Annotated in this window: 110 protein-coding genes, 1 tRNA gene, 2 pseudogenes and 1 riboswitch (2 of these 114 cut by a window edge); of the genes and pseudogenes, 54 read left to right on the top strand and 59 right to left on the bottom strand. The window is 63.6% G+C overall.

The genetic code is table 11. The annotated features are described in order from the left end of the window. On the top strand, positions 1-749 hold the 3' portion of the coding sequence (locus ABIE49_RS21035; protein WP_192739460.1) for an efflux RND transporter periplasmic adaptor subunit. It extends 430 nt beyond the left edge of the window; the window shows 749 of its 1,179 coding nt (coding positions 431-1,179); its start codon lies off the left edge, out of view; it ends in the stop codon at positions 747-749. Between the two features lie 106 nt (positions 750-855). After that, positions 856-1,317: a hypothetical protein gene (locus ABIE49_RS21030; RefSeq protein ID WP_192739406.1), complete on the top strand. Its 462-nt coding sequence runs from the start codon at positions 856-858 to the stop codon at positions 1,315-1,317. 81 nt (positions 1,318-1,398) lie between these two features. On the opposite strand, the pseudogene ABIE49_RS21025 reads toward ABIE49_RS21030, so the two are convergent. Next, positions 1,399-2,416 (bottom strand): annotated as a pseudogene (locus ABIE49_RS21025) (polysaccharide deacetylase family protein). Between the two features lie 210 nt (positions 2,417-2,626). Here ABIE49_RS21025 and ABIE49_RS21020 point away from each other — a divergent pair. Next, on the top strand, positions 2,627-2,905 hold the full coding sequence (locus ABIE49_RS21020) for a hypothetical protein (protein WP_192739404.1): 279 nt from the start codon (positions 2,627-2,629) through the stop codon (positions 2,903-2,905). A 184-nt stretch (positions 2,906-3,089) separates the two neighbouring features. Then, positions 3,090-3,305 (top strand): hypothetical protein, encoded by a 216-nt coding sequence (locus tag ABIE49_RS21015; RefSeq protein ID WP_192739403.1) that lies wholly within the window; start codon positions 3,090-3,092, stop codon positions 3,303-3,305. 83 nt (positions 3,306-3,388) lie between these two features. Here ABIE49_RS21015 and ABIE49_RS21010 read toward each other — a convergent pair whose 3' ends face one another. Next, the gene (locus ABIE49_RS21010; protein ID WP_192739402.1) at positions 3,389-5,077 is read right to left on the bottom strand and encodes an MFS transporter; all 1,689 of its coding nucleotides are present in this window, start codon (positions 5,075-5,077) and stop codon (positions 3,389-3,391) included. Positions 5,078-5,226: 149 nt separating this feature from the next. On the opposite strand from ABIE49_RS21010, the gene ABIE49_RS21005 reads away from it, so the two are divergent. From ABIE49_RS21005 to ABIE49_RS20975, 7 genes are all read left to right on the top strand, one after another. Beyond that, positions 5,227-6,597 carry a hydrolase gene (locus ABIE49_RS21005; RefSeq protein WP_192739401.1) on the top strand — a complete coding sequence of 457 codons (1,371 nt, stop codon included), beginning with the start codon at positions 5,227-5,229 and terminating at the stop codon, positions 6,595-6,597. A gap of 163 nt (positions 6,598-6,760) precedes the next feature. Beyond that, positions 6,761-8,164 carry a cytochrome P450 gene (locus tag ABIE49_RS21000; protein WP_192739400.1) on the top strand — a complete coding sequence of 468 codons (1,404 nt, stop codon included), beginning with the start codon at positions 6,761-6,763 and terminating at the stop codon, positions 8,162-8,164. 57 nt (positions 8,165-8,221) lie between these two features. Continuing rightward, on the top strand, positions 8,222-9,634 hold the full coding sequence (locus ABIE49_RS20995) for an adenylate/guanylate cyclase domain-containing protein (protein WP_192739399.1): 1,413 nt from the start codon (positions 8,222-8,224) through the stop codon (positions 9,632-9,634). A gap of 234 nt (positions 9,635-9,868) precedes the next feature. Then, positions 9,869-10,396 (top strand): tellurite resistance TerB family protein, encoded by a 528-nt coding sequence (locus ABIE49_RS20990; protein WP_192739398.1) that lies wholly within the window; start codon positions 9,869-9,871, stop codon positions 10,394-10,396. Positions 10,397-10,612: 216 nt separating this feature from the next. After that, positions 10,613-11,392 carry an SDR family NAD(P)-dependent oxidoreductase gene (locus ABIE49_RS20985; protein WP_192739397.1) on the top strand — a complete coding sequence of 260 codons (780 nt, stop codon included), beginning with the start codon at positions 10,613-10,615 and terminating at the stop codon, positions 11,390-11,392. A 142-nt stretch (positions 11,393-11,534) separates the two neighbouring features. After that, positions 11,535-12,341, top strand: a complete 807-nt coding sequence (locus tag ABIE49_RS20980; RefSeq protein ID WP_192739396.1) for a glutamine amidotransferase — start codon at positions 11,535-11,537, stop codon at positions 12,339-12,341. A 130-nt stretch (positions 12,342-12,471) separates the two neighbouring features. After that, complete coding sequence (locus ABIE49_RS20975; RefSeq protein ID WP_192739395.1) at positions 12,472-13,281, top strand: enoyl-CoA hydratase; 810 nt, start codon at positions 12,472-12,474, stop codon at positions 13,279-13,281. Positions 13,282-13,495: 214 nt separating this feature from the next. Here ABIE49_RS20975 and ABIE49_RS20970 read toward each other — a convergent pair. Next, a tRNA-Ala gene (locus ABIE49_RS20970) sits at positions 13,496-13,571 on the bottom strand. 182 nt (positions 13,572-13,753) lie between these two features. On the opposite strand from ABIE49_RS20970, the gene ABIE49_RS20965 reads away from it, so the two are divergent. From ABIE49_RS20965 to folD, 3 genes are read left to right on the top strand one after another with little or no spacing between them, the layout of a single operon-like run. Next, positions 13,754-14,044: a YggT family protein gene (locus ABIE49_RS20965; protein ID WP_192739394.1), complete on the top strand. Its 291-nt coding sequence runs from the start codon at positions 13,754-13,756 to the stop codon at positions 14,042-14,044. 19 nt (positions 14,045-14,063) lie between these two features. After that, positions 14,064-14,393, top strand: coding sequence for a DUF167 domain-containing protein (locus tag ABIE49_RS20960; protein WP_192739393.1), 330 nt, complete (start codon positions 14,064-14,066; stop codon positions 14,391-14,393). A 1-nt stretch (position 14,394) separates the two neighbouring features. Continuing rightward, positions 14,395-15,279, top strand: coding sequence for a bifunctional methylenetetrahydrofolate dehydrogenase/methenyltetrahydrofolate cyclohydrolase FolD (folD, locus tag ABIE49_RS20955; RefSeq protein WP_192739392.1), 885 nt, complete (start codon positions 14,395-14,397; stop codon positions 15,277-15,279). Positions 15,280-15,373: 94 nt separating this feature from the next. Here the strand turns inward: folD and ABIE49_RS20950 are convergent, their stop codons facing one another. The 3 genes from ABIE49_RS20950 to ABIE49_RS20940 form a co-directional block, all read right to left on the bottom strand. Next, on the bottom strand, positions 15,374-16,855 hold the full coding sequence (locus tag ABIE49_RS20950) for a M20 family peptidase (RefSeq protein ID WP_192739391.1): 1,482 nt from the start codon (positions 16,853-16,855) through the stop codon (positions 15,374-15,376). Positions 16,856-17,029: 174 nt separating this feature from the next. Then, complete coding sequence (gene ppa, locus ABIE49_RS20945) at positions 17,030-17,563, bottom strand: inorganic diphosphatase (RefSeq protein WP_192739390.1); 534 nt, start codon at positions 17,561-17,563, stop codon at positions 17,030-17,032. 223 nt (positions 17,564-17,786) lie between these two features. Then, positions 17,787-18,296 carry a GNAT family N-acetyltransferase gene (locus tag ABIE49_RS20940; RefSeq protein ID WP_192739389.1) on the bottom strand — a complete coding sequence of 170 codons (510 nt, stop codon included), beginning with the start codon at positions 18,294-18,296 and terminating at the stop codon, positions 17,787-17,789. Positions 18,297-18,607: 311 nt separating this feature from the next. Between ABIE49_RS20940 and ABIE49_RS20935 the strand changes: the two genes are divergently transcribed. From ABIE49_RS20935 to ABIE49_RS20920, 4 genes are read left to right on the top strand one after another with little or no spacing between them, the layout of a single operon-like run. Next, entirely contained in the window at positions 18,608-19,507 is a 900-nt protein-coding gene (locus tag ABIE49_RS20935) for an alpha/beta fold hydrolase (protein WP_192739388.1), read from the top strand. Between the two features lie 7 nt (positions 19,508-19,514). Beyond that, positions 19,515-19,982, top strand: coding sequence for a DUF2269 family protein (locus ABIE49_RS20930; RefSeq protein ID WP_192739387.1), 468 nt, complete (start codon positions 19,515-19,517; stop codon positions 19,980-19,982). A gap of 9 nt (positions 19,983-19,991) precedes the next feature. Next, positions 19,992-21,323: an SDR family oxidoreductase gene (locus ABIE49_RS20925; RefSeq protein WP_192739386.1), complete on the top strand. Its 1,332-nt coding sequence runs from the start codon at positions 19,992-19,994 to the stop codon at positions 21,321-21,323. After that, on the top strand, positions 21,320-21,727 hold the full coding sequence (locus tag ABIE49_RS20920; RefSeq protein WP_192739385.1) for a thiol-disulfide oxidoreductase DCC family protein: 408 nt from the start codon (positions 21,320-21,322) through the stop codon (positions 21,725-21,727). The genes ABIE49_RS20925 and ABIE49_RS20920 overlap by 4 nt, the downstream gene beginning before the upstream one ends. Positions 21,728-21,780: 53 nt before the next feature. On the opposite strand, the gene ABIE49_RS20915 is transcribed toward ABIE49_RS20920, so the two are convergent. After that, positions 21,781-22,608 (bottom strand): protein NO VEIN domain-containing protein, encoded by an 828-nt coding sequence (locus ABIE49_RS20915; RefSeq protein ID WP_192739384.1) that lies wholly within the window; start codon positions 22,606-22,608, stop codon positions 21,781-21,783. 49 nt (positions 22,609-22,657) lie between these two features. Continuing rightward, a complete protein-coding gene (locus ABIE49_RS20910; RefSeq protein ID WP_192739383.1) occupies positions 22,658-23,914 on the bottom strand; it encodes a flavin monoamine oxidase family protein in 1,257 nt (418 codons plus the stop codon). Between the two features lie 227 nt (positions 23,915-24,141). Here ABIE49_RS20910 and ABIE49_RS20905 point away from each other — a divergent pair, with 227 nt between their 5' ends. After that, positions 24,142-26,100, top strand: coding sequence for a hypothetical protein (locus ABIE49_RS20905; RefSeq protein WP_192739382.1), 1,959 nt, complete (start codon positions 24,142-24,144; stop codon positions 26,098-26,100). A 166-nt stretch (positions 26,101-26,266) separates the two neighbouring features. On the opposite strand, the gene typA is transcribed toward ABIE49_RS20905, so the two are convergent. Continuing rightward, positions 26,267-28,093, bottom strand: a complete 1,827-nt coding sequence (gene typA, locus ABIE49_RS20900) for a translational GTPase TypA (protein WP_192739381.1) — start codon at positions 28,091-28,093, stop codon at positions 26,267-26,269. On the opposite strand from typA, the gene ABIE49_RS20895 reads away from it, so the two are divergent. Continuing rightward, on the top strand, positions 28,092-28,316 hold the full coding sequence (locus ABIE49_RS20895; RefSeq protein ID WP_192739380.1) for a hypothetical protein: 225 nt from the start codon (positions 28,092-28,094) through the stop codon (positions 28,314-28,316). The two genes, typA and ABIE49_RS20895, sit on opposite strands and share 2 nt — an antisense overlap. 23 nt (positions 28,317-28,339) lie before the next feature. Here the strand turns inward: ABIE49_RS20895 and ABIE49_RS20890 are convergent, their stop codons facing one another. Continuing rightward, on the bottom strand, positions 28,340-29,092 hold the full coding sequence (locus ABIE49_RS20890) for a Crp/Fnr family transcriptional regulator (protein WP_192739379.1): 753 nt from the start codon (positions 29,090-29,092) through the stop codon (positions 28,340-28,342). Between the two features lie 202 nt (positions 29,093-29,294). Here ABIE49_RS20890 and ABIE49_RS20885 point away from each other — a divergent pair, with 202 nt between their 5' ends. Continuing rightward, positions 29,295-29,663, top strand: a complete 369-nt coding sequence (locus ABIE49_RS20885; RefSeq protein ID WP_192739378.1) for a response regulator — start codon at positions 29,295-29,297, stop codon at positions 29,661-29,663. A gap of 164 nt (positions 29,664-29,827) precedes the next feature. Here the strand turns inward: ABIE49_RS20885 and ABIE49_RS20880 are convergent, their stop codons facing one another. Together ABIE49_RS20880 and ABIE49_RS20875 are read right to left on the bottom strand one after the other, a co-directional pair. Further along, positions 29,828-31,378: an alkaline phosphatase D family protein gene (locus ABIE49_RS20880; RefSeq protein WP_192739377.1), complete on the bottom strand. Its 1,551-nt coding sequence runs from the start codon at positions 31,376-31,378 to the stop codon at positions 29,828-29,830. 150 nt (positions 31,379-31,528) lie between these two features. Further along, the gene (locus ABIE49_RS20875; RefSeq protein WP_192739376.1) at positions 31,529-32,956 is read right to left on the bottom strand and encodes a TAXI family TRAP transporter solute-binding subunit; all 1,428 of its coding nucleotides are present in this window, start codon (positions 32,954-32,956) and stop codon (positions 31,529-31,531) included. 216 nt (positions 32,957-33,172) lie between these two features. On the opposite strand from ABIE49_RS20875, the gene ABIE49_RS20870 reads away from it, so the two are divergent. Next, positions 33,173-33,478, top strand: coding sequence for a 4a-hydroxytetrahydrobiopterin dehydratase (locus ABIE49_RS20870; RefSeq protein WP_192739375.1), 306 nt, complete (start codon positions 33,173-33,175; stop codon positions 33,476-33,478). A gap of 98 nt (positions 33,479-33,576) precedes the next feature. Beyond that, entirely contained in the window at positions 33,577-33,963 is a 387-nt protein-coding gene (locus tag ABIE49_RS20865; RefSeq protein WP_192739374.1) for a YkvA family protein, read from the top strand. Positions 33,964-34,040: 77 nt separating this feature from the next. On the opposite strand, the gene ABIE49_RS20860 is transcribed toward ABIE49_RS20865, so the two are convergent. The 3 genes from ABIE49_RS20860 to ABIE49_RS20850 form a co-directional block, all read right to left on the bottom strand. After that, complete coding sequence (locus ABIE49_RS20860; RefSeq protein WP_192739373.1) at positions 34,041-35,228, bottom strand: TAXI family TRAP transporter solute-binding subunit; 1,188 nt, start codon at positions 35,226-35,228, stop codon at positions 34,041-34,043. Between the two features lie 85 nt (positions 35,229-35,313). After that, positions 35,314-36,108 carry a hypothetical protein gene (locus ABIE49_RS20855; protein WP_192739372.1) on the bottom strand — a complete coding sequence of 265 codons (795 nt, stop codon included), beginning with the start codon at positions 36,106-36,108 and terminating at the stop codon, positions 35,314-35,316. Between the two features lie 534 nt (positions 36,109-36,642). After that, the gene (locus ABIE49_RS20850) at positions 36,643-37,617 is read right to left on the bottom strand and encodes an NADPH:quinone oxidoreductase family protein (RefSeq protein WP_192739371.1); all 975 of its coding nucleotides are present in this window, start codon (positions 37,615-37,617) and stop codon (positions 36,643-36,645) included. 214 nt (positions 37,618-37,831) lie between these two features. Here ABIE49_RS20850 and ABIE49_RS20845 point away from each other — a divergent pair, with 214 nt between their 5' ends. The 7 genes from ABIE49_RS20845 to ABIE49_RS20815 all read left to right on the top strand — a co-directional run bounded on the left by ABIE49_RS20845 (position 37,832) and on the right by ABIE49_RS20815 (position 45,654). Then, the gene (locus ABIE49_RS20845) at positions 37,832-38,671 is read left to right on the top strand and encodes an SDR family oxidoreductase (RefSeq protein WP_192739370.1); all 840 of its coding nucleotides are present in this window, start codon (positions 37,832-37,834) and stop codon (positions 38,669-38,671) included. A 162-nt stretch (positions 38,672-38,833) separates the two neighbouring features. Continuing rightward, on the top strand, positions 38,834-39,472 hold the full coding sequence (locus ABIE49_RS20840) for an invasion associated locus B family protein (RefSeq protein WP_354066908.1): 639 nt from the start codon (positions 38,834-38,836) through the stop codon (positions 39,470-39,472). Positions 39,473-39,635: 163 nt separating this feature from the next. Beyond that, positions 39,636-40,853 carry a dual-specificity RNA methyltransferase RlmN gene (gene rlmN / locus ABIE49_RS20835; RefSeq protein WP_192739368.1) on the top strand — a complete coding sequence of 406 codons (1,218 nt, stop codon included), beginning with the start codon at positions 39,636-39,638 and terminating at the stop codon, positions 40,851-40,853. Between the two features lie 145 nt (positions 40,854-40,998). Next, complete coding sequence (locus tag ABIE49_RS20830; protein WP_192739459.1) at positions 40,999-41,490, top strand: hypothetical protein; 492 nt, start codon at positions 40,999-41,001, stop codon at positions 41,488-41,490. Positions 41,491-41,529: 39 nt separating this feature from the next. After that, positions 41,530-42,285, top strand: coding sequence for a phosphatase PAP2 family protein (locus tag ABIE49_RS20825; RefSeq protein WP_192739367.1), 756 nt, complete (start codon positions 41,530-41,532; stop codon positions 42,283-42,285). Positions 42,286-42,404: 119 nt separating this feature from the next. Next, on the top strand, positions 42,405-43,742 hold the full coding sequence (argG, locus tag ABIE49_RS20820; RefSeq protein WP_192739366.1) for an argininosuccinate synthase: 1,338 nt from the start codon (positions 42,405-42,407) through the stop codon (positions 43,740-43,742). Positions 43,743-43,899: 157 nt separating this feature from the next. Further along, positions 43,900-45,654: an alkaline phosphatase gene (locus ABIE49_RS20815; RefSeq protein WP_502916002.1), complete on the top strand. Its 1,755-nt coding sequence runs from the start codon at positions 43,900-43,902 to the stop codon at positions 45,652-45,654. Between the two features lie 22 nt (positions 45,655-45,676). On the opposite strand, the gene ABIE49_RS20810 is transcribed toward ABIE49_RS20815, so the two are convergent. After that, positions 45,677-46,297: a TetR/AcrR family transcriptional regulator gene (locus ABIE49_RS20810; protein WP_192739364.1), complete on the bottom strand. Its 621-nt coding sequence runs from the start codon at positions 46,295-46,297 to the stop codon at positions 45,677-45,679. Between the two features lie 233 nt (positions 46,298-46,530). On the opposite strand from ABIE49_RS20810, the gene ABIE49_RS20805 reads away from it, so the two are divergent. Continuing rightward, positions 46,531-47,487 (top strand): homocysteine S-methyltransferase family protein, encoded by a 957-nt coding sequence (locus ABIE49_RS20805; RefSeq protein ID WP_192739363.1) that lies wholly within the window; start codon positions 46,531-46,533, stop codon positions 47,485-47,487. Positions 47,488-47,649: 162 nt separating this feature from the next. Here the strand turns inward: ABIE49_RS20805 and ABIE49_RS40090 are convergent, their stop codons facing one another. Further along, positions 47,650-48,630 (bottom strand): OmpA family protein, encoded by a 981-nt coding sequence (locus ABIE49_RS40090; protein WP_502915919.1) that lies wholly within the window; start codon positions 48,628-48,630, stop codon positions 47,650-47,652. A 200-nt stretch (positions 48,631-48,830) separates the two neighbouring features. Between ABIE49_RS40090 and ABIE49_RS40085 the strand changes: the two genes are divergently transcribed. Together ABIE49_RS40085 and ABIE49_RS40080 are read left to right on the top strand one after the other, a co-directional pair. Beyond that, the gene (locus tag ABIE49_RS40085) at positions 48,831-49,100 is read left to right on the top strand and encodes a hypothetical protein (RefSeq protein ID WP_502915918.1); all 270 of its coding nucleotides are present in this window, start codon (positions 48,831-48,833) and stop codon (positions 49,098-49,100) included. A 65-nt stretch (positions 49,101-49,165) separates the two neighbouring features. Further along, entirely contained in the window at positions 49,166-49,825 is a 660-nt protein-coding gene (locus ABIE49_RS40080; RefSeq protein ID WP_502915917.1) for a hypothetical protein, read from the top strand. 115 nt (positions 49,826-49,940) lie between these two features. Here ABIE49_RS40080 and ABIE49_RS20795 read toward each other — a convergent pair whose 3' ends face one another. The 10 genes and pseudogenes from ABIE49_RS20795 to sdhC form a co-directional block, all read right to left on the bottom strand. Next, the gene (locus ABIE49_RS20795; RefSeq protein ID WP_354066907.1) at positions 49,941-50,177 is read right to left on the bottom strand and encodes a hypothetical protein; all 237 of its coding nucleotides are present in this window, start codon (positions 50,175-50,177) and stop codon (positions 49,941-49,943) included. After that, positions 50,178-50,662: pseudogene (locus ABIE49_RS20790) on the bottom strand (pyridoxamine 5'-phosphate oxidase family protein). It lies immediately after the preceding gene. A 76-nt stretch (positions 50,663-50,738) separates the two neighbouring features. Then, positions 50,739-51,125 carry a VOC family protein gene (locus ABIE49_RS20785; RefSeq protein ID WP_192739361.1) on the bottom strand — a complete coding sequence of 129 codons (387 nt, stop codon included), beginning with the start codon at positions 51,123-51,125 and terminating at the stop codon, positions 50,739-50,741. Between the two features lie 31 nt (positions 51,126-51,156). After that, positions 51,157-51,984, bottom strand: a complete 828-nt coding sequence (locus ABIE49_RS20780) for an FkbM family methyltransferase (protein WP_192739360.1) — start codon at positions 51,982-51,984, stop codon at positions 51,157-51,159. A 189-nt stretch (positions 51,985-52,173) separates the two neighbouring features. After that, positions 52,174-54,222, bottom strand: a complete 2,049-nt coding sequence (locus tag ABIE49_RS20775) for an ABC transporter ATP-binding protein/permease (protein ID WP_192739359.1) — start codon at positions 54,220-54,222, stop codon at positions 52,174-52,176. 215 nt (positions 54,223-54,437) lie between these two features. After that, complete coding sequence (locus tag ABIE49_RS20770) at positions 54,438-56,630, bottom strand: hybrid sensor histidine kinase/response regulator family protein (protein ID WP_192739358.1); 2,193 nt, start codon at positions 56,628-56,630, stop codon at positions 54,438-54,440. Between the two features lie 121 nt (positions 56,631-56,751). Then, complete coding sequence (locus tag ABIE49_RS20765) at positions 56,752-57,534, bottom strand: succinate dehydrogenase iron-sulfur subunit (protein WP_192739357.1); 783 nt, start codon at positions 57,532-57,534, stop codon at positions 56,752-56,754. A gap of 136 nt (positions 57,535-57,670) precedes the next feature. Continuing rightward, positions 57,671-59,542, bottom strand: coding sequence for a succinate dehydrogenase flavoprotein subunit (gene sdhA, locus ABIE49_RS20760; RefSeq protein ID WP_210337496.1), 1,872 nt, complete (start codon positions 59,540-59,542; stop codon positions 57,671-57,673). A 3-nt stretch (positions 59,543-59,545) separates the two neighbouring features. Next, the gene (gene sdhD, locus ABIE49_RS20755) at positions 59,546-59,920 is read right to left on the bottom strand and encodes a succinate dehydrogenase, hydrophobic membrane anchor protein (protein WP_192739457.1); all 375 of its coding nucleotides are present in this window, start codon (positions 59,918-59,920) and stop codon (positions 59,546-59,548) included. A 20-nt stretch (positions 59,921-59,940) separates the two neighbouring features. Then, entirely contained in the window at positions 59,941-60,342 is a 402-nt protein-coding gene (sdhC, locus tag ABIE49_RS20750) for a succinate dehydrogenase, cytochrome b556 subunit (protein WP_192739356.1), read from the bottom strand. A 505-nt stretch (positions 60,343-60,847) separates the two neighbouring features. Between sdhC and ABIE49_RS20745 the strand changes: the two genes are divergently transcribed. After that, positions 60,848-61,702: a sulfite exporter TauE/SafE family protein gene (locus ABIE49_RS20745; RefSeq protein WP_210337495.1), complete on the top strand. Its 855-nt coding sequence runs from the start codon at positions 60,848-60,850 to the stop codon at positions 61,700-61,702. A 39-nt stretch (positions 61,703-61,741) separates the two neighbouring features. Here ABIE49_RS20745 and ABIE49_RS20740 read toward each other — a convergent pair whose 3' ends face one another. Further along, positions 61,742-62,803, bottom strand: a complete 1,062-nt coding sequence (locus ABIE49_RS20740) for an HD-GYP domain-containing protein (RefSeq protein ID WP_192739354.1) — start codon at positions 62,801-62,803, stop codon at positions 61,742-61,744. Between the two features lie 270 nt (positions 62,804-63,073). Continuing rightward, the gene (locus ABIE49_RS20735) at positions 63,074-64,600 is read right to left on the bottom strand and encodes a malonate--CoA ligase (protein WP_192739353.1); all 1,527 of its coding nucleotides are present in this window, start codon (positions 64,598-64,600) and stop codon (positions 63,074-63,076) included. A gap of 74 nt (positions 64,601-64,674) precedes the next feature. Here ABIE49_RS20735 and ABIE49_RS20730 point away from each other — a divergent pair, with 74 nt between their 5' ends. From ABIE49_RS20730 to ABIE49_RS20710, 5 genes are all read left to right on the top strand, one after another. Then, complete coding sequence (locus ABIE49_RS20730; protein ID WP_192739352.1) at positions 64,675-65,436, top strand: SDR family oxidoreductase; 762 nt, start codon at positions 64,675-64,677, stop codon at positions 65,434-65,436. A gap of 134 nt (positions 65,437-65,570) precedes the next feature. Further along, positions 65,571-65,651, top strand: a riboswitch (ZMP/ZTP riboswitch). A 35-nt stretch (positions 65,652-65,686) separates the two neighbouring features. Next, positions 65,687-66,103 carry a dihydroneopterin aldolase gene (folB, locus tag ABIE49_RS20725; RefSeq protein ID WP_192739351.1) on the top strand — a complete coding sequence of 139 codons (417 nt, stop codon included), beginning with the start codon at positions 65,687-65,689 and terminating at the stop codon, positions 66,101-66,103. 970 nt (positions 66,104-67,073) lie between these two features. Then, on the top strand, positions 67,074-67,628 hold the full coding sequence (locus ABIE49_RS20720) for a fasciclin domain-containing protein (RefSeq protein WP_192739350.1): 555 nt from the start codon (positions 67,074-67,076) through the stop codon (positions 67,626-67,628). A gap of 179 nt (positions 67,629-67,807) precedes the next feature. Continuing rightward, a complete protein-coding gene (locus ABIE49_RS20715) occupies positions 67,808-68,446 on the top strand; it encodes a cytochrome b/b6 domain-containing protein (protein WP_192739349.1) in 639 nt (212 codons plus the stop codon). A gap of 75 nt (positions 68,447-68,521) precedes the next feature. Next, positions 68,522-69,307 (top strand): molybdopterin-dependent oxidoreductase, encoded by a 786-nt coding sequence (locus ABIE49_RS20710; RefSeq protein ID WP_192739348.1) that lies wholly within the window; start codon positions 68,522-68,524, stop codon positions 69,305-69,307. A gap of 90 nt (positions 69,308-69,397) precedes the next feature. On the opposite strand, the gene ABIE49_RS20705 is transcribed toward ABIE49_RS20710, so the two are convergent. Together ABIE49_RS20705 and ABIE49_RS20700 are read right to left on the bottom strand one after the other, a co-directional pair. Then, a complete protein-coding gene (locus ABIE49_RS20705; protein ID WP_192739347.1) occupies positions 69,398-70,588 on the bottom strand; it encodes a YbfB/YjiJ family MFS transporter in 1,191 nt (396 codons plus the stop codon). Between the two features lie 91 nt (positions 70,589-70,679). After that, positions 70,680-71,543, bottom strand: a complete 864-nt coding sequence (locus ABIE49_RS20700) for an EamA family transporter (protein ID WP_192739346.1) — start codon at positions 71,541-71,543, stop codon at positions 70,680-70,682. Positions 71,544-71,753: 210 nt separating this feature from the next. Here ABIE49_RS20700 and leuB point away from each other — a divergent pair, with 210 nt between their 5' ends. Next, positions 71,754-72,866, top strand: a complete 1,113-nt coding sequence (gene leuB, locus ABIE49_RS20695; protein ID WP_192739345.1) for a 3-isopropylmalate dehydrogenase — start codon at positions 71,754-71,756, stop codon at positions 72,864-72,866. 72 nt (positions 72,867-72,938) lie between these two features. Here the strand turns inward: leuB and ABIE49_RS20690 are convergent, their stop codons facing one another. After that, entirely contained in the window at positions 72,939-73,319 is a 381-nt protein-coding gene (locus ABIE49_RS20690) for a hypothetical protein (RefSeq protein WP_192739344.1), read from the bottom strand. Between the two features lie 172 nt (positions 73,320-73,491). Then, positions 73,492-74,325: a hypothetical protein gene (locus ABIE49_RS20685; protein WP_192739343.1), complete on the bottom strand. Its 834-nt coding sequence runs from the start codon at positions 74,323-74,325 to the stop codon at positions 73,492-73,494. A gap of 129 nt (positions 74,326-74,454) precedes the next feature. Here ABIE49_RS20685 and ABIE49_RS20680 point away from each other — a divergent pair, with 129 nt between their 5' ends. Further along, on the top strand, positions 74,455-75,489 hold the full coding sequence (locus tag ABIE49_RS20680) for an aspartate-semialdehyde dehydrogenase (protein WP_192739342.1): 1,035 nt from the start codon (positions 74,455-74,457) through the stop codon (positions 75,487-75,489). Between the two features lie 3 nt (positions 75,490-75,492). Here ABIE49_RS20680 and ABIE49_RS20675 read toward each other — a convergent pair whose 3' ends face one another. Next, entirely contained in the window at positions 75,493-76,146 is a 654-nt protein-coding gene (locus tag ABIE49_RS20675; RefSeq protein WP_192739341.1) for a carbonic anhydrase, read from the bottom strand. A 102-nt stretch (positions 76,147-76,248) separates the two neighbouring features. On the opposite strand from ABIE49_RS20675, the gene ABIE49_RS20670 reads away from it, so the two are divergent. Continuing rightward, the gene (locus ABIE49_RS20670) at positions 76,249-77,127 is read left to right on the top strand and encodes an HpcH/HpaI aldolase/citrate lyase family protein (protein WP_192739340.1); all 879 of its coding nucleotides are present in this window, start codon (positions 76,249-76,251) and stop codon (positions 77,125-77,127) included. A gap of 5 nt (positions 77,128-77,132) precedes the next feature. On the opposite strand, the gene ABIE49_RS20665 is transcribed toward ABIE49_RS20670, so the two are convergent. The 3 genes from ABIE49_RS20665 to ABIE49_RS20655 all read right to left on the bottom strand — a co-directional run bounded on the left by ABIE49_RS20665 (position 77,133) and on the right by ABIE49_RS20655 (position 79,109). Continuing rightward, positions 77,133-77,951, bottom strand: coding sequence for a glycosyltransferase family 32 protein (locus ABIE49_RS20665; RefSeq protein ID WP_192739339.1), 819 nt, complete (start codon positions 77,949-77,951; stop codon positions 77,133-77,135). Positions 77,952-77,993: 42 nt separating this feature from the next. Further along, on the bottom strand, positions 77,994-78,599 hold the full coding sequence (gene leuD, locus ABIE49_RS20660; RefSeq protein WP_192739338.1) for a 3-isopropylmalate dehydratase small subunit: 606 nt from the start codon (positions 78,597-78,599) through the stop codon (positions 77,994-77,996). A 111-nt stretch (positions 78,600-78,710) separates the two neighbouring features. Further along, entirely contained in the window at positions 78,711-79,109 is a 399-nt protein-coding gene (locus ABIE49_RS20655; protein ID WP_192739337.1) for a metallopeptidase family protein, read from the bottom strand. A gap of 137 nt (positions 79,110-79,246) precedes the next feature. Here ABIE49_RS20655 and ABIE49_RS20650 point away from each other — a divergent pair, with 137 nt between their 5' ends. The 3 genes from ABIE49_RS20650 to ABIE49_RS20640 all read left to right on the top strand — a co-directional run bounded on the left by ABIE49_RS20650 (position 79,247) and on the right by ABIE49_RS20640 (position 80,636). Next, positions 79,247-79,573, top strand: a complete 327-nt coding sequence (locus ABIE49_RS20650; protein ID WP_192739336.1) for a hypothetical protein — start codon at positions 79,247-79,249, stop codon at positions 79,571-79,573. A 502-nt stretch (positions 79,574-80,075) separates the two neighbouring features. Continuing rightward, positions 80,076-80,213, top strand: a complete 138-nt coding sequence (locus ABIE49_RS20645) for a hypothetical protein (protein WP_192739335.1) — start codon at positions 80,076-80,078, stop codon at positions 80,211-80,213. A 108-nt stretch (positions 80,214-80,321) separates the two neighbouring features. Beyond that, positions 80,322-80,636, top strand: a complete 315-nt coding sequence (locus ABIE49_RS20640) for a hypothetical protein (RefSeq protein ID WP_210337493.1) — start codon at positions 80,322-80,324, stop codon at positions 80,634-80,636. Positions 80,637-80,691: 55 nt separating this feature from the next. Here the strand turns inward: ABIE49_RS20640 and ABIE49_RS20635 are convergent, their stop codons facing one another. The 10 genes from ABIE49_RS20635 to ffh all read right to left on the bottom strand — a co-directional run bounded on the left by ABIE49_RS20635 (position 80,692) and on the right by ffh (position 88,830). After that, positions 80,692-82,389 carry a methyl-accepting chemotaxis protein gene (locus ABIE49_RS20635; protein ID WP_192739334.1) on the bottom strand — a complete coding sequence of 566 codons (1,698 nt, stop codon included), beginning with the start codon at positions 82,387-82,389 and terminating at the stop codon, positions 80,692-80,694. 237 nt (positions 82,390-82,626) lie between these two features. Beyond that, the gene (locus tag ABIE49_RS20630; protein WP_192739333.1) at positions 82,627-82,917 is read right to left on the bottom strand and encodes a DUF1330 domain-containing protein; all 291 of its coding nucleotides are present in this window, start codon (positions 82,915-82,917) and stop codon (positions 82,627-82,629) included. A gap of 117 nt (positions 82,918-83,034) precedes the next feature. Next, entirely contained in the window at positions 83,035-83,244 is a 210-nt protein-coding gene (locus ABIE49_RS20625; RefSeq protein ID WP_192739332.1) for a hypothetical protein, read from the bottom strand. A gap of 98 nt (positions 83,245-83,342) precedes the next feature. After that, positions 83,343-84,749 (bottom strand): 3-isopropylmalate dehydratase large subunit, encoded by a 1,407-nt coding sequence (gene leuC, locus ABIE49_RS20620; RefSeq protein WP_192739331.1) that lies wholly within the window; start codon positions 84,747-84,749, stop codon positions 83,343-83,345. A gap of 78 nt (positions 84,750-84,827) precedes the next feature. Beyond that, positions 84,828-84,962 (bottom strand): hypothetical protein, encoded by a 135-nt coding sequence (locus ABIE49_RS20615; protein ID WP_283815156.1) that lies wholly within the window; start codon positions 84,960-84,962, stop codon positions 84,828-84,830. A gap of 146 nt (positions 84,963-85,108) precedes the next feature. After that, positions 85,109-85,489 carry a 50S ribosomal protein L19 gene (gene rplS, locus ABIE49_RS20610; RefSeq protein ID WP_192739330.1) on the bottom strand — a complete coding sequence of 127 codons (381 nt, stop codon included), beginning with the start codon at positions 85,487-85,489 and terminating at the stop codon, positions 85,109-85,111. A 114-nt stretch (positions 85,490-85,603) separates the two neighbouring features. Beyond that, a complete protein-coding gene (gene trmD / locus ABIE49_RS20605) occupies positions 85,604-86,335 on the bottom strand; it encodes a tRNA (guanosine(37)-N1)-methyltransferase TrmD (RefSeq protein ID WP_192739329.1) in 732 nt (243 codons plus the stop codon). A gap of 25 nt (positions 86,336-86,360) precedes the next feature. Next, positions 86,361-86,885 carry a ribosome maturation factor RimM gene (gene rimM, locus ABIE49_RS20600; protein ID WP_192739328.1) on the bottom strand — a complete coding sequence of 175 codons (525 nt, stop codon included), beginning with the start codon at positions 86,883-86,885 and terminating at the stop codon, positions 86,361-86,363. 19 nt (positions 86,886-86,904) lie between these two features. Further along, complete coding sequence (gene rpsP, locus ABIE49_RS20595; RefSeq protein ID WP_192739327.1) at positions 86,905-87,237, bottom strand: 30S ribosomal protein S16; 333 nt, start codon at positions 87,235-87,237, stop codon at positions 86,905-86,907. A gap of 45 nt (positions 87,238-87,282) precedes the next feature. Then, a complete protein-coding gene (ffh, locus tag ABIE49_RS20590) occupies positions 87,283-88,830 on the bottom strand; it encodes a signal recognition particle protein (protein ID WP_192739326.1) in 1,548 nt (515 codons plus the stop codon). A gap of 345 nt (positions 88,831-89,175) precedes the next feature. Between ffh and ABIE49_RS20585 the strand changes: the two genes are divergently transcribed. Further along, the gene (locus ABIE49_RS20585) at positions 89,176-90,240 is read left to right on the top strand and encodes an MBL fold metallo-hydrolase (protein ID WP_192739325.1); all 1,065 of its coding nucleotides are present in this window, start codon (positions 89,176-89,178) and stop codon (positions 90,238-90,240) included. Between the two features lie 136 nt (positions 90,241-90,376). Here the strand turns inward: ABIE49_RS20585 and ABIE49_RS20580 are convergent, their stop codons facing one another. Continuing rightward, the gene (locus ABIE49_RS20580; protein WP_192739324.1) at positions 90,377-91,078 is read right to left on the bottom strand and encodes an SIMPL domain-containing protein; all 702 of its coding nucleotides are present in this window, start codon (positions 91,076-91,078) and stop codon (positions 90,377-90,379) included. Between the two features lie 5 nt (positions 91,079-91,083). Then, a complete protein-coding gene (locus tag ABIE49_RS20575; RefSeq protein ID WP_192739323.1) occupies positions 91,084-91,839 on the bottom strand; it encodes a GyrI-like domain-containing protein in 756 nt (251 codons plus the stop codon). Between the two features lie 182 nt (positions 91,840-92,021). Here ABIE49_RS20575 and dapF point away from each other — a divergent pair, with 182 nt between their 5' ends. Together dapF and mtaB are read left to right on the top strand one after the other, a co-directional pair. Further along, on the top strand, positions 92,022-92,894 hold the full coding sequence (dapF, locus tag ABIE49_RS20570; RefSeq protein ID WP_192739322.1) for a diaminopimelate epimerase: 873 nt from the start codon (positions 92,022-92,024) through the stop codon (positions 92,892-92,894). Between the two features lie 2 nt (positions 92,895-92,896). Continuing rightward, entirely contained in the window at positions 92,897-94,162 is a 1,266-nt protein-coding gene (mtaB, locus tag ABIE49_RS20565; RefSeq protein ID WP_192739321.1) for a tRNA (N(6)-L-threonylcarbamoyladenosine(37)-C(2))-methylthiotransferase MtaB, read from the top strand. Positions 94,163-94,316: 154 nt separating this feature from the next. On the opposite strand, the gene ABIE49_RS20560 is transcribed toward mtaB, so the two are convergent. Beyond that, the gene (locus ABIE49_RS20560) at positions 94,317-95,060 is read right to left on the bottom strand and encodes an RluA family pseudouridine synthase (protein ID WP_192739320.1); all 744 of its coding nucleotides are present in this window, start codon (positions 95,058-95,060) and stop codon (positions 94,317-94,319) included. Between the two features lie 28 nt (positions 95,061-95,088). On the opposite strand from ABIE49_RS20560, the gene ftsY reads away from it, so the two are divergent. Both ftsY and ABIE49_RS20550 read left to right on the top strand, forming a co-directional pair. Next, positions 95,089-96,036 (top strand): signal recognition particle-docking protein FtsY, encoded by a 948-nt coding sequence (gene ftsY / locus ABIE49_RS20555; RefSeq protein ID WP_192739319.1) that lies wholly within the window; start codon positions 95,089-95,091, stop codon positions 96,034-96,036. 61 nt (positions 96,037-96,097) lie between these two features. Then, positions 96,098-96,700, top strand: a complete 603-nt coding sequence (locus ABIE49_RS20550; RefSeq protein ID WP_192739318.1) for a septation protein A — start codon at positions 96,098-96,100, stop codon at positions 96,698-96,700. 146 nt (positions 96,701-96,846) lie between these two features. On the opposite strand, the gene ABIE49_RS20545 is transcribed toward ABIE49_RS20550, so the two are convergent. The 6 genes from ABIE49_RS20545 to ccmA form a co-directional block, all read right to left on the bottom strand. Further along, a complete protein-coding gene (locus tag ABIE49_RS20545) occupies positions 96,847-97,206 on the bottom strand; it encodes a ComEA family DNA-binding protein (RefSeq protein ID WP_192739317.1) in 360 nt (119 codons plus the stop codon). Positions 97,207-97,466: 260 nt separating this feature from the next. Further along, entirely contained in the window at positions 97,467-98,054 is a 588-nt protein-coding gene (locus ABIE49_RS20540; protein WP_192739316.1) for a DsbE family thiol:disulfide interchange protein, read from the bottom strand. Continuing rightward, on the bottom strand, positions 98,051-98,230 hold the full coding sequence (gene ccmD, locus ABIE49_RS20535) for a heme exporter protein CcmD (RefSeq protein WP_192739315.1): 180 nt from the start codon (positions 98,228-98,230) through the stop codon (positions 98,051-98,053). The genes ABIE49_RS20540 and ccmD overlap by 4 nt, the downstream gene beginning before the upstream one ends. 4 nt (positions 98,231-98,234) lie before the next feature. Further along, complete coding sequence (locus ABIE49_RS20530; RefSeq protein WP_283813708.1) at positions 98,235-98,966, bottom strand: heme ABC transporter permease; 732 nt, start codon at positions 98,964-98,966, stop codon at positions 98,235-98,237. A gap of 85 nt (positions 98,967-99,051) precedes the next feature. Continuing rightward, positions 99,052-99,720, bottom strand: coding sequence for a heme exporter protein CcmB (gene ccmB, locus ABIE49_RS20525; protein ID WP_192739313.1), 669 nt, complete (start codon positions 99,718-99,720; stop codon positions 99,052-99,054). Positions 99,721-99,967: 247 nt separating this feature from the next. Then, entirely contained in the window at positions 99,968-100,570 is a 603-nt protein-coding gene (gene ccmA / locus ABIE49_RS20520; RefSeq protein ID WP_192739312.1) for a heme ABC exporter ATP-binding protein CcmA, read from the bottom strand. A gap of 226 nt (positions 100,571-100,796) precedes the next feature. Here ccmA and acnA point away from each other — a divergent pair, with 226 nt between their 5' ends. The 4 genes from acnA to ABIE49_RS20500 all read left to right on the top strand — a co-directional run bounded on the left by acnA (position 100,797) and on the right by ABIE49_RS20500 (position 106,974). Then, on the top strand, positions 100,797-103,517 hold the full coding sequence (acnA, locus tag ABIE49_RS20515) for an aconitate hydratase AcnA (protein ID WP_192739311.1): 2,721 nt from the start codon (positions 100,797-100,799) through the stop codon (positions 103,515-103,517). 222 nt (positions 103,518-103,739) lie between these two features. Beyond that, on the top strand, positions 103,740-104,501 hold the full coding sequence (locus ABIE49_RS20510; protein ID WP_192739310.1) for a DUF1223 domain-containing protein: 762 nt from the start codon (positions 103,740-103,742) through the stop codon (positions 104,499-104,501). A gap of 198 nt (positions 104,502-104,699) precedes the next feature. Next, a complete protein-coding gene (locus ABIE49_RS20505) occupies positions 104,700-105,740 on the top strand; it encodes an IS110 family RNA-guided transposase (protein ID WP_192740894.1) in 1,041 nt (346 codons plus the stop codon). An 862-nt stretch (positions 105,741-106,602) separates the two neighbouring features. Then, positions 106,603-106,974, top strand: coding sequence for a DUF2794 domain-containing protein (locus tag ABIE49_RS20500; RefSeq protein WP_192739011.1), 372 nt, complete (start codon positions 106,603-106,605; stop codon positions 106,972-106,974). Positions 106,975-107,005: 31 nt separating this feature from the next. On the opposite strand, the gene ABIE49_RS20495 is transcribed toward ABIE49_RS20500, so the two are convergent. The 3 genes from ABIE49_RS20495 to ABIE49_RS20485 form a co-directional block, all read right to left on the bottom strand. Further along, a complete protein-coding gene (locus tag ABIE49_RS20495; RefSeq protein WP_192739012.1) occupies positions 107,006-107,548 on the bottom strand; it encodes a GNAT family N-acetyltransferase in 543 nt (180 codons plus the stop codon). Positions 107,549-107,653: 105 nt separating this feature from the next. Further along, a complete protein-coding gene (locus tag ABIE49_RS20490; protein WP_192739013.1) occupies positions 107,654-108,445 on the bottom strand; it encodes a Bax inhibitor-1/YccA family protein in 792 nt (263 codons plus the stop codon). 245 nt (positions 108,446-108,690) lie between these two features. Further along, positions 108,691-111,025, bottom strand: the 3' portion of a protein-coding gene (locus tag ABIE49_RS20485; RefSeq protein ID WP_192739014.1) for an ABC transporter permease. Its footprint extends 236 nt past the window's final position; 2,335 of the gene's 2,571 nt are visible here — the last part of the coding sequence; the start codon falls outside the window, past its right edge; it ends in the stop codon at positions 108,691-108,693.

Genomic DNA, 111,025 nt, shown 5'->3' with positions numbered 1-111,025 from the left:
AGAAGGCGGTCGGAGGCTTGCGTCAGGCCGAAGCCGACGTCGCGGCCCGCAAGGCCGACGTTGCCCGCGCACGGCTCAACCTGAATTACGCAACCATCCGCGCTCCCATCGATGGCGTGGTTGGCGCTGCACTTGTCAGTGAAGGCGCCTTTGTCGTCCAGAACGAATCCAGTCTCGCCACGATCAGGCAGCTTGATCCGACCTACGCAGACTTCACCCAATCGGTTACCGAGATGAACCGGCTTCGCCGCGCGTTTGCCGACGGCGACCTGGATCGGATCGCGCCCACGACAGCCAGGGTTCGCCTCGTGCTGGATGACGGAACCGGTTATCCAATGCTCGGCAAATTGCTGTTTTCGGAATCCAAGGTCGATGCCCATACCGGGCAGGTGACAATGCGGGCGGAGTTTCCAAACCCGAGACGAGAATTGCTGCCGGGCATGTATGTCCGGGTTCTCATCGAGCAGGGGGTCGACGCCGACGCCATCACGGTGCCGCAACAGGCCGTCCAACGCAACGCCGGGGGAGGCAGCGAGGTCTTTGTGGTCAGGGACGACGGTCATGTCGCGGTGCAGCCGGTCCGTCTTGGTGAGGCGCAGGGTGGCCTGTGGCTGGTAAACGAGGGTCTGCGGGAGGGCGACCGGGTGGTGGTCGATGGATTTCAAAAGCTTGCGCCCGGCGACAAGGTCAGGCCGGTGCCTTTCATCAATGAAACGGCGTCGGCCGATGCCTCCCTGGGGCGCCGATAACTCACGCCTATTCAGAGAAACGGTCGCACGCCCTTGCGTGACCTATCTCACATAACCCTCCGCGGTCCTCGCCTAGTTTTCCCGCCACCAAAAACGGGAGACACACATGCGCAAATTCATTCTGATCGCAGGCTTCGTTTTGGCGTCTGCCAGCACGCAGGCCGGGGATAACCGGAGCCTCTCGCTGGCCGGCAGCGATACGCAAGCAACCGCCGCACCGGCCAGGACCAGCGCGCCGCCGCAAATTGCCGAAGTTGCCGAACCGCCGAAGGCCGAAGCCCCGCGCGCGGCCGAGGCGCCCAAAGCGGAAACTCCGAAATATGTCGAGCGTCCCGCGATCGTCGAAACCAAGCTTGACCGGTATCGCGACGAGCCGCGGTACAAGGATGAGCCCCGTTACAAGGACGAGCCGCGATATCGCGACGAACCGCGCTACAAGGATGAGCCGCGATATTCGGACTCGCGTCGATATGATGATGGTCCGCGATACGATAAGCCCCGCAGGTCACGCTACTGGACCGAACGGCGCATCATCAACGCGCTGCATCGACACGGCATCTACTGGTAATTCCAGAAAGCAAAACGCGCCCGCGGGATTGAGCCGGGGCGCGTTTTTGTTGTGGGCCGACGCCGACGGCGCCGCGCCTGCCTACTCCTGAGCCGTCTGCACCACGCTGGCGATCGGGCGGCTGGCGACGGTCGGGACCTTGAGGTCCTTGACCAGCATCGCGTCATACTCGGCCAAGGTCTCGAGCTGCACCTTGGCCTTCATCAGCACGACCTTGTAGCCACCGGCCTTGAGGCGGCGCAGCAGCGTCGGCAACGCCGTCGCGGTGTGCTTTTGCAGATCGTGCATCAGGATGACGCCCTTGCCCTGCTTGTCGAGCTTGGACATGACGTTCTGGATCACCTGATCGTGGACCGCTCGATTTGAAGTCGTTGGAATCGACGTCGACCGAGAACATCGAGATGTTTCGCGTGCCGAGATAGGTCAGCGTGGATTGGGTGTGTCCGAGCCCGGGGAAGCGGAAGAACGGCGCGGGTGCAGCGCCGATCGCCATCTTCACGGCGCTGAAGCCCTTCTCGATCTCTTCCTTGGCCTGCGCTTCCGTCATCTTCTTGCTGTCGAGATGCGCGTGCGACCAGGTGTGCGAGCCGACGGTGTGGCCGGCGACGAAAACCTGGCGGAGGATTTCCGGATGGTAGGTGGTGTGCTTGCCGACCGGGAAGAACACCGCCTTGGTGCATTCGTCCGCAAGCGCCTTCAGCACCGCAGGTGTGGTCGGCCACGGACCGTCGTCGAAGGTCAGCACGACCTCCTTCTCGGTCAGGAAGTCGAACTGCTTGTATTGCAGGAAGCCGAAACCCGGTCCGCCCGTGGTGTCGATGATGACGGTGCGGCTGACGCCGAGCGCATCGGGATTGGCGCAAACCGGTTTTGCGGCCACCGGCGCAGCAGGTGCGGGCGGCGGGGCCGGCTTCGTGAGCGAAGCCGTTACCTCGACGTCATCTTTTGGCTTGGCGGCGGCCGGCAACGGCTCGGCCTTGCGGGCGGCGACAGTCTGAGGGGCCGCATCAGCACGCGGCGAGGAGGTCCAGAACCAAACACCGGCGATCACAGCCGCCGAAACAACAGTGGCCAGCATCAGGCCTAACGCATTACGCATCGCTACACTTTCCACATAACGCAAGGGACACAACGCAACGGGCCATTAATGCCAATAAGGTCTTAACGCCTCCCCAACACGGCGCCGGGAGTTCAGGAAAATTAGGGGCTTATCTCTGTGTGATGAACGTCACAGCGGGTGCGGGAACCTCGGTGCATGGTTCGGTCATCAACAAGGGCCCCGCATCCGCGGCGCCAATGGGAGCCGAAAATGACCGCTTTCTTCACCACCGTTCGCAACGTCAGTGTCGTGCTGGCCGTTGCCGCCTCGCTTTCCGCTGTGACTTCGACCGCGAGCTATGCCTTCAGCGAAGAAGCCCGCTCGCAGTGCACGGGCGATGCCTTCCGCCTTTGCAGCTCTGAAATCCCGAACATTCCGAAGATCACCGCCTGCATGGTCAAGAATCGCGGCAATCTCTCCAGCGGTTGCCGCGCTGTAATGGACCGCGATTTCGCCGCGCAGAAGTCCAGCAAGGTCGCCGCGCAATAATCCCATTCCGCCTCGGCTCTCTCGAAAAGCGCTTGCGTCGATGCGACGCAGGCGTTTTTTCCGTTTCCCCGCCGCCAACTTCCCGCATGCAACCGCTTCCCCCGAACCGGGTCCGGGCTGGCTTTCGCCTGAAAACGCGATAGAAGGCGGGGATCGTTTATTGCTGTGTGTGAAGGCAACTAAGATGACCAGATTTCTTTTCGTTATTCCCTTGGTTCTGATGACCTCAATGGCTTCGGCGCAGCAGCAACAGGGCCATGACGCCTGCGCCCGCGACGTCTCGCGCTTCTGCCGCGCCCAGATGAATGACGGCGACATGGTCGTGCTGGCGTGCCTGCAGCAGAACCGCGCCCGTATCAGCAAGGGCTGTCAGCAAACGCTGGCGAGCCACGGGCGATAATTGCGCTTCGTCTTTCCCCGATGCGCAATTGCGCATCTGAGGTTCGACGCTTCGCATCGCCCCCGAATGACAGCGGATAGATTCTACGTACTGCTCCCCGCGACGGTCGCGACCGGCAATACCTCGTTGGCGGCGCGGTCGGGCGTATCTTCCTTCCAGCGCACCGATCCGAACGGCCGCTCCAGCATGCGGCGCACGCGGATCGGCTCGGGTCCGAGGTGGAAGTCGATCGCGCGCTGATGCAGCGCGCGTTCGGATTGCGTCGCGCGGTTGCGCTGGCGCAGATAATCCAGCCAGGTCGGGCAGTGATAGCGTTCGGTCCACAATTCGGGATCGGCGATGTCGCGCGCGATCGACCAGCCATAGGCGCCGTTGCGCTGGCGGCTCAGCTGCACTTCCTGCATCACATTGTGGAACAGCCGGGCGTTGTCCTGCGCCACGCGATATTCGATCTCGACCACCAGCGGTCCGCTGCGTCCGGTCAGCGACAGCCGCACTTCGGGATCGGCCAGCACTTCGGTGGCAGCCTCGTTGCGCGCGCCGACCGGCGGCATGCGCAGCCAGATGCCGAGAACAGGCGAAACCAGCATCAGGCCTGCGGAGACCAGCAACGCGGCCTCGACGCCGGCGTAGTCCGTAAGATGGCCCCAACCCCAGCTTCCGACCGCGATGCCGCCGGCGATCGCGGCCTGGAACGCTGCCAGCGAGCGACCCGCGACCCAGCGCGGCGCCGAGAGCTGCACGCCGATGTTGAACAGCGCGACCGCCAGCATCCACACGCCGCCGGCGAGCACGAGGGCCGCTGCGGTCAGCGCCGCGTTGGTGCTGAACGCCACCGCGGCGATCGCGCCGGCCATCGATATCGCGCAGGCGCGCACCGCGGCTTCGCCGCTCAGCCGCTTGCGCACTTCGGTGATGTTGAGCGCGCCGATCACGGCGCCCATGCCGAAGGCGCCTAACATGATGCCGTAGGTCTGCGCGCCGCCATGCAGCAGATCGCGCGCCACCAGCGGCATCAGCGCAGAGACCGAACCGCCGATCAGGCCGGTGACCAATGTTCGTATCAGCACGATGCGGATCGACGGCGAGTTGGCGATATAGCGCACGCCGGAGACCATCGCGCGGTTGAGACGCTCGCGCGGCAGGCGCGACGGCTCGTGGGTCCGGTTCCAGAGAAACAGCACGACCATCAGCGGCAGATAGAGCACCGCGTTGACTGCGAACGCCGCGACCGCACCCGCGGTCGCGACCACGATGCCGCCGACCGCCGGTCCGAAGCTTCGCGCGATGTTATAGCTGATGCCGTTGAGCGCGACGGCCTGCGGCAGCGTTTCCGCCGGTACCTGCTCGCTGACCGAGGCCTGCCAGGCCGGCCCGAACAATGCCATGCCGCAGCCGACGATGAAGCACAGCGCCAGCAGCACATTCGGGGTGACGAGGTTGAACCACGCCAGCACGGTCAGCGCGGTGGCGCCGACCAGTGCGATCGACAGCGAGACCAGCGCCACGACGCGCCGGTCGTGCATGTCGGCGATGGCGCCGGCCGGCATCGAGATCAGCATGATGGGGAGCATCAGCGCGGTTTGCACCAATGCGACCTTGTCGGCCGAGGACGTCATCTGCGTCATCGCCCAGGCCGCGCCGACGCCCTGGATCAACAGGCCGAGGTTGGACACCAGGCTGGCGAGCCAGATCCGCCGGAATACCGCGTGCCGCAGCGGCGCTGCGATGCTGTCGGCGGCAAAACGCGAGCGCTTCGGCTGGTCGGTCATGGTCCGTTCCGCCTGTCCCCTGTCACCGGTTTGATTCCATTTGATTTTAAAGTGATGCCTGCGAAAACCCTGCCCTGTCCAGTAGTTACACCGCCCTCGGTGGTGCTAGGACACAGCTAAAGTACTGAAAAGTAACGGAAGGTCACAAAATGAGCCTATCGCGGCGATCGATCCTGAAAAGCGCCGGCGCGCTATCTTTGCTCGGCGGCCCCTTCGGATTTCAGGCGTTGGCACAGGCTGCGCCGGCCGTGCCTGCCGCCGCCGAGATTCCGCCGATCCTGTTCGTGCACGGCAACGGCGATCATGCCGCGCTCTGGATCACCACGCTGTGGCGGATGGAGTCGAACGGCGTGCCGCACGAACGGATGTTCGCGATCAATTTCACCGATCCCCTGGCGCGCAGCGATGACAAGGTGGAGCAGCCGAACCGTTCGTCGACCGAAGACCAGCGCCGTGAACTTGGCGAGGCGATCAAGGAACTGAGGCGCCGCACCGGTGCGCCGCGCGTCGCGCTGGTCGGCAACTCGCGTGGCGGCAATTCGATCCGCAATTATGTCAAGAACGGCGGCGGCGATGTCAGCCATGCCGTGCTCTGCGGCGTTCCCAACCACGGCGTCTATGACTGGGACGACGGTCTCGGCGGCGAGTTCAACGGCCGCGGGCCTTTCCTGCGCGGCCTCAACGAGGGCGAAAACGAAGTCACGGCGGGTACGGCATTTCTGACGCTGCGCAGCGACGGCATCGACAAATTCGCGCAGGCCGACGGCCGCTTCGTCGGCAAGCCGGGCACGCCAACCGGCGTGACCGCAGAAGGGCCGGCGCTGAAAGGCGCAACCAATCTGGCGCTCGGGGCCATCGATCATCGCGAGACCGCGTACCATCCGCGCGCGTTCCGCGAGATCTACAAATTCATTGCCGGCCGCGAACCGTCGCGTCTCGATATCGTGCCGGAAGCGCAGGTCAGGCTGAGCGGGCTGGTGACGGGCACGCCGACCGGCGTTCAGACCAACCGTCCGGTATCCGGCGCAACGGTCGATGTCTATCGCGTCTCCGCCGGGACCGGCGAACGCAATGGCGGGCCGATTCATTCTTCGCAGACCGGCGCCGATGGCCGCTGGGGTCCGGCGCAGGTCGACCCCAGCTGGTATCTCGAAATCGTGCTGACCTCGCCGCACGCGACCACGACGCATTTTTACCGTTCGCCATTCCCGCGCTCCTCCGACATCCTGCATTTGCGGGCCGCCCGGCCGCTCGGATCTGCCGATTCCGGTGCCGGCGCTGTCGTGCTGATGTCGCGGCCGCGGGGCTATTTCGGCCTGCCGCGCGACGTGGTGCTGGTCGACGGCAAGGAGCCCAAGGACGTGAAGCCGGGCGTGCCGACCGATTCGGTCACCACCTTGCGGCTTCCGGCCGAGGAGGCTAGCCGCGCCGTGGTGGCGCTGTTCAACCAGGAGCGAATCGTGGCGCGGGCCTGGCCGGCAGCGGAAAACCGGATTGCGGTAGCTGAGCTGACTTATTAGCTGTTTCTCGACCATTAACGGTGCCGGCGCCTTTGTCATGCCGGGATCGGAGACATAGATAGATCTTGGATTAGATCTTGGCCCGCATGAGCGCAGCGATATGCGGGGCTTTGGCACCATCCCGGATATCGCTTCGCTCATCCGGGCGACGAAAGTGGCGCCTATGAGCATTGCCGAAGCTTACGACATGCCGGTCGCGCAGCCGCTGGTGCCACCGAGCCCGCCGCGTGCGCCTGACGACATGACGATGCTGCGGCGGATCAAGGCGATCCGCGAGAACGTGATCGGCAGCTGGGGCCAGCGGGCCTATGAAGAGGACATCGTCCGCGGCCGTTTCTTCAGGCGCAGCACTTTCATTCTCAACACGCCGGACGCCATCCGGCATGTCCTGGTCGACAATTACGAGAATTATACGCGCACGCCGGCCAGCTTCCGGGTGCTGCGGCCGCTGGTCGGCGACGGATTGTTGACCGCCGAGGGACGCGCCTGGAAACATCAGCGCCGAACGCTGTCGCCCGCCTTCACGCCGCGCGCGGTGACGACGCTGGTTCCGCACATGCTGGCCGCGACCGACCAGACCATCGCCAAGCTCAGGCCCGCCAGCAATGCGCCGGTCGATTTGCGCGAAGCGATGCAGCGGATGACGCTCGAGATTGCCGGACGCACGATGTTTTCGTTCGGTATGGACCGCCACGGCGCCGCCTTGCGCAATTTCGTGACGGAGTATGGCGAGCGGCTGGCGTCGCCGCATTTTCTCGACATGCTGCTGCCGCCGCGCTGGCCAAGCCCGCAGGATTTCGCGCGCGCCCGCTTCCGCAAGCGCTGGACGGCCTTTGTCGGCATGCTGATGGAAGAGCGCCGCGCCGCCGGCAAGACCGAAGGCGCCCCGCCGCGCGATCTGTTCGACCTGATGGGCGCGGCGCGCGATCCCGAAACCGGCGAGGCCTTCACCGACGAACAGCTCGGCGATGAAGTCGCAACCATGATTCTCGCCGGCCACGAGACGACTGCCACCGCGCTGTTCTGGTCGCTCTATCTTCTGGCGCTCGACCCAACGACCCAGGAACAGGTTGCGGCCGAGGTGCAGGGCGCGAGCGTCAATGGCGAGCTCGCCACCGTAAACGGGGCGGTTGACATCGAGCGGTTGAAATTCACCCGCGCGGTGGTCGACGAGACCATGCGGCTTTACCCGCCCGCTTTCCTGATCATTCGCGCGGCAGCCGGGCCGGATACGATCGGCGGCATGCCGGTGAAGAAAAACGACGTCGTACTGATCGCGCCGTGGCTGCTGCACCGGCATGAAAAACTGTGGCGTGATCCGAACGCGTTCGTGCCCTCGCGGTTCATGACGGGGACGCCGCCCGATCGCTTCGCCTATCTGCCGTTCGGTGTCGGCGCGCGCGTCTGCATCGGCGCGCATTTCGCGCTGGTGGAGGCGGTGCTGGCGCTGGCCAAGATGATCGGCGCGTTCCGTGTCAGCATGGTCGACAAGGCGCCGGTGATGCCGGTCGGCGTGGTGACGACCCAGCCTGACCGCTCACCGCTGTTTGCCATCGTGCCGCGGTAATGCGCATGGCGCATTGCCTGGCTTGGAGGCTCGCTCAAACTGCTCTAGGCTGCGATCATGAGTGACGTCAAAGCGCAATTTTCCATGCTCAATCAGACCGCCGATCCCGCGGTGGCTGATGCGATCCGGCTTGCGGTCGAGAACGGCCAGGATCATGAGCTCAACCGTATCAATGTGCTGGATTTTGCGAAACGCACCGGGCTGGACGAAGAGCGGGTGATTTCGGGCTTTCTGCACGCGTCGCGGCTTGGATTGTTCGACCTGACCTGGAACGTGTTGTGCCCCGGTTGCGGCGGCGTGCTCGGCGCCCACAGCACGCTGAAATCGCTCAGTCCGGACGACTACCATTGCGGTCTTTGCGCCTGCGGTTACGAAGCCTCGGTCGACGAGCAGGTCGAGGTGGCCTTTACGGTCAGCCCACGGGTCAGGCGTATCGCCGCGCATGATCCCAATACGCTGCCGGTCTGGGAATACTACAAACAGATGTTCTGGAGTTCGGGCATCGATTTCGACGCGGCTGATATCGCGACGCTGGCCGACGAAGTCACGCTGGACACGCTTGAACTGCCGGCTGGCGAGAAGGCGGTGCTGTCGCTGCAACTGCCGAAAGAATTCATCATCGTGTTCGAACCGGTGACGCATTCGGCGGAGTTCATCGACGTTCAGGGCGAGCCGACCAAGGAGCGCCAGCAGCTGTCGCTGGTCTACAACAAGACCGTGACGCCGACGGGCGGAACCAGGACCCTGCGTCCGGGACCGCTGCGATTGTCGCTCGACAATCAGGCCGATGTGCGCACGTTGCCTACGGTCTTTATCGCTGGTGATGTGATGCACCATCTGATCGGCAAGCGGAAGCCGTTTCTCACGGCGAAGCGGATGCTGTCGAACCAGACCTTCCGCGACGTGTTCAAGGCCGACAATCTCAGCGTCGATCAACGCCTCAAGATCACGTCGCTGACCTTCCTGTTCACCGATCTGAAAGGATCGACCGCCTTGTACGAGCGGGTCGGCGATCTTGCCGCGTTCGACCTAGTGCGCGCACATTTCCACGCGCTGCTGGAAATCATCTCGTCGGAAAAGGGCGCCGTCGTCAAAACGATTGGCGATGCCGTGATGGCGACGTTCATCAAGCCCGAACATGCGATCGTTGCGGGCTTGCGCATGCGCTCAGCGATGGACGCCCTCAATGCTGCGCGCGGCACCGAGGACCTCGTCGTCAAGATCGGCATTCACGAAGGCCCGTGTCTTGCCGTCATGCTCAACGAGCGGCAGGACTATTTCGGCCAGACCGTGAATATCGCCGCCCGTGTGCAGAGCCTGTCGACCTCGCAGGAAATGCACATCACCGGTCCGGTGATCGAGTCGCCGGCGGTTGCTGGCATCCTCGAGCGGGAAGCGATCAAGCCGATCCAGAAACAGGCGGCGCTGCGCGGCATCGCCGACAAGATCGTGGTGTACGAAATACCGTAGCGTCCAGCCGCCGTCATTGCCTGCGACAAACGCGAAGCGTTTGCGCAAGGGAGCGAAGCGACGAAGCAATCCATCTCCCGGAACTCGCTATGGATTGCTTCGCTTCGCTCGCAATGACGCCGTTGGGCCGCAGATTGCCTAAACGTAATGCTTCCCCGGCAGGCCCCGCGCATTGCGCGGCCTGATTTTCCACGCCATATAACCGCTATCAATCTTCGCTCCATAGAGGTGTCGATGCTCGACGGACTTCGCCAATTCATCGCCGACATTGTCTCCCCCGATGCGAATAAGGATCGGGCGTTCGACGATACCGGGTATCTTCTGGCGGCGACGGCGCTGCTGGTTCACGTCGTCTCGCTCGACGGCGAGCCGACGGCGCTGGAGAAGCGCAAATTGCACAGCCTGATCGAAAGCCGCTTTGAGCTCGATCCCGGCACCGCGGACCGGTTGATTGCCTCGGCGACGCGGGTCGAAGGCGACGCGGTCGATCTCTATCATTTCACCAGCGTCATCATGCGTAGCGTGAATGAGGAGGGCAGGCTCCGCATCGTCGAGATGATGTGGGAAATGGTCTATGCCGACGGTGACGTCACCGAGTTCGAGGATAACGTGCTCTGGCGCGCGGCAGATCTGCTGGGCGTCTCGTCGCGCGACCGCATCGATCTCAAGCACCGTGTCGCGGAGCGGCAAGGAAGCCCTGAGGGCAAGTCTCAAGGCAAGCCGCTCGCGGGCGCGTCGAAGGCGGCCGACGCGACAACATAAGCGCTGTGCCTAGCCGCAGATGACGAAACTTTAATGTGGAGCGCGGCCCGCGATCCCGACGCGCGATAGACCCTGAAAATACTGGACTTAGATCCAGCAAACGCGTGCCTTTGCATGGCGATATGCTTGCGGGGTGGCTTGCGTCGCACCACAAGCCTATGCTCTCGTTCTCCCGTTGGGCGGCATTTCCGTAATTCATTTTAAGAGCATTCGATCGTGACTGAGCGTGTGGCGCTGATTACCGGTGCATCGGCGGGCATCGGCACCGAACTGGCGCGCGTGTTTGCTTCCAGGGGCCATCGCGTGGCGCTGGTGGCGCGGCGTGAGGACCGGTTGACGGCATTGGCGGCTGAAATCACCGCGGCCGGCGGTGCGGCGCCGATCGTGATTCCCTGCGATCTCACCCAAACGGGGGCAACCGACCAGATTGCCGACGCGCTGACGGCGGCCGGCGTCGAAGTGGAATATGTCGTCAACAATGCCGGCTTCGGCGTGTTCGGCAAGGCAGTCCAGCGCGATCGCGCCGATCAGCTCGACATGATCACGGTCAACATCCGCGCGCTGACGGATCTGTCGCTACGGTTTGCCGATCAACTGATCCGCCATCGCGGCGGCCTGCTCAACATGGGCTCGGTCGCGGGTTTCCTGCCGGGCCCGGGCATGGCGGTCTATTACGCGTCCAAGGCCTATGTGTTGTCGTTCACCGAAGCCATGCGGGCGGAACTGGCGCCGCGCGGCGTGCGCGTGACGGTCGTGTGTCCCGGTCCGGTGCCGTCGGAGTTCCAGGCCCGCGCCGGTTTTGCGCCTGGATTTGATTCGGTGATCCTCAACGTCCTGCCCGCCGATGTCGCCAAACAGGCCTATGACGGCCTGATGGCCAACAAGCGCGCGGTGTTGCCCGGACTTGGCATCAAGATCGTGCCGTTCCTGCTCAGGTTCTTCCCGCGCTCGTTCATCTTGGCGGCGGTCGGCCGTTTCCAGCTGCGCAAGCGCTGAAAAGGCGGCGTGATACGCCTCACAGACGCTCTGGCCCGCGATTTGCTTACAGATATTTGCAAATAACTGCAGGCCCGCATGAACTCACCTGAAATTAAGACTCACTTAGGTATGGTTTTGGTTTGAGGTCCTGAGCACGTCGATGTCGTTCCGGTCGCGAAAAAAAGGCGAAAACGTCCAGCCCTTTCCGGGGCGAACGGCGCTGGCTGCCGCGCCGGAAACCCTGCTGCCTCCTCTGCTGCCGGTCCTGATCGTCCTGCACCAGGAGAGCTCGACGCCGGGCCGGGTCGGCAACGCGCTGCGTGCGCTGGGGCATACCCTCGACATTCGCCGCCCTAGGTTCGGCGATCCTCTGCCGGAGACGCTGGATCTGCATGCCGGCGCGGTAATCTTCGGCGGCCCGATGAGCGCCAATGACGGCGACGAATATGTGCGCCGGGAGATCGACTGGATCGAAATTGCCCTGCGCGAGCAGCGGCCGTTCCTCGGCGTCTGCCTCGGCGCCCAGATGCTCGCCAAACAATTGGGCGCGCCGGTAGCACCCCATCCGCAAGGATGTACCCAGATCGGCTACTACCCGATCCGTCCGACCGAGGCCGGCCACGCGGTCTGCCCGAACTGGCCGGATCAGGTTTACCACTGGCACCGCGAGGGGTTCGAGCTGCCGGCCGGCGCCGAATTGCTGGCGGAGGGCGACGACTTTCCGGTGCAGGCATTCCAGTCCGGCCATGCCTTCGGCTTCCAGTTTCATCCGGACGTGACCTACGCGATGATGCATCGCTGGACCACGCGCTGCGAGACAATGGATTTGCCGGGTGCGCGGGCGCCGCATTCGCACTTCGCCGATCGAGCGGTGCACGACGTCGCCGAGCGCGCGTGGCTGCAGCAATTCATCGCCGGCTGGCTCAAGCGCATGCCGATGTCGATCATGTCGGAAGCGGCCGAATAGCCGCCACGCGGAATTTCCTCGCGCCTCCACGCGCCTTTCAAAACCATCAGATGTGCTAATCTGTCCGCATGGCGTGGCCGGAAACGCGCGCGCGCGAAATTCAACAACAGAAAACAACAGGGAGATCGCCGTGACCTACCAACACATTCTGTACGAAGTGAGCGACAAGGTCGCGACCATCACGCTCAACCGGCCGGACCGCATGAACGCCTGGACCGCGATCATGGAGCGCGACGTGCGCCATGCGATGGAAACCGCCGCTGCCGACGACAATGTGCGCGTCATCGTGCTGACAGGCGCGGGTCGCGCGTTCTGCGCCGGCGCCGATATGGAAGGGCTGAAGGGGATCGATCCCAACGAAATCAGGCGCGGCGAGAACACGCCGTTCGACATGAACCGGCGCGCCGACTGGCAGACGCGTTACGCTTATTATCCGGCGATTCCAAAACCCGTGATCGGCATGCTGAACGGCGCCACCGCCGGCATCGGCCTCGTGCATGCGCTGTATTGCGATCTGCGCTTTGCCGCCGACAACACCGTGTTCACGACCGCGTTCTCGCGCCGCGGGCTGATCGCCGAGCATGGCATCAGCTGGATGCTGCCGCGAATCGTCGGCCACGCCAACGCGCTCGATTTGCTGATGTCCTCGCGGCGCGTTTCCAGCGAGGAAGCGCTGCGCATCGGCCTCGTCAACCGGCTCTATGCGCCGGATCAGTTGCGTGAGCAGACCTACGCCTATGCCCGCGACCTCGCCGATTTCGTCTCGCCCAGCGCGATCTCGGTGATCAAGCGCCAGCTCTACGACGTGCCGTTCCAGACGCTCGCCGAGGCCACCATCGACGCCAACCGGGAAATGCAGATCGCGCTCAAGGGCAGCGATTTCAAAGAGGGCGTGGCGAGCTTCATGGAGAAGCGGCCGCCACGGTTTACGGGGAAGTGAGGGGGAGTAGCCCGGATGAGCGAAGCGATATCCGGGACTTACGCGCAGGCCCCGCATATCGCGGCGCTCATGCGGGCTACGTCGTAGCCGAAGCAGGTACAGATCTGTGTGTGTTGAACCAGCCCGTCGTCGCCCTTCGGGCTATGCCGGGCACCACGCTTCGCCCATCAGGCTCCGGCGTGGCTGCGCCACGCGTAGCCCGAAGGGCGAAGCGTGGTGGAGCCAGGCGGGATCGAACCGCCGACCTCGTCATTGCGAACGACGCGCTCTCCCAGCTGAGCTATGGCCCCATCGCGGCCGCCCAAACTGAGAACAGGCGACCGACAATCGGCGCCATTTACAGTCCGGCCCAAGGTCAAGTCAAGAACGGTTAAAGCGCCGATTCCGGGGTCTTTTTGATGGGAACTTCCCTTGTTTGCGGGGGGATGAACCGATATCTAGCAGGGTACCCCACCTGCGAGCCCCCTCCATCATGCGCGCTGTCCTCGACATCATCTCCATCGTCCTCGACCTCTATATCTGGCTCTTGATCGCCTCCGCCATCCTGTCCTGGCTGATCGCTTTCAATGTCGTGAATACGCGCAACCAGTTCGTCGCGGCCGTAGCCGAATTCCTTTACCGGATCACCGAGCCGGTGCTGGCGCCGATACGCCGGATGCTGCCCAGCCTGGGCGGCCTCGATATCTCGCCGATTATCCTGATCCTGATCATCATGTTCATCCAGCGGGTGATCGCCTACTACATCTATCCCAACGTGATCTGATCGAGGGCGCCGCGAATTGATGGATCCTTGGCGTTATTCCACCGAGGGCATCAGTGTGGCGCTGCGGGTCACGCCGCGGGGCGGGCGCGACGACATCGACGGGATTGAAACGCTCGCCAACGGGCGTTCCGTGGTCAAGGTGCGGGTTCGCGCCATCGCCGAGGGCGGCGAGGCCAACCGCGCGGTCACCGAGTTGATGGCGAAGGCGCTTGGCGTGCCCAAGGCCAGGGTGAAAATCCTGTCGGGCGTGACATCGCGCCTCAAGCAGGTTGCCGTCGACGGCGATCCCAGATCTCTCGGCGATACCTTGCGCAGGCTGACCGCAGTCAAACCGGATACGAAGGATTGAGATGACCGCCCGCATCATCGATGGAAAGATCATTGCAGCAGAGCTCCGCGGCCGCGTCGCCGGCGAGGTTGCGCGGATCAAGGCCGCGCATCAGATTACGCCGGGGCTCGCGGTGGTGCTGGTCGGCAGCGACCCGGCGAGCCAGGTCTATGTCCGCAGCAAGCACAAGCAGACCCAGGAAGCCGGCATGGCGTCGTTCGAGCACGTGCTGCCCGAAGACGTCGCGCAGCCGGACTTGCTGGCGTTGATCGCGCAACTCAATCGCGATCCCGCCGTGCACGGCATTCTCGTGCAATTGCCGCTGCCGAAATCGCTGCATACCGAAACAATCATCAATGCGATCGACCCCGCCAAGGATGTCGACGGGCTGCATCCGAACAATGCCGGTCGCCTCGCCGGCGGTTTTGCCGCGCTGTCGCCGTGCACGCCGCTCGGCTGCATTATTCTCACCAAGAGCGTGCATGCCTCGCTCGAGGGCATGAACGCCATCGTGATCGGCCGCTCCAACCTGGTCGGCCGTCCCCTGGTGCAGTTGCTGCTCAACGAAAACGCGACGGTGACGATCGCGCATTCGCGCTCGCGCGATCTCGCGCAATTATGCGCCCGCGCCGATCTGGTCTATGCGGCTGTCGGCAAGCCGGAAATGGTGCGCGGCGACTGGATCAAGCCGGGCGCCACCGTGATCGACGTCGGCATCAACCGCATGCCGGCCGCTGATGGCAAGACGCGCCTGGTCGGCGACGTCGCCTATGCCGAAGCGCTCAACGTCGCCGGTGCGGTCACGCCGGTGCCGGGCGGCGTCGGGCAAATGACGGTGGCGTGCCTCTTGGTGAACACGCTGCGCGCGGCGTGCGCGATTCACGGGCTGCCGAAGCCGGCGGTGTGATGGCATAGCCGTCATTCCGGGGCGATGCGAAGCATCGAACCCGGAATCTCGAGGTTCCGGGTTCGCGCTGGTGCGCGCCCCGGAACGACAGCAGTCACCCCGCCGCGTTCTCGATCAACCGCCGATAAAACCGGATCATGTCGGCATAGCCTTCCAGGCTGAGGCGTTCGTTGGTGCCGTGGAAGCGCTTCAAATCATCCGAGTTGGCGCGCACCGGCGAGAAGCGGAAAATCTTGTCGGTGATCCCGGCAAAGTGGCGCGAATCGGTCGCGCCCACCATCAGTCCGGGCGCCACGATGACGTCAGGAAAAACCTCGCGGATGGTACGGTTGAGCATCTGGAATGACGGGCTCGCGGTGCCCGTCACCGGTGGCGGATCGGTGTTGCCGGGAAACGGTTTGATCGAAATGCGATCGTTGCGGATCGTGCTGCGCACATGGTCGGTGACGCTCGCCTGGGTGTCGCCCGGGATCATGCGGAAGTTGACGGTGGCTTCGGCGTTGCCCGGCAGCACGTTGTCCTTGTCGCCGGCATGGAAAATCGTCAGCGCCGTGGTGGTGCGGATCGTCGCCTCGCTCGGCCCGTTCTTCTCGAACTCGCGCAGCAACAGTGGCTTGAACAGCCACAGGTTCGACAGCACCACGCGGTTGAACCCGTTCATCTCCGGCGCCAGGGTGTCGAACATTTCGGCGACCGTGCCGCGGATATGCATCGGCAGGCGGTGGTCTTCGAGCCGCGCCAGCGCCGCGCTCAGCATGCCGATCGCGGTGTCGCGCGGCGGCATCGAGGAATGACCGGGCGTTGCCTGCACGCTCAAGACCAGCGAGGCGTAGCCCTTTTCGGCAACGCCGATCAGCGCCGCCGATTTGTCGAGGCCCTTGATCATGCCTTCGGTGATCAGGAGGCCCTCGTCGACGACGAAATCGAGGCGGACGCCGCGCGAGGCCAGCAACGCTGCGATGGCCTTGGCGCCGGCGGTCCCGGCAGTTTCCTCGTCATGGCCAAAGGCAAAGTAGATCGTTCGCTTCGGCCGGAAGCCGCCCTTGGTCATGGTCTCGGCGGCCTCCAGCATCGAATAGAGGTTGCCCTTGTCATCCCAGGAGCCGCGGCCCCAGATGAAACCATCGGCAATGACGCCGTCGAAAGGCGGTTGCTGCCAGTCCTTTTCGGTGCCGGGTGCGACCGGCACCACGTCCTGATGCGCGAGCAGCGCGATCGGCGGCGTTTTGGGGTCGGAGCCTTCCCAAGTGTAGAGCAGGCTGTACTGGCCGACGATCTCGCGCTTCGCCGCGGCGTGGAACGCCGGAAAGCTCTTCTCGATATGCGCCTGCATGCCGCGCAAGGCCTCGGCGTGCTGGTCTGGCTTTTCGTGGCTCGAAATGGTGCGGAAGCGGATCGCCTCGCTGAGGCGCGCCGCAACGGCTTGCGCGTCAACCGCTACGCGCGGAATGGCCGCCACCTGAATTTGCCGCGAACCATGGCTGATGACGTTGAACGCCAGCACGCCGGCGAGGATCACGATAACAGCGATCAGGAGCAGCGCGAGGTTGCGGATAATTCTGATCAGCCGTCGCATGGGACTCTCCGTCATGGCCGGAGCAGCCGTCTGAAGGACGGCGTCGCTTCCGCTCGCCTATGTCCCGGCCATCCACGCCTTTCTTTCTGCGCGTGACCAAAGACGTGAATGCCCGGCACAAGGCCGGGCATGACGAGATTTATCACAAAGAATTGGTCCCGGGGCGCTAACCGCCTACTTCTTCCCCTGCGCCCGTTCGATGCCTTCGATGATCAGCCTTTGGGCGTCGTTGGCATCGCCCCAGCGCAGCACCTTGACCCATTTGCCGGGTTCGAGATCCTTGTAGTGCTCGAAGAAGTGCTGGATCTGCTGCAGCGTGATGTCGGGAAGGTCGTTGTAGTTCTTCACCTTGTCATAGCGCTGCGTCAGTTTCGACGTCGGCACGGCGATGATCTTCTCGTCGCCGCCGGCTTCGTCTTCCATCAGGAGCACGCCGACCGGCCGCACGCTCATGACGGCGCCCGGCACGATCGCGCGGGTATTGGCGACCAGCACGTCGCAGGGATCGCCGTCGCCCGACAGCGTATGCGGGATGAAGCCGTAATTGCCGGGATAGCGCATCGCCGTATAGAGGAAGCGGTCGACCACCAGCGTGCCGGCCTCCTTGTCCATTTCATATTTGATCGGCTCGCCGCCGACCGGCACTTCGATGATGACGTTGACGTCATGCGGCGGATTCTTACCGATTGAAATGGCGTCAATGCGCATGGAGGGCTCCGTGGTTGCTTGGCGCAGTCGTGTTTCGACTGGCTGGATGGTCATGCCTGGCAAATGCGCCAAGCGCGGGTTCCGCGTTGGATCCCCGGCGTATCCATCGCATGCAGGCGGCTTTAGAAATGATGGGACGCAAGGTCAAGCCATACTGAAGGCGCGAGTCGCGCTTTCGTCTGATATGACGATCAGCCCAAAAAATCGGCGTTTCAGGCTTGACTCAGTTGGTCCAGGCGAAGGCGACCTTGTCGAGCGATTTGGGCCCGAACTTCTCCGACGAGCGGGCGACCATGCGGCCGCCGAGCGCGCGATAGAACTCCGTCGCGGGATCGTTGTCGGACAGTGCCCAGATCACCATGCTCTTGAGACCGCTCTGCAAGAGATCGCGGCGGGCGGAGGTGAAGAGGCGGCGGCCGAAGCCGAGACCCTGAAATTCCGGACGCAGATAGAGCTCGTAGATCTCGCCTTCGAAATGCAGGCTGCGGGCGCGGTTGCGGCCGTAATTGGCATAGCCCGCGACCTTGTCGCCGAACACCAGCACGCTGACGCGGCTGCCCTTGCGGATCGCGCTGTCCCACCATTGCGGGCCGCGACGGTTGATCAGCTTTTCAAGTTCGGCGCCGGGAATGATGCCCTGATAGGCCGAGCGCCAGGCTTCGTCATGGGTGGACGCCACCGCGGCTGCATCCGCAGCTTTGGCCGGCCGAACCTCGATCAGGGTTGTGCTCATGACCCAATCAAAGCAAGTCAGCGCGTTGTCTTCAAGGTCCATCGTTAATTATCGGTTAACCTGTGGATTTTCTGCATCAGTTTACCGTCCGGCTGTACCGAAAGAGGACAGGAAGCTGAGTTTACCGGCACTTGGCTGCTACGGAGCAGGGTAAAACCAGGCCCAAAACAATCGCCGAGAACGCTTCCAGCAATCCGATCACGGAAAAATGCGCCGAATCTGATTCGCCGGTATTCTGTTGGCGAATTCGCATTTCCTTCCCAAGGACTACCGTCCCAACTGCCTTTCCCAAGCGCGCGTCAGGCCAATTCATGCATCCGGCTAAAGTGTTAATCGCAGCGGTTGTGCTAGCCGCGCTCGGCATCGAGACCGGCGCTGCGCAACAAAACCTTGGCGCGCAAGGCGCTGAGGGCGAGCCTTATCGCCGGCAGCAATGGCTGGTGCCGTCGCCCGATCTGGGTCCCCCGTCGCATGCGCTGTTGTTTCGTCCGCCGGGCGCCGGCCCGTTTCCGCTCGCGCTGATTGCGCATGCCACCACCCAAAACGTATTGCGTCGCGCGCAAATGCCGCAGCCGGAATACCGTGCGCTGGCGGCTTGGCTGGTGGCGCGCGGCTTTGCCGTTCTGGTGCCGGAGCGTCCAGGCCATGGCGCCACGGGCGGCAAATATCTCGAAGACCAGGGCGGCTGCGACGAGGCTGATTACGCCAGGTCAGGCCGCGCCACCGCTGATGTGATCGCGGCGGCAATGGGCTTCGTGCGCAAGCAACCGTTCATCCGGTCAGATGGAATAATCGTGATCGGGCACTCGGCCGGCGGCTGGGGCGCGCTGGCGCTCGCCAGTGAAGACCCGAAGGACGTTGCCGCCATCATCGCCTTTGCGCCCGGCCGCGGCGGCCGTGCCAATGATTTTCCGGGTCAGGTCTGCGCGCCGCACACGCTAATGGCCGTCGCACGGGAATTCGGCAAAACCGCGCGCGTGCCCGTCACATGGCTGGTGGCCGCCAATGACAGCTATTTTTCGCCTGTTCTGTCGCGGCAACTGGCGGACGCGTTCCGCAACGCCGGCGGCAAGGTCGATTTCCGCGTGCTCGGGGCCCATGGCAGCGAAGGGCACTGGCTGCCGGAAACCGAAGCTGGTGTAACAAGCGCTGCCAATGAACTCGATCGCGCCCTGAAGCTGCGCGCGCCGAACCCGGCCAAGAAACGATGACGCAACGATGACGCTGTACTTCGCGATCAAATACCTGCACGTGCTTGGCGCCATCGTCATTCTCGGCACCGGCAGCGGCATCGCGTTTTTCATGCTGATGGCGCATCGCAGCGGTGACGCTTCCTTCATCGCCCGCACCGGGGCGACGGTGGTGATTGCCGACATGCTGTTCACGCTGACGGCGGTGCTGCTGCAGCCCGTCACCGGCGGTCTCTTGATGATGCTGTCATCGACGGGATTTGGCGAACTCTGGATTTCGGCCTCGCTCGGGCTGTATGCGTTGGCGGGGCTGTTCTGGGTGCCCGTGATCTTCATGCAGATCGAGATGCGCGATCTGGCGCGCGTCGCCGCGGCTGCGAATGCGGCGCTGCCGCCGCGCTATTTCGCGCTTTTCCGGCGCTGGTTTCTGTTCGGTATTCCAGGCTTTGGTTCGGTCATGGCGATCCTGTGGCTGATGATCGCGAAGCCGGTTTAGGTGGGGCAAATGAACGCGGAAATTTCATCGCGAAGGATTCTTATCCTCGGCGCCTCCGGCCTGATCGGGCGGTTCGTCACCGATGATCTGCGATTGCGGGGCTTTCAGGCGATCGGGGTCGCGCGGCATTTCGAACCGTCACAAAAGATCGGCGCTTCCGACGTTGAGCTTCCGATCATGTCGATGGATGCAGCCTCGCTGGCGCGGCTGATCCGCGAGCGCGAGATCGATGTCGTGGTCAACTGTCTCGGCGTGCTTCAGGACGGGCCGGGCAGCGACACCCGCGCGGTGCATCGCGATTTCGTCGAACGGCTGCTGGCGGCGATCCGCGACAGCGGCCGCGCGGTGCGCTTCGTTCACATCTCGATCCCCGGCACGGCCGATGACGACCGCACCGCCTTCAGCACGACCAAGCGCGAGGCCGAGCGGCTGATTGCTGCGTCCGGTATTCCCTATGCGATCCTGCGGCCGGGCTTTGTCGTGGCGCCTGCGGCCTATGGCGGCAGTGCGATGCTGCGGGCGCTGGCGGCGTTTCCGCTGCAATTGCCCGGTGACGAATCGGCGACGCCGTTCCAGTCGGTGGCGGTCGAGGATGTTTCCGCGACCATCGCATGGATTGCCACGCGCGACATCGGTGATCCCGCAGCAAACGCCGTGACCTGGGACCTGATGCAGCCGCAGCCGATCACGCTCGGCAACGTCATCGATCAATTCCGCTGGTCGCTCGGCACTTCCCGCATGCCGCGGATCACGCTGCCCGGTTTCCTGCTCAATCTCGGCGCCAAATCAGGCGATCTCGCCAATAAACTTGGCTGGATGCCGCCGATGCGCTCCACGGCGATCGCCGAACTGCGCCGCGGCGTCACCGGCGATCCCGCTAGCTGGATGGCGGCGACCGGCATCGCGCCGAAGACGCTGGCGCAGGCGGTGGGCGGGCATGCCGCCACCATCCAGGACAAATGGTTCGCGCGGTTGTTCCTGGTCAAGGCGCTCGTGATCGCCAGCCTTGCGGTGTTCTGGATCGTTTCGGGCTTCATCTCGCTGGTGATCTCGTTTGCCGCCGCCGCCGATATATTGCGGGCGCACGGCTTTCCGTCATGGCTGGTCGCGCCGATGACTGTTATCACCAGCCTGATGGATATGAGCATCGGGGTGTTGATCGCCTTCCGCCGCACCGCCGCGGTCGGACTGATCGCCGGCATCGTCGTCGCGCTGGGCTACATGGTCGGCGCTGCAATCCTGACGCCGGATCTCTGGATCGAGCCGCTCGGTGCGCTGGTCAAGACCGGACCTGCGATCGTGCTGATGTTCGTGGCACTGCTCACTTTGGACAACAGATGACGGCATGGCCGGACGATGACGTGATCCTCTACGACGGCGTCTGCATCTTCTGCTCGCGCTGGGTCCGCTTCGTCGCCACGCGTGACGTTGAACGCCGCTTTCGCTTCACGCCGATCCAGTCCGGCTACGGCACGCGGCTGGCGCAGGCCTTCGGCATCAACCCCGACGATCCCGACACCAACGCCGTCGTTCATGGCGGCGTCGCATATTTCAAGTCCGACGCGGCGCTGACGGTGCTCGGCGCGCTGCCGGGCTGGGGCTGGGCGCGCGCGCTGTCTGCGGTGCCGAAGCCGTTGCGCGACGGCGTCTACAGCCTCGTCGCGCGCAACCGCTACCGGATTTTCGGCAAGTATGAGCAGTGTTTTGTGCCCGATGCTGATATGCGCGCGCGGGTGATGGAGTAGCCAGCGATGCTGGTGGAGTGCGGGCGGGTGTCGTTGACTATTCTAGGATGAAGCTAGGAAAATGACGCCTCATAGCTGAGCGGCGAAAGGTGGACAAAGTTTGCAAGCGGTGGCGCCAGCTCGAACATCTTTGGGCGCATCGAGAAGTCGAAGACCCGACACAAGCGAAACGCCTCAGGTCGTTCGGAAGAGAACGAGAGTTCATTTCTGGTTATATAGAACGGTGTCGTATCTGAACCTACGGTGGTCTTCACCTCCAGAAATCGCTCTTTGCCCTTCTCGTCGAAGGACATGATATCATAACCAGCGCCGTCACCGTCCTCCTCTGAGATCCAGCGTATTTTCTTCGCGAGATCTGGCCGGTCGAGCCGCTCGAGTCTCTCGCGCTCGAAATGGAAGACCAATTCTTCGCCGTCGCGTCCAAGCTTGCGGTTTCTAAAATCGCGCTCGACAGGATTGAACTTCCGGACAAGGCGCTCGACGTCTTCTCGTTGCGGCGTGACGGGCAAAAGGGTCGGAGGCATGTCAACGAAAAGCGCGGGACGCTCTGCGAAGCCATTGACGGCACGCTCCGGATGCAGGGTGTCCGGGTTTCGCAAAATGTAACGTTCGATCGCGGGGACAATCGCGGCCTGATGATTTGCGGCAGGAAGATACCCTCGAATCGTCGGTAATCCGAGCTTTTGAAGCACTGCCGAGATGTTCTGGTGCTTGAACTCAATCGATCCCTTGCTTCGGTCGATCTTGTCGCGAAGTAGTCGACTGTGCTGCGCCTTGTTGTACGGACTGCCGCCGCGCTCTTCGTCGAGCATCAAGAAATAGTCGGAGATAATGAGGTCTAGCTCACCCTCCGTCCAATCCGTGCGTTCGCCAGCGGCCATGCCAGAAAAATGAACCAAACGATTGTAAGCGTCCAGCCTGTATCGGACGTTAGGTCTTGCAGGCTTCTATCACTTCCCCCGCCGCCCGCTCGCCCGAATCCCTTGCCCCATGCGCGGTCGTGAAAAACCCCGGCGAGGTCGCCTCTCCTGCAAAGAACAAGCGTCTATCCACGGGCGCTGCCAGCACCGCGCGGTCGCCGGCGTGGCCGGGCAGGGCGTGGGAATAGGAGCCGCGGGCGAAGGGGTCGTGGGCCCAGCGCGATTCCGCGAGCGGCCTCAGCTTGCGGCGGAAGTCGTTGCCGAGAAAGCCGGCGATCTCGTTGATGCTTTCGGCGGCCAGCGCGCCGGGGCCGGCATCTTCCAGCGATCGCGCGAAGCGGCCGCCGAAAAAGCCTTCGATGCAGGGCTGGCCGAACGGGCGCAGATGATAGGTGCCCATCGCGGTGCGCATGGTGGCGCCACGCAGGCTGCCGTCCTTCGGCAGGTCATCGCCATCGCTGAGCGCCAGCATCACCTTGTCGGCAAGACCAAGCGGCAGGCCGCGCGCGGCGTCGAGCTTTGCGGGCAGGGCTGGGTGAAAGCGGAGGGCTTCATCCGCGATCAGGTTGGTCGGAACGGTGACGATCACTCTGTCTGATATCAGCGTGCCCTGCGACGTCTCGATACTAATGCGTTTTGCCGAATGGTCGATCAGCGTCACCGCGCAGTTGAGCGCAAGCGGGATCGAGGCGCCGTAGGCCGCGACCAGCGCGCCATAGCCGCGGCGGACGCGCCAGTTGATCTCGGTGTCTTCATAGGCGTCCATGTCCAGGATCGAGACCTGATCCAGCTCGCAGCCGTTGACGTAGGTCGAGATGGCGTCGATCATCGGGTTCCAGCGATTGCCGGGCTCGAGACAGAGATCGGCGGCGCTGTCGCGGCTGATCTGCAGGGCCTGATGTGCGGCTTCCTCGGCGCGGTCGTAGAAGGCGTCGAGCGCCTTCAGGAACTCCGCCCGCTGCTCAACCGGAAACGCCTTGTTGTGGGCCTGCTCGCGCCAGGGCGGGCGGTTCCGGTCGATTTCGAACTTCAGTTGCTCGGCGATCGGGACGAATGAATTTTCATCCGCCGAGTGCAGCCAGCCGCAGCCGAGGTCGAAGGTGATTTCGGGCGAGGCCGCTATCGTATGAGCACGGCCGCCTATGCGGTCGCGCGCTTCCAGCACGACACAGGAGAGGCCGGATTGTTTCAGCGCATGCGCGGCACCGAGGCCAGCGGCGCCGGCGCCGATGATGGCAACATCGACTTCGGAGGGGAGGGTCGTCATGTCCGAGCCTCTAGCACGTTCGCCAGGGGGCCTGAAGCCGGTCCGCAGAGGGCTCCCGGTCCGCGGCAGGCAGGGGAGGGATGCGGTTTTCGCATCGATCAGCCGATTTCGGCCATTGCCGGCGGGCGATGCGGCATCTTTGCGAATAAGAGCGGCTTGTTTCTCCCCCTGTAGTTGTGTTGAATAGGTCATTCTCCCTAACGTCATTTCAGATCCGGATTTCAGCCATGGCCGAATTCGATCCCGCTACGGCGCGGAAGAGAACCGCGATCCTTGTCGTTCACGGCATCGGCAGCCAGCGCGCGCTGGAAACGGTGCGCGGAGTGATACGGGGCGTCTGGCTGGACGAGAAAAACCCGGCCGACAAAGGCAAGCGGATCTGGACGCATCGTGAGCGCAGCGACGATATCGATTTGGCGGTGATGACAACGAACGAGGTGCCGGAATCAAAAGACAAGCGCATCGTCGATTTTCACGAGTTGTACTGGGCTCACCTGATGAGCGAGACCAAGGCCGTCGCGGTCCTGCTCTGGCTGTATGAACTTTGCCGGAAAGGCCCGATCATGAAGGTCGGGATGAACACGCTTTGGTGGGCGACGGCGATCTTTCTGTGCCTGATGAATCTCTCTTTCGCGGCACTGGTGCTGCGGGGCGTTTTCCTGTTTTCGCAAACCAGTGCCCAGATGATGCTGGTGGCGCCGTTCCTGCTGATCTTCAGCAGCATGCTGTTCGGCCTCTATGTCGCATATCGCTGGAACGCCACCCGGCTGATCAGCTTGCTGAAAAAGGCCTGTTTGATTAGCGCCGGGGTCATCATCGTCTATCTCGTCATCGAGACCTTCTGGCCCGGCAACTCGAAGATACCGGACGTTGCCGAACTCCTGACCGTGGTTGCGCTTCCAACAATGGTCGCGCTGCTCGCCACCGTTCTTGTGATGGGACGAAAGGGGGTCCGCGCGTTTTGGATCGCGCTAGGGATTTCCCTCGCCATCTCTGTGATTTTCATTGCCGTCGACCGCTACTGGCACCCGAAGACAGACTTCGCGGAAACCCTGATCAAGGCGTGGCCTTGGGGGATGAACTCGCCGTGGGGCCCGGTCATGGCGTGCGCGGTCGTCGGAGTATATCTGGCTGCCAATGCCGCATTCCTGCAGCCCTATCTCGGCGATGCCGCGCGCTATTTCCGGAATTCACCCGGCAACGTCGCGGTGCGCCGGGCGATCAGGAAGGAAGCTGTGGATGCGATTGCGCGCCTGCACACCAGCGGTCGGTATGACCGGGTCGTCGTCGTCGCGCATAGCCTCGGAACCGTCGTCGCCTACGACATGCTGCGTGCCTATTTCAGCCAGGTTTGCGCCGAGCTGCCGCCTGTCGAGGAGCTGGGTCCGGATTTTGACGTCATTGATAGCGCCACATGGCAGCCGGAAGACGCCAAGGCATCGATCGCGGACAAGAAGGCGTTGCGCGCCATGGCGCGCGACACGATTGCAAGCATCGCCACTGCTGCGGCGAGACATGCAACCCAGGACCAAGAGCCCAAGACTTCGCAGTCCACGACTTCGCAATCGAAGACTTCGCGGTCCAAGACTTCGCAGCCTAAAACCTGGCTGGTTACCGACTTCGTCACGCTGGGAAGCGCGCTGACCCACGCCTATTTCCTGATGTGTCAGGAGCAAAAGGACGACGCGACGTGTGAGGCTAGAAACGGCGATCCGACGGGTCAACCCGAGCCCGACGCCGGGCTCAAGAGCGATTTCGCCCGGCGCGTCGGGGAAAGAGAGTTTCCGACTTGCCCGCCGAAACGGCTCGATCGCGACGGCTTGCTGACCTTCACCAATCCGAAGACGCACAGGAAGCAAATTCACAACGGCGCGTTGTTCGGACTGACCCGGTGGAGCAACATCTATTTTCCCCGGCGTCAGCTGTTCTGGGGAGACGCCATCGGCGGGGCGCTATCGCCGATCTTCGGCTATCACATCGTCGATCTCGCGGTCTCGACCAGGAAGGCGGGGGGTGACGACTTCTTCACCCACACGGCCTATTGGGACGTGCGTCGTGCGCCCGACACCTGTCAGGCGCCGCATATCGTCACGCTGCGCAAGGCCATCGATCTGGCCGAAGATGCCACCGCCGCCATCGACCTGGTCGATGAGGGCGACGATCCGAGCGCGCACGACGGGATTTGACGCTAGAGCGTTTTCCAGCGAAGTGGACACCGGTTCGCGTAGCAATCAAGTTTACGCAGATTGCGTAGACTTATCTGTGGTAGAAAACGCGTCAAAACAAGAATCGAGAGCCCCGTTCCGATTCCATCGGAACGGAAAAGGCTCTAGTCGCTTACGCGGGCGGTGCTTAAGCCACCGCCTCCTTGGCCTTTTCCGCGCGCTTGCGGTCGTTGGCGTCGAGGAACTTCTTGCGCAGGCGGATCGACTTCGGGGTCACTTCCACGAGCTCGTCGTCCTCGATATAGGCCAGCGCCTTTTCCAGCGTCATGCGGATCGGCGGGGTCAGGCGCACCGCTTCATCCTTTGAGGTGGTGCGGATGTTGGTGAGCTGCTTGCCCTTGAGCACGTTGATCTCGAGGTCGTTGTCACGGGTGTGCTCGCCGACGATCATACCCTTGTAGACCTTCCAGCCCGGCTCGATCATCATCGGGCCGCGGTCTTCCAGCTTGAACATCGCGTAAGCCACCGCTTCGCCCTGGTCGTTGGAGATCAGGACGCCGTTGCGGCGGCCCTGGATGTCGCCCTTATAGTTGGCGTAGCCATGGAACAGGCGGTTCATGATCGCGGTGCCGCGGGTGTCGGTGAGCAGTTCGCCCTGGTAGCCGATCAGGCCGCGCGTGGGCGCGTAGAACACCAGCCGCAGGCGGTTGCCGCCGGAGGGACGCATCTCGATCATCTCGGACTTGCGTTCGCTCATCTTCTGCACGACGACGCCGGAATGCTCCTCGTCGACGTCGATCACGACTTCCTCGATCGGCTCCTGCCATTCGCCGGTGACTTCGTCCTTCTTCAGCACCACGCGAGGACGCGACACCGAGAGCTCAAAGCCTTCGCGGCGCATGGTCTCGATCAGGATCGCGAGCTGCAATTCGCCGCGGCCGGAGACCTCCATCGCATCCTTGTCGGTGGCTTCCACCACGCGCAGCGCGACATTGCCTTCGGCTTCGCGCAGCAGGCGGTCGCGGATCATGCGGCTGGTCACCTTGTCGCCTTCGGTGCCGGCGAGCGGTGAGTTGTTGACGATGAACGACATCGACACGGTCGGCGGATCGATCGGCTGCGCCACCAGCGGGGTTTCAACGGTGGGATCGCAGAAGGTATCGGCGACGGTGCCCTTGGTGAGGCCGGCGATGGCGACGATGTCGCCCGCTTCGGCTTCCTCGAGCGGCGTCCGCTCGATGCCGCGGAAGGCGAGGATTTTCGTGATACGCCCGCTTTCGATCTGCTTGCCGTCGGCGCCGAGCACCTTCACGGCCTGGTTCGGCTTGATCGAACCCGAGGTGATGCGGCCGGTGATGATACGGCCGAGATAGGGATTGGCTTCGAGGATGGTGCCGATCATCCGGAACGGGCCTTCTTCGACCGTCGGCGGCGCGACGTGGCGCAGGATCAGGTCGAACAGCGGCTGCATGCCGGCTTCGTGCGAGGCTTCCGGGCTGTCGCCCATCCAGCCCTGCTTGGCTGATCCATAAAGAATCGGGAAGTCGAGCTGTTCTTCGGAGGCGTCGAGTGCGGCGAACAGGTCGAACACTTCGTTGATGACTTCGGTCGGGCGCGCGTCGGGACGGTCGACCTTGTTGATGACGACGATCGGCTTCAGGCCGACTTTCAGCGCCTTGGAGACCACGAACTTGGTCTGCGGCAGCGGGCCTTCGGCGGCGTCGACCAGCACCAGTGCGCCGTCCACCATGTTCAGGATGCGCTCGACCTCGCCGCCGAAATCGGCGTGGCCGGGGGTGTCGACGATGTTGATGCGGGTGTCTTTCCACTGCACCGAGGCGGCCTTGGCCAGAATGGTGATGCCGCGCTCGCGCTCCAGGTCGTTGGAATCCATCGCGCGTTCGACCACGCGCTGGTTGTCACGGTAGGTACCGGATTGCTGCAGCAGCTTGTCGACCAGCGTGGTTTTGCCGTGGTCGACGTGGGCGATGATGGCGACGTTACGAAGGTTCATGGCTCTTCTTCTGGTCGTGCAATGGCTGGAGCGCGATCTCGCCGGAAAACCGGGACCCACTTTTCCGGATCGTGCTCAAAACCTGAAATGCGAAAGGGGCAACGGCCTCGACCTTGGCCCCAAAAAGGAAGCCCGGCCAAAAGGACCGGGCACACCTTACGCGTTGCGGCGCAATATAGTCAGAAAACGCCAAAAAACAATGATTTGTTTGGCATTTGGTTAGCCGATTTTCGGGCAAATGCCCGCTTAATTGCCCTTTTCGGGGTCCGGATAGACCCCCCGCAAAACCTCCTCGAAATGGCCCTTCACCGCCTCATTGCAGAGGCAAGACCGGATTCGCAGCGCATCGGGGTTGCGGACCAGGATCGAGCCGCGGCGGGTCTCCACAATGCCCTCGGCCTTGAAGGTCTGGATCACCCGGCTGGTGTAGCTGCGGCCGACCCCGAGCAGGGTCGCCAACTGCTCATGCGTCAGCGGCACCACTTCGTCGCCATCGGTGCGTTCCATCGCCGAAATGATCCATTTCGCCGTGCGCTGCTCGATCGAGTGGATCGCGTTGCAGGCGGTGGACTGGAAAATCTGGGCCAGCATGCAGTCGGCGTAGCGGGCGAAGATGTTGCTGAGCGTCGCCGATTGCTTCTTGGCGGCCTCGAGCTTTCCGACCGGCAGCCGCACGAACGGCCCGGCGAACTTGACCATGATCCGGGTATAGGCCGGCAAGAAACCCTGGCTGACGATGCCGCCGACCGCGCCTTCGCGGCCGATCAGGATGGTCTCGACATCGCGGCCATCCTCATTAGGGACCAGGTAAGAGACGAGGCTCGGACCGCAGGGGAAATGCACGATCTCGACGTCATCGCCGGGGCTGTAGAGCACTTCGCCGGCATTGGCATCGATCTCGGCAAGGTTCGGCGCGACCAGCGCGAAATCGGCGGCGTTCAGACGACGCAGCAAATTGTTGAACGGCCGTGCGGCCGGCTCCTCGCGTCGCGCCTGCATCCAAGGTTCCTCTGTTCCCCAGGCGCACAATAACGAAGCTGTGCGCGTTTATATGTGCACTAGTGAACAGACAGCATAACTACGGTGTGGTGGTTTCAGTTCCGGAACCGATGGCCGCGCTTCAAGGCGTCGTCGGACCTCCTTCCGGGGCTTCGGCCCGGCAATCGGACAAAAGATAGTGAACCTGGGACAGACGAGTACAATGCAACCCGTCGCCGACGGCATGCCCAATGACGCCCTGATCGTCGAGGACGACCCGATCATCGCACTCGATTTCGAGGACACGATTCTCGGCTTTGGGGTGAAAACGGTTCGTACGGCCCAAAGCGTGGCCAAAGCGCTCGCCTTGATCGCCGAACGGCCACCGGATTTTGCCCTGCTCGATGTCAGCCTCGTCCGTGAAAAGAGCTTTGCGATTGCCGAACGGCTGGACGCGCTGAAAATTCCCTATGCCTTCGTCACCGGTTATGGCGCCGAAGTCAGGCTTCCGGCAGCTTTTGCAAACACGCCGCGGCTGGCGAAGCCCTATTCGACCGAGGCGTTGCTCGCGCTGCTGAACGTCAGGCGCTGAGCCCAACCAGCGCGCCTGATCTATCGGCGGCGGATGGCGTCCGCTTCCGGGCCGCCCGAATGGTTCACCCGGGGAGTCGGTTCTGACTGGATCAGAACCGGCTCGCGCTTTTTGTATTGACGCGTTCTATTCACGCGAACCGATTCCCACTTCGCTCGAAAACGTCACGTACGCTTCGGATCGAGCGTCGTCGACCAGAGTGCGACGTCGGCGCGATCGCGCAAGGTCACGATCATCTGTCCGGTCGCGCCGTCGATCTTGACGTGGCCGAAGAACTGCATGCCGGCCGACGGCGGCAGGTTCTGCTTGTCCGGCCCCGGCGCCTTGATGAACTTCACCTCGGGACCAAACGTGTTGTCGAGTTCGTTCGGCCCGAACGTGCCGGCATGCAGCGGGCCGGCGACGAATTCCCAGAACGGGTCGAACTCCTGGAATTGCGCTTTGTCGGGATTGTAATAATGCGCGGCGGCGTAGTGCACGTCGGCCGTCAGCCACACCGTGTTGACGACGCCTGATGTCTTGATGAAGCGCAGGATATCGGCAATCTCGAGTTCACGGCCGCGCGGCGGGCCGTCCCCTTGCGCGAACGCCTCAGAGCCCTTTTTGTTGGTTGCATCGTCATAGACGATGATGCTGAGCGGCATATCGGAGGCAATCACCTTCCAGGTCGCGCGCGAGTTCAACAGTCCGCGCTTCAGCCAGGCGAGTTGATCCGGTCCGAGGAAATGGCTTTCGGGGCCGTAGCTGTCTTGCAGGTTGGCGCCATTGGGGCCGCGATAGCTGCGCTCGTCCAGCATGAATACGTCGAGATGCGGGCCGTAATTGAGCGTGCGGTAGAGCCGGCCCGGCTCGTTGAGGTTTTCGCGGATCGGATACATTTCGTGGAACGCGCGGCCGGCGCGGGCGGCGAGCAGGCTGATGTCGCGCTCCTTGTATGAAGCCGGCAATTGCTTCGACAGCGACCAGTTATTGGTGACCTCGTGGTCGTCCCATTGCACGAAGATCGGCACCTCGGCGTTGAAGGCGCGGACATGCTCGTCCATGAAATTGTATTTATGGGCGGCGCGGAACTCGTCGAGCGTCTCGGCCACCTTGGCCTTTTCTTCGATGGTGACGTTCTTCCACACCTTGCCGTCGGGAAGCTTCACTTCGGATTTGATCGGGCCGTCGGCATAGACGGTGTCGCCGGAATGCAGCAGGAAATCCGGGCGGTGCTTGCGCATGGTGGCGAAGGTGAACATGCCGCCGTCGTCGGGATTGATGCCCCAGCCCTGTCCTGCGACGTCGCCGCCCCAGACGAAGCTGACATCGCGGCGATCGGCCGGCGCGGTGCGGAAGCGGCCGACAACGGCTTCGCTCGCGATGTCGATATGCGACAGATCGCGAAACCGCACGCGGTAGAAGATCTCCTGTCCCGCGGGCAGGTTTTCCAGCAGCATCTTGGCGGTGAAATCGCTCTCGGGCAGCGCGGCGATCGGCGGCAGCGCCCGCGCATTGGCAAACGACTCCGTGGTCGAGACCTCGACCATCATTTGCGAAGGACGGTCGGCGCGCGCCCAGACCACGCCGCCATCGGCGCCGACATCGCCGGATTGCACGCCATGGCTGATGACCGGCCGGTCGCCGGCGCGGCTGAGATAGGGCATCGCGATGACGCCAAATCCCGTCGCTGCGGTGGAAGAGAGAAACTTTCGACGAGAAATTCTAACGGTCATGCGAGCCTCTTTGCGCGTCTGACATAACGAGTATCGAGGGCTCCGTCATTCGGGTTCGATGCTTCGCATCGCTCCCGAATGAGGGATCCTCTCGTCGTGCGAGCTGGCTTTAGGAAAATTCCATGACGGCCGAATTACAGGAATGCCGGCTCAGGCGCCGGCGGCCCGGAACTGCGCGCTGGCCCGTTGCAGGTTCTGCGGCATGCTCATCAAGAGCGCTTTGCGGTCGGCGACCGCGTTGTGGAACTGCTCGAGCGCGATGTTGAAGGTGGTCAACGCGCCATCCTCGACGGCGCCGTGCTCGAAGCACTCCAACATATGGCGCAGGATGCCGTCGGCCTCCGTCTGCATCTGGTCGAGCTCTTCGATTGAGTCGCAGTTGCGTGCCGCGGCGAGTAAATCGAGCAGCCGGTCGCGCTGCGAGTTGCTGGCAATGCGCTCGTCCTTCTTCAGGTAGCCCGCGAACCATGCGCCGGCAGAGCCCATTGCCGAGAGCCCCATCAGGCCCCACCAGATGAAATCGCTGTAGCGTTCGAAGAAGGTTTTTTCCTCGCCATCGACAAAGGCGGCCGCGCCGGGATGCGCCGGGATATTGGCATCCTTGTCGGTGTCCGGCGTCTCGATCTTGGCGGCGAGCGGAAATTCGTTCTTCAGCGTTTGCCTGATCGCAAACAGCTGCCGGGTAAAGATCGCGATGGTGGAGTCGGACACGCCCTTCCGCGCCACGATGTGATGCGAGAAGCTGATGGTCTTGACTTCCTCTTCCGGCTTGGCCGGCGCGCCGCCAAAGGTCCCGGCGGGAATCTCGGAAGACTCGTAGGCCGGATGGTTTTGCGCGATCGCTTCCGCCGAATCGATCGCCAGGAAGGTCGGCGTGCCGCCGTCGCGCATCGAAGCCGCGATCGCATCGGACGTTATCTTGCTGTTGAGCGGGCCCGCCGCGAGATAGACATCCGCCTTCTGGTTGCGGATGGCCTCGACGGCCTCAGTGACCGGAAACTGGACGATCTCGACCTTCGCCGGATCGAGGCCGTATTGCTCCAGGATCACCTTGAGCAAATTGACATTGGCCTCGGTGCGGCCGACGACGCCGACGCGATGTCCGGCGAGCTGCGTGATTTTCGTGATCGCGGGCGCAGCCTTCTTGCCCTTGGCCTTGGCTTTACTGGCGGGTGGCACCCAGAGCACCACGACGTTCTTGCGCAGCGTCGCCACCGCCTGCGCGTTCTTCGGCACGTCGAGGTCGCCCCGGATGATGGCGAGATCGGCCTTGCCGTCGCCGAGCAGCTTGGCGCTCGCCTGTGCGCTGTCAGTCTGTGTCGGACGCAGCCGAATTGGACCGTGGGGCTGGTTGTTGAGGGCTTGCGTCAGTGCCTGAACCACCTTGAGGTCGTCGCTGTTGGCCGGGCCGACCGCGATCCGCAACGTCACCGGCCGCGTCGCAATGTGATAGCCGGCCGCCGCCACGCCGATGATCGCCAGAACGCCGGCCAGCATCACGAATGCCAGCCGTCGTCGCGCCGAACGGGGCGAGGGGGGAGGCAGTGCTGCTTCGGCGGGATGAGGGCCGTCGGTCATCAATTCCTGAACAATCGTTTGAGGTTCGATCTTCGGTTGCCAACGTGCTTACACCGGGCATTCTAGCAAATTCCTCGCCGGACCGTGGTGACATCTCCGTCATGGTTACCGGCAGCCGAGCGGCCATTGGACGCGCCTTTCCGTCTTATTTTGGGCGGGGATCCAAGGGCGCCTGCGGGTGTTAGGGTAAGGCTGGTCAAAAACGCGGAGGCGATCATGGCGGAACGGCTGTCGGCGGAAGCGAGAACAGCATCGCTTGCGGAACTATCGGGGTGGTCGGAGGTATCCGGCCGCGAGGCAATTGCCCGGACGTTCATCTTCAAGGACTTCAACGAAGCCTTCGGCTTCATGTCCCGCGTGGCGCTGGTGGCGGAGAAGAACGACCATCACCCGGAGTGGAAGAACGTCTACAAGACGGTGGAAGTGGTGCTGGCGACCCATGACGCCGGCGGCGTCACCAGGTCGGATATCCAGCTTGCCAAGGCGATGAACGGCATCGCAAGGCAGCTTGGCGTCGCCTGAAGCGTGGGAAAGCGATCTTGCGTCGGCGGCCCGACATCACCAATTTCTAGACAGCCAGCCGCGGCGATCCGCCGCGCCTGTCTTGAGGGAGCGCCGTCATGGCAACGTCCGAACACAGCGTGGGTTTTGAACCGGCCGATCGGCTGGCGCAGGACCGCGAAAGCGTGCGCCGGCGCTTCTGGAGCAAGCTGAAGCGGGTGGTAGCGAAGCTTCCCTTCGCCGAGGACCTGCTCGCGGCTTACTATTGTGCGTTCGACAAGCAGACGCCGCGCCATGTGCAGGCGGCGCTGCTCGGCGCCATCGCCTATTTCGTCCTGCCGTTCGATTTCGTTTCCGACGTGCTGCCGGTGCTCGGCTTCACCGACGACGCCGCTGTCCTGGCCACCGCCATCCGGATGGTTTCCAGCTATATCACGTCGGAGCACCGCGACGCCGCGCGGGCTGCGCTGAAGCGAGGCGTCGGGAAGGACGACGACGCGGAATAGTCCCGCGTCGACGTCCGCCACCGGGTATCGCTTGCGGCGATCCCGATGGCGTCTGAGGCTTCCTACTTCGAGGCTTCCTACTTCTGCGATCCGGAGCGAACTTGCGCGCGCGCGTTGCGCTCGGTTTCCCAGGCCTGGAACTGCTTGAACAGCGTCTCGCGGTCGGCATCGGTCTTGATGTTCGCCGCGGTAGTGGGGCTCTGCTTCAGGAAGTCATCGAACCGGGTACGCGCGACCGCTTCGACGTTGTGCGACTTCAGCCACTGCTCGGCGACCGGCAGCCGCTGCCAGTCGGGTAGCGGCGCCGACAGCGAGACCTCCCTCCACTTCGGATGGAAGGGCGGGTTCTGGAACGTCGGGAATTTTGTGAAGAACGCATCCACGAACTGCGACAGCTTGCGATAGCGCTCGGTGTTCGGCGCCCAATTATAGGCCGCGAGCACCGCCGGCACCGCGATGGTGTCGACGCGATCGTCGCCCGAAATCAGGTTGGGATAGTCCTTCGATGTCAGGCTGGCGGGCAGATAGTCCTTCTGCAGCGGCTTCTCGTAATTCACCGGCACCAGATGGAAGCGGTCGTCCTTGAACGTGCTGACCGACTTGTACGGTTTGCCGCCGCACACGATCACGGCGTCGATTTCGCCGGCCTTCAATTTCTCCAGCGCGATGCGTTGCTCGACATAGACCACCTTCGGCTTCATCCCGAGCCGTTCGAACACGGTCAGCGCAGTGACGAACGTGCCGCCATTGGGAAGGTCGACGCTGACGGTCTTGCCTTCGAGGTCCCTTAAGCTGCGGACCGATTTCGACGCGATCACGTGCATCTCTTCATTGTAGAGCTTGGTCACGTAGGTGAACTGCTTCTTGATATCCTTCGCAAAGCCCTTGCGTTCGAGATAATCGAGCGTGTCGGAGCGGACGATGCCGAGATCGACACCCTGCAGGAACAGGATGTCCGCCACGCTCTGCACGGAACCGCGCCCGACGATGGGCAGTACGCGCAACTTGTTGCCATCGTCGAGCACGGAAGCAAGGTCGGCACCGAACTGCACATAGGTGCCGCCGATCGTCCCCGACATCAGCGTTACCGTGTTCGAGTTCAGGCTCTGCTTGGTGGCGACAGAACCGAACTGGAAAATAGCCTTCAGGCTCTCGCTGACCTTGGCCGGGTCGTACTCGGTTTGCTGGGCTTGGGCCTGGGCCTGGGCCGTCAGGCCGCAAGCCATCATGATGGCAAATACTGCCATTCCAAACAGTCGTCGCATTTGTCGTTTCCCTGCGTGATGTCAGATGTCGCGTGATGCGCGGTCGTGAGTGATGCGTGCCGGTGGTGACCGGTTCTGAAGATGCCTAGTTTTGAAGCTGGCTGAGGCGCCGCTTGGCGTCGGACGAGCCGAGCTGGGCGGCCTTCTGGTACCAAAGCCGCGCCATCGCCGGATCGGGCGTGATGCTGCGCATGTCCTGCTTGCCCAGCACCTGCGGGTCGTAGGTCCCCGCCAGCATCAGCGCGGCGTCGGCCTCCTGCGCGTCGGCCGCACGCTCGAGCAGCAGCCGGGCGGAGGTGATGTCGCCGATCGCGAGCAGGCCCTTCGCCCGCTTCAACAGGACAGCCAGTTCATCCGGATCGATGCGCCGTGCCGCCGGGGCGGGTTCGGGGGCCGTCGGCTCGATCGCCACAACCTTGGTCTTGATGGCGCTCTGGTAGGCCGCGGTGATTTCGTCGCGTGACGGTGAAGCGGACGCCAGCGCAACGGACTGGACACGCTGGGCGGTTGCCGCTTCCGGCGTTGCCGGCGGTGCTTCGGGACCAGCAGGCTGGGCCGCGACGCGTGGTGCCGGCGGCTCGGCGTCCTGTTGTGCGGCGCCTGACGGGGCCGGCGCTGCGCTGGCCAACGACGCCTTGGCGTTGACGATCACCGCGCGTGTCGAATCGAAGGAAAGCAGCGCAAGACCGGCGGCCACGATGGACAACGCAAGCGCACCGGTCACGATGCGCGATGCGCGCGCTCTTCGTTTCTTGCCGCCAGCGAAGGAGTATTCGGGCGGTTCCTGATAGAAGGGCAGATCCTGATACCGCTCTTCCGGTTGATAGCGTTCATCCTGCCGGTGGCGCGCATCCTGCTGACCGGCGAGAAAAAGCGGCACCGGGTCGTCTGCCAGATGATCTTGCTGGACCGGGTCGGGCCTGCGTGCTTCTGACCGCAGAAATTGATGCGTCTCATACAATCCGGGATCATGAATCGCTTCGCTTAGTCTTGCGAACGGATCTCCAGATTGAACCTGCCTTGTACTTTCCACCATGGCGATGCTTCCCCGCTACCAAAACGCAACGACGGGAGGCCGGCATCTTTTTCTTGTTGTTATCGGTGTCCGGGAACCCGCTTACTGGGCGGTCTATTCGCATGCCGAATGGGATGAAAAAACGACGCCGGCCCGCTCGAATCGGGAGACATTTTGTTCTGATTGCGGCGAGCTGACGCAATTCAGAGATTTAAAATTGCATATCGTTAACGCACAACCGCCTTGGATAAAGGCATTTTCAGCATCGCACGCCGAGCAAGGCAGGCGCACCAATTGCCAAAACGGGCCGCGTTGCGCGCGGCCCGTTCGATGTTTCGCGGACGATGATCGCTAGAAAAGAAGAGACGTTGAATGAAGCGCGACCGCTGTCGCGCAGCATCACGGATGCAGAATCACCTTGCCCATCGCCTTGCGGCCGGCGAGCACTTTCAGCGCTTCGGCGGTTTGCGCCAGCGGGAAGGTGCGGTCGACATGCGAGGAGATCTTGCCTTCCGCGGTCCACTTCACGAGCTTCTCCAGATTGGCGCGGTTCTTCTCCGGGTTAAGCCGGGCCCAGGCACCCCAGAACACGCCGCGGATATCGCAGCCCTTGAGCAGCGCCAGGTTGAGCGGCATTTTCGGAATGTCGCCGGCGGCGAATCCGATCACCAGGAAGCGGCCTTCCCAGGCGATCGAACGCAGCGAGGCCTCGGCGTAGGTGCCGCCGACCGGATCGAAGATGATGTCGACGCCCTTGCCGCCGGTAAGGCGCCGCAAGCCCTCCTTGAGATCTTCCTTGCTGTAGTTCAGGCCAAGCTCGGCACCGTGCGCTTTCGCAAATTCGAGTTTTTCATCCGACGAGGCGCAGGCGATCACCTTCAGGCCCATCAGCTTGCCGAGCTCGCAGGCGGCGAGGCCAGTGCCGCCGGCGGCGCCGAGCACGGCCATGGTTTCGCCGGGCTTGAGGCTGGCGCGATCTTCCAGCGCATGCAGCGCGGTGCCGTAGATGATGAAGATTCCGGCGGCGCGATCGAAGTCCAGATTGTCGGGAATCTTCACGATCGAGTTGGCCGGCAGCGCGATCTTTTCGCGCGCGCCATTATGGCCGCAGGAGGCCGCCACGCGGTCGCCGACCTTCAGATCGGTGACGCCACTGCCTACGCTTTCGATCACGCCCGCGACTTCGGCGGCCGGCGAGAACGGGAACGGCGGCTTGATCTGGTACTTGCCCTGGATCATCAGGATGTCGAAGAAATTCAGGGCAGCGGATTTGATCGCGATCACAGCCTCGCCCGGTCCGGCGACGGGATCGGGCACATCGGCCAGCACGAGGTCGTCGGGCTGGCAATATTGCGAACAGAGAATGGCTTTCATGGACACACCTGATTTTCGGACGCACAAGGAAAGGCTGAATGCTTCTTGCCGGATTTGACGCCGGGCTACAATCCGATTCGGTGCTTAGGACGCGCATAGCTATCCGCCCGTCATTGCGAGCGAAGCGAAGCAATCCAACGTGCCGTAAAAAGAAAGAATGGATTGCTTCGTCGCTTTGCTCCTCGCAATGACGGAGAAAACAGGGAGTGAAACAATGTTTGAAAAAGGCCTGCTGGCGGGAAAGCGCATTCTGGTCACCGGTGGCGGCTCCGGGCTTGGCGCCGCGATGGGGCGGCGCTTTATCGAGCTCGGAGCGGAACTCATCATCTGTGGCCGCCGGCTCGAATTGCTGGAGGCCACGGCAACCCGGATGCGCAATGAGCTCAGTGGCAAGGTTTCCGTGGCGCGCTGTGATATCCGCGACGGTGGCGCGGTCGATGCGATGATGGATCAGGTCTGGCGCGAGGCGCCGATCGACGTGCTGATCAACAACGCTGCCGCGACTTTCCTTGCGCAGACCGAACATCTGTCGTTCCGCGCGGCGGATGCGATCCTGGGGCCGACGCTGCACGGCACGATGTATTGCACGCTCGCGGCCGGCAAGCGCTGGATCGAGGGCCGTCATAAAGGCGTGGTGCTGAGCATCCTCTCGACCTCGACCATCACCGGCCGCGCCTTCACGGTGCCGTCGGCGATGGCGAAGTCAGCCATTCTGGCGATGACGAAGAGTCTGGCGGTGGAGTGGGGGCCGAAGGGCGTTCGCACGGTCGCGATCGCGCCCGGTGCGTTTCCGACGCCGGGCGCGTCAGGCCAGCTTCGTCCGGAGGGCCGCGACGAGGGCTGGGCGCACCGCAATCCGCTCGGCCGCGCCGGCGAGCACAGCGAACTCGCCAACCTGGCGAGCTTCCTGATTTCCGACCAGGCCGGCTACATCAATGGCGAGATGGTGGTGCAGGATGGCGGCTCGCATTTGCGCAGTTCCGGCGCCGAGGACCTGCTGCAATGGACCGATGCGCAGTGGCAGAAGCAGCGCGAAGGCCGTACCAAAGGCTAACTCTGCAAGAGGCGCGCGATACCTCCAACATGACCGTGGATACAGCGGCTGGATAGCTCGTAAGTACCTTCCCAAAAAGGCATTTCCCGGTTATCCATGGTTGACGGCCCGACCCGTCGCCGGGCCATCTTCCAGTCACAATGATGAGGGAACCAGTTGTCCGTGCGGCAGATACTGACATCCCTTGTTCTGAGTGCGTTGCTGTGCGGGGCTTCCAGCCTTGCGCAGGCGCAGAGTGCTGCGCCGAAGGGCGCCAAAGACGCGGCCAAGCCTGCGGCAACGGAGAAGCCCGCGGCGGCTACGAAGTCTGCGGCCAAGCCTGAGTCGGCGGCAACCGCCGCGGCCGGTGGCGCGGAGCCGACCCTGATCGGCCAGTTCGGAACCTGGGGCGCCTACACGGCGATGCCGAACGGCAAGAAAGTGTGCTTTGCGCTGGCCAAGCCATCCTCGTCGAAGACCAATCCGCCTAACCGTCCGCGCGATCCGGCCTATGCCTTCGTCTCGACGCGCCCGGCGGAAAAAGTCATCAACGAAGTCTCGGTCATGATCGGCTACGCGTTGAAGCCAGGCTCGGAATCCTCGCTCGAGGTCGGCGGCGCGTCGTACGCGATGTACACGCAGGGCGACGGCCTCTGGATCAAGAATGCCGCCGAGGAAGAGCGGATGGTCGATGCCATGCGCAAGGCCGCCGACGTCACCGTCAAGGGTGTCTCGGCCAAGGGCACCGAGACCACCGACACCTTCTCGCTGAAGGGGCTGTCACAGGCGCTCGACAAATTGGCGCAGGATTGCCGGCGTTAAGCAATTTTAGGCCGAGAATGGCGTTGTTTGTGGGCCCCGGAAGGCCTATTTGAGTGCTACCTTGTAGGGTGGGCAAAGGCGCATCGCGCCGTGCCCACCATTAACGCTTGCGGTGGGCACGCTTCGCTTTGCCCACCCTACGTATCCCAAGAACAGAAACACGATGACCGTCGCTTCAATCGAGAGCAGTTCCTCGGCTCAGGCTCCCCTCGAAAAGATTCCGCTCGAAACCTATGTGCCGCCCGCAAAACCGTCGCTGATCGGGCTGTCGCGCTCCGAGATCGCCGACCGGCTCGGCGAGATCGGCGTGCTGCCCGCGCAGCGCAAGATGCGCACCCAGCAGCTCTGGCACTGGATGTATGTCCGCGGCGCCAAAGATTTCGACGCGATGACCAGCATCTCCAAGGAAATGCGCGCCCAGCTGGTGCAGCATTTTACCGTCGATCGTCCCGAAGTGGTCGCCGAGCAGGTCTCCAACGACGGCACCCGCAAATGGCTGCTGCGGCTGCCGAGCGGCAATGCCCTCGAGAAGGCGCATGAAGTCGAGTGCGTCTATATCCCCGAAACCGATCGCGGCACGCTCTGTGTCTCCTCGCAGGTCGGCTGCACGCTGACCTGTTCGTTCTGCCACACCGGCACGCAGCGGCTGGTGCGCAACCTCACCGCCGGCGAGATCGTCGGCCAGATCATGGTGGCGCGCGACCGGCTCAACGACTGGGCCGATCGCGAGACCCCGACCGGCAGCCGCCTCGTCACCAATGTGGTGATGATGGGCATGGGCGAGCCCTTGTATAATTTCGACGCGGTGCGCGATGCGCTGCTGATCGTGGCCGACAATGAAGGCATCGGCATTTCCCGCCGCCGCATCACGCTGTCGACCTCGGGCGTAGTGCCCAACATCGTCCGTGCCGGCGACGAGATGGGCGTCATGCTGGCGATCTCGCTGCATGCGGTGCGCGACGAATTGCGCAACGAGCTGGTGCCGCTCAACCGCAAATACCCGATCGCCGAATTGCTGCAGGCCTGCCGCGATTATCCGGGCTCGTCGAACGCGCGCCGCATCACCTTCGAATATGTGATGCTCAAGGGCGTCAACGATTCCATGGACGACGCCAAGCTCTTGGTGAAAATGCTCAAGGGCATTCCGGCCAAGATCAATCTCATTCCGTTCAACCCGTGGCCGGGCACCAAGTATGAATGCTCGGACTGGGACCAGATCGAAAAATTCTCCGAGTATATTTTCAACGCCGGCTATTCCTCGCCGGTGCGCACGCCGCGCGGCCGCGACATCCTCGCCGCCTGCGGCCAGTTGAAATCGGAAACCGAAAAATTGTCCGCGCGCGAGCGCCAGGCGCTGCGCGCGATGGCGATGACGGATTGAGCGTGATGCGCGGTCTCTCTGTTTTCGTCATTGCCTGCGACAAACGCGAAGCGTTTGCGCAAGGGAGCGCAGCGACGAAGCAATCCATCCATCCGTTATGCCGAGAGATGGATTGCTTCGCTTCGCTCGCAATGACGGTGTCGCAATGGCGCTGATCGGCCGCTTCTTCGTCATCTTGTTCGGATTCCTGTTCGCCTGCCTGGCGGCGGGGATGATCGTGGTCGGCGCGGTGCTGTATCCCGAATTCAGCGATCTCGGCGCAGGGCCGATCGATCAGGGCGCGATCAATGTCGTGCTCGGGTTCGGCTTCATCTTCATCTCGGGCTTTGCGCTGTTGCCGGCGCTGATCGTGGTTCTGATCACGGAAGCGTTTTATGTCCGGGGCGTGCTGACCTATGCGATCGGCGGCGCGATCGTCGGCTGCGCCTGCTATCTCGGTCTGGTCCCGTTCGATCCCGAAACGATGCGCTTTGACGGTATCGTCCGCCGCCATCTCGAAATCATGACCGGGGCAGGCATCGTCGCGGGTCTGGTCTACTGGATGATCGCCGGGCGCACCGCCGGCGCATGGCGCGAGCCGCCGAAACCTTTGCGGCCGCCACCGCCGCTGCCGGCGCATTCACGGCCGCATCCGTGAGCCTTTTCAAGACCCATCCCCTCGGCTAAACACCGCGCCATGAACCGGACCGGACTTTTCATCGCGCTGGGGCTGGCGCTCGTCATCGGACTGCTGTTCGGGATTTTTCCCGAACTCGATCTCAAACTGGCGGCGTTGTTCTACGATCCCGCGAGCCATTCGTTTCCGTTGAAGCAGAGCTGGATCGCGGGCATCGCCCGCGACGCCGCGATGTGGATCGCGTGGGCGCTCGCATTGCCGTCGCTCGCGGCCATCGTGGTGAAGATGGTGCGGCCGGATTTGCCGATGTTCATTCGCGCGCGTACCGCCGTATTCCTGCTGAGCACCATTTTGCTGTCTGCGGTCGTTCTCACCAACCTCACCTTCAAGACCTATTGGGGCCGGCCGCGGCCGGTGGTGGTCACGCAGTTCAATGGGCCGCAGGAGTTCGTGCCGTATTGGGATCCGCGCGGCACGTGCGGACGCAACTGCTCGTTCTTCTCCGGCGAGGGCGCCACCGCGTTCTGGGCTTACGCGCCCGCGGCGCTGACGCCGCCGGCATGGCGGCCCCTGGCCTATGTGGCGGCGACCCTGTTCGGGATCACGACCTCTGTGCTGCGGATGGCGTTTGGCGGGCATTTCTTCACCGATGTGGCGGCCGCCGGCCTGGTCAGCTTTCTGGTGATCTGGCTGGCCCATGGCTGGCTATACCGCTGGCCGTGGACCCGGGTCTCGGATGCGGCCGTCGAGGCCGCACTGGCACGCCTGGCCCGGCCCTGGAACCGTCTGACCAAGGGCTCGCGCCAGCCGGGCTGATCAGCCCCCGGCCAGCTGCTGCATGGCGCTATTAAACACGTGCCGACAAGCGCAAAGTTTGATATTCGCGCACCCAAAGCCGCAAACGACATCCACCACTTCGACCGATTGGAAGCACGATGAGCACGATCCTGAAGAGCCTGCCCAAAGGGGAAAAAGTCGGCATCGCTTTTTCGGGTGGCCTCGACACCTCGGCGGCGCTGGTGTGGATGAAGCAAAAGGGCGCACGCGTCTTTGCCTATACCGCCAACCTCGCCCAGCCTGACGAGGCCGACTACGAGGAGATTCCGCGCAAGGCGCTCGAATTCGGCGCCGAAAAAGCCCGCCTGGTGGATTGCCGCACGCAGTTGGTGCACGAAGGCATCGCCGCCATCCAGTCCGGCGCCTTCCACGTCTCGACCGGCGGCAACACCTACTTCAACACCACGCCGCTTGGTCGCGCGGTGACCGGCACGATGCTGGTCGCGGCGATGAAGGAGGACGGCGTCAACATCTGGGGCGATGGCTCCACCTACAAGGGCAATGATATCGAGCGGTTCTATCGCTACGGCCTTTTGACCAATCCGAGCTTGCGGATTTACAAGCCCTGGCTCGACCAGCAGTTCATCGACGAACTCGGCGGCCGCGCGGAAATGTCAGCGTTCATGACCGCCAACGGCTTTGCCTACAAGATGAGCGCCGAAAAGGCCTACTCGACCGACAGCAACATTTTGGGCGCCACCCACGAGGCCAAGGATCTCGAGAGCCTCGACACCGGCATCAAGATCGTCAATCCGATCATGGGCGTGCCGTTCTGGCGCGACGACTGTGCCGTCAAGGCCGAAAAGGTCGTCGTGCGTTTTGCGGAAGGCCAGCCCGTCGCGCTGAACGGCCAGACCTTCGCCGATCCGCTGGCGCTGTTTCTTGAGGCCAACGCCATCGGCGGCCGGCATGGCCTTGGCATGAGCGACCAGATCGAGAACCGGATCATCGAGGCCAAGAGCCGCGGCATCTATGAGGCGCCCGGCATGGCGCTGCTGCACATCGCCTATGAGCGCCTGGTCACCGGCATCCACAACGAAGACACCATCGAGCAATACCGGATCAGCGGCATGCGCCTCGGGCGGTTGCTCTATCAGGGGCGGTGGTTCGATTCCCAGGCCCTGATGCTGCGCGAGACCGCCCAGCGCTGGGTGGCGCGCGCCGTTACCGGCGAGGTCACGCTCGAGCTGCGCCGTGGCAACGACTACTCGCTGCTCAACACCGAAAGCCCGAACCTGACCTATCAGCCGGAGCGGCTGAGCATGGAGAAGGTGGAAGATGCGGCGTTCACGCCGGCGGACCGTATCGGCCAGCTGACCATGCGCAACCTCGACATCACGGATACCCGCGCCAAGCTGAAGCTTTATTCGGACACGGGCCTGCTATCGAGCGGGGACGGTTCCGAGATCTTCAAGCTTGGTAACGACAAGAGCTGAATCTGCGGGGCCGGATTTTATTTGGCACCGCTGCACCGCTGCGGCCCGCCGTTACATAGCTGTCATCCGGGGTGGATAGAACTGGTCACCTTCACTCCTTGCTGAGCAATGGCTGTCGCTGTCCCGCAGGCAAGCACGCGCGGAGCCCGAGATCTTGATCAAGCCAGTCACCATCATCACCCTCGCCGCCGTGCTCTCGGCATCGCCGGTCGTTGCCCAAACAGTCTATCCGATCGACCGCTCCGAAATCCTCTCCGGCGCGCGGTTCGACTTCAAGGTTGAATTTCCTGACAGGGTCGACCAGTCGAAACTGAAGGTAACGGTCAACGGCGAGGACCACGCCGCCGTGTTCGGCCGGGCCGCAACGTTTATCGAGCGCGAGGACGGCAGGGACCAATCCGCGCTGATGCTTCGCGACGTCGAGCTGGCAAAGCCCGGCCCGGTCGTCGTCGAGGTCAGCGACGGCACGAAGAGCCGCAAGGTGACGTGGACGGTCTACGACACCGGGCCGCGCAAGGCGAAGAACGTGATCCTGTTCATCGGCGACGGGATGTCGCCCGCCCATCGCGTCGGGGCGCGGCTGCTTTCCAAGGGCATTGCGGAGGGCAAGAGCCTCGGCAAGCTTGCGATGGACGACATGCCGCATACGGCGCTGGTGGCGACCGCCGGCTCGGATTCGATCATCACCGATTCGGCAAACTCGGCCAGCGCCTATTCCACCGGCCACAAGAGCGCGGTCAACGCGATGGGCGTCTATGCCGACCGCACCAGAGACGCGTTCGACGATCCCAAGGTCGAAACCGTCACGAGCCTTGCCCAGCGCCGGCTCAAGATGAGCATCGGTATCGTCACCACCACCGAAGTCGAGGACGCTACGCCGGCGGCGATGGTGGCGCATACGCGCCGCCGGGCTGCCTATGACGAGATTGTCGAGCAGCTTTTCGCGGCGAGGCCCGACGTGTTGCTGGGCGGAGGCAGCGCGAACTTCCTGCCGAAATCGGCGGCCGGATCCAAGCGCAAGGACGAGGTCGATTATATCGCCCGGTTCCGCGAAGCCGGCTATGCCCTGGCGACGACCGCCGGCGAACTCAATGCGCTGGCGGCCAAACCCGAGACGCGCCAGTTGCTCGGGCTGTTCGCCACGGGAAACATGGATGGGGCGCTGGATCGCAAATTCCTCAAGGGCGGCGGCGTCAAGAAATTTCCCGAGCAGCCCGACCTGACCGAGCAGCTCCAGGCCGCGCTGAACGTGCTGTCGAAAAACGAGGCCGGCTTCTTCCTGATGGTGGAATCCGGATTGATCGACAAATACGCGCATGCCCTCGACTTCGACCGCGCCGTCTACGACACCATCATGCTCGACAATGCGGTGCGCCTCGCCCGCGACTGGGCGAGCAAGCGCGGCGACGACACCCTGATCCTGGTGACGCCGGACCATAACCACCCCAACGCACTGGTCGGCACCATCAATCACGACATGAGCACGACGTCGGAAGCGCCGATGCGCGAGCGCGTCGGCGTCTACGAAAAGGCCGGCTTCCCGAATTACCCGGCGCCCGATGCCGACGGCTATCCGTCGCGCGTCGACGTCAGCCGGCGGCTCGCCATCTTCTCGGCCAGCCTGCCCGACCATTACGAGACCTTCCGCCCCAAACTCGACGGCCCGAACGACCCGACCATGAAGGGAGACGATAACGGAACCTTCAAGGCCAACGAAAAGTATAAGGGCGTTCCCGGCGCCGTACTGCGGCCCGGCAATCTGCCGGCGATGATGAACGCCAGCGTGCATTCCGGCGAAGACGTCATCCTGACCGCGACCGGGCCCGGCAGCGAACGGGTCAGGGGTTCGATGGACAATACGGAAGTCTTCCGCGTGATGGTCGACGCGCTGGGGCTCGCCGCGACGAAATAGACTCTGATAACCGGAGCGCGCGTCAGGAAAGCGGTGGAGCTGAGAAGATCAGCTTCACGCAGCTTCTAAAGATCAGGATCTGCCGTTCCAGCCGGCTCGGATCGTTCAGCGTTTTCGACATGATGATGGCACCATCGACAATGCACGACATCATGTCGGCGAGATCGTCGAGATCGATCGCCTCCCGCGGTGGATGGACGGCGGCGATGCCGTCGAGGATGTAGCGGAAGCGCGCGTTCCAGTCGCGCACCGACTGCGCGGTGAGTTCGCGCACCTCGCGGTCGAACAGCCGCTCCTGATAGCAGACGCTGGCAATCAGGCAGCCGGGATGCCCGTTCGGCAGATCGGCCATCACTTCGGCGAGCAGCTTCAGCGAGATCAGGAACGCCTGCAGCGGATCGTCCGAGAGCTGCCGGCCGCGCGCGAAGATGTCGTCGAACAGCTGGTCGTTGGTCTTGACGTAGCGGCGCAGCATTTCGCGCGCGAGCGCATTCTTGTCCTTGAAGTGATAAAAGAAGCCGCTCTTGGTGAGGCCGGCCTCCGCGATCACTTCGTCGATCGACGTGGCGCCAAATCCCTTCGCGAGTACGGCCGCTTCCGCGATCTCGAGAATTCGCTCGCGCGTCGCTTCGCCTTTTCCCATCGCGTGTCTCCAGAAACTGTACTTGCGGTACGGTTTTGACTCCGCGCACTGGCGCCGCGATTTTGCTAGCACCGCGCAACCGTCTGATTTCCTAGCAGTTTACAGCCCGACATTCAGCCGCACCACGAGCCGTCTAGGAAACCGCGACACTATGCGGCACCAGTTCCGCCAGACCAGGGCGCGCCGCGCCAGACCTACCATCAGCGCCTTTTGCCGATCACGGAGATATTGCAATGACAAAATACCGATCCGATCTGCCGCAACGCGGCGGCGGCATTTTCCTCACCGATGGCGGCATGGAAACGACGCTGATCTTCCATGAAGGGATTGATCTGCCCCATTTCGCCGCCTTCGTGCTGCTCGACAGCGAGGTAGGCCGGGGCACGCTGAAGCGATACTACCAGGCCTATATGGCGGTCGCGCGCGACCATGGCGTTGGCTTTGTGCTGGACAGCCCGACATGGCGGGCCAACCCCGATTGGGGCGCCAAGCTCGGGTACGATGCCGCGGCACTCAGGGCGATCAACATTCGCGGGATCGGGCTGCTTGAGGAGCTGCGCGCCGAATGGGAAAAGCCGATGACGCCCTGCGTCGTCAGCGGCGCCATCGGCCCGCGCGGCGACGGGTACAAGGCCGGCAACATGGATGCGGCCGAAGCCGAGGCCTATCATGGCGCGCAGATTGCGGCCTTCGTCGAAGGCGGCGCCGACATGGTGACGGCCTATACGCTCACGAACATCAATGAAGCGATCGGCATCGCGCGTGCGGCCAGGGCGCAGCAGATTCCGGCGGTGATCTCGTTCACGGTGGAAACCGACGGCCGTCTCGTCAACGGCGAGACGTTGCGCGAAGCGATCGAGGCGGTGGATCGCGCGACGCAGGATTCGGTTGAATACTTCCTGGTCAATTGCGCGCATCCGACGCATTTCGAACAGGCGCTGAAGGCCGACGAGGCCTGGGTCAAGCGCATCCATGGCGTCAGAGCCAATGCATCGACCAAGAGCCATACTGAGCTGGATGAGTCTGCAACGCTCGATGCGGGCGATCCGCAGGATCTCGGCCGGCGCTATCTGAATCTTCGGCGCTCGTTTCCGGCGATGCGTATTCTGGGTGGTTGTTGCGGCACCGACCATCGTCACGTGGCGGCGATCTGTGACGCCTGTCTGCCGCCGCGGGCGCTCAGCGCCTAGAGCGTTTTCCAGCGAAGTGGACACCGGTTCGCGTAACGAAAACGCGTCAAAACAAGAATCTAGAGCCCCGTTCCGATTCCATCGGAACGGGGCTCTAATTTAGCACCAAAACAAAAATGGCCGGGATTGCTCCCGGCCATTTTCATATGATGCTGACCGATCTCAGCGACGCGGCGGCGCGGTGCCGGGCGGGGGCGGCGGCAGCGCCGCCTGGCCGCCATTGAGCAGCGGGGTGATACGGCGGACCGTGACGCGCCGGTTGATCTCGCTCGGTCCGTCCGTCTGCTCCTTCGGATACTGCTCGCCATAACCCTGCGAGGTCAGGTTCTCCGCTGGCACGCCGAACTGCTGCGTCAGCAGCGTTGCGGCGGATTCGGCGCGGCGGTCCGACAGCGAGAGATTGTCGATGTCGGAGCCCACCCTGTCGGTGTGCCCTTCGATCAGGAACACCTCGCGCGGGTTGGCCTGGATCGCGCGGTTGAGGCCGTCGGCGATCGCCTGCAGCTTCGCCGCCTGGTCCGGCGGGATCTCCCACGAACCGGTTGCGAAGTTGATCGAGTTGACGTCGATGCTCGGCATCTGCATCCGGACATTGGGGCTGTAGCGGATTTCGTCGAGCGAGTAGCGCCGGTCGATCCGTTGTACCGGCGGCGCCACCATCGTGTCATAGATCACTTCCGGGGTCGCTTCGTCCGCGCTGACGATGTAGCGGTCGTAGGGCATGTTGACCACTGGCGGCGGCAGGTCGACATAGAAGCCGCCGACCGCGCGCGGATCGCGGTAGCTGTTGTCGATGATGATGACCTCGCGGCCCCGTTCGTCGCGGCGGATCCGGCGCAGCAACCGCCCGTCATTGCCGACCACGGTGATGATCCGGCTGCCGTCCGGCCGGATCACGATGGTGCGGGTTTCGCCGCCGACGGTCTCGGTCTGGATGTCACGCGCACCATAACGGAAGCGATAGAGATCGTTGCCGCGGACGTACTGCTGGCCGCTCGGGTCGCGGATGATGATCCGGTCCGGCTCGGTGTAGATGGTGCGACCGCCTTCGATGGTTTCGCGCCGCTGGCTGTGCATGTTGGCGATGGTCGCGCCGACCACGGCGCCGGCCACAACGCCTGCGCCGATCGCGAGTGGCGTCATGTTTTCCCGGCGCGGCGGTGGCGCTGACGGCAGTTGCGTTGTGACCGTGGGTGCGGCCCGGAAGGCCGGTGCAACCGTCGGCGGAGCGTTTTGCGATCTGCCGGGCGGTGCTGTTGCGGCTGCCGATCCAGGGACGGTACTTGGGGCCGGGGCGCCGGCGAGAGGTGCGGGCGGAATGACCGGGCGTCCCTGCTGGCCGGGTGTCGGCGCTGCGGCTGATGGGGGTGCGCCGGCAGGCGGCGTCGTTCCGGCGGCGGGCGGTGCGCCCGCAGGCGGGGTCGTTCCGGCAGCCGGCGGTGCGCCGGGTGGCTGACCGGGGCGTGGCGGCTGAGCACCTGGAGGTGTCGTCGTTGCGCTACCCGCGGCGGGCGGCGTTGTTGCGCCAGGACGCGAGGGCGTCGTTGGTGCCGCGCCAGCCGGAGGCGTCGAAGGCGTTGCAGCTGCCGGAGGCGTGGTCGGTGATGGTGTAGCGGTCGGCGTTGGGGTTGCGCCCGGCGCTCCCGGCACACGCTTGGTGCCGGCCGGAGGCGTGCCCGTGCCTGGACGCGGTGGTGGCGCACCCGGAGGTGTCGTCGTTGGGCTGCTTGCCGCGGGCGGCGATGCGGTCGGCGCAGGCGTGGTGGTTGCCGCCGGCGGAGGCGGCGTACGCGCGGGCGGAGCCGCAGCGGGTGGCGGCGTTGGTGTCGGACGCGGAGGCGGAGCCGCAGCCGGCGGCGGTGTCGGACGTGGAGGCGGTGCAGCGGCGGGCGGTGCCGGCGGAGCCGGTGGCTTCGGCGCAGCCGCCGGTGGCGGCGCGGGAGGAGGTGTCGGCCGCGGCGGCGGCGCGGCAGCGGGCGGTGCCGGCGGCGGTGCGGGACGCGGCGGAGGCGCCGCAGCAGGCGGCGGAGCCGGCGGAGGTGCCGGGCGTGGAGGCGGAGCCGCAGCCGGTGGCGGCGCGGGTGGTGTCGGTGGCTTCGCGGCCGGCGGCGGCGCGCCCTTTGGCGGCGCCTTGGGCTTTCCGTCGGGCCCAAGCTCTTCCCTGGCCTGTGCGACGACCAGTGGCGCGGTTTGCGCGTGCGATGCGGATGTCGCGATCTGCGTCACCGTCAGAGCGGTCGTGGCAAGCAGCACGATGCGAAGGTTTGTCATGATGTACTTGGTCCCTGGAAAGGTTCTGGCAGCAGAGGAATCGTTTGGCGGGTCGATCAACGGCTAATCGTTAGGCCGGATTGTGGCGGGCTGGAAAGCGCGAATGCCTTTTATTTCGAGGGCGCAACGGGTTGCATGCGCAATTGTTCATTGCGTATTCAGGCGACGCTTTCAAATCAAAGTCAAATTGCTCCCTGTGGCCGATCTGTGGCCGGATTAGGCGTCGAGGGTCCGTTCGGCCCGCGCACCGGCAACTCGTCCGGCGTCTTGCCCGGCAGTTCCTGCGGCGGTGGCGGAGCGCCCGGCTCGCGCATTGGTGGCGGCACCTCCGGACGGGGGTTGCCCGGAGGCTCTTCGCGCGGCGGCTCGGTTGGTTTTCCCGGCGTCGGCGGCGGGATTTCGGGAGGTTCGATCGGCATCTACATCGCGACCTTGCGATTGTCGCCGATCTCGGGCCTTGTTCCGGTCACCGCGGCTGCAGCCATTTTCACATAGCTGATGACGGTGCCCGGTGATCCCAGAATTCGGCATCGTCAGGCGTAATCTTCAACACGCGGATGTTCGGGTCCTCAGCCGAATCCCACCAGGCTTTCGCCTCCGTCGAGAACAGCTGCTTGATCTTGGTGCGGTCGTTTGAAACGACGGCGGTGCCCGTCACCGAGACGTAGTTCTGATCGCTGGCGTCGGCGAACGACAGGTTGATGCCGGGATTTTTGGCGATCTCCTCATCCTTGTGGCGCCGCGCGTCGGTCAGGAAATAGACTGCGTTGTTCTCGCGCTCCAGATACGCGCTCATCGGCCGCGCGCGCAGTTTGTCACCGTCGCGGGTGACCAGCATCGCAAAGCCAATTTTTTTCATCAGCTCCCAGACGCGATCGATATCGCGTGCATTATCATTGGCCATATTTCGCTCCATTACTGCCTTGGCGATAACGGAACTGCTGCCGTGATGTTCCCAACGTAATCGGAAGGGAACCACCTCATCCGGGCGTGTGGCAGACCGCCTCGATGTTGTGGCCGTCGGGGTCGAGCACGAAGGCACCGTAGTAGTTCGGGTGATAATGCGCGCGAATTCCAGGCGCGCCGTTGTCGCGTCCGCCGGCGGCCAAGGCGGCCTTGTAGAAGGCGTCGACGGTGGCGCGGTCCTTGGCGAGGATTGCGACATGCACCGGCTTGTTCAATCCGCCTTCGCCGCCGATCCAGAAATCCGGCTTGCCGCCAGCGCCAAAGCCGGCGGCGGGATCGTGGCCGGTCTGTTCCTGCGTCACTTCCATGACAAGCACATAGTCGAGCGGCGCCAGCGCCTTCACATAGAACGCCTTGGCGCGCTCATAATCCGAAACCGGAAACCCGATATGGTCGATCATCGAACTCTCCCTTGGCTAGAAGATGGTCGGTTCAGCGGCGCACCAGCAGCGTGTTGCTGCGGGTCTTGCCGGTCTCGGCATAGCCACGCGCGCGCATGTCGGCGATGCAGTCATTCTGCCATTCATTCGATGACAGATGTTCGATCACCACCGCGCGCGGCCATAGCGATTGCGGCGCGTTTTTGAAGAAGCCGGTCAACACGCGGTCCTCAAAGCCTTCGACGTCGATCTTCAGCGCATCGGCATGCGAGACGCCGGCTTCATCGAGGATGCGCTGCAGCCGCAGCGATGGGACCTTGATCGCCTTGCTCGAGGCCTGCCCCGACACGATGTGGCTGGCGCCGAGATTGTCGCCGTCGGTCTCGATCATCAGCTCGCCATCGGCGGGACCGGCGGCCGCGGCCACCAGTCTGGTCTGGGCAAAGCCGGATGCGGCATTGTTGAAGGCGAGCCTTGCATGGGTGACCGGATGCGGCTCGATCGCGATCACCCTGCCGCTGGCGCCGACATGGCGCGCCAGCGCCAGCGCATAGGTGCCGACATTGGCGCCGACATCGACGAATACGCCACCAACAGGCGTATGAGCGCGCAAAAAATCCAGCTCCTCGATGTTGTAGTCCGGATTGAACAGCGCGCCGCGCTCGGTGGCGCTGGCCTGGTGATAGAAACGAAACGATGCGCCCTGGTATTGCACGTCCACCGGACCCGCGCGCAGCACATTGACCAGCCGCGACAGCATCGGCCGGAACGCGCCGCGCTTCAGCCGCGAGCGGTGCGCCAGCGCAATGATCGCGGCCTGCGCGGCATTCGGTGCGAACGCGCCGAACGGCGCGGGCGTGGGGTCGTTGTCGGGCTTCAAACTGATATCCTCGATGGAAAGCGGCGCATGCATAGCGACTTTTAGCGAGGACTCCAACTCTCGTCGTCCCGGCCTTGAGCCGGGACCCATAACCACAGGAAGAAGTTTTGCGAATGGTCCCTGCTACCGAGCTTCATCGACAGATCGCGCGGTATGGGTCCCGGCTCAAGGCCGGGACGACAGCTAACGTCACGCCGCCTTTTTCGGTGGCTTGCGTTGGCGCAGGAAGCGGCCGAGCAGGCGGCGTTTGCCCTTGCGCGGGATCAGATCGACGTCGCTGACGAGCTTGGCGCCGCCCTTGCGCCGTTCCAGCACGATCTTGCGGCTATGAAAGGCTTCCAGCTCGGCGCGATGGGCCACGCTGACGATGGTTGCTTTAGGCAGCTCCTTGATGACGATCTCCATCATCTTGTCCTGGCTCTTTTCGTCGAGCGCGGAGGTCGCCTCGTCCAGCACCACGATGTCGGGGTTGTGCAGCAGCAGCCGCGCGAACGCCAGCCGCTGTTTTTCGCCGCCCGACAATGTCTGGTCCCACGGCGCCTCTTCCTCGATCTTCTCCTTGAGATGATCGAGGCCGACCTTGTGCAGGGCTTCGCAGAACTGTTCGGATCTCCAGTCCTCGGCGGCGCCGGGATAGGCGATCGCACGGCGCAGCGTGCCGGAAGGAATGTACGGCCTCTGCGGCAGCATGAAGAGCCGGCGGTCGGGGTGGAAATTGACGCTGCCGCCGCCCCATGGCCACAGCCCCGCAATCGCGCGCACCAAGGTGCTCTTGCCGGTGCCGGATTCGCCGGCCACCAGCAGGCGCTCACCGGGCTCGATCACGACTTCGGTCTCGCCGACCACGGCGGTACCGTCGTCGAGCGTTACCGAGAAATCGTTGAGGCTGAGCATGGCCTCGCCCTCCGTCTCGCCGCGCTTGATGCGGCCGAAGCCGTCGCCGCGCTCGGCCCGCTCCAGCCCGTCGAGCGACATCATCAGCGAGGCGATGCGGCGTGCGCAGGCGTTCCAGTCGGCAAGCCGCGGATAATTGTCGACCAGCCAGCCGAACGCGGTCTGCACGATGGTGAAGGCGGAGGCCGCCTGCATCACCTGTCCGAGCGACATGCTGCCGTCGAGGAATTTCGGCGCGCACAGCAATAGCGGCACCACGGGCGCAATCAGTCCCGACCCCTGCGACACCAGCGTGGTGCGCATGTGCTGGCGGGCGAGCTGCGACCATTGCCGCAGCACATTGGAGAAGTTCTTGTCGAGACCGTCGCGTTCTTCCTCCTCGCCGCCGAGCAACGCGATGCTCTCGCCGTTCTCGCGCACCCTCGTCAGTGTGTAGCGGAATTCGGCCTCGGCCTGGTTCTTGTCCTCGGACACCTGCACGAAGCGGCGGCCGATGGCCATGATCGAGCCGGAGGCGATCGCGGCGTAGACGACCGCGGCAATGACGAGAAAGCCGGGTATCGTCACAACAGATCCGCCGAGCGTCACCGTCAGCGCGCCGCCGATGGTCCAGAGCACCACGATGAAGGTCGCGGCGGACAAAAACGCCGAGGTGACGCCGGCGACGAAATCAACCGGCGAGTCGGTGGCGATCCGCAGATCCTCGGCAATGCGGTGTTCCGGATTCTTGTGGTCGCCGCCGACGAGGTTGAGCTGGTAATAGCGGCCGCTGGTCAGCCAGCGCGTCATGACGGAGCTGGTCAGCCAACCCCGCCAGCGCCGCTGGATACCCATCCGCGCGAACACCTGCGCGACGCCGAGCAGCACGCTGCCGATCGCAAGCGGGAAGAACACCGCGGAGAGATAGAAGACGGTGGCGGATTCGCGCTTCTCGATGGCGTCGAAGATCGCCCGGTTCCAGACATTGATGCCGTACTGGAATCCGACATTGACGACGATCAGGATCAACAACCCGATCGAAAACACCCATGCCAGCCGGTCGCCGCCTTTGCCCCAATAGCCGCGCGCGCTGATCCAGAATCGCTTCAGCAGATAATCTTTACGCGCCTGCTCGGCCTCCTCCGGCGACAATTCCGGGTCGGGTTCGACCACCTCCGGCGGCGGCGGGGCGACTTGATCGCCGTCTTCCGCGACCACATCGATAATCTCGGCCTTTTCCTCCGATGACGCTTCGGCAGCGGATTCCTTCTTGGCAGGCGGTTTCTTCGAGGAATCGGATTTCTTCGAGGACGGCTCGGACTTTACGGCGGGCTTCGCATCGGACTTGCTATCAGTCTTGACCATGGCCCGGTAACGCGAAGAAAATCAAAAGGTTCCCTGACTGTTGCTTCCCTCCCGTGATGGCCGGGCATAGCCGTCTGAAGGACGGCGTCGCTTGCGCTCGCCCATGTCCCGGCCATCCACGTCTTTCTTGCAAGTTGCTGCCGAGACGTGGATGCCCGGGACAAGCCCGGGCATGACGAAGAGTGAAATCGCAATTCCTAAGGCACGGACCTTGCTCACGACGCTCGCGTCGCGGCGGCGCGTTTCATCATGCGCCAGCGGGCGACCGCGTGCAGCACGCGCGAAAGCTGCTCGATCGAGTAGGGCTTTTGCAGCAGCTCCAGACCGTCGCTGCCGCTTTCTGACAGGCCGTGGCTGTAGCCGCTGGTCAGCACGACCGGCAGATCGGCATGGTAACGGCGGATTTCCTGCGCCAGTTCGATGCCGGTCATGCCCGGCATCACGACGTCGGTGAACACCACGTCGTAGCGGTCGGCGCCAGTCGCCAGTTCTTCCAGCGCGTGCGTGGCGTTGTCGACCAGGGTTGTGCCGTAGCCGAGTTCGGCCAGCGCGTCGGTGGCGAATTTCCCGACCTCGATATTGTCTTCGACCACGAGCACCGACATGCCCCTGCCGTCGAGCGGCGGAGCATCTTCCACCGTTATCTGCTGCGGCTTGCTCTCACCGGTGGCGCGCGGCAGGTACAGCGTGAAAATGCTGCCTTTTCCCACTTCGCTGGCCACCACCACTTCGCCGCCGGATTGCCTGGCGAAACCGAACACCTGGGACAGGCCGAGCCCGGTACCCTGGCCGACCTCCTTGGTGGTGAAGAAGGGTTCGAAGATGCGGCCGTACTGCTCCTGGGGAATGCCGACGCCGGTATCCTCGACGGAGACGGCGACATAGCCGGTGGGTTTCTGGCCGGCGCGATTCTTGCCGGTGGAATCCTGGTAGCGCGGAGTTGGCGAACCTGCGACGTCGTTGGGCAATTCGGTTGCCGTGTGCACCGTGATGGTCAGCCTGCCACGGCCGTCCATGGCGTCGCGGGCGTTGACCGCCATGTTGATCATCGCGGTTTCGAACTGCCCGGCGTCGGCATTGACGACGCATGGTTCGGTCGGCCCATGGATCTCGATCTCGATCCGCGATCCGATCAGCGTCTTGATCATCTCGCTCAGCATCTGCACGTTTTGGCCGACGTCGAACAGTTCCGGCTTGAGCGTCTGGCGGCGAGCGAACGCCAGCAGCTGGCTCGTCAGTCGTGCCGCGCGCGTGACCGTGTCCGAGATCGCGTCGATGTAGCGCAGCCGGCGCGGCTCCGGCAGGTCCGGCCGCCGCAACAGATCGACGGAGGCGCGGATCACGGTGAGCAGATTGTTGAAGTCATGCGCGACGCCGCCGGTGAGTTGTCCCAGCGCCTCGAGCCGCTGGCCATGCTTCAGCGCTTCCTCGGCCTCCTGCCGCTTGGCCGCCTCGGCATAAAGATGCCGCGTTCGACGCAGCGCGAGAGCGAGCAGGAAAAACAACAGGGCGGTGGCCGGCGCGCCGAAGATGAGGTGCTGGCTGATGGTGGAGAACCAGCGCTCCCGGATTGCCGACGTCTCAAGGCCGGCGCTGATATAGATCGGATATTCGGCGAGCCGCTGGTAGCCGAGGCGGCGCTCGATGCCGTCGGTCGGCGACGTCACGGTGATGAGGCCGGCCTTGGGGTTCGCCGCGATCTGCTGTCCGACCGGTCCTGAGAGGTCGAGCCGCGCTTCCTGATCGACGGTCGGATAGCGCGCCAGCACCGCGCCATTGGTCAAGGCGAGCGCAAAGAAGCTGCCGGGCTCGCGGCCGATCCGGGCGTAGAATTTCTCGAAATATTCCGGGAGTACCGACGCCTGGATCACGCCGGCAAAGCTGCCGTCCTCGGTTTGCCGGCGCCGGCTGAAGCCGAAAAACGGCGCGCCCTGATAGGGCGGCCGTGGCGTCAGCGCCTCGCCAATATAGGTTCCGATGTCGCCGGCGACATGGACCTTGAAATAATCCCGGTCCGAGAAGTCGATCTCGGGCGGCGGCATGACGAGGCTGTTGACGAGCGCGTGGCCCCTGGCGTCGAAGATCCAGGTCGATTTCACCTGCGGCAGCGACCCGACAAGCTGCTTCAGCCGCTGATGCAGCGTTTCCTCGCGGGAAGTAATGCCGACGTCCGGAATGCCGCGGATGATTTCGCCGATTTCAGACAGGCTGCGGTCGATGGTCTCGAACACTTTCAGCGCGTGCTCGTGCACGACATCGAGCGACCGCTCGATTTCCCGGTCGGCGGTCTGGTTGATCGAGATCCAGGAAACCGCGGATGCAAAGATGAAGAGCGCCAGCGGGAGGGCCAGCGAGGCCGCCATCATCCATTGCAGCAATCTCAGCGAATTGCGTTGTGCGGTCTGCACGGGCGCTCCTGCTCCGGAGCGAATCTTACGTCAAACCTGTAACGGAACAAAGCGGCGCGGAAGCTGAAACTTTGCGCGGTGTCGGCCCGGCCCGTTGACCGGGATACTCGGCACAAATTAGCTAAATTTGCCGCTCCACCAGCTTCAGCTTGAGTTCGGCGATGGCTTCCGAAGGGTTGAGACCCTTCGGGCAGGCCTTGGCGCAGTTCATGATGGTGTGGCAGCGATAGAGCCGGAACGGGTCTTCGAGATTGTCGAGCCGCTCGCCGGTGGCTTCATCGCGGGAATCGGTGACCCAGCGCGTCGCCTGCAGCAGCGCGGCGGGGCCCAGGAAGCGATCGCTGTTCCACCAATAGCTCGGGCACGAGGTCGAGCAGCAGGCGCACAGGATGCATTCGTAGAGGCCGTCGAGCTTTTCGCGGTCCTCGTGGCTCTGCTTCCATTCCTTCTGCGGCGTCGGCGTGGTCGTCTTCAGCCACGGCTCGATCGAGGCATATTGCGCATAGAAATTGGTCAGGTCAGGCACCAGGTCCTTCACGACGGGCTGGTGCGGCAGCGGGTTGACCTTGACCGCGCCGTCTTTGACGTCGTGCATCGACTTGGTGCAGGCCAGCGTGTTCTGGCCGTCGATGTTCATGGCGCAGGAACCGCAGACGCCTTCGCGGCAGGAGCGGCGGAAGGTCAGCGTCGGATCGATGTGGTTCTTGATCCAGATCAGGCCGTCCAGCACCATCGGACCGCATTCGCTGGTATCGATGTGATAGGTGTCGACGCTCGGATTCTTGCCGTCGTCCGGATTCCAGCGATACACCCGAAACTCGCGCGTCTCGGTCGCGCCCGCCGGCTTCGGCCAGGTCTTGCCGCCGGTGATCTTGGAGTTCTTCGGAAGCGCGAATTCAACCATCTATCTTGCCTCTGCGGTTCAGTTCATCATTGCCGGGACAAAAGCGCGAAGCGCGTCTTCCCACTAGAATCCGGCAATCCATCTACTTCGAAGAAAGATGGATGCGCGGGTCAAGCCCGCGCATGACAAGTAGAGATCAATACACCCGCGCCTTTGGCGGGATGTACTGCACGTCGTTGGTCATCGTGTAGTCGTGCACCGGGCGGTAGTCGATCGTGGTCTTGCCACGCCCGTCGATCCACGCCAGCGTGTGCTTCATCCAGTTCTTGTCGTCGCGCTCGGCGAAATCCTCGCGGGCGTGGGCGCCGCGGCTCTCGGTGCGGTTGGCCGCCGAGTCCATCGTCACGACCGCCTGAACGATCAGGTTGTCGAATTCGAGGGTTTCGATCAGGTCGGAATTCCAGACCAGCGAGCGGTCCGTGGTCGCGACGTCGCCGATGCCGCCATGCACCTTGTGGATCAGGTTCTGGCCTTCGCTCAGGACTTCGCCGGTGCGGAACACCGCGCAATTGCTCTGCATCACATGCTGCATGCTGTCGCGCAGTTTTGCGGTGGGCGTGCCGCCGGAGGCGTAGCGATAATGATCGAGCCGGCCGAGCGCCAGATCGGCGGAGCCCGCCGGCAGCTCCGGCTGCTTGCCGTTGGCCGTGAGTTTTTCGGCGCAACGCAGCGCCGCGGAGCGGCCGAACACCACGAGATCGATCAGCGAGTTGGAGCCGAGCCGGTTGGCGCCGTGCACGGAGACGCAGGCGGCTTCACCGAGCGCCATCAGGCCGGGCACGGTGGCGTTGTCGTCGCCGTCCCGCTTGGTCAGCACTTCGCCGTGATAATTGGTGGGGATGCCGCCCATATTGTAGTGCACGGTCGGCGTGATCGGGATCGGCTCGCGGGTGACGTCGACATTGGCGAAGATCTTCGCCGATTCGGAGATGCCCGGCAGTCTTTCCTGCAGCACCTTGGGATCGAGATGATCGAGGTGCAGATAGATATGGTCCTTTTTCTTGCCGACGCCGCGGCCTTCGCGCATTTCGATGGTCATCGCGCGCGAGACCACGTCGCGCGAGGCAAGGTCCTTGGCGGACGGTGCATAGCGCTCCATGAAGCGCTCACCCTCGGAATTGACGAGATAGCCGCCTTCGCCGCGGGCGCCTTCGGTGACCAGGCAGCCCGAGCCGTAGATGCCGGTCGGGTGGAACTGGACGAATTCCATGTCCTGCAGCGGCAGGCCGGCACGCAGCGCCATCGCGCCGCCGTCACCGGTGCAGGTATGCGCCGAGGTGCAGGAAGCGTAGGCGCGGCCATAGCCACCGGTGGCGAGAATCGTGGTCTGGGCGCGGAAGCGATGCAGCGTGCCGTCGTCGAGCTTGAGCGCGATCACGCCGCGGCAGACGCCCTGGTCGTCCATGATCAGGTCGATGGCGAAGAATTCGATGAAGAACTCGGCGGCGTGGCGCAGCGACTGGCCGTACATCGTGTGCAGCATGGCGTGACCGGTGCGGTCGGCGGCGGCGCAGGTACGCTGCGCCTGCCCCTTGCCGTAATCCAGCGTCATGCCGCCGAACGGACGCTGGTAGATCTTGCCGTCTTCGGTGCGCGAGAACGGCACGCCCCAATGTTCGAGTTCGTAGACGGCGTCAGGCGCGTTGCGCACCATGTATTCGATGGCGTCCTGGTCGCCGAGCCAGTCCGACCCCTTGACGGTGTCGTACATGTGCCAGCGCCAATCGTCCTTGTGCATGTTGCCGAGCGAGGCCGAAATGCCGCCTTGCGCCGCGACCGTGTGCGAGCGGGTCGGGAACACTTTTGTGATGCAGGCGGTGCGCAGGCCCGCCTCGGAGCAGCCGACCACGGCGCGCAAGCCCGCGCCGCCGGCGCCGACCACGACGACGTCGTAGGTATGGTCTTCGATCGGATAGGCTTTTCCGTTGGTCGCAGGACCACTTCCTGGACCGCCACTGCCGTTGGTGGCCTTGCCGTTACCTTCAGAGGCCGGATTCTTAGAAGCCATGGGTTAAACTCCCGATGACATTTTGAGGATCGCGTAAATGGAGGCGAGCGCCACCGCGATACAGAAGAAATTATTGGCCATCACGCTGGCGAGCTTGACCTTCTCATTGTGCACATAGTCTTCGATCACGACCTGCATGCCGATCTTCATGTGCCAGGCACTGGCGAGGATGAAGAGCAGCATGATGATGGCGATTGGCACCGAGCTGAAGATTTGCTTGGCGCCGGCCTGGTTGCTGCCGAGCAGCATCAGCACCACCACGATGACAGGCACGATCAGCAAGGTCATCGCGACCGCGGTGAGGCGCTGACGCCAGAAATCGGAGGTACCGGAATGCGAGGAGCCGAGGGCGCGGACGCGCGCGAGAGGCGTGCGCATGGAAGGCGACTTGGGCGCGTTCATCGTCCGCCTCCGATGGTCATGTAGGCGACGATCCAGACCAGGATGGTCAGCGAAATACCGCCGATCAGCGCGCCCCAGGTCAGGGCCTCACGCTCATTGGCCTTGAAGCCGTAGCCGAGGTCCCAGACCAGATGCCGCAGACCCGACAGCAAATGATGCATCAGCGCCCAGGTGTAACCGAACACGATCAAGCGTCCGATGAAGCTGCCGGTAAAAGCCTGCACATTGGCGTAGGCGCCGGGGCCGGAAGCGGCGGCGATCAGCCACCAGGCCAGCAGCAGGGTTCCGAAATACAGCGCCACGCCGGTGGCGCGGTGGACGATGGACAGCGCCATCGTCAGCGTCCAGCGGTAGGTCTGCAGATGGGGAGAAAGCGGTCGTTCGATCCTGGCGGTCATCGGCGGCTTTGAAGTTGGCGGGACGTGGTGCGGCCCATCGGGGATCGCGTTAAAGCAATTCTATTTACGTAGTCGAACCAGCGAGCGCAACGATCAAATGCCACGAAATCGAACGGTCGTTCATTACTAGATCAAGGATGAAACGAGGGCGATCAGCGGCTTGGTATACCACGCTTGCGCTCGCGCACGGAAAGAACGAATCATTGTTCGTTTGTTGTGATGAGCTGTCGCCGCCTGCGTGTATAAAGGGGTCGGCGGAGGCGTGACCGGCGGCCCGAAGTCGTGGAGCGGACGGCGTCCCTTCGCGGCCGTTCCCGAGCGCGTTCACGCTATTCCGGCAGAGCCGACCGGATATGCGAATCCAGCGCACGCCCTGGCAGCGCACCCTCGGCCCAACCTTGCATTTCAAGCCCTGCATTTGATCGCAACAGCTGCCGCTGGCGCGGCAATGGTCGCGCCCCGATTCGTCGGGTAACGCTGCATTGTTCCTCAACGCGCAGGCGGGATGGTGATGGCCGGACTTAATCTCGTCGAGCTTGTCGAACTGGCGCTGATGCTGGTTGCGGTCGGCGCGGTGTCGGGGTTTTTCGCCGGCATCTTCGGGATCGGCGGCGGCGCGATCCTGGTGCCGGTGTTCTATGAGTGCTTCCGCCTTGCGGGCGTTCCGCTGGAGGTGCGGATGCCGCTCTGCATCGGCACTTCGCTCGCGATCATCATCCCGACCTCGATCCGTTCGTTTCGCGCCCATCACGCCCGCGGCGCGGTTGATCTGGGCGTGCTCAAATTGTGGTGGCTGCCGATCATCATCGGCGTCATCGCCGGCAGCATCACCGCGCGCTACGCGCCCGAGCGGCTGTTCAAGATCGTCTTCGTCGGCGTGGCATGGTCGGCCGCCGCGCGCCTGCTGCTGTCGCGCGACAACTGGAGATTCGGCGACGACGTCCCAAAGGGTCCGCTGATGCGGCTCTATGGTTTCTTCATCGGCCTGCTGTCGACCCTGATGGGGGTCGGCGGCGGCCTGTTCGCCAATCTTCTGATGACGTTCTATGGCCGTCCTATTCACCAGGCGGTCGCGACCTCCTCGGCGCTGGCGGTGCTGATCTCGATCCCCGGCGCGCTCGGCTACATCTATGCCGGCTGGCCCGCGGCGGCGCGCTATCCTGACGTCACCGCGTTGCAGCTGCCGTTCGCGATCGGCTTCGTCTCGCTGATCGGCACCCTGCTTGTGATGCCGACCAGCCTTCTCACCGCGCCGCTCGGCGTGCGCGCGGCGCATGCGATGTCAAAGCGCAACCTGGAGATCGCGTTCGGCTGCTATCTCTTCATTGTCGGCAGCCGGTTTGTGATAAGCCTGCTGTAGGAAGCATTATCGACATGAAGCGGCGCGTTCGCGCGCCCCTCAGCGATTCAACGCGACTTCCCGGAATGCCTTGACGAGCGGGGCTTCCAGCTTGCCGTGCATGGAGCCCAGAATTTCATAGGCTTGCGCACGTGGCATCGCGGGGCGGTACTGGCGAAATTCGATCAGCGCCGCAAAAATATCGGCGATGGTCAGGATCCGGACCAGGTCGGAAATGCTTTCGGCGCAAAGCGCATCGGGATATCCGCTGCCGTCGAGATATTCATGGTGGTGCCGGACCGCGTGCAGGATTTCCGCCGAGATGCCGCGCGTCCCCTTCAGGATGGTGTGCCCGGCCGCCGGATGGGTTTCGATCAACGCGCGTTCGCCCGGCTCGAGGCGGCTGGGCTTGTCGAGCACCGCGAGGGGAATCTTGGCTTTGCCGATGTCGTGGAACATCGCCGCCGAATACAGCCGCTCGATGTCAGCCTCGGCCAATCCCAGGCTCAGTCCGAAGGCGACCGCCGTTCCCGTCACCAGCAGGCAATGCTGATAGGTGCCCTCATGGTGGCGGCGGACGACTTCCAGCCATTCGGAGAGACCATCCTCGGCAACGCAGTGGGAAATCTTGCAGGCGGCCGATTTGGCGTCCGCGACGTCGATCGGCTGGCCATGCAGCACCGCGGCGAACATCAGCGCCAGCGAGGCGGCGCCTGCCGAGGCCGCGCCGCGCGCGCCTTGGCCGGTTTCCCGGCCGCCGGCGTCGTCAGTGAGCTCGATCGAACCGGGGTCGATCAGCAGCGCGAGCAGCGACCGCGCGGTGACCGGGTTGAACAGCACGTGCGTGGCGCCAAGCGCATAGGCCTGCGCCGCAAACAGCCGCGCCTTCTGATCGATGATGAAGATCTTTCGCCTGGCGCCCTTGAATTTCGCCGACAGCTCCTTGAGCGCTGTGATGTTGTCGGCGTTTCGAAGATCGACGCTGACGATGGCGGCGTCGCAATTCTTCGGGACGTTGTGTTCCTTGCGGAGCAGGGACGAGCTGACGCTGCACTGCGCCCCCAGCAGCATGCGGAGCGTCGAGATTCGATCCGGTTGATCTGCGACGACGTGCAACAACATCGGTAACATCACCTGGAAGGCGGTTTGGCCTGATCGCCATCGCTTCCGAAAACCAAACCGGCTCGCCGTTTCAAAACGACCGTAATATTACGGGAGTTACAACGAGCCATTCGTCACGCTATCCGCGAAACGGAATTTTTCGGTTAAGTGGCAATGCCCAAAAATCGTTCACATGCGCCGCGCGCCATGGAACTCGGCCGTCGTGGAACCCATCATCGCGGCTTCGTCGGCGCCGGCACAGGCGCCGCCTCATCCGGACAGGGAATGGCTCTATTTTGCGTAAATCTTTGCGTAAGTATCCCGCAGAATATTCTTCTGCACCTTGCCCATCGCGTTGCGCGGCAATTCATCGACGACGAAGACGCGTTTCGGCATCTTGAACTTTGCAAGACGCCCGTCGAGCGCATTCAGCACCGAGGCTTCGCTGATATCGGCGCCCTTGTTGCAGACCACGACCGCGGTGACGCCTTCGCCAAAGTCCGCATGCGGCACGCCGATCACGGCGGATTCGATCACGCCCGGCATGGCGTCGATCTCGCTCTCGATTTCCTTCGGGTAGACGTTGAAGCCGCCGGAGATCACCAGGTCCTTGCCGCGGCCGAGGATGTGCACATAGCCCTTGTCGTCGATCTTGCCGAGATCGCCGGTGATGAAGAAGCCGTCGTCGCGGAACTCGGCTTTTGTCTTCTCCGGCATCCGCCAGTAGCCCTTGAAGACGTTGGGGCCCTTGACCTCGATCATGCCGATGCTGTCGCGCGCGATCTCCTTGCCGGTTTCGGGATCGGTGACGCGCAACGAGACGCCGGGCAGCGGCAGGCCGACGGCGCCGGGCACGCGGTCGCCGTCATAGGGGTTGGAGGTGTTCATGTTGGTTTCGGTCATGCCGTAGCGCTCGAGGATGGCAAAACCTGTCCGCGCCGACCATTCGCGATGGGTGTCGGCGAGCAGCGGCGCGGAGCCGGAAATGAACAGCCGCATGTGTTTGGCGGATTCCTTCGTCAGCGCCGGGCTCTGCAGCAGCCGCGTGTAGAAGGTCGGCACCCCCATCAGCACGGTTGAGCGCGCCATCAGCTTGATGATCAGTTCGGGATCGAGCTTCGGCAGGAAGATCATCGAAGCGCGCGCGAACAGCGTGACGTTGCTGGCCACGAACAGGCCGTGGGTGTGGTAGATCGGCAGCGCGTGGATCAGCACGTCGTCCCTGGTGAAGCGCCAATAATCGACCAGCGAGAGCGAGTTCGAGGTGAGATTGTCGTGCGTCAGCATCGCGCCCTTGGAACGGCCCGTGGTGCCCGACGTGTAGAGGATCGCAGCGAGGTCGTCGCTGGCGCGGGCGACCGTTGCAAACGAAGCATCCGCCTTGGCGGCGGCGTCCGTCAGCGAGCCCTTGCCGTTGGCATCGAGCGTTTCGACCTTGGCGTTGACCTTGGCCGCGATCGCGCCGATGCCCTCCGCCTTGGAGGGATCGCACACCACCAGCGACGGCTCGGCGTCGGTGATGAAATACTCCAGCTCGTTCAGCGTATAGGCGGTGTTGAGCGGCAGATACACCGCGCCTGATCGTACCGTGGCAAGATAGAGGACCAGCGCCGGCACGGATTTTTCGGTCTGCGCCGCCACGCGGTCTCCCGGTTTGACGCCCCTTGAGACCAGCACATTCGCCATCTGGCCGGCGCGGGCGATCAGGTCGGCATAGCTGATGCGCGTGCCGTCGAGCATCTCGATCGCGAGCCGGGAGGGATCGTCGAGCTTGTCGAACAGGCGGGAAAACAGGTTGGCGCTGGCGGTGGTGTTCATGCAACATTCCCTGAGGGGCATCAGGTGGCTGGATTAGCAAAAAGGCCCCTCAAAAAGCAACGGAGACAGTTTGCATGTCAAATAATGGGAAACGCGTGGCCTGGGTGACGGGCGGCGGCACGGGAATCGGTGAATCCGGCGCGGAGCATCTCGCGGCGGACGGCTGGATCGTCGTGGTCTCGGGACGCCGCCAGGCCGAGCTGGACCGGGTCGTGGCCAACATCACCAAAAAGGGCGGCAAGGCCGAGGCGATCGCGCTCGATGTCAGCAGCAGGGCCAACGTCAACAAGGCGGCGGAACAGATCCTCGCCAAGCACGGCCGGATCGACCTCCTGGTCAACAGTGCCGGCGTCAACGTACCGAAGCGGAGTTGGGCGGATGTGGAACCGGAGGGCTGGGACAAGGTCGTCAATATCAACCTCAACGGCGTCATGTTCTGCATGCACGCCGTGCTGCCGGCGATGCGCAAGCAGCAGGATGGCTGCATCATCAACGTCGCGTCCTGGGCCGGTCGTCATGTCTCGAAGATGACGGGCCCGGCCTACACCACGACCAAGCATGCGGTGCTGGCGCTGACCCATTCCTTCAACATGGACGAATGCGTCAACGGGCTGCGCGCCTGCTGCCTGTCGCCCGGCGAGGTCGCGACCCCGATCCTGAAATCGCGCCCGGTGCCGCCGAACGAAACCCAATTGGCGAAGATGCTGCAGCCCGAGGATTGCGGCCGCACCATCGCGTTCGTCGCCAGCCTGCCGCCGCGCGTCTGCGTCAACGAGATCCTGATCAGCCCGACACACAATCGCGGCTTCATCCAGACGCCGGCGAGCAACGATTGATTGCGTTCCCTGTAGCCCGGATGGAGCGAAGCGCAATCCGGGACAAATCCGTCAGCGGATGCGGCAGCCCCGGATTACGCTTCGCTCCATCCGGGCTACGGGTCTTGAGTGACGTCAATCGTGCTCGTATACTCACCCTCTCGCGCGACTGGCGATCGCAGATGGGGCACCATCGGGAAGCGCGAGGTATTCAGCCGCGCGCCTGGGCAATCGGAGAAGTCCGATCCACCTTCTAAGAGAAGGAGCGCCCATGTTGACGACCATCCAGATCGCCGGATTGCAGACGTTCGGGTACCACGGCCTGTTCGAGGAAGAACGCAGGCTCGGCCAGAAATTCACCTTCGACATCGACGCGACGCTGAAGGCGGCGCCGACGCACCGGGACGACAGGCTGGATGCCTCGATCCGCTACGATGCCGTGGTGGATGCTGCCGTGAGTCTTGCCGGCGCGACGAAATATCAAACGCTGGAAGCGCTCGGTGAAGCCGTTGCGATCGGCCTGCTGCGGCGCTTTGCGTTGATCGACGCCATCACCGTCGGCGTCGCCAAGTTCAGCCCGCCGATCCCGCACACGCTCAGCAAGGTCGGGATCACGGTGCGCCTGGTGCGCGCCGATCTGGCGGATCGGCCGGTGGAGCAAGCAATCGAAGCGTTTGTGATTGCGTGAGTTGCTGTCTCGTTCCCTCCCCCCTTGCGGGGGAGGGTTAGGGAGGGGGGTGGCGGCAACGGCAGTGTGTGTGGCTTACCCCTCTCCCCAGCCCTCCCCCGCAAGGGGGGAGGGAGCCGACCGTTCGCGCGGTTCGCCTCTGCAAGTGAACGCAGCAGCTGCGACAAACTGGCCCGACGGGCAACTCACTTCCGATTTGCGGAATTCGTGTCAAGCAGAAAATTTCCGAAAATCAAAAATATTTCTCTTTCCTTCCACCCCAAATCACCTGCACATCAATAGCCATCCCGTCCCACTCAGAGGGGCGTTGGCCATCGTCACAACGAGGGGCGGGTCGCGGTGGACGCTGATGTTGCGATTGACGGTCGCGGCAAAGGCGTACGGCGAAAGCGTGTGGTCCTGGCGCCCGTAACGGCGTCAAGTCTTTCGGGAGCCAACGCTTCCGAGGGGCGACGGTGGCAATAGAGGCCGTCTCACCGGGGAGAGCGCGTCATAAGCCGTAAAGCCATTGCGCAGGGAATGTCGGATGTTCTCCGCTGCCCTGTATGCTCGTGTGCAGCTTTCTTTTGCACTATTCGCACACGAGACCGCGGGTGCAGCGCGCATCCGGCATTCCCTGCGCCCTCTGGATTGAGAGGGCGAAAGTTCTCTGCAAACCTCGGGCGCAATGCGTCGCGGGAACGCGAAACTATTTCCACGTCATTGCGAGCGCAGCGAAGAAATCCATGCCGCCACGCAAAGAAAGAATGGATTGCTTCGCTTCGCTCGCAATGACGTCCCCCATTACCGGATGCCCCCCACGTTCCACCCTCCCGAAAGTTTCAGCCATCACGATAAATTATCCGCCGAAACTGCCCGAAAAACCTCCCGTAGCTCGGCCAACGACGACGAAAACGGTCAACCGACCAGCGTCGTTGTTCTCAGCACCGGCGGCCCTCCGCCGGAGACCTCAATCATCGGGAGAAGATCCATGTCGAACCGTATCGCTTATCTGACCGCCGCCGCCTTCAGCGTGCTCGCGCTCACCGCCACTGTGTCCGCGCCGGCAAGCGCGGAAGAAAAGACCGTGATGGTCGGCGGCGCCGCGATGTTCCCCTCGAAGAACATCGTCCAGAACGCCGTCAACTCCAAGGACCACACCACGCTGGTTGCCGCCGTGAAGGCCGCCGGTCTGGTCGAAACCCTGGAAAGCAAGGGCCCGTTCACGGTGTTCGCGCCGACCAACGCCGCCTTCGGCAAGCTGCCGGCCGGCACCGTCGACACGCTGGTGAAGCCTGAGAACAAGGCGACCCTGACCAAGATCCTGACCTACCATGTCGTGCCCGGCAAGCTTGCCGCCGCCGACCTCAAGGACGGCATGAAGCTCAAGACCGCCGAAGGCGAACAGCTGACCGTGAAGCTCGACGGCAGCAAGGTCTGGATCGTCGACGCCAAGGGCGGAACCTCGATGGTCACGATCTCGAACGTCAACCAGTCCAACGGCGTGATCCATGTGATCGATACCGTGCTGATGCCGGCTTCGTGATCTCCGCGCACGCCTGATTAGTCCCAACGGGATGCGTGGATAGGCGAGCCGGGGCGACCCGGCTCGCTTTTTCGTGAACTCGATAGGCTCCCTGCATCGATCTGATAGCATCTGGGCAGTAACGAAAACCCGGTTCCCGGCGTATAAACCGGTAACCCATTGCAACGACGGAACAGGCCATGTCGAGCATTGCAGCCAGCGACGAGCAAGCCAGCGCCAAAGCAGCCACCAAGGCCAAGGTCATTCAGCCGGCCTGGGTGCGGGCGCTGCACTGGACTAACGCCTTTGCGATGGTCCTGATGATCATGTCGGGATGGAAGATCTACAACGCCTCCCCGCTGTTCGACTTCACCTTCTCGGACAGCATCACGCTGGGCGGCTGGCTCGGCGGCGCGCTGCTCTGGCACTTTGCCGCGATGTGGCTGTTGATGGTCAACGGCCTGATCTACCTCGCTTTGGGGCTCGCCACCGGCCGCTTCCGCAAGAAGCTGCTGCCGATCACGCCGGAGGGCGTGCTTGCCGATACCAAGGCGGCGCTGACCGGCAAGCTGTCGCATGAGGATCTGACCAAATACAATTACGTGCAGAAGCTGCTCTATGCCGGCATCATCGTGGTCGGCATCCTGATCGTGCTGTCGGGTCTGGCGATCTGGAAGCCGGTGCAGCTGCAATACCTGACGGCAATGTTCGGCGGCTACGAAGCCGCCCGTTACGTCCACTTCTTCTGCATGGCCGCGATCGTCGCCTTCATGGTGGTGCATGTCGTGCTCGCGTTGCTGGTGCCGAAGAGTTTGCGCGCGATGATTATCGGTCGCTAGAGCATGATCCGGAAAAGTGGGAACCGGTTTTCCGAAAAGATCATGCTCAAGTAAGAGACTCCTTGGAGAAATATCATGGGCCGCTTGCGTAACCTTTTAATCCCCGGCGTCGACAAGACCCTGCTGGTCCGGGACGCCGTCAAGACGATGCCGGACCTGACGCGCCGGCGCTTCATCTCCGGCGGCGCCAGCCTTGGCGCGCTGACGCTGCTCACCGGCTGCGACGTGACGGACCAATTTTCGGCCGAGGAGATGCTCAAGCAGGTCTCGAAATTCAATGACGCTGTGCAGGCGTGGATGTTCAATCCCGATGCGATGGCGCCGACCTTCCCGGAAAGCGCGATCACCAAGCCGTTCCCGTTCAACGGTTATTACAGCCTCGACGAGGCTCCCGAGATCGAGGCCAAGGACTGGAAGCTCGAGGTGCGGGGCCTGGTCGAGAACAGGAAGTCGTGGACGCTGGAGGAGCTCTACAAGCTGCCGCAGGTCAAGCAGGTCACGCGCCACATCTGCGTCGAGGGCTGGAGCGCGATCGGCAGTTGGACCGGCACGCCGCTGCACGATTTCCTGAAAATCGTCGGTGCCGACATGCGCGCCAAATATGTCTGGTTCCAGTGCGCCGACAAGGACGGCTACAATTCGCCGCTCGACATGCGCAGCGCGCTGCATGCGCAGACCCAGATGAGTTTCAAGTTCGCCGATGAAATCCTGCCGCGCGCCTATGGTTTCCCGATGAGGATTCGCGTGCCGACAAAGCTCGGCTTCAAGAGTCCGAAATACGTGCTCTCGATGGAAGTCACCAACGACTACAAGGGCGGCTTCTGGGAAGACCAGGGATACAATTCGTTCAGCGGAAGCTAGCTTCGTCGTTTCGTAGGGTGGGTGGAGCGCAGCGATACCCGCCATCCTGGCTGTCACACCGGCGGTGGGTATCGCTGCGCTCCACCCACCCTACGCGGTCGTCTTCAGCCGCTTCTGAAACGCGCACAAGACCGCGCCGGTCGCCAGCATCGCCGCGGAAACGTTGAGCGCGAACGAAAGACTGCCCACCGCGTCGGTGATCGCGCCGACCACGATCGGCCCCAGCGTCTGGCCGATGCCGAACGAAATGGTCATCGCCGCGATCCCCATAGGCCAGGTGGATGGCGGATAGTTGAAGCGCACGAAGGCGGTGGTCGATCCCACCACCGCGAAGAACGCAACACCGAACACCAGCGCCGAGATCGCCAGCAACAGCGGCGAGTGCCCGAAGATCGGCAGCGCCGCGCCGATCGCGTTGACGCCCAGAATAATTGCGGTGGTGAGACCGCCGCGATCCAGCGCCAGCACCCGCCGCCATACCCAGGGCGTCGCGAACGCACTCATCCCGATCAGGCTCCAGAACAGGCTCTGCGCCGCCGCTCCGCCGCCGCCATCGCGGACATAGGCGATCATGAAGGTCATGTAGGCGATGTAGCCGGCGCCGAACAGGAAGTAGCCGATGAGATAGGCCAGTACCGGTCCGACCGAGAATCTGGCTGGTGCCGCGCTGTCGATATCAACGCCACCGCCGAGCGGCGCCAGCAGCAGCGGCATGATCAGGAGGGCGGAGAGCAACGTCATCGCCCACCACACGATCCACCACGATCCCGGCCCAAAACCTTGCAGCACGAACGGCGCGATCAGCCCCGACGCGAGGATACCGAGCCCGGGCCCGGCGTAAAACAGGCTGAGCAGGAAATTGGCGCGATCGGGGCGCGTCTGTGCGATCGTGGCCGCCAGCGCCGCGCCGCCGACGAATCCGCCCGCGGCGCCGATGCCCGCCAGCAACCGGGCAAAGCTCAGCACGAAAAAATTGCCTGAGACGGCGCAGAGCGCCAGCGAGATGACGGCGGCGAGCGTTCCCCAGCGCACGGTTCGCGTCAGCCCAAACCGCCGGATCATGCGCGAGGCGAGCAGCGCGCCCGCGAGATAGCCGACGGCGTTGATGGTGTTCATGAAGCCGGCCGCGGAATAGGACCAGCCCAGCGCGTCGCGCATGTCCGGCAGCACCAGGGCATAGGCGAAGCGGCCGATTCCAAGACCGATCGTCGGCGCCAGCGACAGAACGAGGATCAGCCACGCGGGATGCGCGGTGGACGGTGGTTGAACGGCGGCCTTCACAGGATACTCCGGCAAGGCGGCGATTGTGACAGGCGGCTGCCGGCTTGCACAGCCGCGCAGGGAGCAATGGTGTCGTGCCGTTTGCGCAACATCAGCCGACCAGCACCAGCGCTACGCCGACAACCGTCAGCACCGTGCCGGCGACGATGCGCGGTGTGATCCGTACGTGGTGCAGCACCATGGCGCTGAGCAGCAAGGTGACGAGCGGATAGATCGCGGCGACGGGTGCGACCAGCGTGATCGGGCCGTTGCGCAATGCGGCGAACAGCGACAGCAGGCTGAGGCCGTTGCAGATGCCGGTCATGGCGAACCAGAACCGGCCCGGCCATGGCGCTGTCACGACGAAGCTCCCCTTGCGGACGCGCTGCACGGTCAGCACCACGAAGGACGATACGACATAGCCGATCAGGCAGGCCCACAGCGGGCTCGGCCAGATCTCTAACCCAAGCTTGACGATCGGCGGCACGACGCCGCGCAGCAGCGCGCTGGCGAGCGGCAGCAGCAGCGCCCAGCTCCGCCAGTCGCCGAGATCGCGCGGCCGGGTGACGGTGATGATCACGGCGCCGGCCACCGCGATGACGAGGCCGGCGAATTGCAGCGGGTGGAGCGGCTCATGCAGGAGAACGACGGCCAGCGAAACCGCGAACAGCGGCGCCAGATTGCCGAGCGTCGAGGTGACGACCGGGCCCAGCGCGCTGTTGGAGGCAAAGGTCAGCAGGGTCAGCATCGCCGGAAATACCAGCCCGATCGCGGCGAAGATCGGCAGGGCCCGCCAGACCACGGGCTCGCCGGCCAGCAGCAGGGGCGAGACCAGCAGGAACAATAGCGTGAACGAGGGGACGCTGATTGCGGCCCCGGACAGCGGCTCGACCGTTCGCAGCCCGAATTGCGCCGTCACCACGCCCACGCCCAGGAAGCCGGCCGAGGCGAAGGCGAACAGGATGGCTGGGGTCATGAGGTCGAGATGTCCGTCTTGGGGCGGGCTTATCAGCCTTTGTGGCCTGTCCAAGCCGCCTTGCCAATCCGCCCCGGGCGTTTTAGCACTCCCGCGGAATTCCTCCGCTGTCTGCCCGGACTCGACCCGGGCATCCATCGTCTTCAAAGAAGCTGGATTGCCGGGTCAAGCCCGGCAATGACAACCAAACAAGCTCCGAGGTAACTGATCATGGCGACCCATAAACTGCTGCTTCTCCCCGGCGACGGCATCGGCCCCGAAGTGATGGGCGAGGTGCAACGCCTGATCGACTGGCTCAACGCGCAAGGCATCGCCCGTTTCGAGACCGAGCAGGGGCTGGTCGGCGGTTCCGCCTATGACGCCAGCAAGCAAAGCATTACGGATGCGACCATGGCGCTGGCCACGGCGGCCGATGCCGTGATCTTCGGCGCGGTCGGCGGTCCGAAATGGGACGCGGTGCCTTATGACGTGCGGCCCGAGGCCGGATTGCTGCGGCTGCGCAAGGATCTCGGTCTGTTCGCCAATCTGCGCCCGGCGGTGTGCTATCCGGCGCTGGCGGAAGCCTCCAGCCTGAAGCGCGAGATCGTCGAAGGCCTCGACATCATGATCGTGCGCGAGCTGACCGGCGGGGTCTATTTCGGCGAGCCGAAAACCATCACCGATCTCGGCAACGGCCAGAAGCGCGCCGTCGACACCCAGGTCTATGACACCTACGAGATCGAGCGCATCGCCCGGGTCGCCTTCGATCTCGCGCGGAAACGCCGCAACAAGCTGACCTCGATGGAAAAGCGCAACGTCATGAAGTCAGGCGTGCTCTGGAACGAGGTGGTGACGCAGGTGCACGCCCGCGAATACAAGGACGTGACACTGGAGCATCAGCTCGCCGATTCCGGCGGCATGAACCTCGTCAAGGCGCCGAAGGCGTTCGACGTCATCGTGACAGACAACCTGTTCGGCGACATGCTGTCCGACATCGCGGCGATGCTGACGGGGTCGCTCGGCATGCTGCCCTCGGCCTCGCTCGGCGAGATCGACGCCAAGACCAAGAAGCGCCGCTCGCTGTTCGAGCCGGTGCACGGTTCGGCGCCCGATATTGCCGGAAAAGGCCTCGCCAATCCGATCGCGATGATTTCCTCGTTCGGGATGGCGCTGCGCTATTCGTTCGACATGGGCGCGCTCGCCGACAAGGTCGATGCGGCGATTGCCGCCGTACTCGCCAGCGGCCTGCGTACCGCTGACATCAAGTCCGAGGGAACGACGGCGGCCAGCACCACGCAGATGGGCGATGCGATATTGAAGGAATTGCAGAAGCTGCACGCGTAGGCGACGGCGTTGCCAGCACGAAAAAAGCCCGGTCGAGAGACCGGGCTTTTGCATGAAGAGAACTGGCTGCGATCAATACAGCGGGAAGCGCTGCGGATAGCCGCCCATGTCCGACGGCGGGTTGAGCGGCTGACGGTCGATCGGGCGATTGAGATTCTCGCGCGCGAATGACGGGTAGCCGAGGTCCGGCGGGAACGCGTAGTCCTGGAATTTGCGGTCGCCCGGCAACACTTCGGTGCCGGCGTCGAGCCAGGAGCGCGTCGTGACGTAAACGCGGGTGTTCGGACCCTGCTGGTAGACCCGGTTGGGGCCACTGCGTCCGTAGTACGGGCGCCCGTCCTTGTCGTATTGAGCCCTGGACTGGGCGCTGGCTTCGGTCGCGGCGACCGCAACGAGGGCGGCTGCAGCAAGCATCACCACGAGCTTGCTCGCAGCAGGGAATTTAGGGGTCATCGCATCCTCGTCATTCTCAGCCCGTTGGGGCCGATCGCCAAATCGGGTTGGCGCTCATTGTAGCCGCGGCAGGGTGGGCGTCACTAGGTCAATTGCGCCACACCGGACCACAATAATGCCGGCACTGGCGAAAAAGTTTCATGAAAACCAGTATCTTGGCGCGGTATGGCAATTAGAAGGCGCCGCGCAATTGCGGGTTGTCTCGGCCAGTCAGCCAATCTGCCGACAGGGCCGGCGCGGCTGATGTCGCGCAGTCCGCGCGCCTGAGTTCGGCGCGGGCGAATATTTCCGCCAGTTTGGGGTCGTTTCCGGTGCTCAGCGGGGTCAGCCGGTTCAGCATGCAGGAGATCGCGGCCCGGCGGGCCGGCAGATTGTCGCCCTGGCACGACCAGCCGGAGATACGGATATTGGAGTCGCTGACGCGCTTCATGAATCCGAGGCAGCCGCGGGCCGCCTCAGCGCCGCTGATCAGGCGCAGCAGGGTCACGGTACCGAATTTGCTGTCGATCAGGCCCGCGGCTTCCAGCTCGCGCAGGCCGCCCGGGTCCATTCGGGCAGCGATCTCCGCGATCGCGGGGCCGGCATGGCCGAGTTCGCCGCCCGGGCGATAGATCTCGAGTTCGGCGACCGGCCTTTTGTCGGCGCCGCGCCACTGGAAGACGTCCCGGCGGCCGCCCTTCGGGTGCCGAAAAATCTCGTAAGCCTCTGTTTTGTCGTGCGGATCAAACTGGCTGACGGCAAAAGCGCGCGACGAGCGGTCGACCAGGCTCCAGGCGCCCTTCAATGAGGCGTCCCTGGCTGAGGGGTCCATCGCCGCGGCATCGGGCAATTGTTCCCACAGCGCCATGCCGCCCATGGCGAGCAGGGCCAGGGTCACTACATACGCAACCAGCCGTGCCAGCGTACCGCAGACCTCGTCCGCAAAGCTGGTCAGCGCCGGATGGATTCTCGTCGTATAATGGGACTTGTAATGGGACTTGGCCGGTTCGGCCGAAAAGGACTGCATCAAACGCCCAAACGCAACGGTCAAACGTTCTTGCAAACGTTGTACTGAGGGTGTTTCTCGCATAGAAGCGCTGCCTCTTCCCTTTCCGCCGCGGGCGGGGGGACGGCATTTTTCGTCGGAGAGTGAACGATGGGTTACAAAGTCGCGCTGGTCGGAGCGACCGGCAATGTCGGGCGGGAAATGCTCAACATTCTCGACGAGCGCAAATTCCCCGCGGACGAGGTGGTGGCGCTGGCGTCACGCCGCAGCGTTGGCGTGGAAGTTTCGTATGGCGACCGCACCCTGAAGTGCAAGGCCCTCGAGCACTACGATTTCTCCGATATCGACATCTGCCTGATGTCGGCAGGCGGCGCGGTGTCGAAGGAATGGTCGCCGAAGATCGGCGCCGCCGGCGCTGTCGTGATCGACAATTCGTCGGCCTGGCGGATGGATCCGGACGTGCCGCTGATCGTGCCCGAAGTGAACGCCGACGCCGTGACCGGCTTCACCAAGAAGAACATCATCGCCAACCCGAACTGCTCGACCGCCCAACTCGTGGTGGCGCTGAAGCCGCTGCACGACAAGGCCACCATCAAGCGCGTCGTAGTCGCGACCTACCAGTCGGTGTCGGGCGCCGGCAAGGATGCGATGGACGAATTGTTTTCGCAGACCAAGGCCGTCTACACCAACAGCGAACTGATCAACAAGAAATTCCCCAAGCGTATCGCCTTCAACGTCATCCCCGAGATCGACGTGTTCATGGAGGACGGCTACACCAAGGAAGAGTGGAAGATGATGATGGAGACCAAGAAGATTCTTGATCCCAAAATCAGGCTGACCGCGACTTGCGTGCGCGTGCCGGTGTTCGTCGGCCATTCGGAAGCCGTCAATATCGAATTCGAGAATCCGATCACAGCCGATGAAGCGCGTAACATCCTGCGCAATGCGCCGGGGTGCCTCGTGATCGACAAGCACGAGCCTGGCGGTTACGTCACGCCTTATGAAGCCGCCGGCGAAGATGCGACCTATATCAGCCGCATCCGCGAGGACGCGACCGTCGAGAACGGGCTGTCGCTATGGTGCGTTTCCGACAATCTGCGCAAGGGTGCGGCGCTGAACGCGGTGCAGATCGCCGAATGCCTGATCAACCGCAAGCTGATCAGCGCGAAGAAGAAAGCAGCGTAATCCCTAGACGCTGCCTTGCATCTCGCTGACGGCGCGGAATTCCTTCGCCGTCGGATCGAGCACGAACAGCGAGCCTTCGGCGACGCCGAAATAGGCGCCGTGCAGATTCATCTCGCCGCGATCGACCAGCGTGCGGACGAACGGAAACGTCATCAGGTTTTCGAGTGAGCGGAAGATCGCGGCTTTCTCGATCCTGACGGTGAAATCCTGCATCGATTCGCGTTCGCGTTGTTCGACGACTTCGCCCGGCTTGATGAACATCGCCATCCAGCGGCCGATGAAATCGCCCGGCGACAGCGGATCGATCTTGTCGATGAAGGCCCTGATGCCTCCGCACTGGGCGTGGCCGAGCACCACGATATGCTTGATGCGGAGCACGTTGACCGCATATTCGAGCGCCGCGGATACGCCGTGGGCGCCGCCGTCGGGCTGATAGACTGGCACCAGATTGGCCACGTTGCGGACCACGAACAGTTCACCCGGGCCGGCGTCGAAGATCACCTCCGGCGAGACGCGGGAATCGCAGCAGCCGATCACCATGACAGCGGGCGACTGGCCACGCTCGGACAGTTCCCGGTAGCGTGACTGTTCTGTAGGCAGTCGTTGCGAGGTGAAGGTCCGGTAGCCGTCGAGCAGATGTTGCGGAAATGCGGTCATGGCCCTTGCCTAACCATAGACCGATGACCGGAACAAGGCTTTCGGCGGCTCGTTTGAAATGATATCGCGTGGGGTACAAAAAGCCCCTTAGGAAACCAGCCCATGATCCGTCCGCGCCGCAGCCTGTTGTTCATGCCGGGATCGAATGCGCGGGCGCTGGAAAAGGCGCGCAACCTTGCCGCCGACGGTATCATCCTCGACCTTGAGGATTCGGTGGCGCCGGACGCCAAGGCGCTGGCCCGTGACCAGATCGCCAACGCGATCGCGGCCGGCGGGTTCGGCAAGCGCGAGGTGCTGATCCGGGTCAACAGCCTGGATACGCCGTGGTGGATCGACGACGTCACCATGGCCGGCAAGGCGCGGCCCGACGGCATTCTGGTTCCCAAGATTTCCAGCGTCGCCGATCTCAACGCCATCGCCGATCGCCTCAGCGACATCGGCGCGGATACCTCGATCCGGGTCTGGGCCATGATCGAGACTTCGCGCGCGGTGCTGGACGCGGACAAGCTCGCCGCGGCGTCGAGGGATTCGGAAACGCGTCTCGCGGGCTTTGTGTTCGGGCCGAACGACATTTCGCGCGAAACTCGCATCCGGATGCAGCCGGGCCGGGCCGCGATGATCCCGATGATCATCCATTGCATCCTGGCGGCACGCGCGCATGGGCTCGAAATCCTCGACGGGCCCTACAGCGATATCAGCAACGTCGACGGCTTTGCGGTTGAATGCGCGCAGGGGCGCGATCTCGGGTTCGACGGAAAGACGCTGATCCATCCGAGTCATATCGAGGCCTGCAACGCGATCTTCACGCCGCCGGCCGAGGAAGTCGCGGAAGCCCGCAAGATCATCGCGGCGTTCCAGCAGCCCGAAAACGCCTCCCGCGGCGCCATCCAGCTCGACGGCCGCATGGTGGAACGGCTGCACGCCGACATGGCCAAGCGTACCATCGCCATTGCGGACGCGATCGCCGCGATGGGGCATTAAGTTTTTTACCCTCCCCCTCCAGGGGAGGGTAAGTCAGCGAGCCCAAACCTCTCCGTCGCCCATGCATAGAGACTGCCGGGAATCGGCCTCTGCCCGCCGCGGCCTTTCGGCGAGATGTGCAGCCCGATGATTTGGGGATCGGCGAGCAGCGCTGAAAAATCCGTCTGCTCGAAAAACAGTTTCGGCTCGGCGTGGACCGCATAGAATGATTGCTTCGGCAATGCGTGCTGCAATTCGCCTCCGCGGCGCGCGAGTGCGGTGAGCGCAGCCGGGCCAAAGATCGCAACACGGATATCGGAGAGGCGTTTCGATTTGCCGCTGAGCTGCCGCAGCATGAAGGTCAGGCGATGGCGCAGCGCCAGCCAGTCCGGCGTCAGCTCGTCCTGCTTCATCAGATTTTCGAACGCCGTCACAATCGGATCGTTCGGCGGCAGATACAAAACCGAATTGCCGAGCTGGCGCGGCCGCTCCCAGGCGAAATAGGGTTTTGCAGGATCGAGCTCGACCGGCCTCAGCAGCAGGACATCCGCGTCGAGCCACAGGCCGGCCTTCTCCGCCATCAGCCGCATGCGGAAGAAATCGCTGAACTGCAGAATGGTCCAGTCGCGCCAGCTGCCGTCCGGCTGCGGCGGGCGAAGCCGCTCGGAAAAGGAATGCGGCAGGATCGCTTCGGCCTCGGCGTTGCCGACGCCATCGGGCAGGCCGGCAAGCGGGTCGAAACTGTAGACGGTGACCTTGTGGCCCGCTGCGACCTGCGATCGCAGGCATGTCAGCCGGAGCGCATCGAGCGGGCCATGCCAGAAGGTGACGACGTCAGGCCGCATCGGCGGCGCCTCACTATTGTCGAGCGAGGCGGCGACCCGCGATCAGGCCCAGGCGCGCTCTTTCTTGGCCTTGGCCTCGTAGGTGTCGATGGAAGTCTTCTTCTCCATCGTCAGGCCAATGTCGTCCAGACCGTTGAGCAGGCAATGCTTGCGGAACGGGTCGATCTCGAACTTCACGGTGCCGCCGTCGGGGCCGCGGATTTCCTGGGCCGCGAGGTCGATGGTCAGCGTCGCGTTGGCGCCGCGCTCGGCGTCGTCGAACAGTTTGTCGAGGTCGTCCTGGGTGACGCGGATCGGCAGGATGCCGTTCTTGAAGCAGTTGTTGTAGAAGATGTCGCCGAACGAGGTCGAGATCACGCAGCGGATGCCGAAATCCAGCAGCGCCCACGGCGCGTGCTCGCGGCTCGAGCCGCAACCGAAATTGTCGCCGGCGACCAGCACCTTGGAATTGCGGTAGGCGGGCTTGTTGAGGATGAAGTCCGGATTCTCGCTGCCGTCATCCTTGTAGCGCTGTTCCGAAAAAAGACCCTTGCCAAGGCCGGTACGCTTGATGGTCTTCAGGTACTGCTTCGGAATGATCATGTCGGTGTCGACATTGATGATCTTCAGGGGCGCAGCGACGCCTTCCAGTGTGGTGAACTTGTCCATCGATCGTACTTCCCGGCTGAAATGAGGGGATAGGGCCGTTGATTTATCGCGAAATCGGCCCCGGCAAAAGGCCAATTTGCGCAATCCTACCCTGCTACTCCTAACCCGTTCCTACCCCGCTTGGGCCTCGATCGCCTCCATATCGGCATCCGACAGCCCGAAATGGTGGCCGATTTCGTGAATCAGCACGTGCCGGACGATGTGGCCCAGCGTTTCCTCATGCTCCGCCCAGTAGTCCAGGATCGGCCGCCGGTAGAGCCAGATCATGTTGGGCAGGCGGGCAACGTCGTTATTGCTTTGCTGCGGCAGGCCGAGGCCCTGGAACAGGCCGAGCAGGTCGAACTCGCTTTGCGCCTGCATTTCGTCGAGGACCTCGTCGGTCGGGAAATCGTCGACGCGGATGATCACCCCCTCGCAAAGGGTTCGAAAGCCCTTTGGCAGGCGCCCGAAAACCTCATGCGCCATGGCTTCCATTTCGGCGAGCGACGGTGCTTTTGCTTCCTTCCACATCGTGCCTGTTTAGCGCGTGTTCCACCGGCGCGCCTACTCATTTTGCGCGCCTACTGATTCTGAATATCATCGCAAGGTTGACCTTGGCGCGGCAATCGGAGACCGTACCGCCCGATAACAGGCTTTGGGTGGGCGGAATGAAGCGGATTGCGACGGCGGCGGTAGCGGCGATTTTGACCGGATTCTTGTTGCCGGAAGGCGGCGCACAGGCCCAGACCGCACCGTCGGGGGTGCGCACCGCGCAGGCAGCGAAGCCGGCCGCCACCGATGCGTCAGCACAACGCCGGCGGCCGCTCCGCCGCGTGCCGATCTACCGGCAGGAGCAGTGGGAACCCGATGTCTATCCGCGCTACAATCCGGGGCCGAATGCGGTGCGATCTTGCACGGCGACCTATGTGCAGGAATACCGGCCGAGCGGCACCGTCATCACGCCGCGCATGAACTGCTACTGGCGCCCCGGTTAGCGCCTGCGCGCTAGCTTCCAAATCGATCAGCGTTCCAAATATATCTGCGCCGGCGAGCCATGAACGAGAATGGCCGTCGCCACGTGCGATGTCGAAGCGTTCATGTTTGAAATCATGACGGGCTCATGGTGCGGAGTGTCTGCAGCGATGCAACGGCAGTCTGCGCCGGTTTGACGCGCCGCTGAAATCGATCGGAACCGATGTACACGCTCCCTGTTCATCTTCGTGGCGCAGTCATTCAGTTCGCATTCACCTCCTCAGCATCAAGCTGTGAGCTGCGTCGCGGCGCTGCGGCTGCTTGTCGAGCACCGCTCGCCACGAACGTGACATCCCCCGCGTGAGCATAAGCTCATCGCTGAAGGACCAAGGAGACTATATATGCAGGTGATGAAAGTTCTGGGGCTTGCCGCCATTGGCGCCATGCTCGTTATAGCCGCTCCGACTGAGCGCGCTAACGCGTTGTCGCTGAGCAACCCCGGCGCTGCAGCCGCCGTCCAGGAGGATGTCAAGCCCGAGACGACAGAGGCGGGATGGCGGCATCGCCATCATCGCTGGCATCGTCATCACCACCATCGTCGGCATCATCATCATCGTCACCATCATCGCCGCTGGTGATCGCGAGTTTGCGGATTTGAAGTGAGCAGGCCCGTTCATCGCGGGCCTGTTTTCACTTCAAGGTTACTGCCATGAAACGGGCGCCATTGCTGCCTGTTATTTGACGATCCTGAATCAGAAGAGGTAGATCGTCATGAAGACCTTGATCGGAGCAGCTGCTGTCGCGGGCGCTCTGGTGTTTGCCGGCCCGGCGGCGGTCAATTCGGCAGCCGCGGCATCGCCGCAAATGAAGCAACAAACCGCCGGCACATCAGGTGCGACCGACTTCAGCGCGCAACGCTATTACGGGCGCCATTACGGCTACGGCTATTATCGGCCGTATTATCGCCCATACTACCGGCCGTATTACGGACCCCGCTACTACGCGCGGCCCTCTTACTACCGGCCATATCCCTACTACGCTCCGGCGCCGTTCACGTTCGGCTTCGGGTTCGGGCCGTACTGGTGACGGACGCGGCCATCGCGCTCAGAAGATGAGCGCGATGGCGATGGCCCCAAGCAGATCAGGCGGCGCGAATGAGATCGAGGAAAGTGTTGACGTCGGCGCGCAGCTTCTCCGACTGATGGCTGAGGTCGTCAGCCGCCGTCAGCACTTCCGACGCCGCGGCGCCGGTCTCGTTGGCGGCGTCGTTGACGCTGCCGACGTTCGAAGATACCTCGGTCGTTCCCTTCGAAACTTCCTGGATGTTCTGCGCAATGTCGCGGGTGGCAGAGCTCTGCTGCTCGACCGCGGCAGCGATCGCCGTGGCGATCTCGTTCATCTGGGCGATCGTCGTTCCGATCGTCTTGATGGCCGTCACGGCGTTGCCGGTCTCCTGCTGGATCGCGGCGATCTGGGCTGAAATATCCTCCGTCGCCTTGGCGGTCTGGGTGGCAAGCGCCTTCACTTCGGTGGCGACGACGGCAAAGCCCTTGCCGGACTCGCCGGCGCGCGCCGCTTCGATCGTGGCGTTGAGCGCCAGCAGGTTGGTCTGCGATGCGATGTTCTGGATCAGCGAAATGACTTCGCCGATCTTCTGTGCCGCTTCGGCCAGGCCCTCGACGGTCTTGTTGGTGCGGTCGGTCTCGGCGACCGCAAGGTTGGCGGTCTGGGACGCCTGCGCCACCTGGCGCGAGATTTCGCTGATCGAGGCATGCAGTTCCTCGGTCGCCACGGCAACCGTCTGCACGTTCGCGGAGGCGACGTCGGAGGCGTTGGCGACGGCGGTGGCCTGCCGGCTGGTTTCCTCTGCCGTTGCCGTCATGCTGCCGGCGGTGGCGTGCATCTCGGCCGACGCAGCGGTCAGCGTTTGCAGGGCTTCGGAGACCTGGACGTCGAAGGTTGCGATGTAGCCTTCGATGGCGCGCTGCCGGGCTTCCTTGCGGATCTGCTCCTCGCGCTGTTCGGCTTCGAGGCGGCGCGCCGTCATCGCGTTTTCCTTGAAGACGGTGAGCGACTTGGCGAGACCACCAACCTCGTCGGTCCGGTTGGCGCCAACGATCGAAATATCGAGATCGCCTCCGGCAAGCTTGGTCATTTCAAGCGTCATCCGCCGCAATGGCTGGGCGATCTGGCCGAACGCGATCCAGCCGAGGATGGCAAAGGCCAGCAGCAGGCCGACAATCGCCCCGACCACGAGCAAAAGACGGGTGTAATCGGCGCTGGCGACGCTCGCGTCGCGCGCGCCGCGCATGGCGTCCGTATTGATGGTGATGAGTTGCCCCACCGCCGCGATCGCGGTCTGGCGATGCTTGGCCGCGACGTTGCGCGAATAGGCGAAGGCGTCTTCCAACTTGCCCGCGGCCGCCAGTTCGAAAACCTTGGCGCTGGCGACCCGGCGGTCCTTGACGGCAGTGCGCATGGTGTCGATCAGCTGACGCTGCTCGGGAGCGGTGGTGACGGTCGCCAGACGATCGATTGCTTCCAGCGTGGCATCGGTGGCCTTGCCATAGGACTCGACGTTCTGGCTGATCGCCTTGGCGTCGGTGCCGGAGAGGATGACGTTCTTTTCGCTCACCGCGGCGCTGTTGAAATGGCTCTCGGCCTGCAGGCTGTATTGCACCCGCATCGCGTTGCCGTCGACGAGGCTCGCCGCCGTCGCGGACAGGTTGCTCAGCGCCATCGAGGCCTGGACGACGATCCCGACTGCCACAAGGGCGACGATCGCGGCTGGCACCGCGATCTTGGCAATAATGGGCAGGTTTTGAAATCTGGCGAACATTTTCTCGAGTCTCTCTGGAGGAAAATTTGCGCGGTCGAACCGTTGCGGCGGCCCCGGGGACCGCCCGTGGCACGGCGCCGCGTCGAATCAAGCCCTCGACACGAGGGGATCCTAAAGGCAGCTATCGATTTTCTGATTGGTTAAGGGGTAGTTTACCAGCCGGCCCTTAGCAAAGTGTTGACGCTGTCTGTAACGGGCTCCTTGAACGCGGTCCTGGCAAGACCCGGCGACCCAGCCCTACCCAAAACCCTTGGCCAGCAAAACGATACCGTCCGCACCGGCTTTGCGGTCCGTGGTTATTTCCAGATACTCCGGCGAGTCCGACCAAGCCCGGAATGCGGCCTCGTCGGGAAACGACATCAGCACCAGCTTGTCGCGATCCCACACGCCCTCCAGCACGGCCGGCTCTTCATCCGCCGCCAACAGCCGGCCGTTGAATTTTTTGAACACGTCGAAGAAGCGCGCCTGATAGCGGTCATAGGCGGCGCGGTCGGTCATTTTCAATTGCACGATCACATAGACGGTCATGTCCAATCCTTCTCGCGAGCGAGTTCAACATTACCTATGCTGGCAAATCCAAGCTGAAACAAAACAGGCGCCCCCCGGGGGCGCCTGTTTTTTGCATGCGATGACGAGCGCGTAGGCTCAATCCCAGTCCTTGCCCTTCCAGGGCTTGATCTTCCACGGCGTCAACGCTTCCAGCCGCCATTCGCGCCAGTGCTCCGGCGGCCAGTTGCTGAGGCGCCTTGTGTCCTTGGGTGTAGCGGGGACGAGATCGACGATGCGCGAGACGTTGCGCCGGCTCTGGCGCGTCGCCTCGCTGATCATATCGACATATTCTGGTTTATCGGCCACGTCCGGCTCCTCGCGATGATCATTCCGCAAGCAGCCAGTCTGCGCCCCGCGCCTTAACGAGGCGTTGCCGGAACGCCTCGATGTTGAGGCAACGCGCGTTAACGCCACTCCCTGATGTCGACGAAATGCCCGGCGATCGCAGCTGCCGCGGCCATGGCCGGCGACACCAGATGGGTGCGGCCCTTGAAACCCTGCCGGCCCTCGAAATTGCGGTTCGAGGTCGAGGCGCAGCGCTCTTCAGGCGACAGCTTGTCGGGATTCATGGCCAGACACATCGAGCAACCCGGCTCGCGCCATTCGAAGCCGGCCTTGATGAAGATCTTGTCGAGGCCTTCAGCTTCCGCCTGCTCCTTCACGATGCCCGAGCCCGGCACGATCATCGCGCTGACATGACCGTTGACGGTCTTGCCTTCGGCGACCTTCGCCGCCGCGCGCAAATCCTCGATGCGGCCGTTGGTGCAGGAGCCGATGAACACGCGGTCGAGCTTGATGTCGGTGATCTTGGTCCCCGCGGTCAGGCCCATGTACTTCAGCGCGCGATGCTTTGAGAGCCGCTTGGCTTCATCGGCGATCTGGTCGGGGTCGGGCACCATGCCCGTGATCGACACCACGTCCTCGGGCGAGGTGCCCCAGGTGACGATCGGCGGCAGCTTGGCCGCATCCAGCCGGATCTCGTGGTCGAAATGCGCGCCTTCGTCCGAGCGCAGGGTATCCCAGTAGCGCATCGCCGCGTCCCACGCCTCGCCCTTCGGCGACATCGGACGGCCCTTGAGGAATTCGAACGCCTTTTCATCCGGCGCGATCAGGCCGGCGCGGGCGCCGCCTTCGATCGACATGTTGCAGACCGTCATGCGGCCTTCCATCGTCAGCGCGCGGATCGCATCGCCGGCATATTCCAGCACGTAGCCGGTGCCGCCGGCGGTGCCGATCTCGCCGATGATGGCCAGGATGATGTCCTTGCCGGTGACGCCGTCGGGCAATTTGCCGTCGACCACCGCGCGCATGTTTTTTGCTTTTTTCTGGATCAGCGTCTGGGTTGCCAGAACGTGCTCGACCTCTGATGTGCCGATGCCGTGCGCCAGCGCGCCGAACGCGCCATGCGTCGAGGTGTGGCTGTCGCCGCAGACGATGGTGGTGCCGGGCAGCGTAAAGCCCTGCTCGGGACCGATCACGTGAACGATGCCCTGGCGCTTGTCGTGCTCGTTGAAATACGTGATGCCGAATTCCTTGGCGTTGTCGGCCATCACGCGCATCTGCTCGATGCTTTCAGGATCGGGATTCGGCTTCGAGCGGTCGGTGGTCGGGATGTTGTGGTCGACCACGGCCAGCGTCTTCTCCGGCGCGCGAACCTTGCGGCCGGTCATGCGCAGGCCTTCGAACGCCTGCGGCGAGGTCACCTCGTGCACCAGATGGCGGTCGATATAGAGCAGGCAGGTGCCGTCATCGGCTTCGTGCACCAGATGGTCGTTCCAGATTTTGTCGTACAGCGTGGTGGGGTTGGACATGAGCGTAAGCTCCAAAAATGATTCTGTGTGAGCGGTCAGCGCGGTTATCAGCGCAAGCAACGGGCAGTCAGCGCGGCATCAAAGGCCGCAGCTAAGCTCTGACGTCGCCGAGGTCGCAAAGCGTCCGAAGAAACGGCCGGGCAGGCGCGAGCGGTCGTCGATCACGAAGGGATCGACGCGCCGGCCTGCAAAGCTGGTTTGATCTGGAACCATTCTAGCCTCATAGCACATGAGGTATCTAAGCGCGATATGCGTTTATATCCACCGTCATTGCGAGCCGTTGCAATGACGAAAGGCTCAACAAAAAAGCGCGGGGCAAAACCCCGCGCTTTTGGTCACATCCCCCTGCAGGAGACGAATTACTCGCCGACGGCGGTCGCGCGCTCGGTCTTCTCGACGATGCGGGCCGACTTGCCGCGCAGTTGGCGCAGGTAATACAGCTTGGCGCGACGCACCTTGCCGCGGCGCACCACCTTGATCGAGTCGATCATCGGCGACATCACCGGGAAGACGCGTTCCACGCCTTCGCCGTAGGAAATCTTGCGGACGGTGAAGCTCTCATTGAGCCCGCCGCCGGACCGGCCGATGCAGACGCCTTCATAGGCCTGCACGCGGGTGCGCTCGCCTTCGACCACCTTGACGTTGACGATCACGGTGTCGCCGGGGCCAAACTCGGGGATCGACTTGGTCGCGGCCAATTTGTCGAATTGCTCTTTTTCGAGCTGTTGAATGATGTTCATTGAAATCTCCATCGGCGGCGCGCCCAGCCAGTCCAGCGCGGGCTGCGCGAACGTCCATCTATCCTGCTGATTGCTGCGGATTTGGCGCCCGTATAAGGCATAGGCGCGCGCTTGTCACCCGTCTGTCGTGCTTTTTGGGCGTTTTTGGCGCGCCTTAATCGCCCACAAATCCGGCCGCCGCGCCCTGGTCAGGGCTTCAGCCTCGGCCTGACGCCAGGCGGCGACTTTGGCATGGTCGCCGGAAACGAGGATTTCCGGGATGGTTCGGCCCTCGAACTCCTGCGGGCGGGTATATTGCGGGTATTCCAGTAGTCCCTCGGAAAAGCTCTCCTCGGTCCCCGAGGCCTGTTTTCCCATCACCCCCGGCAAGAGCCGGACACAGGCGTCGACCAGCACCATGGCGGCGACTTCACCACCGGACAGCACGTAATCGCCGATCGAGACCTCCTCGAGCCTTCGGGCTGCAATGACCCGCTCGTCGATGCCCTCGAACCGGCCGCAGACGATCACGGGCCCGGGACCGGCGGCAAGCTCGATCACCCGGGACTGGGTCAATGGCCGACCCCGGGGGCTCATCAGGAGCCTTGGTCGATCGTTTGAACCGGACTGGCCGGTATCGGCGGCGTCGATGGCGGCTGCCAATACGTCGGCGCGCAGCACCATGCCGGGCCCGCCGCCAGCCGGGGTGTCGTCAACGCTGCGGTGGCGGTCGGTGGCCGATGCCCTGATGTCGCGCGCTTCCAGCGCCCACAGCCCGGAGGCCAGCGCCTTGCCCGCCAGGCTGACGCCGAGCGGGCCCGGAAACATGTCCGGGAATAGCGTGAGGATGGTGGCGCGCCAGGTCATTTGAAATAGGTCATACAATAACCGATCACGTAAGCGTCGGAACGTCGTCGCCTTCAATTTCCTTGGGCAGTTCTATCACGACGCGGCCGCCCGCAAGGTCGACCGTCGGCACCACGGCATTGGTGAACGGCAGCAGCATCGTCGGGCCCTGCGGTGGTGCGATCTCGATGATGTCGCCGGCGCCGAAATTATGGATCGCGGTGACGCGGCCGAGCGGTTCGTTCGCGGCGTTGACCGCGGCGAGGCCAATCAGATCGGCGTGGTAATATTCGTCGTCGTCGGTCTCGGGCAGCTTGTCGCGCGCGATATAGAGCTCGATGCCGTTGAGGCGTTCGGCGTCCTCGCGGGTGGCGACGCCTTTGAACGTGGCGACCAGATGGTCTTTCGCCTCACGGGCGTGCGTCAGTTCGAACTGACGCGCGCCGTCCTTGGTCGTCAGCGGGCCGTAATCCCTCACGGCCAGCGGGTCTTCGGTAAACGTCCACAGCTTCACCGCGCCGCGCACGCCATGCGCGGCGCCGATCCGGGCGACACAAATCGGTGCTGCCACCGCCCCGCGCCGCTAACGCTTATGACTTCGCGGCGGCTTCGGCAGCGGCCTTGCGCTCCTTGCGCGGCACGGCCTTTTCCGGGTTGTTGCGCGCGGCACGCTTCACGACACCGGCGGCATCGAGGAAGCGGGTGACGCGGTCGGACGGCTGCGCGCCCTTGGCGAGCCAGGACTTGACCTTGTCCATGTCGAGCTTCAGGCGGGCTTCGTTGTCCTTCGGCAGCAGCGGATTGAAATGGCCGAGACGCTCGATGAAGCGGCCGTCGCGGGGAAAGCGCGAGTCGGCGACGACGACGTGATAGACCGGGCGCTTCTTGGTGCCTGCGCGAGCGAGGCGGATAACGACTGACATTGTATTCTCCGTAAGTTTGGTTTGATGAGAGTGAATTGATCGCGATTATTTCTTCTTGCCGGGGAAGCCGCCGAGACCCGGCAGCGTCGGCTTGCCGCTGAGGCCTGTCAGCCCCGGCAAATTCGGCAGGCCTTGACGCAAGCCCACCGGAATATCCTTCGGCAGCGCGGGCATGCCGCCCGGGCCGGCGCCACCAGGCATTTTCTCCGCCAGCGCCTTCATCTGTTCGGCCGACGGCATGCCGCCGCCGCCAAATCCCATCGCCTGCGCGATGCCGGCCATCGGGCCGCGTTTGCCCGAACCCATCGCCTTCATCATGTCGGCCATGTTCCGGTGCATCTTCAGGAGCTTGTTGACTTCCTCGACCTTGACGCCGGCGCCGGCTGCGATGCGCTTCTTGCGGCTGGCTTTCAAAAGGTCGGGGCTCTTGCGTTCCTGCCGCGTCATCGAATCGATCACCGCGACCTGGCGCTTGATGATCTTGTCGTCGATCCCAGCGTTGGCGATCTGGTTTTTCATCTTGGCAATGCCCGGCATCATGCCCATCAGGCCGCTGATGCCGCCCATGTTCGCCATCTGAAGCAATTGCTCGCGCATGTCGGCCAGGTCGAACTGGCCCTTGCGCATTTTCTCGGCGACGCGCGCCGCCTTTTCAGCGTCGATATTCGCCGCGGCCTTTTCGACCAGCGACACCACGTCGCCCATGCCGAGAATGCGGCCGGCGATACGGCTGGGGTGGAAATCTTCCAGCGCATCGGTCTTTTCACCGGTGCCGATCAGCTTGATCGGTTTTCCGGTGACCGCGCGCATCGACAGCGCGGCGCCGCCGCGGCCGTCGCCATCGACCCTCGTCAGCACGATGCCGGTCAGGCCGACGCGCTGGTCGAACGAGCGCGCGAGATTGACCGCGTCCTGGCCGGTCAGGGAATCCGCGACCAGCAGCACTTCATGCGGGCTGGCGACGGTTTTGATTTCCGCGGCCTCCGACATCATCTCTTCGTCGAGCGTGGTGCGGCCGGCGGTGTCGAGCAGCACGACGTCGTAGCCGCCGAGCTTGGCGGCTTCCAGCGCGCGTTTGGCAATCTGCGCCGGCTTCTGGCCGGCCACGATCGGCAGCGTCGGAATGTCGAGATCGCGCCCGAGCACGGCGAGCTGCTCCATCGCCGCGGGGCGATAGATGTCGAGTGAGGCCATCAGCACCTTGCGCTTGTCGCGCTGGGTCATGCGGCGGGCGAGTTTTGCGGTGGTCGTGGTTTTGCCGGAGCCCTGCAGACCGACCATCATGATCGCGACCGGCGGCACCGCATTGAGGTCGATGGTCTGGCCGTCGGCGCCGAGCGTGGCGACCAGTTCGTCATGGACGATCTTGACCACCATCTGGCCGGGTGTGACCGACTTGACGACGGTGGCGCCGATCGCCTGCTCGCGCACGCGGTCGATGAAGCTTCTGACCACGTCGAGCGAGACGTCGGCCTCGAGCAGCGCGCGGCGCACCTCGCGCATCGCGGCATCGACGTCCTTCTCGGACAGCGCACCGCGGCCCGTCAGCCGATCGAGTATCCCACCGAGCTTTTCCGACAGATTGTCGAACAATGCCGTTATCCTCTGTCCTGCCTCAGGACGAATTTCCAAACACGATTACGCCCGAGGGCGCATCGCGCTGTCGGGCGTTGGCCTCCGGTCTCAAGGGCCGGGCGGCGGGTCGAAAAGTACGTCTTTCCGAGAAGTGCCGGGGTTAAACGCCCGGGAGCCATCAAAGTCAAGGGCAAACTAGCCCGAACCGGCCTCGAACGCCGAGTTAAGTCATTGAAACAAAGAAATTTTATGCCGATTTACCGGCGCGAAGTTGCGCGTTCCCTCTGCTGCGGGTTCCAACTTGGTCAGGGCACGCCATATAACGCCGCGTACCCTTCGCTCCCGCTCTATGTGATCGCGCCCGTGCCCATTACCCGCCGCCGTGTCTTTGCAGTGCTCGCCGGCCTCGGTCTGGCCGCCGGCGCGCCATCTGTCTGGATGTCCCGCATGAAAACCTATGACGGCCCCGTCTCCGACCATTTCGACGGCCTGACCTTCTTCGATCCGGATGGTTCGCCGCCGAAATCACTGGCCGAGGTACTGCGTTGGCAGTTCGGCGGCCGTGGGCAGCGTGCGAGCTGGCCGGATTGGGTGCCAAGTGCGCACGCCGATACGCCGCCGCCGCGTGTTGACGGCAACAAGGTGCGGCTGTCGTTCGTCGGCCATGCGAGCTGGCTGATCCAGACCGGCGGCCTCAATATTCTCGTCGACCCCGTGTGGTCGATGCGGGCCTCGCCGTTCAGATGGGCCGGGCCGAAGCGGCACAACGATCCCGGCATCGCCTTCGACGCATTGCCCAAGATCGATGTCGTGCTGGTGTCGCACGGCCATTACGATCATCTCGATCTGGCGACGCTGTCGAGGCTCGCGAAAACATTTTCGCCGCGCGTGATCACGCCGCTCGGCAATGACGTTACCATGCGCGACGCGGATGAAGCGATCAAAGTCGAGGCGTTCGACTGGAAGGATCGCGTCGAACTCGGCAACGGCATCGCCGTGACGCTGGTGCCGACACGGCATTGGTCGGCACGCGGGCTGTTCGACCGCAACAAGGCGCTGTGGGCGAGCTTTGTGCTGGAGACGCCGGCCGGCAAACTCTACATCGTCTGCGATTCCGGCTACGGCGACGGCAAGCATTTTCGCCGGGTTGCCGAAGCACATGGCCCGCTGCGGCTGGCGATCCTGCCCATCGGCGCCTATGAGCCGCGCTGGTTCATGCGCGACCAGCACATGAACCCGTCGGACGCCGTGAAGGCGCTGGCCGATTGCGGTGCGCAGACCGCGCTGGCGCATCATCACGGCACGTTCCAGCTTACCGACGAGGCGATCGACGCGCCGGTGATCGCGCTCGGCGAAGCGCTGGACGAAGCGAAGATTCCGCGCGAGCGGTTCGCCACGCTGAAGCCCGGACAGGTATTCGAGGTTTAACGTCTTGTCGTCCCTGCGAACGCAGGGACCCATAACCACAGCAAGACGTGATTATGTCGAGCTGTGGCTCCAGCCTTTTTCAACAATGGACGGCGGTGGCTATGGGTCCCTGCGTTCGCAGGGACGACATCGCATTTTATTCCTTCGGCTTGATCGCCCAGGACACGCTCACTGAAACCGAGAGCGTCTCCTCGCCTTGCGCCACCGGTGCGCCGGCGGCCATCGGCGCGGCCACCTTGCTGCGGAACACCGGCACGGCCGCGCCTTCCTCGGAAATGCTGATCGGTTCGCCGAGCGTGACGCCGGCGGCCTTGGCGTAGATATCGGCCTTGCGGCGCGCGTCCGCGATCGCCTTCTCGCGGGCCTCGTCCAGGTGCTTGGACGGCTGCGTTACGATGAAATTGATGCCGCCGATCTCGTTGGCGCCGGCGCCGACCAGCACGTCGATCACGCTCGCGACCTTGGTCACGTCGCGGATCTTGATCGTGACGCGGTTACTGGCGCGGAACCCAACGACGCCTGGCCGCTCCACGGTTTTGGACGAGGTCGCATATTGCGGCTGCAGCGACAGCCGCGATGTCTGGTAATCCTTTTCGTCGATCCCGGCACCTTTCAGCGCCAGCAGCACCTTGCCCATCGCCGCGTTATTGGCGTCGGACGCCTCGCGCGCGGTCTTGGCGTCGGTGGCAACACCGCCATCGATCTGCGCCAGATCTGGCGGCACCGACACATTGGCTTCGCCGGTCACGGAGATCGTGGGCGGCGGCACCGTCTGGGCCAATGCCGGCGTGGCCAGCAGCACGGCTGCGGCGATAACAAACGCGAGCGGATGCTTCATGTCTCTCACTTCAGCGGCACATAGACGTTGATCACCAGCTTGTCCTCCGCGGTCTTCAAGGGATCGGTGATGTATTCCTCGACGAAGGTGTCCTTTGCTTCAAGTTTCTTGTCGTCGAGGTGATTGGTGATCGCCTCGTAGGTGTTGTCCATGTTGTCGTAGGAGCCGCGATGGACAAACTTCAGGGCTTTGCCCTCGGGCGATTTGCCGATGCTCATGTCCTTGGTCAGGTTCTTCGGCTCCTGGTCGACTGGAATTTCGGCAAGGAACGTAAAGCCGCTGTCGTCGGTCGAGGTGTAGACGATCATCGAATTGCCCGCGGCCTTGATGCCCTGCTTCTCGAGCAGCGCGTTCAGCGCCTTGAACGAATCGATCAGCGTGTCGAACGCCGAGTCCCAATTGGCGGTGCCCTTCATGACTACCACCTTCCTGGGCTCCAGCGTGAACTGCTCACCGAAGGGATCGGCGGTCTGGACGGCCGCAGGGGGCGTGGCCGGCGTCTGGGCGGCCGCGGGTGGCGGTGAGGGGGCAACGGACGGGCTTGCCACCGGCGCGGGGGAGGTTCCCGGTGCCGGGATCGCGGATGCCGCCGGTGAAGGCGTCTCCGCCGGGGCAGGGGACGCTGAAGCGGCGGGCGCCGGTGGCGCTGAGGGGCTGGCGGCTGGCGCCGGCGATTGCGCCAGCGCAGCGCCGCCCCACGCGATTGCCGCTGTCGCGACCAGCGCGGCCACGGCCGCGCGGAAAGGGCTGATACGGTTCATTTCAGGCATTCTCCATCCATCCCCAGGCGGTCGCGGCATGTCCCCGCTCACGACCACAAAGCGCCGCCATCCCTAACACGCAAGGTCCGCCTTCGTCCCATGACAGATGCGTCATGGACCCCTGCGTACTAGGCAATCGGCCATCATTCGCCATATAAGACGGGCAGAAATTGGGAAATTCCATGAGCGCGCTGGCCAATCACGCATTCGCCAAGATGAACGGTATCGGCAACGAGATCGTCGTGGTCGATCTGCGCGACAAGCCGGCCAAGGTGACGGCGGAAGAAGCGCGCGCCGTCGCCTCGCCCGCCGGCGTGCCCTATGACCAGTTGATGGTATTGCAGCCGCCGCGGCTGGAGGGCACCGAGGCCTTCATCCGCATCTACAACAATGACGGCTCCGAGGCCGGCGCCTGCGGGAACGGCATGCGCTGCGTGGTGCGGCGGCTGTTCGAGAAGACCGGCCAGACGGCGGTGACCTTCGAGACCCGCTCGGGTCTGCTCAATTGCTGGCAGGGGCCGCAGCCCGATCTCTACACGGTCGACATGGGCGCGCCGAAGTTCGGCTGGCAGGAAATTCCGCTCGCCGAGGAGTTTCGCGACACACGTTACATCGAACTGCAAGTCGGGCCGATCGACGCGCCGATCCTGCATTCGCCGTCGGTCGTCAGCATGGGCAATCCGCACGCGATCTTCTGGGTCGACGACGTCAACGCCTATGATCTCGAGCGCTTCGGGCCGCTGTTGGAAAATCATCCCATCTTCCCCGATCGCGCCAACATCACGCTCGCCCATATCGTCGATCGCGACCACATCACGATGCGCACCTGGGAACGCGGCGCCGGTCTGACCAGGGCCTGCGGCTCGGCCGCCTGCGCCACCGCGGTCGCGGCGGCGCGGTTGAAGCGCACCAACCGCATCGTCGAATTGTCGCTGCCCGGCGGCAAGCTCTCTATCGAATGGCGCGAGCGCGACGACCATGTGCTGATGACCGGCACGGCAACGTTCGAATATGAAGGTCGCTTTGATCCGGCGCTGTTCGCCAGCGTCGCGTAAAGATGAGCGTCGACGTTCTCACCTTCGGCTGCCGCCTCAACGCGTTCGAATCCGAAGTGATCCGGCACGAGGCCGAGAGCGCGGGCCTTTCCGATACCATCGTGATCAACAGCTGCGCGGTCACCAACGAGGCGGTGGCGCAGGCGCGGCAATCGATCCGTCGGCTGAAGCGCGAGCGGCCGGATGCGCGGATCGTCGTCACCGGTTGCGCGGCGCAGACCCAGCCCGAAATGTTTGCCGATATGATCGAAGTCGATCGCGTCGTCGGCAATGACGAGAAGATGCGCGGCGAAGCCTGGCGCAGCGCGCGTGCGGCGTTCGATTCCGGCTTCGGCATTGCGGCCAGCGAAAAGATCGCGGTCGCCGACATCATGGCGGTTACCGAGATGGCGCCGCATCTTCTGGAAGGCTTTCAGAGCGGCCTGCCGCGGGTGTTCGTGCAGGTGCAGAACGGCTGCGACCATCGCTGCACCTTCTGCATCATCCCCTACGGCCGCGGCAATTCGCGCTCGGTGCCGATGGGCGCTGTTGTCGGGCAGGTCCGCGCGCTGGTCGAACGCGGTCATGCCGAAATCGTGCTGACCGGCGTCGATCTCACCAGCTACGGGGCTGATTTGCCGGGCACGCCAAAGCTTGGCCAATTGACAAAACAGATTTTGCGGCATGTGCCGGAGCTGAAGCGTCTGCGGATCTCATCGATCGATTCCATCGAGGCCGACCGCGACCTGCTCGACGTCATTGCGGATGATGCGCGCCTGATGCCGCATCTGCATCTGTCGCTGCAGTCCGGCGACGATCTGATTCTGAAGCGGATGAAGCGGCGGCATTCACGCAGCGATGCCATCGAGTTCTGCGCGCAGGTGCGGCGGCTACGTCCGGACATCGCGCTCGGCGCCGACATCATCACGGGCTTTCCGACCGAGACCGAAGCGATGTTCGCACGATCGCAGGATCTGGTGGATGAATGCGATCTCACCTTCCTGCACGTGTTTCCCTATTCCAAGCGCCCGGGCACGCCGGCTTCGCGGATGCCGCAGGTCGCAGGTGAGGCGATCAAGGAACGTGCAAAGCGATTGCGCGCGACCGGTGAGGCGGCGTTGCGGAAGCGGCTGGCGACGGAGATCGGCGCAACGCGACAGGTGTTGATCGAGAGTGGCAGGCAGGGGCGGACGGAGCATTTTCTGCCGGTGGCGATTGCAGGTGAAGCCCCGGGCGCGGTGCAGGCGCTGACGATGATCGGACATGACGGCGCGCGGCTGACGGTGTGATGCTTTCTTCCTTCTCCCCTTGTGGGAGAAGGTGGCGCGAAGCGCCGGATGAGGGGTCTCTATCCTCAAACTCGAGTCTTACCGTGAGGAGGCGACCCCTCATCCGTCTTCGCTTCGCGAAGCCACCTTCTCCCACAAGGGGAGAAGGGAAGAGTCACTCCCCGTTCCACCCGCAGGCCCTGAGCCGCTCGCGCATATGCTCCGGCGCCGGCGCCACCACGCGCACCGGTTCCTTGTTCCTTGAAATCGGAATCACGATCTCGCGGGAATGCAGATGCAGGCGCGGCTCGCCGAAGCGGGGGCCGTTGCCGTAGATGTTGTCGCCGACGATCGGCCAGCCGGTGGCCGATGTGTGCACGCGCAATTGATGGGTGCGGCCGGTGACCGGTTCCAAATCGAGCCAGGCAAGGCCGTTGCCGCGGCCGCGCACCTTCCAGTTTGTGACGGCTTTTTGACCATCCGGATCCGGCTTCTGCCACCAGCCGCGCTCGACGTTGAGCCGGCCGAGCGCCATGTCGATGGTGCCTTCATCTTCGGCAGGCCCCCCTTCGACCACGGCCCAGTAGGTCTTGCCGATCTTGCCGTGCTTGAACAGCAGGCCGAGCGAGGCCGTGGCCTTGCGATGGCGTCCCAGCACGAGACAGCCGGAGGTATCCTTGTCGAGGCGGTGCGCGAGCACCGGCGGCCGCGGCAGGCCGAAACGCAGGCCATCGAACGAGGTTTCCAGATTGGCGCCCCCCTTGGGGCCGCGATGCACCGGCAGGCCGCAGGGCTTGTCGATGACCAGCATCAGCCCGTCCCGGTGGAGCACGCGGGCCTGAATTTCTTCCGCGGTCAGGTTGGGGACATCAAGGGATGCCCCGCCAATTTCAATGGGTTGGTTGTGGCTTTCGTTCATGGCGCGAAACCGCTAACACACGTCCGACATGAGCGATACCACTCCCGGAACTCCCAAACTGAGCTGGTGGCGGCGGCTTTCGAGCGGCCTGAAGCGAACCTCGAGTTCGATCGGGTCAGCCGTTGCCGACCTCGTCACCAAGCGCAAGCTCGACCGCGCCATGCTCGATGATATCGAGGATGTGCTGCTGCGCGCCGATCTCGGCACCGAGGTCGCGGTGCGGATCGCGGATGCCGTCGGCGCCGGCCGCTACGACAAGGCGATCTCGGCGGATGAGGTCAAGACGGTGGTCGCGACCGAGGTCGAGAAGGTGCTGGCGCCGGTGGCCCGGCCGCTGGTGATCGACGCCGCCCAAAAGCCGTTCGTTATCCTGGTGGTTGGCGTCAACGGTTCCGGCAAGACCACCACCATCGGCAAGCTGGCGGCGAAACTCAGCGCCGAGGGTCGCAAGGTGATGCTGGCGGCGGGCGACACGTTCCGTGCTGCCGCGATCGAGCAGTTGAAGGTCTGGGGCGAGCGGACCAAATCGCCTGTTATCGCGGGCGCGCAGGGATCGGATTCGGCGAGCCTAGCCTTCAATGCGCTGACGGCGGCGCAGGAGCAGAAGACCGACGTGCTGCTGGTCGACACCGCCGGGCGATTGCAGAACAAGGCCGAGCTGATGAAAGAGCTCGAAAAGGTCGTCCGCGTCACCAAGAAGGTCGATGCCTCGGCCCCGCATGCGGTGCTGCTGGTGCTCGACGCCACGGTGGGACAAAATGCGCTGTCGCAGGTCGAGGCTTTTCATCGTACCGCAGGCGTCACCGGCCTTGTGATGACCAAGCTCGACGGCACCGCGCGGGGCGGCATCCTGGTGGCGCTGTCGGAGAAATTCAAACTGCCGGTGCACTTCATCGGCGTCGGCGAAGGCGTCGACGATCTGGCGCCGTTCACCGCGCGGGATTTTGCGAACGCGATTGCAGGGATCGAGGCGTGACCCCGAAAAGTGGCAGCCGGTTTTCGGATAAGGTCATGGCTCAAAGGAAGAGCGTGAATTAATGGACAAAACCCAGCCGCATCCGCTGTTCAAGCTTGCGACCGAACTCGGTCCGCTGATCGTGTTCTTTGTCGCCAACGCCAAATTCGGTCTGTTCGTCGCCACCGGCGCCTTCATGGTGGCGATCATCGCGGCGATGATCGCGTCCTATGTGGTGACCAGGCATGTGCCCATGATGGCGATCGTCACGGCCGTCATCGTCATCGTGTTCGGCACGCTGACCCTGGTGCTGCATGATGAGACCTTCATCAAGGTCAAGCCGACCATCATCTACGGCCTGTTCGCCGCGATCCTCGGCGGTGGCCTGTTGTTCGGCCGTTCCTTCATCGCCGTCATGTTCGATCAGGTGTTCAACCTGACGCCGCAGGGCTGGCGCATCCTCACCATGCGCTGGACGCTGTTCTTCTTCGCAATGGCGCTTCTGAACGAATTCGTCTGGCGTACCCAGTCGACCGACTTCTGGGTCGGCTTCAAGGTGTTCGGCGTGATTCCGCTGACGATGATCTTTGCGATTGCCCAGATGCCGCTGACCAAGCGCTACCATCTGGAGCCGGCCTCGCTGGAAGCCAGCGAGGCGGACGCGGGAGATGTGAGGAAGGGTTAGCTTTTCTCCCTCTCCCGCTTGCGGGGGAGGGCCGGGGTGGGGGTGCTTCCGCGAGTCACCTGTTCGTGTGGATAGAGTTTCCCCCACCCGCCGCGCTTCGCGCGTCGACCTCCCCCGCAAGCGCGGGAGAGGTTAGGCGAGCGGTCTCAGCTCTTCTGCTTGGCGATCACCTGGTCCTTGATCTTGTCGTAGGTCGCCTGCGGGACGATGTTCTTGTGCACCAGATCGTCCTTGCCCTTGTAGGGACGGCCGGCGACGATCTTGGCGGAATAGGCCTTGCCGATCCCAGGCAGCGCTTCGAGCTGGTCGACGGTCGCCGAATTGATATCGAGCAGTTCGGCCTTCGGAGCCGGCGCCATCTTCGACTCCTGGGCCTTCGGCGCGGGAGCCATCTTGCTGTCGGATTTGGTCGCGGGCTGCGCGGTCTGGGCCATCGACGGGGTTGCCGTCATCAGGCCAACCGTGAGCGCAGTTGCGAGAAGAGAAGCGAGCGTGAAATGACGCATAGAAGTGTCCCTCCAAGGACGGTTTAAGTAACGCCATCAAGCTAGCTTCGAATTCGTGGCGGCGCCATGGCCGGCAAATGAACGGCAGATAAAAGCTGGAAATTATTTGGAGCCAATCATTCAGTCGTCATTCCGGGATGGTCCGAAGGACCAGACCTCAGGTGCGAAATTGCGCACCGGGGAATCTCGAGCTTCCCCGATGTGCAATTGCACATCTGAGGTTCGCGTCTTCGACGCGCCCCGGAATGACGACTACGTCGTCACCGCAACGCCTTCTCGATCTCTGCCTTCAGCACGGTATCGACATTGGCCGGCGTCACCGGCCCGACCAGCTTGTAGACGATGGTGCCTTCGCGGCCGACCACGAAGGTCTCGGGCACGCCATAGACGCCCCATTCGATCGAGCCGCGGCCATTGCTGTCGGCGCCGACCATGCTGAACGGGTTGCCGTAGCGGCCGAGGAAGCGGCGGGCGTTGTCAGGCGAATCCTTGTAGTTGATGCCGACGATCTGCAGCCGCTTGTCCTTGGCCAGAGCGGTCAGCAGCGGCATCTCGTCATGGCATGGCACGCACCAGGACGCCCAGACGTTGACGACGCTGACCTTGCCCTTGAAGGCCGCCGGGTCGAGCCCGGGAATAGCAACGCCGTTGTCGACCAGGCCTGCCAGCGCCGGCAGCGCGGTTTGCGGCGCCGGGCGACCGATCAGGGCGGATGGAATTTTGGAGGGATCGCCGCCGTGCAGCCGCATCAGAAAAAGGCCGGCCACCGCCATGAAACCGATCAGTGGCAGCGTCACCAGCCAGCGCCGGCTTTGCCGCGGTGCGTCAGATGCCGCCGGCCCGCTCATCGGATATCCGCCGCACTGCGGCCGGAGCGCCTGGTGATGCCGCTGGCCTCGAGCTCGCGCAGGCGCGCCTTCTGGCGGCGAAAATCGATGGCGATCCAGGCGATCAGGATAGCGACCACCGCGGCGACCAGCGCGTAGGACGTCACGATGAAGGAGGCATAGGGACCGAGTGCCATCGCGTCACGCGGCCTGTTGGCTGGCTTGCATGATCTGCAAGCTGCGCACGCGGCGGCGCAGGATCTCGTTGCGCATCGCCGCCAGATGCAGCGTGACGAACAGCAGCGAAAATCCAACCGCCATCACCAGCAACGGAATCAGGAAGGCGCGGTCGAGCGTGGAGCCTCCCATCCGCAGCACCGAGGCCGGCTGATGCAGCGTGTTCCACCAGTCGACCGAGAATTTGATGATCGGCAGATTGAGCGCGCCGACCAGTGTGAGGATCGCCGCCGCCCGCGCCGCCCGCGACGGGTCGTCCACCGCGCGCCACAGCGCGATCAGGCCGAGATACATCAGGAACAGGATCAGCACCGAGGTGAGCCGCGCATCCCATTGCCAATAGGTGCCCCACATCGGCCGGCCCCACAGCGAGCCCGTGACCAGCGCGAGAAATGTGAAGGCGGCGCCGATCGGGGCGGCGGCTTTCGCGGCGACGTCGGCGAGTGGATGCCGCCACACCAGCGTGCCCAGCGCCGCAAGGCTCATGACGCCCCACACGAACATCGACAGCCAGGCGTTGGGCACGTGGATAAACATGATCTTGACGGTGGCGCCCTGCTGATAGTCGTCGGGCGCCATTGCTGCCTGGTACAAGCCGATGAGCAACAGGATCGCGGTCGCGCCCGCCAGCCACGGCAATATGCGCCCCGTCAGCGACAGGAATTTGGTGGGGTTGGCGAGGTCGATCAGCGTCATGGGCATCCTGATAATCGTCGGCGGCGGGGCAGGCAATGCGGCTTGGTCTGTTCCATCAAGTGTTGATCGGCATGCGTCAGATTATCTAGTCCAGCCCGTGCCGCAGGCTGGCGGCTGCGGCAAACGGTCCGATCACGAAACTGACCAGCGAGATCGCGCACAGGATCGAAAACGGTGTTCCAAACGGCAGCGGTCCCGATATCGCGGCCTGCGACGCTGCGACGCCGAAAATCAGCACCGGGATCGACAGCGGCAGCACCAGCACCGCGAGCAACAACCCGCCGCGATGCAGCGTCACCGCCAGCGCGGCGCCGATCATGCCGATAAAAGTCAGCGCCGGCGTTCCCACCAGCAGCGTCAGCGCCACGGCCGAGGTCGCGGTGGCGTCGAGATTGAGCATCAGCCCAAGCACGGGGGTAGCTAAGATCAGCGGCAGCCCGGCGGCGAGCCAGTGCGCCAGCGCTTTCGCAGCACAGGCCAGTTCCAGCGGCGTCCGGCCCATCACGATCAGATCGAGCGAGCCGTCCTCGTGGTCTGATGTGAACAGGCGGTCGAGCGTGAGCAGACTGGCCAGCAGCGCGCCGAGCCAGAGAATGGAGGGCCCGAGCCGCGTCAGCAGCGCCAAATCGGGCCCGAGTGCAAACGGCATCAGCACAGTGACGGTGAGGAAGAACAGCACGCCGATCAGCGCGCCGCCGCCGACGCGCAGCGCGATCCTGATATCGCGTCGAATCAGCGCGGCAAGGGCGGTCATGCCGGCGCTCGCAATGGCTGCATGCGATGTGCACTCCGCTGTGGCGGCGTACACCGGTAGCTCCCTCCCCCCCTGCGGGGGAGGGCGGGGGAGAGGGGTGGCTCCGGAAACAGTGTTTGTTGGAAGCACCGGTTGTCCGAGGTCGAACGGAGAGAGCGCGTCGTGGGATACCCCTCTCCCTGACCCTCCCCCGCAAGGGGGGAGGGAACGGCGAGAGCCGCGTGCGACGAGAGATGCTGGAGCAACGTCATGCCGGCCCTCCCATCCGCAATTCGCCCGCCTCGATCCCGAGCGGCGCGTGGGTGGCCGCGACGATGATGCCGCCGCGCGCGAGGTGGTCGCGCATCAGGCCAGCGAACAGATCCTGCCCGGCGGCATCGAGCGCCGAGGTCGGCTCGTCCAGCAGCCAGACCGGCCGCCGCACCGCGAGCAGCCGGCCGATCGACAACCGCCGCCGTTGGCCGGCCGACAGATACGCCGCCGGCAGATTCGTGGCGTGCGCGAGCCCCACTCTGGCGAGGCTTTCATGGGGATCGCTGGCGTCCCCGCCCAGAAAATCCCGCCAGAATGACAGGTTTTCAAGCACGCTGAGCGCGGGTTTCAGTGCGTCGCGATGGCCGAGATAATGGGCCTGCTCGGGCAGCGTCAGTTCGTCCGCGCCGCCTTCCAGCGCGACCGATCCGCCTGCCGGCACCAGCAAGCCCGCGATCAGCCGCAGCAGTGACGTCTTGCCGGAGCCGTTGGGGCCGATGACGGCGAGCGCGTGGCCAGATGCGGCCTCGAAATCGAGCCCGGAAAACACCGCGCGCCCACCCCGCACACAATCGATCTGGCGTCCTCTGAGCCGCATCTTGCCTCGTTACGGCCCTTCAGAAAACCTTGGGGTACCGCATCAGAATTTTTGGGTCGCGCAATGCTGCAGCACGATCGTGGTTGTGGCGGCGCATCTAGAAAGATTCTATAAGCCCGGAACTTGATGCAGCACACAACCGGCGGCCGCAAGCCGGTAAGCCGACCGCGCTGACGGTGTTTAAATACCCTTTGCCGGGTATAACTGAGAATTGGGATTTCCTGACATGACCTCGCTCGACAGCTTCAAATGCCGCAAGACCCTCAAGGTCGGTGGCAAGACCTACGTGTATTACAGCCTGCCCGCCGCCGAGAAGAACGGTCTGAAGGGAATTTCCAAGCTCCCCTATTCGATGAAGGTGCTGCTGGAAAACCTGCTGCGTTTTGAAGACGACCGTACGGTCAAGAAGGCCGACATCATCGCGGTGTCGAAATGGCTGAAGACGCGCAAGCTCGAGCATGAAATCTCGTTTCGCCCCGCACGCGTGCTGATGCAGGATTTCACCGGCGTGCCGGCGGTGGTCGATCTCGCCGCGATGCGCAACGCGATGCAGGCGCTCGGCGGCGATGCCGAAAAGATCAACCCGCTGGTGCCGGTCGACCTCGTCATCGACCACAGCGTGATCGTCAACTTCTTCGGTGACAACAAGGCGTTCGGCAAGAACGTGGTCGAGGAATACAAGCAGAACCAGGAGCGCTACGAGTTCCTGAAGTGGGGCCAGAAGGCGTTCACGAATTTCTCGGTGGTGCCGCCCGGCACCGGCATCTGCCACCAGGTCAATCTCGAATACCTCGCCCAGACGGTGTGGACCCGCAAGGAGAAGATGACCGTCGGCAGGAAGACCGGCACGTTCGAAGTCGCCTATCCCGACACGCTGGTCGGCACCGATTCGCACACCACGATGGTCAACGGTCTGGCCGTGCTGGGCTGGGGCGTTGGCGGCATCGAGGCGGAAGCTGCGATGCTCGGCCAGCCGCAGTCGATGCTGCTGCCCGAAGTGATCGGCTTCAAGCTCAAGGGCCAGATGAAGGAAGGCGTTACCGCCACCGACCTGGTGCTGACCGTGACGCAGATGCTGCGCAAGCAGGGCGTGGTCGGAAAGTTCGTCGAGTTCTACGGCCCCGGCCTCGATTATCTTTCGGTCGCGGACAAGGCGACGATCGGCAACATGGCGCCGGAATATGGCGCGACCTGCGGCTTCTTCCCGGTCGATGCCGCGACCATCGATTATCTGAAAACCTCGGGCCGCAAGGCGGACCGTGTGAAACTGGTTGCGGCCTATGCCAAGGCGCAGGGCCTGTTCCGTACCGCCAAATCGGCCGATCCGGTGTTCACGGAAACACTGACGCTCGATCTTGCCGACGTGGTGCCCTCGATGGCCGGACCGAAGCGCCCCGAAGGCCGCGTCGCACTTCCGGCGGTCGCCTCGGGCTTCTCCGCGGCGATGACCACCGAGTACAAGAAGGCGGCGGATGCCTCGCATCGCTACGCCGTCGAGAACCGCAATTTCGATCTCGGCCATGGCGACGTCGTGATCGCGGCGATCACCTCATGCACCAACACGTCAAATCCGAGCGTGCTGATCGGCGCGGGCCTGTTGGCCCGCAACGCGGCCGCCAAGGGCCTGAAGGCCAAGCCATGGGTCAAGACCTCGCTGGCGCCGGGCAGCCAGGTGGTCGCGGAATATCTTTCCAACTCCGGACTGCAGCTCGATCTCGACAAGGTCGGCTTCAACCTGGTCGGCTTCGGCTGCACCACCTGCATCGGCAATTCCGGCCCGCTGCCGGAGGATATTTCGAAGTCGATCAACGACAATGGCATCGTCGCCGCCGCCGTGTTGTCGGGTAACCGAAATTTCGAAGGTCGCGTGTCGCCGGACGTGCAGGCGAATTATCTCGCCTCGCCGCCGCTGGTCGTCGCCTATGCGCTGGCCGGCACCGTGACCAAGGACCTTTCGGTCGAGCCGATCGGCGAAGGCAAGGACGGCAAGCCGGTGTTCCTGAAGGACATCTGGCCGACCACCAAGGAAATCAACGCCTACATGAAGAAGTTCGTCACCGCGACGATCTTCAAGAAGCGCTACGCCGACGTGTTCAAGGGCGACACCAACTGGCGCAAGATCAAGACGGTCGAGAGCGAGACCTATCGCTGGAACATGAGCTCGACCTACGTGCAGAACCCGCCCTACTTCGAAGGCATGAAGAAAGAACCGGAACCGATCGTCGACGTGGTCGATGCGCGGATTCTGGCGATGTTCGGCGACAAGATCACCACCGACCACATCTCGCCGGCCGGTTCGATCAAGCTGACCTCTCCGGCCGGAAAATATCTGTCGGAGCATCAGGTGCGTCCGGCCGACTTCAACCAGTACGGCACGCGGCGCGGCAACCATGAGATCATGATGCGCGGCACGTTTGCGAATATCCGCATCAAGAACTTCATGCTCAAGGGCGCTGATGGAAACATTCCGGAAGGCGGATTGACCAAACATTGGCCCGACGGCGAGCAGATGTCGATCTACGACGCGGCGATGAAGTACCAGGCCGAGCAGGTGCCGCTGGTGGTGTTCGCCGGCGCCGAATACGGCAACGGCTCGTCGCGTGACTGGGCGGCGAAGGGCACCAGGCTGCTCGGCGTCCGCGCGGTGATCTGCCAGAGCTTCGAGCGCATCCATCGCTCCAACCTCGTCGGCATGGGCGTGCTGCCGCTGACCTTCGAGGACGGCCAGTCCTGGACGTCGATCGGGCTGAAGGGCGACGAGAAGGTGACGATCCGCGGCCTGCAGGGCGATTTGAAGCCGCGCCAGAAGCTGACCGCGGAAATCGTGTCCGGCGACGGTTCGCTGCAGCGCGTTTCGCTGCTCTGCCGCATCGATACGCTCGACGAGCTCGACTACTACCGCAACGGCGGTATTCTGCACTATGTGCTACGCAAGCTTGCGGCTTGAGTTCTGTTTTGAGGCGTTTCTTCACGCGAACCGGTATCCACTTCGCTTGAAAACGTCTTGAAACGCGGATTTGTGATCGGTGCCTCACTGCTACGTGAGTAGCGACCGGGAAGAAGGCGGCCTATGAAAAGGCCGCTTTCTTGCGTCTGGGGTGCGCGCTTAGGGATAGAAAATCATGCCCCGTACAAATACGGATAGAAATCGCCAGGACCGGTTCGCAGTATGACAGCGATGATGGCCAATAGTTCGATTTCGCGATGGTCGAGTGCGCTTGGCGTCTGTGCCATTGTCGCGATTATCCGTCCCGCTCATGCCGACCCGCGCGCGGTCGTCGAGCTGTTCACCTCGCAAGGCTGCTCGTCGTGCCCGCCGGCCGACGAGATCATTGGCGAGCTTGCCAAGGACCCCAACGTAATCGCGCTGAGCATGCCGATCGAATATTGGGATTATCTGGGCTGGAAGGATACGCTGGCGGACTCGCGCTTCAGCGCGCGCCAGAAAGCCTATTCGCAAATGCGTGGCGATCGCGACGTCTACACGCCGCAGGTCATCGTCAACGGTTCGGCGAAGGTGGTCGGCAGCGATCGTGCAGGCATCGACAGCGCAATCCAGCACACCCAGAAGGCCGCCGGCGTGATGTCGGTGCCGGTGACGATGACGTTGTCCGGCAAGCACATCAACGTGTCGGTGGCGGCGAGCAACGCGCCGACTTCATCGCAGGGCGAAGTCTGGATTTGCTCGGTCTCGAAGGCGGTGCCGATCTCGATCGGGCGCGGCGAAAACCGCGGCCGCCAGGTCACCTACTACAATGTGGTGCGCAACATCCTGAAGGTCGGGGACTGGAACGGCAATTCCGGAAGCTGGACCGTTCCGCTTGAAAACATCTCCCGCGATGGCGTCGATGCCGCGGTCGTCTATGTCCAGGACGGCAATCGCGAAAAGCCCGGCCCGATGCTGGGCGCGGCCTATACGCCGCTGCGCTGATTTTCACTGAAGCGTTTTGAGCGTTCGTAGATGGGGTAACGGGCCCCGGTCTGCCTTCCAAGCAAGCCGCGCTTGCTACGGCGCTGTTGGGTGCGCGCTTCGCGCGGCTTGCTTGGAAGGCGGGCGGTCGTCCCTCACATGGATGGTGTTTACGGAGTCGAGGATGGACCTCGCTCCAAGCATCAAGGAGAGACGACCATGGAGTATTATGCAGGAATCGACGTGTCATTGGAATGCTCAAGCGTGTGCGTTGTTGATGGGAACGGCAAGATTTTCCGCGAGAGCAAGGTGGCAAGCGAGCCGGCGGCGCTGATCGGTTGGTTCACCTCGCTCGGGATCGGGCTGGGCCGGATCGGGCTGGAAGCTGGGCCGCTGTCGCAATGGCTGTACGCGGTGATGAAGCAGGCTGGGCTCGCAGTTGAGCTGTTGGAGACGCGGCACGTGCACGACGCGTTCAAGGCGATGCCAGTGAAGTCGGACCGCAATGACGCACGGGGGATCGCGCAACTGATGCGGCTGGGCTGGTTCCGGCCGGTTCACTGCAAGTCGGTGGCGGCGCAGGAAGTGAGAGCCTTGCTGACGGCGCGCAAGCTGGTTCAGAGCAAGCTTCTGGACGTCGAGAACAGCCTGCGCGGGATCTTGCGCGGCTTTGGGCTGAAGGTCGGCAAAACGACGGGAACAGATTTTGCTGGACGGATCAACGAGTTGGTGAAGGGGCATCCCAACCTGGAAGTGATCGCAGAAGCGCTGCTCAAGGTGCGGACCGTCCTGCTGAGCGAGTTCAAGGCCTTCGAGAAGCGGGCAGGCAGGATGTCGCTGATGAATGCCAAGGCCAGGTTGTTGATGTCGACGCCTGCGGTGGGGCCAATCATCTCACTGACCTATGCCGCAGCGATCGATGATCCCGCGCGGTTCACATCCTCCAAGCAAGCCGGGTCGCATTTTGGGTTGACGCCGAAGAAGCACCAGTCCGGCGAGACCGACCGATCGGGCCGGATCAGCAAGATCGGCGACGCTTCCGTGCGCGAGGCGCTCTACCAGGCCGCTCACATCATGCTGACGAAGCCGATCAAGGGATGTTCGCAGCTCAAGAGCTGGGCGATGCGGATCGCCAAACGGGCCGGCATGAACAAGGCTAAGGTCGCGCTGGCCCGCAAGCTCGCCGTGATCATGCATCGCATACTCAAGGACGGTGCGCCCTTCAATCCGGCCACCAAGGCTAACGCTGCAACGGCTTAGGAGCAAAAACGACAGGTTTTCGGGCGGGTCACGACACCAGCCTTCCCGAAGCGAAGTCCCTTCGCCGGGACGATGGATCAGGTCAGGCCGACATCCGGGATGTCGACACATCGAACGATGTGATCACGCTTCCGTAGATTGGCCGACCTATCCTCTTACGAACCCCATCAGGCGACGGCCCTTGCGCCGATCCCGTACAGAAGCAAGTTCCCGGCGAGCGGATGACGCAAAAGGGATTGACTAATCGAGGCCCGTTACAGAAGCCCGGATGAAGCCAACGGGTCGCGCGAATGCGCGCCCGATGATAAACTCCGCGCAATCCGGGACAACTATCTCCGTTCGCGCCATCCCCGGATTACGCTTCGCTTCGCTTTATCCGGGCTACGATGCTGAAGATTCTGGGCTGAGGGCCGCGGTGCAACTGGCGAAGCCAGAGCCCCGCGCGGCATTTGCTTGAGCGTCCCCCAAAAGAAAAAGGACCAACTCTCGTTGGCCCAGTGCGGGAGAAAGCTCCCCTGCGAACAGACCCGATCCCGACGGCCCCGGGGGGCTGGGGGCTGAGGAATCCGGAACCGAAAGGACCGGGTCAACGCAGGATTCACTTGTCGCAAGCCAGCGGGGCGGGCGATGGGCGGAAGTGGGGCAGCAATATGATTCCTCTAACGTTCCCGTGACTCGGCATTTCCGGTGTTGCCGGACGGCCCGTCACGATTTTCCGCCGCAATTTCAAAGGGCCTTGCGGTGCCCGGCGGTTAGCGCGATCATGTCATTGTCATGATCCCGACCCGAAGGGCCGCGTCAGCGCAAACCAGGGACCGGTTTTTCGGAGCAAGATCATGCCGGAGACGACAGGAGGCGCTCGATGAGTTCGATGTCGGAGGACACTGATCCAAGCGGGAGTCGCGCGGTGGCGCGCACCGCCACTGCCAGTCCGCTGCCGAGTAGCGTTACGTTCAATCGCCTGGAGCTCAATCGCATCCTCAATCTGTACGGCCGCATGGTCGCCGATGGCGAGTGGCGCGACTATGCCATCGACTTCTTGAAGGACCGCGCGGTGTTCTCGGTGTTCCGCCGCGCCTCCGAAGTCCCGATCTATCGCATCGAGAAGGATCCGCGGCTGGCGCGCAAGCAGGGCATGTACAGCGTGATCTCAGCGACCGGGCTGATCCTGCGCCGCGGCCATGAGCTTGAGCGCGTACTGCTGGTGATCGATCGCAAGCTGGCGGTTGTCTAGCGCGGTCCTGTAGGCCGTTGGCTCCATCCGGCTACGAAGCTTTCGAATCCGCCGGCACCGTCGTGGCGCCTTCGCCGAGCGCGCGCTGCATCATCACCGTGTCCAGCCAGCGTCCGAATTTGAGACCGACGCAGGGGTGCGTTCCGATCATCTGGAAGCCGGTCCTGGTGTGGACGCCGATCGAGCCGGCGTTGGCGGAATCGCCGATGACGGCGATCATTTGGCGGTAGCCCCGCGCTTCGCATTCGGCGATCAGCCGCTGCAGCAGCAACAGGCCGATGCCGCGGCGGTGGGTCGCCGGCTGCAGATAGACCGAGTTCTCCACCGTGAAGCGATAGGCCGGCCGAGGGCGGTAGGGGCCGGCATAGGCATATCCGATCACCCGGCCTTCCACCGCGGCGACGAAATACGGGAAACCCCCTTCCATCAGCGCACGGAACCGCCGGGTCATCTCGGCGAGATCGGGCGGGATCAGCTCGAATGTCGCGGTGCCGTAGCGCACCGCGTGCTCGTAGATTTCGGTGACGAAGGGGAGGTCGGCCTCGGTGGCGGGCCTGATTTCTGGCGTAGACATGGTGACAGATTATTTTTGCTAGCCGCAAAAGAAAAGCCCCGGCCGCGAGGCCGGGGCTTCAATTCTTTGGCTGGGCCAGGAGCGCTAGTTGCGCTCCCGGGAGCGCTAGTCGCGCTGGCCAAGCAGCTGCAGCAGCAGCGTGAACAGGTTGATGAAGTTCAGGTAGAGCGAAAGTGCGCCGGTAATCGCCGCCTTTTCCGCAATGTCACCGCCCTGCGAGGCATAGCCGTAGATGTAGTCGTTCTTCAGCCGCTGGGTGTCATAGGCGGTGAGGCCCGCGAACACCAGCACGCCCACCACCGAGATGATGAACTGCAGCATCGAGCTGCCGAGGAACATGTTGACCAGGCTCGCGATGATGATGCCGATCAGGCCCATGAACAGGAACGACGCCATGCCGCTCATGTCACGCTTGGTGGTGTAGCCGTAGAGGCTCAGCGCGCCGAAGGTCGCCGCCGTGATGAAGAACACCCGCACGATCGAGGTGTGCGTGTACACCAGGAAGATCGACGACAGCGAGACGCCCATCAGCGCCGCGAACGCCCAGAACAGCAATTGTGCCGTCGCGGGCCTCAGCCGGTTGATGCCAAACGAGATCGCGAACACCATGACCAGCGGCGCGAGGATAAACAGCCACTTCAACGGGCTGACATACATCGCGTAGCCGAACGGCGTCAGGAACTCCCTGCCGAACTTGGCGACGCCGGCCGACTGATCCGGGGTCACCGCCATCATGTAGACGCCGAGCGCCGCCAGGCCGGTGATGGCCAAGCCGATCGACATGTAATTGTAGATGCGCAGCATGTACGCGCGCAGACCGGCATCGACGGCCGCGGCATCGACGCGTCCGGCGGCCCGGCCGAAAGGAGAAGCGTAGTTACGGTCTAGGTCCGACATGGTCGAATTCCCGTTGGTTGCCCGGCGGATCGCAAGGGGTTTGCGTCGCCGGTTCGAATATCTAGCCCAAAGGCCGCGATTTGCTGACATTAATTCGGTGTCATCAAACCGGCCTCTGTCCCAGGCTGGTATGTGGGAAACTAACACATTCGCTGCAAGCTTCCACGCGCGGCTGAATGTCGCTCTAGATCGCTATTTTCCAGCAAAAGCAGCGTTAACGCGGCTTTGCCGCCCGCTACAAATTGTCACAAATTTCGCAGCACGCTGGCCGGCTTCTGGTTCAGGGCCAGCAACGTGCCGGCGAGTCCGAGGCCTACGGTCACGATCAGGGCCGCAGCGACAACGCCGGCGGCGCTGCCGGCCTGCCAGATGAAGCTCAGCGTCATCAGCCGGGTCACGATCAGCCAGGCCGCGACCGAGCCTGCGATCACGCCGAACACCGCCGTGGCGAGGCCGATCATCAGGTATTCCAGCGCGTAGGCGCCGAGCAGCCGCACCCGCGTCGCGCCAAGGGTCTTCAGGATGACAGCGTCATAGACCCGGTGGCGATGGCCGGCGGCGAGCGCGCCGCCCAGCACCAGGATGGCCGAAATCAGCGTCACGGCGCTGGCGCCGCGAATCGCGAGCGTGAGATTGGTGACGACGGTGCCGATCGTGTCCAGCGCCTCGCGGACCCGCACACTGGTCACCATCGGGAATGCGTCGGCCACCTGCTTGATGATCCGGGCGTCGCCGGCCGGATCCGGGTGCGCCTCGGACAGGGTCGCGACATGGGTGTGCGGCGCGCCCTTGAAGGCGTTGGGCGAGAACACCAGCACGAAATTGATGCCGAGGCCCTGCCAGTCGACGTTGCGCAGATTGGCGATCTTCGCCGGGATGTCGCGGCCCAGCACATTGACGACGATCTCGTCGCCGATCTTGAGCTTCATTCCGTCGGCGATCTTTTTCTCCATCGAGACCAGCGGCGGCCCGCGATAGTCCGGAGCCCACCAATCGCCCTCGACGACTTTCGAGCCCTTGGGGACGTCGGCCGTATAGGTCAGGCCGCGGTCGCTCTGCAGCACCCATTCGGTATCCCGCGTTGGCTTGAGCTCGTCGGCCTTGATGCCGCGGGCTGCGACGATGCGTCCGCGCAGCATCGGCACATCCTCCACGGTCGATTGCGGCGCTGTCTGCTTGAGAAATGCGCCGAAGCGATCGGCTTCCGAGGTCGGGATGTCGATGAAGTAGAACGAGGGCGCGCGGTCCGGCAACGCCGCCAGGAACTGCCGGCGCAGATTGCCGTCGATCTGGGTGATGGTGACGAGGACGGCGAGGCCAAGGCCCAGCGACATCACGACCGACGGCGTCAGCGCGCCGGGGCGGTAGATGTTGGCAATCGCCAGCCGCAGCATGGTGATATCGGATCGCGGCAGCCGGCGGGCCAGCGCCATCAGGCCGGCGGCGACGCCGCGCAGCAGCGCGAACACCGCGACCGACGAGGCGACGAACACGGCCGCGATGCGCTTGTCGTAGGCAAGGCCGATGGCGACCGCGATCAAAAGCGCAATCACGACGGCCATCAAGGCGAGGTATCGCCAGCGCGGACGGTGCCATTCGCGGGCGACTTCCTCGCGGAACAGCGCCGCCACCGGCACGTCGTGCACCCGTCCGAGTGGCCACAGCCCGAACGCGAGCGCGGTCAGCAGGCCGTAGATGAAGGACAGTGCGAGTTCGTCGAGATGCAGCGCGGGAATCACCGGCAGCGGTAGCAGCTTGCCGAACAGGCCGACGATGACGAACGGCAGGGCCGCCCCGGCGACGAGCCCGATGATGGAGCCGATCCCGGCCAGCACGACCACCTGGGTCAGGTAGATCGTGAAAACGTCGCGGCCGGTGGCGCCGAGCGCCTTGAACGAGGCGATGACGTCACGGCGGCGGTCGATATGGCTCTTGACGGCGTTGGCGACGCCGACACCGCCGACCAGCAGCGCGGCGAGGCCGACCAGCGTCAGGAACTGGGTGAAACGGCTGATGGTGCGTTCGAGTTGCGGCGAGGCGTTGGCGCGGCTGCGGATCCACCAGCCCGCCTCCGGCAGCGCGGCCCGCACGCTGTCGATCAGTTGGGTCGCGGCGCGCTCGTCGGCCGCATTATCAGGCAATTTCAACCGGTAGATCCAGCGCACCAGGCTGCCGGGCTGCAGCAATCCGGTCGCGCGCAGACTGGTCTCGCTGACCAGGACGCGCGGCCCGAGCCCGACATTGCCGGCGAGCTTGTCCGGTTCGGCGCCGACCACGCTGCGGATCTGGTAGTTGGCGTTGCCGATGCTGATGCGGTCGCCGATCTTGAGATCGAGCCGCGCCAGCAGCACGGAATCCACCGCCGCGCCGAATACGCCGTCGCGCTCGGCCAACAAGTCCGCCACCGGCATCTTGGGATCAAGCGTCAACTCCCCGAGCATCGGGTATTTGCCGTCCACCGCCTTGAGTTCGACCAGCGCCAGCCTGCCGTCGCCGCTGCGGGCCATGACGCGCAAGGCGGCGGCAACCGAAACCTCGCCGCGGGCGCGCAGGAAGGCGATCTCCTCTGGCGTGGCTTCG

Source organism: Bradyrhizobium sp. OAE829 (genome assembly GCF_040546575.1).
Lineage (GTDB): Bacteria > Pseudomonadota > Alphaproteobacteria > Rhizobiales > Xanthobacteraceae > Bradyrhizobium.
Note: the sequence above shows the minus strand (reverse complement) of the source record. Positions and strands in the feature narration are given on the sequence as shown.

Coding starts and splice junctions, on each gene's coding strand:
- ABIE49_RS20735 (WP_192739353.1), bottom strand. CDS start 64,600: ATGAACACCACCGCCAGCGCCAACCTGTTTTCCCGCCTGTTCGACAAG.
- ABIE49_RS20950 (WP_192739391.1), bottom strand. CDS start 16,855: ATGCGACGGCTGATCAGAATTATCCGCAACCTCGCGCTGCTCCTGATC.
- ABIE49_RS20895 (WP_192739380.1), top strand. CDS start 28,092: ATGGCTCTTCTTCTGGTCGTGCAATGGCTGGAGCGCGATCTCGCCGGA.
- sdhD (WP_192739457.1), bottom strand. CDS start 59,920: ATGCGCACGCCTCTCGCGCGCGTCCGCGCCCTCGGCTCCTCGCATTCC.
- rplS (WP_192739330.1), bottom strand. CDS start 85,489: ATGAACATCATTCAACAGCTCGAAAAAGAGCAATTCGACAAATTGGCC.
- ABIE49_RS20920 (WP_192739385.1), top strand. CDS start 21,320: ATGACGGCATGGCCGGACGATGACGTGATCCTCTACGACGGCGTCTGC.
- ABIE49_RS20675 (WP_192739341.1), bottom strand. CDS start 76,146: ATGACCGCATTTCCGCAACATCTGCTCGACGGCTACCGGACCTTCACC.
- ABIE49_RS20740 (WP_192739354.1), bottom strand. CDS start 62,803: ATGTTGTTGCACGTCGTCGCAGATCAACCGGATCGAATCTCGACGCTC.
- ABIE49_RS20505 (WP_192740894.1), top strand. CDS start 104,700: ATGGAGTATTATGCAGGAATCGACGTGTCATTGGAATGCTCAAGCGTG.
- trmD (WP_192739329.1), bottom strand. CDS start 86,335: ATGACCTGGCGCGCCACCATCCTCACGCTATTCCCGGACATGTTTCCG.
- ABIE49_RS20960 (WP_192739393.1), top strand. CDS start 14,064: ATGGATCCTTGGCGTTATTCCACCGAGGGCATCAGTGTGGCGCTGCGG.
- ABIE49_RS20685 (WP_192739343.1), bottom strand. CDS start 74,325: ATGCAGTCCTTTTCGGCCGAACCGGCCAAGTCCCATTACAAGTCCCAT.
- ABIE49_RS20875 (WP_192739376.1), bottom strand. CDS start 32,956: ATGACCGACGGCCCTCATCCCGCCGAAGCAGCACTGCCTCCCCCCTCG.
- ABIE49_RS20980 (WP_192739396.1), top strand. CDS start 11,535: ATGTCGTTCCGGTCGCGAAAAAAAGGCGAAAACGTCCAGCCCTTTCCG.
- ABIE49_RS20540 (WP_192739316.1), bottom strand. CDS start 98,054: ATGAGCGGGCCGGCGGCATCTGACGCACCGCGGCAAAGCCGGCGCTGG.
- ABIE49_RS20990 (WP_192739398.1), top strand. CDS start 9,869: ATGCTCGACGGACTTCGCCAATTCATCGCCGACATTGTCTCCCCCGAT.
- ABIE49_RS20490 (WP_192739013.1), bottom strand. CDS start 108,445: ATGTCGGACCTAGACCGTAACTACGCTTCTCCTTTCGGCCGGGCCGCC.
- ABIE49_RS20645 (WP_192739335.1), top strand. CDS start 80,076: ATGTCAAGCCCGAGACGACAGAGGCGGGATGGCGGCATCGCCATCATC.
- leuC (WP_192739331.1), bottom strand. CDS start 84,749: ATGTCCAACCCCACCACGCTGTACGACAAAATCTGGAACGACCATCTG.
- ABIE49_RS20830 (WP_192739459.1), top strand. CDS start 40,999: ATGGCGCTGATCGGCCGCTTCTTCGTCATCTTGTTCGGATTCCTGTTC.
- ABIE49_RS20845 (WP_192739370.1), top strand. CDS start 37,832: ATGTTTGAAAAAGGCCTGCTGGCGGGAAAGCGCATTCTGGTCACCGGT.
- ABIE49_RS20925 (WP_192739386.1), top strand. CDS start 19,992: ATGAACGCGGAAATTTCATCGCGAAGGATTCTTATCCTCGGCGCCTCC.
- ABIE49_RS20530 (WP_283813708.1), bottom strand. CDS start 98,966: ATGACGCTGATCGACCTCGCCAACCCCACCAAATTCCTGTCGCTGACG.
- ABIE49_RS20885 (WP_192739378.1), top strand. CDS start 29,295: ATGCAACCCGTCGCCGACGGCATGCCCAATGACGCCCTGATCGTCGAG.
- ABIE49_RS20940 (WP_192739389.1), bottom strand. CDS start 18,296: ATGAGCACAACCCTGATCGAGGTTCGGCCGGCCAAAGCTGCGGATGCA.
- ABIE49_RS20550 (WP_192739318.1), top strand. CDS start 96,098: ATGGACAAAACCCAGCCGCATCCGCTGTTCAAGCTTGCGACCGAACTC.
- ABIE49_RS20560 (WP_192739320.1), bottom strand. CDS start 95,060: ATGAACGAAAGCCACAACCAACCCATTGAAATTGGCGGGGCATCCCTT.
- ABIE49_RS20805 (WP_192739363.1), top strand. CDS start 46,531: ATGACAAAATACCGATCCGATCTGCCGCAACGCGGCGGCGGCATTTTC.
- ABIE49_RS40090 (WP_502915919.1), bottom strand. CDS start 48,630: ATGACGCCACTCGCGATCGGCGCAGGCGTTGTGGCCGGCGCCGTGGTC.
- ABIE49_RS20850 (WP_192739371.1), bottom strand. CDS start 37,617: ATGAAAGCCATTCTCTGTTCGCAATATTGCCAGCCCGACGACCTCGTG.
- leuB (WP_192739345.1), top strand. CDS start 71,754: ATGGCGACCCATAAACTGCTGCTTCTCCCCGGCGACGGCATCGGCCCC.
- ABIE49_RS20730 (WP_192739352.1), top strand. CDS start 64,675: ATGTCAAATAATGGGAAACGCGTGGCCTGGGTGACGGGCGGCGGCACG.
- ABIE49_RS20510 (WP_192739310.1), top strand. CDS start 103,740: ATGACAGCGATGATGGCCAATAGTTCGATTTCGCGATGGTCGAGTGCG.
- ABIE49_RS20680 (WP_192739342.1), top strand. CDS start 74,455: ATGGGTTACAAAGTCGCGCTGGTCGGAGCGACCGGCAATGTCGGGCGG.
- folB (WP_192739351.1), top strand. CDS start 65,687: ATGTTGACGACCATCCAGATCGCCGGATTGCAGACGTTCGGGTACCAC.
- ABIE49_RS20765 (WP_192739357.1), bottom strand. CDS start 57,534: ATGGTTGAATTCGCGCTTCCGAAGAACTCCAAGATCACCGGCGGCAAG.
- ABIE49_RS20715 (WP_192739349.1), top strand. CDS start 67,808: ATGTCGAGCATTGCAGCCAGCGACGAGCAAGCCAGCGCCAAAGCAGCC.
- ccmA (WP_192739312.1), bottom strand. CDS start 100,570: ATGCGGCTCAGAGGACGCCAGATCGATTGTGTGCGGGGTGGGCGCGCG.
- argG (WP_192739366.1), top strand. CDS start 42,405: ATGAGCACGATCCTGAAGAGCCTGCCCAAAGGGGAAAAAGTCGGCATC.
- ABIE49_RS20795 (WP_354066907.1), bottom strand. CDS start 50,177: ATGCCGATCGAACCTCCCGAAATCCCGCCGCCGACGCCGGGAAAACCA.
- sdhA (WP_210337496.1), bottom strand. CDS start 59,542: ATGGCTTCTAAGAATCCGGCCTCTGAAGGTAACGGCAAGGCCACCAAC.
- ABIE49_RS20495 (WP_192739012.1), bottom strand. CDS start 107,548: ATGTCTACGCCAGAAATCAGGCCCGCCACCGAGGCCGACCTCCCCTTC.
- ABIE49_RS21030 (WP_192739406.1), top strand. CDS start 856: ATGCGCAAATTCATTCTGATCGCAGGCTTCGTTTTGGCGTCTGCCAGC.
- ABIE49_RS20880 (WP_192739377.1), bottom strand. CDS start 31,378: ATGACCGTTAGAATTTCTCGTCGAAAGTTTCTCTCTTCCACCGCAGCG.
- ABIE49_RS20825 (WP_192739367.1), top strand. CDS start 41,530: ATGAACCGGACCGGACTTTTCATCGCGCTGGGGCTGGCGCTCGTCATC.
- ABIE49_RS20785 (WP_192739361.1), bottom strand. CDS start 51,125: ATGATCGACCATATCGGGTTTCCGGTTTCGGATTATGAGCGCGCCAAG.
- ccmB (WP_192739313.1), bottom strand. CDS start 99,720: ATGACCGCCCTTGCCGCGCTGATTCGACGCGATATCAGGATCGCGCTG.
- ABIE49_RS20500 (WP_192739011.1), top strand. CDS start 106,603: ATGAGTTCGATGTCGGAGGACACTGATCCAAGCGGGAGTCGCGCGGTG.
- ABIE49_RS21000 (WP_192739400.1), top strand. CDS start 6,761: ATGAGCATTGCCGAAGCTTACGACATGCCGGTCGCGCAGCCGCTGGTG.
- ABIE49_RS20650 (WP_192739336.1), top strand. CDS start 79,247: ATGAAGCGGATTGCGACGGCGGCGGTAGCGGCGATTTTGACCGGATTC.
- ABIE49_RS20860 (WP_192739373.1), bottom strand. CDS start 35,228: ATGCGACGACTGTTTGGAATGGCAGTATTTGCCATCATGATGGCTTGC.
- ABIE49_RS20910 (WP_192739383.1), bottom strand. CDS start 23,914: ATGACGACCCTCCCCTCCGAAGTCGATGTTGCCATCATCGGCGCCGGC.
- ABIE49_RS20665 (WP_192739339.1), bottom strand. CDS start 77,951: ATGCGGCCTGACGTCGTCACCTTCTGGCATGGCCCGCTCGATGCGCTC.
- ABIE49_RS20935 (WP_192739388.1), top strand. CDS start 18,608: ATGCATCCGGCTAAAGTGTTAATCGCAGCGGTTGTGCTAGCCGCGCTC.
- ABIE49_RS20700 (WP_192739346.1), bottom strand. CDS start 71,543: ATGACCCCAGCCATCCTGTTCGCCTTCGCCTCGGCCGGCTTCCTGGGC.
- rlmN (WP_192739368.1), top strand. CDS start 39,636: ATGACCGTCGCTTCAATCGAGAGCAGTTCCTCGGCTCAGGCTCCCCTC.
- ABIE49_RS20915 (WP_192739384.1), bottom strand. CDS start 22,608: ATGGCCGCTGGCGAACGCACGGATTGGACGGAGGGTGAGCTAGACCTC.
- ppa (WP_192739390.1), bottom strand. CDS start 17,563: ATGCGCATTGACGCCATTTCAATCGGTAAGAATCCGCCGCATGACGTC.
- ABIE49_RS20965 (WP_192739394.1), top strand. CDS start 13,754: ATGCGCGCTGTCCTCGACATCATCTCCATCGTCCTCGACCTCTATATC.
- ABIE49_RS20580 (WP_192739324.1), bottom strand. CDS start 91,078: ATGAAGCATCCGCTCGCGTTTGTTATCGCCGCAGCCGTGCTGCTGGCC.
- dapF (WP_192739322.1), top strand. CDS start 92,022: ATGAGCGCGCTGGCCAATCACGCATTCGCCAAGATGAACGGTATCGGC.
- ABIE49_RS20710 (WP_192739348.1), top strand. CDS start 68,522: ATGGGCCGCTTGCGTAACCTTTTAATCCCCGGCGTCGACAAGACCCTG.
- ABIE49_RS21020 (WP_192739404.1), top strand. CDS start 2,627: ATGACCGCTTTCTTCACCACCGTTCGCAACGTCAGTGTCGTGCTGGCC.
- ftsY (WP_192739319.1), top strand. CDS start 95,089: ATGAGCGATACCACTCCCGGAACTCCCAAACTGAGCTGGTGGCGGCGG.
- mtaB (WP_192739321.1), top strand. CDS start 92,897: ATGAGCGTCGACGTTCTCACCTTCGGCTGCCGCCTCAACGCGTTCGAA.
- rpsP (WP_192739327.1), bottom strand. CDS start 87,237: ATGTCAGTCGTTATCCGCCTCGCTCGCGCAGGCACCAAGAAGCGCCCG.
- ABIE49_RS20720 (WP_192739350.1), top strand. CDS start 67,074: ATGTCGAACCGTATCGCTTATCTGACCGCCGCCGCCTTCAGCGTGCTC.
- ABIE49_RS20655 (WP_192739337.1), bottom strand. CDS start 79,109: ATGTGGAAGGAAGCAAAAGCACCGTCGCTCGCCGAAATGGAAGCCATG.
- ABIE49_RS21010 (WP_192739402.1), bottom strand. CDS start 5,077: ATGACCGACCAGCCGAAGCGCTCGCGTTTTGCCGCCGACAGCATCGCA.
- ABIE49_RS21015 (WP_192739403.1), top strand. CDS start 3,090: ATGACCAGATTTCTTTTCGTTATTCCCTTGGTTCTGATGACCTCAATG.
- acnA (WP_192739311.1), top strand. CDS start 100,797: ATGACCTCGCTCGACAGCTTCAAATGCCGCAAGACCCTCAAGGTCGGT.
- ABIE49_RS20870 (WP_192739375.1), top strand. CDS start 33,173: ATGGCGGAACGGCTGTCGGCGGAAGCGAGAACAGCATCGCTTGCGGAA.
- ABIE49_RS20575 (WP_192739323.1), bottom strand. CDS start 91,839: ATGAACCGTATCAGCCCTTTCCGCGCGGCCGTGGCCGCGCTGGTCGCG.
- ABIE49_RS20865 (WP_192739374.1), top strand. CDS start 33,577: ATGGCAACGTCCGAACACAGCGTGGGTTTTGAACCGGCCGATCGGCTG.
- ABIE49_RS20810 (WP_192739364.1), bottom strand. CDS start 46,297: ATGGGAAAAGGCGAAGCGACGCGCGAGCGAATTCTCGAGATCGCGGAA.
- ABIE49_RS20630 (WP_192739333.1), bottom strand. CDS start 82,917: ATGACCGTCTATGTGATCGTGCAATTGAAAATGACCGACCGCGCCGCC.
- ABIE49_RS20995 (WP_192739399.1), top strand. CDS start 8,222: ATGAGTGACGTCAAAGCGCAATTTTCCATGCTCAATCAGACCGCCGAT.
- ABIE49_RS21005 (WP_192739401.1), top strand. CDS start 5,227: ATGAGCCTATCGCGGCGATCGATCCTGAAAAGCGCCGGCGCGCTATCT.
- ccmD (WP_192739315.1), bottom strand. CDS start 98,230: ATGGCACTCGGTCCCTATGCCTCCTTCATCGTGACGTCCTACGCGCTG.
- ABIE49_RS20690 (WP_192739344.1), bottom strand. CDS start 73,319: ATGACCCCTAAATTCCCTGCTGCGAGCAAGCTCGTGGTGATGCTTGCT.
- ABIE49_RS20745 (WP_210337495.1), top strand. CDS start 60,848: ATGGTGATGGCCGGACTTAATCTCGTCGAGCTTGTCGAACTGGCGCTG.
- ABIE49_RS20930 (WP_192739387.1), top strand. CDS start 19,515: ATGACGCTGTACTTCGCGATCAAATACCTGCACGTGCTTGGCGCCATC.
- typA (WP_192739381.1), bottom strand. CDS start 28,093: ATGAACCTTCGTAACGTCGCCATCATCGCCCACGTCGACCACGGCAAA.
- ABIE49_RS20635 (WP_192739334.1), bottom strand. CDS start 82,389: ATGTTCGCCAGATTTCAAAACCTGCCCATTATTGCCAAGATCGCGGTG.
- leuD (WP_192739338.1), bottom strand. CDS start 78,599: ATGGACAAGTTCACCACACTGGAAGGCGTCGCTGCGCCCCTGAAGATC.
- ABIE49_RS20640 (WP_210337493.1), top strand. CDS start 80,322: ATGAAGACCTTGATCGGAGCAGCTGCTGTCGCGGGCGCTCTGGTGTTT.
- folD (WP_192739392.1), top strand. CDS start 14,395: ATGACCGCCCGCATCATCGATGGAAAGATCATTGCAGCAGAGCTCCGC.
- ABIE49_RS20615 (WP_283815156.1), bottom strand. CDS start 84,962: ATGGTTCCAGATCAAACCAGCTTTGCAGGCCGGCGCGTCGATCCCTTC.
- ABIE49_RS20905 (WP_192739382.1), top strand. CDS start 24,142: ATGGCCGAATTCGATCCCGCTACGGCGCGGAAGAGAACCGCGATCCTT.
- ABIE49_RS20775 (WP_192739359.1), bottom strand. CDS start 54,222: ATGGTCAAGACTGATAGCAAGTCCGATGCGAAGCCCGCCGTAAAGTCC.
- ABIE49_RS20890 (WP_192739379.1), bottom strand. CDS start 29,092: ATGCAGGCGCGACGCGAGGAGCCGGCCGCACGGCCGTTCAACAATTTG.
- ABIE49_RS20545 (WP_192739317.1), bottom strand. CDS start 97,206: ATGCGTCATTTCACGCTCGCTTCTCTTCTCGCAACTGCGCTCACGGTT.
- sdhC (WP_192739356.1), bottom strand. CDS start 60,342: ATGACCGCCAGGATCGAACGACCGCTTTCTCCCCATCTGCAGACCTAC.
- ABIE49_RS20670 (WP_192739340.1), top strand. CDS start 76,249: ATGATCCGTCCGCGCCGCAGCCTGTTGTTCATGCCGGGATCGAATGCG.